A 113,756-nucleotide genomic window follows, 5' to 3' on the forward strand; every position below is an offset into this window, starting at 1 on the left:
GCGCGCCGCGGCGCACATCGTGATCGCGCGGCTGTCGTTCGAGGCGCGGCTCTCGGATCGGGCCGAGGTGGAGGCGCACGCGGCGCTCGCGCTCGCGCCCGACGACGAGGCGGCCCTGGGGCTGCTCGCGGCGATTCACCACGCGCGCGGCGAGCTCGGCGCTGCAATCACGCTGCACACCGAAATGGCGGCCCGCGCGGGCGGCGAGCCTTCGGCGCTGGCAACGCTCGGACGGCTCTTCGAGGCGAGCTTGCGGGAAGAGTCGCAATCCGCGCGCGGACCGCACGTCGCCCCCGAGGCGGGAGCGACGACGGGTTTGTCGGAGCTCGAGCACGCGTTTCGCGTGGCGTTCGGAGGCAATTTGCAGGGGGCGCTGCGCATCGTGGATCGGGTCGCGGCGCGGGCGCGCACCGAGGCGCGCAGCGTGTACAAGCTCGCGATGCTGGAGCGCGCTTTTTTGCTGGAGCAGGCGCAGGACGTGCGGGGCGCGATCACCACGCTGGAGCGCCTCGCCGACGAGCCCGGGCTCGCGAACGACGCGGAGCGATTGCTTTGCCTGTCGCTCCTGTACGAACGAGAAGGGACGCCGGAGCGGATCCGCCGCGCGCTCCGGGCCGTGCGATATGCCTACCTCGTCACGCGGCGCCCCTCGCTGCTCCGGCGCGTCGCGCGGCTCGTGGGCAAGCTTGGGCATACACGCCTCGCGGAGCTGTTCGAGGCGCGTTATCTGGAAGTCTTCCGCCGCCGCATGCACGTGCTCTCGCTCCGGGAGGCCGCGCGGGCCTTGCCGACCGCGTACGTGCCCCCCGAGGGTTTGTCCGTCTTGCCCTTTGGACACCGCGCCGTCCAGCACCTCTTCGATCGAATCCGGGATCGAAAGCGCCCCGAGCACCGCCGGCGCGCCGCCGCGCTGTCGCTCTGGGCCGGCGAGCCGGCGCGCGCCGAGGCGATGTACGCGGAGCTCGATCGAGAAGGACGAACCACGGCCGTCGATTTGCTTTATTATGCGGATGCGCTGGAGGCGATCGGGGAGCACGAGCGGGCGCGTTTGGCGCGGCGGCGCGGGGTCGCGGGGCTCGAACGGCCGGACGCCGCAGCGCTGACGCGGCTGCTCGGGCACGAGGACGCGCGTCTCGAGGATGCGCGCGAGGCGCTCGGATCGCCGGAGCGGCTCGCGGAGGCGGGATCGGTGCTCCGGGCGCGGCGAAAAGCGCATCCGGAGGATCACGCGGCCGTGCTCGCGCTCGCGCGCGTGGCCGAGGCGAAAGGTGAGCTCGACGCGAAGGCGCGATACGAGGCCCACGCCCGCGCCCTCGCGGACGCCGCGCGCACGCCGCGCCCCTACGTGCTCGCGGCCGCCGCATTGCGCCGCGGCGGCGAAGTGCGCGGCGTGATTCACGAGCTCTGGGCCGACAGCCGACGCACGAAACGCGGCCGCGGCGGCCTCGACGAAAAGGACGTGCTCGGCTCGGTCGCGCCGGACCTCCGCGCCCGCGCGGTCTCCATTTTCCAGGCGGTGCGCGCCTTCGTCCGGGCCCGTTATCCTCACCGCGTCGATCCCGAGCTCGACGATCGCCGGTTTCTCCTCCGTTTCACGAAAGACGACGAGCCCTCGTCCGGCGACAGCGCCGGCCTGCCGATAGCCGTCGCTTTCGCGAGCGTGATGCTCGGGTTCTCCGCGCCGGCCGACGTCGCATTCTCGGGCGCCATGATCTGCGACGCGCACGACGTCCTGTCGCTCGGCCGCATCGGCGACGTCGACGCGAAAATCGAGGGCGCCTACGAGCGTCGCCTCTCGCGGATCGTGCTGCCCGCGCAAAACCGGGACGACGTGACACACGCCGAGCGCGTGCCACGCAAGATCGCCGAGCACATGGTCGTCTTCGCGCGGACGCTCGACGAGGTCCTCGAAGCGATTTTTCCCGAGCTGGTTTGAGGCATTTCGAGCCGAGGCGTATCGCCACGCGATGGAACGCCGCTACGCGAAAACAAAAAAGGTCTCGGCCGCCGTCACGCGAAAGGCGACGGCGGCCTAGACCCCAATGGCGCGTGGAGACGCGCCGGGAGACCGGCCGAGGAGGACCGATCTCCCGCTCAATGGCATCCGATCAGAAGCCGCAGGAGCGACACCAGGCTTCGTACTGCTGACGAGCGATCTCGCGCTGCCGCACGATCTCGGCCGTGAAGGGATTCCACCCCGTCCACGGTGTGGCCGTTGTGTGGCTCAGGCCGCTACGCTGCGCGTAGAACGGGTCGATGCTCGTCGGCAGGCCGCCCACGTGCTGCGGGCCGGTCCACGTCGGGACCGACTGCATCCCGTAGTTGTACGGATACACGCCGTACGGCGAGTGCCCGAGGCCGCCCGTGTAATCCACGGTCCGCGGATCCATGCCCTGCACCGGCACGCCGAACCCGAACGGGGTCGTGCCGAACGGGGTCGCGCCGAACGGGGTATGGGAGAGGCCGGCCATCTCGCGGTTGAAGTCGCGATTGAGGCTGATCCGCTGCGTGCGCGCCAGCACCTCACACGTCTGGGCGAGGTAATCGTTGAGGATGCGCAGGTTGTTGATCTCGTAGGTCTTGGGATCCATGGTCATACCCCCCTTGAATCAGGGCTCGTGCACAATCTCCGCCTCGAGGCCCTATGCCCCGACGCGGCACTACCTTTCCAGCGCTCTGCGCCAGAAATTCTCGCCGGGTGCGGAACGCTCGCAGGCGCCGCACCCGAAAACCTTCATTTCACGTCGATCGGGACCTCGGTCACGTCGTTCCCATGGCCGTCCGTGGGAATCACGACCGTGAGGACGCCGTCCCGCAGCGTCGCCTCGATCCCGTCGCGCCGCGCCCGCGGCGGCAGCGCGATCGTCCGGAGAATCGGCCCCTTGCGCCGCTCTTCCAGCCGCATCATGCCCGCTGCCGATCGCAATGCGCCACGCTCGCCACGAATCGTGAGCGCGTCGCCGGTCATCGATACGACGAGCTGCTCGCGCGTCACGCCGGGCACGTCCACCATCACGCGCACTTCGCGCTCGAGCTCGACGACGTCGACCGGAGGCGCGAACGCAGGCTCACTCTTGCCGCGCGGCTCCGCCGAGGCGCGCGCCTTCTGCTCGAGGAGCACCTTGAACTGCCGATAATTGCTCTCGGCATGGGACGCGGGATCCACCTCCGGCGGAAGCTCATAACGTCCCGGCTTGATGGCGCGCCCGGTGATCGATTGATACACGCCCGCGACCTCGGCGATTGCCTGCTCCACGTTCAACATCGGTCGTCCCCTCCAAGATGAAGCCGCGATGGCCGTCCGGGGCGCCCAAACGCCCGCCGAGACGCGCCGAAGTGCGCAGAAACGCGCCACCTCGCGCATTTCCGATTCGCCGCGACCGCGACGAGAAAGGACACTACGCGGGTCGTCGCCGCCTGTCTGTCGGTTGCGCCAGTGTTATCGATTCAGGAGGTTCCGGATCGCCGGAGGTAGAATGCCAGAGCCCCGACGGCATTTCCCGGATGAACCCGCCATTCCGCGGAAATCTCTTGGTTTTTCGTCTAAGGGTTCGAACGATGGTTCGCCCTGGTTGAATGGCGCGAATATGCCCAGCTCATACGGCGATACGCCCGGACGATACACGGATGCGCCCGCGCCAAACGCGCGTATGCCCAGGCATGATCCGGGGGCGATCAGAGCGCCGTGTTTTTCCAGGGATCGAGATCGGCGAGCGCGCGCTCGGCCATCGCCTCGTAGCGCGCGCGCTTCGTGAGCTTCGACTTCGTGCCTTCGAGCGGCGGCACGTGCGCCCACGTGATGTTCGAGGGCTGATACGAGGGTTGCTCGCGGCCGAGGTGCGTGAGGATGCCGCCGAGCGCCGTCGTCTTCGGCGGCGGCACGAGCGGTTTGCCCGCGAGCCGCTGCGCGAGCAGCACCGCGCAGACAAACCCCGCCGCCGCGCTCTCCACGTAGCCCTCGACGCCCGCGACCTGCCCCGCGAGGAAGACGCCCGGCATCGCGCGCATCTCCATGCCCGGACCAAGCACCTTCGGCGCGTCGACGAACGTGTTGCGATGCACCGAGCCGAACCGCAAGAACTCCGCCTCTTCGAGGCCCGGGACCATGCGGAAGACGCGGAGCTGTTCGGGGTACTTCATGCGCGTCTGGAAGCCGACCATGTTGTACGCCGTCGCGGCCGCGTCCTCGGCCCGGAGCTGGATCACGGCGTACGGCCGCCTTCCCGTGCGCGGATCGACGAGCCCGACGGGCTTCATCGGCCCGTACGCGAGCGTGCGCTCGCCGCGCTCGGCCATGACCTCGCAAGGCAAGCAGCCCTCGAAGTAACGCACGTCCTCGAACTCGCGCGGCGCGACCTTCTCCGCCGCGACGAGCGCCGCGACAAACGCGCGGTACGTCTCCTCGTCGAACGGGCAGTTGACGTACGCCTCGTCGCCACTCTCCTCGGCGTCCTCGGCCATCATCTTGCGGCCAGGCTCCTGCGCACGCTCGGCCGTGCCCTTGCCCCAGCGCGACTGCTTCCAGACCTTCGACCAGTTGATCGATTCGGCGCTCAGGATGGGCGCGATCGCGTCGTAGTACGCGAGGTGCTTTGTGCCGACGGCCTCGGCGATCGCGGCGGCGAGCGCGTCCGCGGTGAGCGGGCCGGTCGCGAGGATGACGGGACGCTCTTGCGGGATCTCCGTGACCTCGCGCGTCTCGACCGTGATGCGCGGGTGCTCGCGCATGGTCGTCGTGATCTCGGCGCCGAAGCGCTCGCGATCCACGGCGAGCGCGCCGCCCGCAGGCACGGCCGTTCGATCGGCGACGCGCATGACGAGCGATCCGACGCGGCGGAGCTCCTCCTTGAGCAAGCCGACAGCGTTCGCGAGCGCCGCGCCGCGGAGGGAGTTCGAACAGACGAGCTCGGCGAAGAAGTCGCTCGTCTGCGCGGGCGTGCGGCGCGCGGGCTTCATTTCGAGCAGGCGCACGTGGTGGCCGCGCTCGGCGAGCTGGAAGGCGGCCTCGCAGCCGGCAAGGCCGGCGCCGACGATGGTGACGTCGTGGGAGCGAGCTTCGGTCATGGTGTCGGGGAATAAGAGGCGCGCCGCGACGAACGGGCGCGCCTTGGGGGAGGGAGGGGTTGATTAGGCCGAGGCTCGGCCGTTGCTCTTCGACTTCGACGCCGTCTTCGTGGCGCCCTTCTTGTCGGCGGTCTTCGCCGCGGCCTTGGGCTTCTCCTCGGCCTTCGCCGCGGGCTTGGGCTCGGCCTTGGCCTTGGGCGGGGACTTGGGCTCGGACGGCGCGTCGGCCTCGGCCGACCCGTCGTCACCCGCGGCGCCCTCGGGCGCGGCGCCGGCGAGGCCGGCCTCGTCCTCCTCGGGCACCTCTTGCTTGAAGCCGCAGTCCTTCGTCGCGCAGACGAGCATCGGCTTCTTGCCGGCCGTGCGGGTCAGGAACTTGGCGCCGCAGGTCGGGCACGGGGTGGCGATGGGCTTCGCCCAGAGCTTGAAGTCACACTTCTGCTCGGCGTTGAAGTTCGAGCAGCCGTAGAACGTGCGCCCGCCCTTCTTGCGCGGCCGGACCTCGATGATGTCGCCGCCGCACTGCGGGCAGGCGACGCCGAGGGGCACGGGGCGCGCGTTCTTGCAGGCCGGGTAGCCCGTGCAGGAGAGGAAGTCACCGTAGCGGCCGGTGCGGATCACCATGGGCTTGCCGCACTTGTCGCAGGTGATGTCCGTCTCGCGCACGGCCTGCGCGCTGTTCGAAAGGTCGCGCGTGGCCTTGCACTTGGGGTAGCGGCTGCAGCTCAAGAAGTAGCCGTTTTTGCCCCACTTCTTGATCATCTCCCCTTCGCCGCACTCCTCGCAGGGGATGCCCGTCTTCTCCGACGGCGGCTTCCACGAGGCGAGCTTCTTCGCCGGCTCGAGCTGCTGGCGGAAGCGCTTGTAGAACCGCTTGAGGAGCTGCTCGCGCTTGATCTTGCCGGCGCCGACCTCGTCGAGCTCCTCCTCCATCTGCGCGGTGAAGTTCGGATCCATGAAGTCGAGGTTCGAGCGCACGAGGCCCTCGACCACGAACTTGCCGAGCTGCGTCGGCTGGAACGCGCCGCCGGGCAGCTTCTCCACGTACGCGCGCTGCTGCACCTTGCTGATGATCTCGGCGTACGTCGAAGGACGGCCGATGCCGCGCTTCTCGAGCTCACGCACGAGCGAGCCTTCGTTGTAGCGCGCCGGCGGCTGCGTGAACTTCTGCTCCGTCACCACGCCGGGCGGCGTCGCGAGGCGGATCACGTCGCCCTCGTTCATCTCGGGCAGGAGCGCGTCGCTGTCCTCCTCGACCGGCGCGGCCTTCGCCGCGGCCGTGGGCTCCGGGGCCTCACCGTCCGCCCCTGCCTCTTCCTCGCCCGCGAAATCACGCTGCCCTTCGGTGACCTCGAGCCAGCCCTTGTCCTTGAGCACGCGCCCCGTCGAGCGGAGCATGTACGACTTGCGCGAGGCATCGCCGCGCGTGGGCTCGGCCTGGATCTCGACCGTCGTCCGATCGTAGACGGCGGGCGTCATCTGCGAGGCGACGAAGCGGTTCCAGATGAGCTTGTACAGCTTGTACTGCTCGTCCTTGAGGTGCTTCTTGACCGAGTCCGGGTGGATGTTGACGTCCGTCGGTCGGATCGCCTCGTGTGCGTCCTGCGCGTTCTTCTTGGACTTGTAGACGTTCGGTTTGTCCGGGACGAAGGACTTGCCGTAACGCTTCTCGATCGCCTGGCGCACCTCGGCGATGGCGTCGTCGCTGACGCGCGTCGAGTCGGTACGGATGTAGGTGATGAGACCGACGGGGCCGCCGTCCTGCTTGAGGTCGACGCCTTCGTAGAGCCCCTGCGCGACCTGCATCGTGCGCTTCGTGCCGAAATGCAGGATGTTCGTCGCGTCCTGCTGGAGCTTCGAGGTCGTGTACGGCGCGGGCGGGTTGCGCTTCTGCTCGCGGCGCGTGACCTTCGCGACCTTGCAGCTCGCGCTCTCGAGATCGGCGCGCACGAAGGCGGCGGTCTCGCCGTTCTTCACCTCGATCTTCTCGCCCTCGGCCGCGGCGAGCTTGGCCACGAAGGCCGCGCCGCTCGGCGCCGAGAGTCCGGCCGAGACGTTCCAGTACTCCTCGGGGACGAACGCCTCGATCTCACGCTCGCGATCGACGATCAGCCGGAGCGCCACGGACTGCACGCGGCCGGCGGACAGACCGAAGGCGAGCTTCGACCAGACGAGCGCGGACACGTCGTAGCCGACGATGCGATCGAGCACGCGGCGAGCGCGCTGGGCGTCGTAGAGGTTGATGTCGAGCGGCCGGGGGTGCTGGACGCCGTGGTCGACGCCCTTCTTCGTGATCTCGTGGAACTCCACCCGCTCGACCCGGAGCTTGTCGTCCTGGATCTCCTCGAGGATGTGCCAAGCGATCGCCTCGCCCTCGCGATCAGGGTCGGTCGCCAGGAGCACCGCGTCCACCTTCTTGGCCGCGTCCTTCAGCTCCTGGAGGACTTTCTCCTTCCCGACGATGACCTCGTACTTCTCGGTGAAGTCGTTCGCGACGTCGACGGCGTTCTGGTTCTTGGGCAGATCCTTCAAATGCCCCTTGGAGGCGACGACGTCGTACCCCGAGCCGAGGTACTTCTTGATCGTCTTCGCCTTGGCCGGCGACTCCACGATGACGAGCGTCTTGGCCATCACCACCTTCTGATGAGCAAATTGCGTGAGGACGAGGGGAAAACCCGTGGGTCCGCTCCGCTCGACAACGAGCAGGTGGGCCCATCTAGCGCTTGCCCCGCCGGTAGGAGCCGGCGGGGCCCTCTACTACTACGGCCTGTAGTGTCAACGTCAAGAGCGCCCCAGCGACCGCAGGAAGAGGCGCCCTGACCGTATCGCAGATCACGTCCAGGTGCGTAGGGGTATCCCCCAAAACACCAAGAACGGCTTTTTCGAGAGGGCCGAAGGTCCCCTCGAAGGGAAGGGGGAGGTCCCGAGCAGGGGGCCTGGGCTCCGTCTCCGTACGCTTTCGGCGAGGAGAGGGGCCGTGACCCACGGCGCCGAGGACGTCCGCCGCACAAGTGACCGCGCGGGCCCCCATGGCTAGCTCCTCGGCGCAGCCCGCGCCAGCCTCGGACCACGGAGGATGCGGGACAACGCCGAGCGGCCGACCGAGCTTGCGCGCCGCCGCAGCCGCCGAACGAGCGCCGCTCTTCAGGCCCGCCTCGACGACGACGGTCGCGAGCGTGAGCGCGGCAAGGACGTGGTTTCGCGCGAGAAAATGCTGAGGACGCGGGGGGCTCGTATCAGGCAAGCGCGAGAGGAGCGCGCCGCCCGCGGCGAGGACACGATCGAAGAGGGGCACGTGCTCGAGGGGATACGGGCAGTCGAGCCCGGCGCCGGTGACGACGACGGTGCGGCCGGAAGCTTCGAGCGCGGCCTCGTGCGCAGCGGCGTCGATGCCGAACGCGCCGCCAGACCAGATCGCGAAGCCAGCGGAGACGAGGTCGCGGACGAGCACGCGGGTGAAAGCACGAGCGTCGGCGCTGGCCGCGCGGCGGCCGACGACGGCGACGCCGGGCAAGGTAGGAAGAGCGCCGCGCAGGTACAAGGTCGGCGGAGCGCGCTCGGGGGTGGCGAGGGCACGGAGGACAGCGGGGTACGCGGGCGCGTCGGGCGCGAGGACGATGGAGGGAGGCACGCGCATCCATCGACATCAGGCGCTCGCGAGTTGCGTGGAATCGTGCAGAGGGTGTTCTCCAGGCGTCGCGAGCGGCTCGAGGCTAGGAAGGTCGAGCGAGGCGTACATCGTACGTCGAGCGAGGCCGACCGACGCATCGAGCCGCGCAGCAGCTTGGGGAACACCCTCTCAACGATCACGCGTGATCGGTCGAAACTGCTGGACGAGGACCATGCCGGAGCCCTTGCGCACGGTGACCGAGAGGTTGCCGATGAAGGGCTCGAGCAAGGGGAAGCAGTCGTCCCTGCCGCCGATGACGGCGGTGGGCCCATCGCGCACGTCCTGCGCGACGATCTTCACGGGCGCAGGTTCGCCCGTGGTGAGGAAGGCGTCGACCTCGACGACGCCGAGGCCGCCCTGCGCGACGACGGTGACGCAAGCGCCAACCGGATACGAGACGGGCACCCACGCGCGCTCTCCCTCGGCAAGCGTCGCGCCGAACCGGGCTCCCTCCGCGGACATGCCCGCCGTTTCGCCACGCACCGATCCATCAAAGGCAAGCGCGAGGACGCGTGAAGGCTTGAGGTCAGGGAGGAGCGGAAGCGACGGCGCGGCGTAACGCTCGAGGAAGAGGCGCGTGGCCTCGGGATCGGGGACGGGCGCGGGCGCTGTGGCAGCGGCGGAGGCAGGCGCGGAGGCGGAGGCGGAAGCGACGACGGGGACGGAGGAGCGTCCGCGGCGCGGGGGGAGCGGGTCGATGACGAGAGGCTGGGATTCGGCGTGGGAGCCGCAGGCGGGGAGGAGCGTGACAGCGCAGGCGGCGACGATCACGAGGCGCATGCGCAAGTTCCGCTTGACATCGTACGCGATCTGCGTGGGGAGGCGGCGGGACGCAAGCGCGAAGTCACCCCTCGCCTGCCGCTCCGCCCTCGACGTCCTCCGCCTCGGTCAAACCTGCCCGCCTGCGCGCCGTGGGCCTCACCCGGTCTGCGAGCTCCCCCTTTCCCGCGAGCTCGAAGAGCCCCGTCAGGGTGTCTGCGACCCCCTGATAAACCCCGTTCCAAGCTGCGGTCGCCGCGTTCCGCCGCTGCAGCGTCACCTGGGCCTCGCGCTCCTCCCGGCGCACGTCGCCGAGCGCCGTACGAAGCGCGTCGACGCGCGCCTTCAGGCTGTCGGCGAGCGCCTTCGGGTCCACCGAGACGCCCTCCTGCTTCGGCGCCTCGGTGAGAGGGCGGTTGCGCAAGAGGCGCTCGGTGGTGCAGGCGGCCTCGATGAGGTGCTCCGCTTCGCTCGGCGTCTCGCCCGAGAGCCCATACGCGCTCAGGATGGCCGCGCCGTACACGCCCGAGAGCGTGCTGCGGATGCCGATCATGCGCGCGCGGAGCTCGTCCTTGGCCGAGTCCCGCGTGGCCCGCGGCTCGGCGTCGTCGGCGAGCTCGGTCGCGTGCGCCTGGTTCGCCGCGGAGAGCTCGTCCACGGAGCGCTGCGCGAGCGCGCCGAGCGCCTGGAGGAACACGCACATCTGAAAGCCGGGCGGCGTGCCCTCCGGAAACAACGCCCGCTCGATCTGCTCGGCGGTCTCATTGCCATGCACGGAGACCGCCGAGGTCAAAGTGCGCGTGATCGCAACCCGGTCGGAGACGAGCTTGGAGACTTCAGCCATGGAGGGTCCTTTCGTTTCAGGGCGGGAGTGTACACGGGCTCACGAGTTTGGAAGGGCGGTTTTGTTTTGAAAGGGGTGTTGGGAAGTGGCTCGAAGAGGGGACGGCGGGTGAAGGGGCCGTCTCCAAGCTCTGAAGGCACCTCGCCGGGGCCACATCAGCGATCGAAACGGTTCGAGGCTAAGCCGAAGCGCCGCGGGTCGCGCGCGGCTTTCTTCCTTCGCGCAGCCGCAAACCGTAGACGACGTCATCGAGCACTTCGAGAGGGCTCATGAACGGCGCAGGGACCTGCAAATCGTCTGATCCCGGGTGCAAGTGCGAGCGAATGCCCAGCGCCTCGTTCTCGTGCCCCGGAAGGTTCACGTCGAAGCGCACGAACAGGGGGCTCTGGAGGTCCGGAAAGCGGATCTCGAAGTTGTAGCCGAGGAGGACGAGCGGCACTCCGGGCTCGTACGCAACCGTGATGGCGAAATCGAACCAGGCTCCGTCGTCCCGCTCGAAGTGCGCGCGATCCCTCGTGCGCTTCTCGTTCTTTTCGCCGCCCGTGATGGCCACCTGTCCTCTCGGCTGGCCCTCCGACGTGCGCTTCAGGAGCCGCATGATCCCTTGCGGCGGCGTCCTCAGCGCGCCCTGGTCGGCGGCTTGCCAGAGGTGCTGGCGAATCTCCTTGAAGAGCGCATCCGGGCTCTCTGGCAAGGGCGGCACGAGCCCCGTCACCCGTTCCTGGAGCGCATGCCTTCGTTCGCGGAGCTCAGCGCTCAAGGAGATCCCCTCGGTCGAGAAGGACCAGCCACTCGGCGTACTCGGGGTCGCGCGGGAGCTCTCCTCGCTGCGCGAGGCTGACGACATCGTCGTTGGTCCTGCCGGACCACGCCTGCAAGGCCCGCAGCCGTGCTTCTCGCTCCTCGTGCGAGAGGATCGACGAGGACCGATCCCAGCGCCAGAGAGAGCCTCCAAGGAAACTCGCAAAGTTCGGCGCAGCCCGCATCAGGCGCGCGAAGGATTGCTCGCCCATCACGAGGACGATCGCGCCGTCGTGCGCGAGACGGGATCGCAACAGATCGAGGTGCGCCCACTCTGTCCCGGTGAACCCATCGACGCCCGAGACGACGACCGGCCCGCTCGCGTGTTCCTGGATGCGCCGCGTGAAGGCCAGCGCGTCCTTGGGCTCGACGCGCAGAGCCGCTTCGTCACCGAATGACGAAATCTCCTCGCTCACCACCGCCGCCGCGCGGGCAACGTCGGCGTCGGGCGCGAGCAGCGTGAAGAACGCGCCGGGCACCGAGCGCGCGACGACACGCATGGCGAGCTCGTCCGCGCCCATGGGGTTCGGCGTGGTGCTCATGGAGTGGTCGCGAGCTGCGCGAGCAGCGGTTCGAGGGTCGGGTGCACGGCGTAGCGCGTGCGCCCGCCCGAATATTCGAGCACGCGGCGCGTGACGAGCAGCGCGAGATCTTTCTCCGAGGCTTGGATGAAGTTGCCCGTCTTGCGGACGCGCTGGAGGACCTCGATCTCGTCGGGCCCGAGGCCGAGCAGGTGCTTGCGGCCGAAGGCATCAGCGGCGCGGTCGGCTTCGGCGGCGGTGATGGTATCCGAGCCCGAGACATAAGCCTCCTCGCAGGCTGACTGAGCGAGGGCTACGAGGTCTCGGAGCACGCCGCCGGACCATGCGGCGAGGCGGAAACACGTGTCGTCGGGGAGAACTTTGGCTGAGAGGCGGGCGCGCAGGATGCTCACGAGGAATGAACGGCCGTCGGGGTCCTGCTGCACGTCGACCGGTGGTTGGTGGTAAAAGTAGTCGAAGCGGTCCGCGATGGGACGATCGAGGCCGTAGAGGGCGCGCAGCGGCCCCGCGACGACGACGCCGATTCCTATCGAACGGATCACCCGGATGACATGCTCCGCGATCTGCTCGAACATGGCCGGATCCGCGAGGCGATCGAGCGAGTCAAAGAAGATGGTTTGGTGTGGCTTTTCTTGGGCCAGCCGCGCATGGAGTTTGCGCAATTCATCGACCTGCTCCGGCAGCCCGTAATTGATGCTGTCGTCGGGCATGCCCCCGAGGGCGCACTCCGCAAGGTCAAGCAGCGCTCCCGGCCGGAGCATCTCGAGGTCGTAGGTTTCGCTGACGTCAATGTACTTCGCCCACGTATCTTCGAGCTCGTTCAGTTGGTTGCAGGCAACAAGGAGTTGCGTGGTTTTCCCCGACCCAACTCCACCTACGAGTAGATGCGTCGAAGCCGGCCGCAGCCCAACCCGGTCCGTGATCTCCTTGCCCACCGACCGCCCGGGGCGCTCCACGTAAAACCCACGCTCCAGCGCGCGCTCCGGGTTCGCCGCGGCATCCAGCCGCGCCATGTACTCCCGGAACGTCTTCAGGCGGCTCGTCACGGCGCGAGTATGCGGAAGGGCGACATCCTTGTCCATCGCCCTCCCCGCCCGCTCGCCGCTAATCCAGCCCCCCATCCGTAGCGACCGCCCTCCCCTCCTGCTCCACCGCTCCGGCGTTGAACGTCATGAACGACCGGATCGACCACCACACCAGGTTGAACCAGGCCGGCGCCGGCAACTTCCGCGTCACGCCGATCTCCACCAGGCCGAGTGAGAAGAACAGCACCGGCATCAGCGTCCCGAGGTCCGCGCGGTGATCGAGCGCGCTCCGCACGTCGCTGTTGATCTCGGCGAACGCGTGCGCCACGGCCTTCGCCACGCGCGTCGGGCCCGGCAGCGCGTCGTGGCCGAGGTCCGTCAGCTTGCGGCCTTGCTCGTCGCGCTCCTCGGCCACGAGCCGCGCCAGCATCGCGCGCACCGCCTCGGCGTCGAGCGTCCCTTCCTCGCGCTCCACGATCACCGAGCCCGTCCACGGACGAATCTCCACGCGCTCGCAGCTCGGATCCATCATCGCGAGCTTCTCCGCGACGCGCAGGCACGCGTCGCGGTGGCCCACGATCGCCCGGGATCGCAGCCGCACGCGGCGCGGAAGGCTATGGACGAGCTCACTCCACTGCTCGCTGGGTATCACGTCTCTCCTCCCCTTCCCTCTCGCTCGACTTCACTCAGTGCGACGCGGATCCGGGCTGCGCGTTCGCCGCGCCCGGCACGTGTTTGCCGTTGCCCGTGGTCGCGCCCGCGCGACGGCGACGCGGCGCCTCGCGCAGGTGACGCGCGCGCTCTTCCACCTCGGCCCACAGGTCCTCGGCGTGCTCGCGTTGCCGCTCCACGACGGCGCGACCGAGCCGCGCGAGGTGCAGGCCAAGCGCCGCGATCTCCACGACCGCGGGCTTGAGCCGCTGCGCGGTCCCCAGCACGACGACCGCGCTGCCGAATCCGAGAATGAACGATGGCGTGTGAAACTTCATCGACGAGCCTCCTCCTCGAACATCACGGGCGACGACGCCCACGATCCCGGCGCATACCGATCGGCCCCTTGGATCAGGGTCGATCCCGCCGGCATGTCGCGTCGCTCCACGACGATCGGAGCCTCCGGGTTGAACAGTGCTTTCCCTTCCCGCGCGAGCGTCGGGAGCAGCCCGAGCAGCACCGCGATCGAGAGATCGATCGGACCGAGCGGCGTCGTGCCGAGCACGCGACGCAAGCCGGGCAGGCCGAGCGCCGCCGCCTGCAGGCCGAGGCTCGCCACGAGCGCGCGCTGGAGCTCCGGGTTCGGCAGCGATCCGCTCGATCGACACGACCGCGCGTGAAGGAGCTGCGCCACGACGAGCGACGCGAACGACATCGTGCGGGCCCGCGGCAAGCTCGCGCCGGGCCCGACGGCCCCGATGCCATACGCGGCGAGCGAGATCGTCGCCATCTTCGCGGCCTCGCGCGCGAGCTTCTTTCCACGCGCCGGCCCGAAGAGCGGCGCTTGCGGATCACGCGGGGGCCTGCGCATCACGTCCGCGTCCGCAGGCTCGATCGCCAGCGCGAGCGCGGGCGCGACGTCCGTCAGCATGTTGATCCAGAGGAGCTGCAGCGGGCCGAGCGGCTCGGCGCCGACGACCGAGCCGGCGAGCATGACCATCACCTCGCTCGCGTTCGTCGCGACGAGGTACTCGATCGCGCGCCGCACGTTGTCGTAGAGCCTCCGGCCCTCGCTCACCGCGTCCGCGAGGCTGCCGAGATCGTCGTGCGCGAGCACCACGTCCGCGACCGCGCGCGCGATGTCCGTCCCGCGCTCGCCCATCGCCACGCCGACGTCCGCGGCCTTCAGCGCCGGCCCGTCGTTTACGCCGTCGCCCGTCATCGCCACGATCGCGCCGGCGTCTTGCAGCTCGCGCACGACGTCGAGCTTCGCCTCGGGTGTCACGCGGCTGTAGACATCGGCCGGGCTGATCCCGAGCTCGGCGCCGATCGCCTGCGCGGTCCGCGCCTGATCGCCCGTCAGCATCATCGTCCGCACGCCCGCACCGGCGAGCACCGCGAGCGCCTCACGTACCCCGCGCCGCGGCGGATCACGCATCCCCACGAGGCCCGCGAGCACGAGCGGCGCTTCGTGGGTCCTCTTCGGATCGCCGTCCTTCCGCCACGCGAGCGCGAGCACGCGCAGGCCGCGCGACGCCATCTCTTCGTTCATCGTGAGGAGCCGCGCGCGCTCGGCAGGGTCCACGCTCGCGCGCTCGATTACCGGCTCGGGCGCGCCCTTCACGAGCTCGATCCGGCCGAGATCCGGGTGCTCGTGCACCGTCACCATGAACGGCCGATCCGCGCTGCGTCGCTCCTCGCGCACCCGCTTCGCCGCGCCCCTTCGGCGCCGCACCGGGTAGCCGATCGCCATCGCGAACTCGACGAGCGCGCGCTCCGTGCCGCTGCCGCTCGTGATCTCGTCCCGCTCGTCGAGCTCCACATCTGCATTCAACGCCGCGATGCGCCCGATCTCTCGCAGCGACGAGACCGGCACGCGCCGGCCGTCTTCTCCGATGAGCCCGAGCGACGGAGGCGCGCCGTTCTCGACCGACGTCGCGCCGTACTCGACCCGCACGAGCCCCTCGCCCGGCAGGAACACCTCCGCGACGCGCATGCGGTTCTCGGTGAGCGTCCCCGTCTTGTCCGCGCAAACCACGCTCACCGCGCCGAGCGTCTCGGCCGCCGCGAGCCTGCGGATCACGATGCCCTTGCGGTTCAGCCGCTGGCTCGCGAGCGCGAGCGCCGTCGTCCCCACCGCGGGAAAACCTTCGGGGATCGCCGCCACGCCGAGCGCCACGGCCGAGCGCGCGAGCGCCGCGAGAGGCTGACCACGCAGAAGGCCGAGCGCCGTCACCGCGATCGAGCTCCCGAACGCGAGCGTCGCGACCCTGCGCCCGAGCTGATCGAGCTGCTGCTCGAGCGGCGCTGCACGATCGGCCGTGTGCGACAGCGCGCGCTGGATCGCGCCGAGCTCCGTCGCCCTGCCCGTCGCCACGACGATCGCGCGCGCGCTCCCCGTCGCCACGACCGTGCCCGCATAGAGCATGTCGTCCCGATCGGCGAGCGGAGCGCTCTCGGCCACCGCGGCCGTATCCTTCTCCGCGGGCTCGCTCTCGCCCGTCAGCGTGCTCTCGTCGATCGACAGATCCGAGGCTTCCACGATCCGCGCGTCCGCCGCGATCGCATCGCCGGCGCGCACGCAGAGCACGTCGCCTGGAACGACCTCGCTCGCCGCGACGGTCGTCTCCACGCCGTCGCGCAGCACGCGCGCCCACTCCACGCGGAACTTGCTCCACGCGTCGAGCAGCTCCTCCGCACGCGACTCCGTAAAATATCCGACGACCACGTTCGAGCCCACGACGAGCAGGATCGCGCCTGCTTCGAGCAGATCGCCGAGCAGCACGGACAGGCCCGCGGCGCCTGCGAGCAGCGCCGTCGGCACCGTGAAGACCTGGCCCGCGAGGATCTCGAGCGACGTGCGCGGTGCGACGCCCGCGAGCACGTTCGGACCGACCTCGCGCAGGATCCGGTGCGCCTCGATCGCCGAAAGGCCGCGCTCCAGATCCACCGAAAACGCCTGCGTGAGCTCGTCGATCGAGCGCGCGTGCCATGGCGTCGTCGGGGTCGCTTCCTCCTCGTCCTCGGCGCTGCCGTTCGCCCCGTACGTGCGCATCACGTCGCGCACCGAAGCGGCCGCGCTCTCGGCGAGCCGTGACAGCGAGGGCGGCGGCGGCCCCTGCGAGTCCTCGTGCTGCGCGAGGAGCGCGAGCACCTCCGCGCGTGACGTCTCCGCGTTCGGCGCGAGCACGCAGAGCACGGTGCCCGCATGCTCGTTTGCTCGCGCCTCGGTCACGCCCGGCAACTCGCCCAGGGCGCGCTCGATCCGCCTCGCGCGCACGGGCTCTCCGAAGAGCCCAGCCACCTCGACCCTGAGGCGCTGCTCGCTGTGCACCGCGCGCCCAGAGGGCTTGCCAGCATGTCCCATTGGCGCGCGCCCTCGGGTGAGGGCGCGCCACTTCATGATCGCCGAACGCACTCGGGGGCGCGCACGCAAAGAGCGATCCACGGCGCGATCACGCGCGGTCGTGCGGGCGCGGCGGTTTGGCGGGCGGACTCTACGGAGCTTTTTCGGCTAGTTCGGCGTGAACGAGATCCAGGCGCCGTCGAGCCACGTGTCGTCCTGCGAGAACGCGCCCGCGTAGCTCGCCTTCGTGTCGAAGAAGCCGTCGCTCGGCGGCGTCACGGCGCCCGTCGTGAGCGTCGCCTTCGGCCGGAAATCAGGCGCCTCGCGATCGTAGGGAGCGACAAGCATCGGGTCGACCTCGACGTTGCCGCTGTCGGTGAACCACTTGACCTCGTCGAAGCCCATATCGTCGTCCTTCTCGGAACCTTCGCCTTCGGGCGTCTCCACGTACGCGACGTTTTGCGCGAGATTTCCGTGGAAGATGGCCCCTTCGAGCGACACGGTCGACGCGTCGCGGACATCGATGCCGGCCTCGAAGCCCGTGGCGACGATGTTGTACAGACTCGCCTTCGTCGCGCGGCGCAGAAGCATCGCGTACTGCTGCTTGTCGACGTCCACGTTCTTGCCGACGAGCGTGGCGTTGTAGATCGTGGGCTCCGAGATCGGCGCGTTCGTCGTGCCCATCGCGTCGTTGTCACCCTCGAAGGCGTTCGTGTCGTCCACCGCGGCCGGATCCTGCTGGACCACGACGAACTGGAGTTTTCCGGTATACCCGAGATCCCAGTCGATCCCGTCGTCCTGATTGTACGTGCAAACCAGGTGCTTCGCGTTCACCGTGCCGCCGAAGAACTCGAAACAATCGTCGAGCGTGTAGCGGACCTGGACGTAATCGATCGTCGTTCCGCTGCCGACGCCGGCGAGCGTGAGCCCGTTGATCTCATTGTCCGTCGAAAGGAGAATTCCGCCGAATTCGATCCGCACATATTTCAGCACGCCGCTGTTGTCTGCCGGGTCGGTCCCGCCGTATTCGGTCTCCGCGCTCGCCTCGATTCCCTCGACGTTCGCTTTTCCGCCGGTCACGTTGATCGGCGCTTTGCCGAGCAGGATGACGCCGCCCCAATCGCCGGCAGAGCGGTCGCCGGGCTCGCTGCGGCTCGTGAAGACGATGGGCTCGTCCTTCGTGCCCTCGGCGTGGATACGAGCGCCCGGGTCGATGACGAGCGTGCCGAGCGTGGACTTGTCGCCCTTGATCGTGGTGCCCGGCTCGATCGTGAGCGTCGCGCCCGCGCGCACGTGCACGATTCCCCGCAGGAGCCAATCCTGGTCGGCCGTGAGCGTCAGATCCGACGTGATGTTCGCCGGGATCTCATTGCCCTTCGCGGGAGGCGCCGGGGTTTGTCCGTTCTCGTCCCCGCCGCAGCCGATCAGACTGGCCGCCAAAAGCGCGCTCGTCGCAAGCAATACCTTCGATCGCATGGTCGGTGATTCCTCCGGCCGCGCATTCTGGTGGTACTGCGTGACGCCATTGCAGGGCGCGCGTAACGATCTCGCGACAACCCGTCAATTCTGGAAGGTAGCGCTCAAGGTGAACGTCGCACCGGGCTGGAATTGCTGCACGACGTTCGTCAAGTTGGGAATGTCCTCGTGGGCGACGTTTTCTTGGCTTGGCCCCTGCGTGAACACGACGGGCGCGAGCAGGAGATTCTCCGCCGAGAGCTTCAGGTCCACGTATTTACCGACGCGCTGGGCCACGGTCACGTCGAGCAGGTGGCGCGGCTGCTCGTAGACGTCCGGGAGTCCGTCCATGCCCACTTGCGCGATGCGCCGACCGTAGACGTTATAGAGCACGCGGACGCGCGTCCCGCGCTTGTCGCTCGCGTAATCGAGCCCCGCGTTCACCACGTACGGCGATTGCCCGGCGAGCGGGCGGACGTTGCTCGTCTGCACCCCCTCGCCTTCTTCGAGGGAGACACGCGAATGCACGAGCGTCAAATTCGCAAGCACGCCGAGATCGGCGAGGATCGGGCTCACGAACGCGAGGTTTTTCCGCAATTCGAGCTCGATGCCGGCGTTCTGCGCCCCCTTCGCGTTCCGGTACGACACGATGCCGCGGCTCGACGGCATGATGATCTGCTCGATTGGCTTCGTGAAATCCTTGTAGAACACGCTGATCGCCGCGACCTCGGCGAGCGTCGGGAAAAACTCGAAGCGCAGGTCAGCGTTCACGATCGTGGTGCGGTCGAGATCGGGGTTGCCCTGGTTCTCGCGGGCGCCGAAGTAATCGGTGAACGAGAACGGCGCGAGCTCGCGTAGCTGCGGACGCGCGACCGTGCGCGTCACGGAGGCGCGCAGGTTCGACCGCTCGTTCGTCTTGAAAACGAGCCCGAGCGAGGGAAGCAGGTCCGCCGTGGAGAGCTCGACGTGCTGGGGCACGAGCTTCGACGGATCGATCGTATCGAGCCGCTGGGACGACGCCTCGACCCGCGCGCCGAGCACGACGCGCATCCACGGACGGATCGAGGTGTCCGCCATGAAGTACCCCGAAAACATGCGCTGCGTCGCGTCGTACGAGTCGGTCGTCCGCGTGTACTCCGTCAGGGAGAGGGAGCTCCCGATGTATTCGTTCGTGAAGAGCTGATCCGGCGGCAGCGAAAGCGCCGCGGCCTCTTCCGTCGTCTCCGGCGTCGGGATGTACCGGAAGCGCCGCGCGTCGAAGGCGCGGCTGCGAACCTGCACGAGGCCGCCCACCTTCACGCGCGTCGGCGAATCTCCCTTCCGGATGGGCTGCGTGTAATGCACGGCTCCGCCGAGGGCCGTCTCGGCCTGGCTCGCGTAGAAATGCATTCCGGAGAGCGTCGTGCTTTGCCACGCCTTCCGCCCGTCGTCCGCCAGGTACACGTTCTCCCGCGTATCCGGCTCGTCGCTCGTCGCGGCGGACGCTGTCAGGTTCCATTCGAGCGTCGCGTCATTCGCCTTGCGAATCTTGTGCTCGCCCGCGAGCTGACCGAACGTGAGCGAGCGGCTCACGAAGCGGAGGCGCGTATCGTAGGCAGTGCGCCCCGGGCCGCCCTCCTCGGCGCGCCCAGCGATCTCGCGCGCCTCGTTCTCCGACGAACGGCTGTGCAAGCCGATGAGCGAGACCTTGTGGTCCTTCGCATATCGGTAGGTGAGCCCCGCAAAGCCGCCCCAGGACACGACGTCGAGGCCCGTCTCCACGCGGTAATCGTTCTGCAGGTCCAGCTCGTTCGATATGTTGGTATCGATCGTGAACGTCCGAAGGATCTCGCCGCTCCGGACCTGGAATCGCCGCCCGTACGTCAGCGCCGCCATGTACCCGAACTCATGCTCGTCGCCGAACCGGTGCGTATTGCCGATCGTGAAGTTACCGCTCATGTTCGGCAACGCGGTCGTGCGCGAGGTCGTCATCGGGCGATTGAGCATGCGTCCGAACTCGTCGGCCTCGCGCTGGGTGACGAGTGATCCATCCGGCTTCACATCGCCCTTCCCGACCTTGTAATCGGTGGGGATGCCCGGCGGCAGCGCCCGCGTCCCGTCATCGATGCCGAGGAAATCGGTCCCGCCACCCGCATACGTGAGCCGGCTCCGGAACGTCGTCTCCGAGTTGGCCCCGAGGTAAAACGTACCGCTGATCGTGAACTTCTCGGGCAGCTCGCGCGTCGACACGCGCACCGAGCCGCCCGTGAAATCGCCCGGCATGTCGGGCGTGAACGTCTTGACGATCGTCAGATCGCTGAGGACCGTCGTCGGGAAGAGATCGAACGGCACCGCCTGCCGATCCGGCTCGGGGCTCGGCAGCGGCACGCCATTCAAGAGCGCATTCGTGTACCGATCGCCGAGGCCACGCACGTACACGTACCTCTGCCCGACGACGGAGGCACCGACCACGCGCCGCGCCGCGTCCGCCGCATTGCGATCCGGCGTCCGCGCGATCTCCTGCGCGCTCACCGCGTCGCCCGTGTGCGCCGCGTTCTTTCGGAGGAGCGTCTGCGCCGCGGCCGAGGCGCGGTCCGGGTCCGCCTCGATCTCGACCACGATCTCCTGCTTGCTCTCCTCCGTCGATAGCGTGACGTCGACCTTCTCGACCGTGCCGGCCGTGACGCGCACGTTCTGCACGCGTTGCGCCTTGTAGAGCTGATAAAAGACGCGAAGTTCGTAGGTACCCGGCGCGAGCTCCAGCCGGTATCGACCGTCGAAATCCGCGATCGCCTTCTTGTTCGTCCCGACGACCGAGACTTGCGCGTCGATCACGGGCTCTTTCGTCTTCGCGTCCGTCACGACGCCCCAGATGACGCCTTTTCCGGCGGGCGCGGGGCGGGACGGCTCCTCCTCGCCGAGGAGCGCTTCGTCCGCCCCCTCCTGGGCCAGCGAAAGCGCCGGCAAGAAGAGCGCGAGCGCAGAGGCGAGTGTCGCAATGGTTTTTCGCATGGGAAAAGTCAGCCGCCGAGCTTCTCGGTCAAGATTGCAATGCCCTTGGCCCCGCCCCTCTTCGCGATATCCATCACCTCGACGGTGATCCCGTACGGCGCGTCGTCGGCCGCGTCGAAGTAGAGGAGCTTGTCGCCACGGGCTGCGAAGATCCGTGTGAGCCGATCTCGCAGCTCGGCGCGCGAGACCTCGGTCTGGTTGATGCGGATCGCGCCCTTCGCGTCCACCGTGAGCACCACGGGTTTGTCCGCGTCCGGCGGCGGCTCGTTCTTCGCGTCTTCGTCCTTCTTCGGCAGGTTCAGCCATAGCTGCTTGTTCAGCAGCGGCGTCACCACCATGAAGATGATGAGCAGCACGAGGACCACGTCGACGAGCGGCGTGACGTTCATCGCCGGCGCGATGGCGCCGTTTTTTCCGCTCGAGGAGACGTTCATCGCCATGGCTAGCTCTCCTCCCCCGCGCCCTTGCCTTTTTGGCTCACGCTGAGCGCGACGCCCGTGTAGCCGGCGCGCTGACACGCGGCGAACGCGTCACGCATCTTCGCGTATTGCACCGTCGCGTCACCCTTCAGGACGACACGCCGATCCGGCTCCGTCCCGTGCATCGCTTTCAATCGCGCTTCGAGCGCCGGCACGTCCGCGAGGACCTCTTTTTCAATGAAGAGGTTGCCGCGCGCCGTGAGCGTCACCGTGATCGGGTCGAGCTTCGATTTGTTCTCGTCCGGCTGAATCACGGTCGGCAGCTCCACGCGCTCGCCGTGCTCAAGCTCCGGCGCGATGACCATGAAGATGATGAGCAGCACCAGGACCACGTCGACGAGCGGCGTGATATTGATGTCCGGCTCAGGCTGCTTCTTCGAGGAGCCGCTCTTCACTTGCGCGCCCATGCTGGTTCTCCATGTCGTCGAGCAATTCGCCAGCGCTCCGCTCGAGCGCCGCCTCGACCGCCGTGATCTTGCCGGTCAGGTAATTGAAGAAGAGCACCGACGGAATGGCCACCGAGAGGCCGAGCGCCGTCTCGATGAGCGCCTCCGAAATGCCCGCGCTCACCGCGCCGAGCCCGCCGGAGCCCGTCGTCGCGATGCTCTGGAACGCCGTGATGATACCGACGACCGTGCCGAGCAGCCCCACGAACGGCGCCACCGATCCGACCGAAGCGAGCACCGAAAGCCCACGGCGCAAATCCGCCGAAAGAGCCTCGCGCCTGCGCTCGACCTCGCGCCGCGCGAGCTCGACCGGCGTCAGATTCCCTTCACCCTCGCTCTCCGCGCGGAGAAACCGCCGCATCGCCGAGGAGACGAGCCGCGCAAGCGCCGAGAGTCGATATCGGTCCGAGACCCGGAGGAGCGCCTCCGTATCCCAGGCGTCGAGCAGCGGCTGCGCTTCCTTCACGAAGGCGCGCGTCTCGGCGTTCATGCGCGCGAGCGCGATCACCCGCTCGACGACGACCGCGATGGTCGCGATCGACATGAGCACGAGCACGAAGGCGATGAGCTTCGAGACGAGGCCCATGCTCGCCCAGATGTGCGCGAGATCGAATTGCATGGTTTTGCTCCTTGTCGAACGGTAATGCCCGACGAACTAGGTCTTGATCTTGAAATTGAACCTTGCGTTCTGATACGTGGCCACGGGGCGGCCCTCGACCATGGCCGGCTTGAAGCGCCAGGTCTTCACGGTCGCGACCACGTGCGCGGCGAGCCGCGGATCCCCTCGCACCACGGTCACGTTCGAGACGTCTCCCGATTCGGTCACGACAAACCGTACGATGATCGTGCCCTCGACCCCCTGGCTCTTCAGGTCCTCGGGATAAGGAGGCTGCGGCTTCGATATCGGCGAAGGCGGCGTGCCGTCCTCGCCGAGGACGATGGGTCCCGCCGCTTTGGGCGGCGGAGGCGGCGGCGGTGGAGGCGGCGGGGGCGGAGGCGGAGGCGCTGCGGCCATTGCAGTGCCCGTTCCGCCGGGCGTACCGCCCGAGCCCTCACCCGAGCCCTCGCCATAATCGTCGTCGCTCGCCTTTGCCTTGCTCGGATCCGCCTCCTTGGGCATTTCCGTCGGCACTTCCACGGGCACCGCGATCGGCTTGTGTTTCGGCCCGGGCGGCTCCGGCGCTTTGGGAGCCGCGTCCACGGGCGGCGGCGGAGGCGGCGGTTTCGGCGGCTCCACGGTGGGCGTGAGCTCGACGGCGACGACCTCCTCCTCTTCTTCCACGGCGGGCGCGCTCGATTTGATCGTCGCCCCGACGACGCCGACGGCCGTGCAAATGGCAATCGCCGTCGCGTATCCGATGAGAAGCCTCTTGCCACGCCCGGGATCGGTCTCCCCGACGCTCCACGCCTCGAAGCCCATTGCCGTCTTTCCTCGGCCCCCACCTTGACGATCGTTCGTGACAACCTCGTGAACGTCGGGAAACGTTCACGTGCGCGCCGCATGGCGCATTTTTCAATCGGGATGCGAGCCGGACAGATCGGGAGAACCGCCGAATCGATACCCGATCCCCCGCACCGTCTGCACGTAGTCGCCGGCAGGCCCGAGCTTGTCGCGCAGCCGCTTCACGTGCGTGTCCACCGTGCGGGTCGTGATATCGACATCCATGCCCCACACGCCCTCGAGCAGCGCGCCGCGCGTCTGAACGCGCTCGCGATTCTCGTAAAGGGCGAGCAGGAGCTTGAACTCGAGCAACGTGAGCTCGATCTCGACGCCGTCGACCCATACCCGGTGCGCCTCGTCGTCGATGCGCAGCCGGCCGAACTGGAGGACGCGCCGCTCGGTCGTCCGCGCCTTCACCCGCCGCAGGATCGCCTGCACCCGGAGGAGGAGCTCGCGCACGCTGAAGGGCTTGACCACGTAATCGACGGCGCCGAGCTCGAAACCGACGACGCGGTCGACCTCGTCGCCCCGCGCCGACACGATGACGACGGGGGTCTCGCGGGTCTCCTCGCTTTGCTGCAGGCTCCGGCAAACCTCGGTGCCCTGGATGTCGGGGAGCATCATATCGAGCAGGATGACGTCCGGGCGCCGCTCGCGCGCGAGCCGGATCCCCTCCTCGCCGCGCGCCGCGAGCACCACCTCGTGCCCCGCCTGCCGGAAGTTGTAATCGAGCACCTTGAGGAGCGCGGGCTCGTCCTCGACGACCAGGATGCGTGCCATCGCACCCGTGTTTATCCTCTTCCTGTTACGACCCGATGAAGCCTGTGTTGCAGGTTGGCGGGGAAATGCGGCGTGCGTGACGAATTCGTGAATGCGACGTGTCGAAACGGCGAGGCGCGTCCCGCGCGTGACGAATTCGTGGATGCGATGTGTCGGGGGCTTTTCAGCGAGGAGCTTTGGCGAGGAGCGCGACGCGCAAGGTGGCGAGCTCGCGGCGGAGCGGGGCGATGAAATCGGCGCTGATGGTGCGCTTCTGCCCCTTCATCGCGCGCGCGGTGTGCCACTTGCTGAGCGCGAGCCGCGACGCGGCGCGGATGAACGCGCGCCCCTCGGCGCCGCGCCACGAGAACGTGCACTGGATGCGGCCGACGGGCGAGCAGACGAGCTCGAGCTCCTCGTTCGTCAGGTTGCCGATCAGCACCTCGTCGCGGAGGAATTGGCGGATCGTGCGGCCCTTGCGGATGACGAGGGCGATGATGATGCAGAAGAACATCGCCACGAAGAGCAGCCAGAAGAGCAGCATGATGACGAACGCGTCGGGGATGACCGTGGGCACGAAGTTCCAGAGCGCGTGCAGGAAGACACCCGCGAAAAACCCGCCGATCGGCGCGAGCCACCGCACCCACGTCTTGCTCGACTCGCGCGCGATGCCGAACCCGATGCCGGTCATCGACGTGTAGAGCGGGTGTCCCCACGGCGCGAGGACGCCGCGGAGGAAGAAGGTCGTGCCGAGCTGGTCGGCCATGTCCGCGCGGGCGTAATAACTGACGTTCTCGACCGCCGCGAACCCGAGCGCGCAGAATGTCGCGTAGATGATGCCGTCGACGACGCCGTCGAACTCGCGCCTTAGGAAGTAGAAAAAGCCCAGGATGGCGAGCCCTTTGAAGAACTCTTCCGAGAGCGGCGCGCTCATGACGGTCGTCACGAAATTGCCGACGGCAGGCCCGAACAGGCCCGCGAACACGATGTGCACGCCCGTGTTGATCATGCCGGCGAAGCCCGTCGCCACGACCGCGCCCCAGAGGAACGCCATCGCGAGGCACCACCACGGCTCGGGATCGTACCGATCGAGCACCATGGGCACGAAGAGGTAGAAGCCGAGCGGCAGGAACGCGAAGAGCGCGCCCTTCAGGACCGCCGACATCATCTGCCCCGGCGCCTTCGACAGGAAGATCTCGGCCAGCGTGAACAGGATGTTCAGCACGACGCCGGCGATCATGCCGAGGATCCAAATCGCGAGCCCCGCCGCGCGCCGGCGCTTGTCCGGGTCGGGCTCCGTGGTCACGGGAGGCTGGGGCGCGCGGTAGCCTTGCGGTGGATACGGCGCCTGGCCGGGATACGGAGGTTGCTGCTGCGGGTAGGGAGCGTGGCCGTAGGGCCCGGGCGGCGGTCCGTAGGGGTTGTTCATGGCGGAACGCCCGACACGAGGGCCGGGCGTTCGCTCATCCTACCGTCTGTGCCGCCGCGAGCGCGAGGTCAGTCGGCGACCTTCTGCTGGATCACCACGTGCGGCGAAGGCGAGGTCGGCGCGTTCTGTTGCTCGGCGCTCACGATGAGCTCGAAGCTCGTGAGCGGCACGGTCGCCGTGGGCAGCGAGCCCGTCCGCTTGTCCGTGTTGTACGCGAGCGACCCGATGCGCTGCCACTGGCTGCTCGAGTCCTTGCGGGCCCACACGACATACGCCGTGGCGCCCGGCATGAGCCGATCCGGGGGAGCGAGGTGCTCCGCCTCGATGCTCACGGTGGTCAGAACCGTGCTGCTGTTGACCTCGGCCACGATCTTCGCGTCGGCGTCGGGCGCGCGCGGCGTGCCCTTGGCCATGTATTCGAGCGGGCCGCCACACGCCGCGAAGAGCAGCGCAAAGGCGACCGAAAGCATCCCGCGACCCATCCAGCTATGCGCGTTCATCGCACCTCCAAGCACCTGTCGATCTACCAGACTTTCCGCCCCCTTGCATTCTTTCCGACGTCGCGAGCTCAGGGCTTGACGACGCGCGTGCCCGGCGGCGGCGTGAAGTCGAACTCGCCCTTGGGGACGGGCTGGTTGACGACGGGCGCGCTGAAGTCGAACCGGTTCTTGTTGCCCTGCGCGTCGAGGATGAGCACGCGGCGAACCTGGTTCGTCTGCGCGTCGACGTAAAGGAGGACCTTCTGGTAAGCGGGCGTCGCGTCCTTGGGCGTGCCCTCGAGCACGTATCCGCCCTCGAACTTCATCTGCGCGGCGTCGAGCAGCTTGAGGTTGAAATCCTTCACGAGCTGGCCCGTGCCCATCAAGAAAGCGAGCGCCGCCGGGTATTGCGAGTTTTTGACCGGCGTCTCGAACATCTGCTCGTTTTCTTTCTCGTAGACGCGGATCACCTTGCCGTCGGACACGACGCGGTTGCCGTTCGGCGCGTCGTACGCCCAGCTCATCTTGCCGGGCTTCTCGAAGGTGACCGTGCCCTTCGACTCCTTCTTCACGTTCTGGACCTTGATCGTATAGGTCTGCGCGAACGTGGCCTTGAAGGTCTTCGTGGAGTCGTAGAACGCCTGGACGCGGCGGCCGATCTCCTCGGCCGAAGGCCCCTTCGCAGGCGCCGCAGCAGGCGCGGCAGGCGCGGCGGCCTGGGTGTGGCCGTCGGTCGAGCAGAGCAGGAGAGCAGGGACCACCGCGCACGCCGCGAGGAGGGAGGGGATCGAGAGGAACCTTACCTTACGCATCATTTTCTTCCTGTTCCGCGTAGTTGGCCGGACCGAGGGTGCCGCGGGGTTGGACGCAGGGCGCCCCCAGGCGATGCAAGATCAAGGGACGTTCGCACGACGTCGACGCGGGCGGGCGGGCGCGGACGCGGCAAGGGCTGCCTGGAAACCGACGACGTTGCAGTGCGTGAGCGCGATGGCGAGGGCGTCGGCGGCGTCCGACCGAGGCGGCGTGCCGAGCCGGAGGATGGCCGTCACGACCATGGCCACCTGGCGCTTGTCCGCCGCGCCCTTGCCCGCAACGGTGCGCTTCACGAGCGCAGGCGGGTACTCGAACGTCTGGAGTGACGCGCGGGCGAGCCGGAGCAGGACGACGCCGCGCGCATGGCCGAGCTTGGCCGCGCTCTGCGCGTCCTTGGAGAAAAAGATGCTTTCGACCGCGGCGTGCGAGGGCGCGTGCGCTGCGATGACCTCGCCGAGGCGGTCGTCGATGTCGACGAGGCGGTCGGCGAAGGTGCCGTCGAGGTCGACGTCGATGACGCCGTGGGCGACATGCTCGACCCGCGTGCCGACGCGTTCGAGCACGCCCCACCCGAGGTGACGGCTGCCAGGATCGATGCCGAGGACACGCACGCGGGGCGTTCTAGCAGACCCCGTGGCCGCGGCGGGGGAAGATCTTGTGGGGGTTCAGGAGGTGCTTCGGATCGAAGACGGCCTTCAAGCGGCGCTGCAGCTCGATGAGCTCCGGGCCCTGTTCGAGCGGGAGGTACTCGGCCTTGGAGGTGCCGACGCCATGCTCGCCCGTGAGCGTGCCGCGCATGCCAACGACGGCGCGGAAGAGACGATCGAGGCCACGCTCGACACGCGGGCCAGCGTCGGGGTCGTCCCAGAGGAAGTTCACGTGGAGGTTGCCGTCGCCCGCGTGGCCGTAGGAGAGCATGCGGATCGAGGTCTCCTCGCTGATGCGATCGATCTCGCGAAGGAGGTCGGGCAGGCGCGTGCGAGGGACGACGACGTCCTCGGAGATCTTGTAGCGGGCCATCGCACGGGTCGCCGGGGAGAGGGCACGGCGCGCTTCCCAAAGGCGTTCGCGTTGCGCGGCGTCCTGTGCGACGAGGACGTCGAGCGCGCCCTCGACGACACACGCCTCGCCGATGCGCTCCATCGCGGCCTCGCACGAGGCGGGATCGCCGTCGACCTCGATGAGGAGGAGCGCGCCGGCGCGTTCATCGACAGGGACGCCGCGGGCGCGGACGGCAGAGAGGGCGCCCGCGTCGAGGAGTTCGAGGCAACGCGGGACGAGGCCTGCCGCGATGATGGCGGAGACGGCGCGGCCGGAGGCGAGCGCGGTGTCGAAGAGGCCGAGGAGCGTGGCGACGCTCGGCGGCTTTGGGATGAGCTGGAGCGTGGCCTCCGTGAAGACGGCGAGCGTGCCCTCGCTGCCGACGAGGAGGCTCGTGACGTCGTAGCCCGTGACGCCCTTGACCGTGCGGCGGCCGGTGCGAAGGCGCGTGCCATCGACGAGCAGCGCTTCGAGGCCGAGCACGTATTCGCGCGTGACGCCGTACTTGAAGGCGCGCGGCCCGCCCGCGTTCTCGGCGAGGTTGCCGCCGAGGGCGCACATCTTGAGCGAGTTCGGATCGGGCGGATAGAAGAGGCCCTCGGCCTCGACCGCGGCGTGGAAGTCGCCGAGGATCACGCCCGGCTCGACGACCGCGACGAGCTCCTCGCGATCGATCTCTTTGATGCTGCGCATGCCGAGCGTGGTGACGACGATGCCGCCGCCGACGGGCACCGCCCCGCCCGATTTGCCGCTGCCGGCGCCACGCGGGACGATCGGGACCTCGGCTTCGCTTGCGGCCGCGAGCGCGCGGAGAATGTCGTCAGGTGTCTCGGCGACGACGACCGCGTCGGGGATCACGGGCTCCTGATCGGACTCGTCGCCCGCGTACGCCTCACAGCCGTCGGGCGAGGTGATCACCTTCGAGGGCCCGAGGGCACGCTCGAGCAAGCGCCGCGCCTTGTCGACGGCGGCTGCGGAGGGTCGGGGGAAAGGCGCGCGACGAAGCACGATCGATTTCTAGTACGGATCTCGGGCCGCGGCGACGCTCCCCTTTGCACGCCCTGTGCGGCCTGGTATCGAGGGGCCGTGCATCGCGTCATGGTTGTCTTCCTGGGCGCGCTGGGCCTCGCCGGCGTGGGGTGTGGGGACGAGGGGCCCGCGAGCGAGGCGGGCACCACGAACGAGCCGTACGGCTGCTCCGCGGACGCCGCGCCGACCCGAGCGGCGTCGTGCGTGGTCGCGTTCGAGCCCGGCGATGACGCAGGGTTCGGTGAGGATCGGTTCCCCGAGGTCGTCTACGGCGAGCCGCTCGGGAACGGCACGACGTCGGGCGGGCTCGACGTGCTCTCGCTCGGCCGAGGCGGCTCGATCGTGCTCGGCTTCGGGGGAAACGCGATCATCGATGGCGAAGGCCCGGACTTCGTGGTGTTCGAGAATCCGTTCTACGTGTCGGACGACCCGAACAACGTGTACGCCGAGCTCGCCGAGGTCTCCGTGAGCGCCGAGGGGGAGACCTGGCACGCGTTCCCTTGCGCGGAAGACGCGAAGCCACCCACGGGATGCGCCGGGTATTCGCCGGTCTTCGCGAACGGCGATCTGGGCGTCTCCTCCCTCGATCCCAGCGTTTCGGGAGGTGATACGTTCGACCTCGGGGAGCTCGGGGTGGGCGAGGCTCGGTTCGTCCGCATCCGGGATCTCCAGGGCATCGGCGCGGCGCCGAATGCGGGATTCGATCTCGACGCGATCGCCGTCCTGCACCCCAAGGTGCCTTGACGACGAGCAGCCGGGCAGAGCTAAGTTGTTGCAGATCAAAGCATTCGGGCACGCGTCGACCGGTTGGCGGGTGAAACGGGTTGCGACGCGGAGAAGGCCAGCTTAGGAAGAGATCCCGGTAGCCGAGGGGCGCTGCGTCTTCGCAAGGCCCGCAGCTTCGTCGATGCCATCCCTCCCTCCGCATGCTGAATGCCGACGTCGAGCCACGCGAGCTGCCCATCGCAGCCCTGCGCGCCCTCTCCGAAGAGGCGCCCGATGTCGCGATCCGATCGATCCTGCGTGAGGCCGTGATCACCTCGGGCTTCGAGGTGGCCATCGCGTGGCGCCTCGATCGCGAGGCCTTCGTGCTGCGCTGGGCCGGGGCGTGGCAGGATCCGGATCGGCCCGTCGCGCCCGCGTTCGAGGCGGATTCGTCGCGGCGCACGTTCGGATACGGCGAGGGTTTGCCCGGGTTCACCTGGGCGCGCGGCGCGACGGCGTTCGTGCCCGAGCTCGCCGCCGAGCCGCTGTTCCTGCGCCGCGCGGCCGCGGAGCCCGCAGGACTCCGGACGGCGGTGGCGGTCCCGATCCACCTCGGCGGCGAGGTCATCGGGGTGCTCGAGCTCTACGATCGAAAGACGCGCGTCCCGGATGCGCCGGAGCTCGGGGTGATGGCCGCCCTCGAAGCGCCGCTCGCGCTCGGTCTCGCGCGCATCTCCGGCGCCGAGGAGCGAGGCCGCGTGGATGAATCGCTCGATCTCCTGCTCGACGCGGGGCAAGCGCTCGGGAGCGTGACGGAGCTCGGGTCGCGGCTCACGGCGGTGGCCTCGCGCGCAGCGCGCTGGATCCGAGGGTTTTGCCTGGTTCACCTGCTCGAAGCAGGCGGCGCGCGGCTCGCCGCGGTGGATCACGAGGACCCGGTGAAGTCGGCGCTCCTCCGGCAGCCGTGCATGCAAAAGAGCCCGGCGCTCGACTCGACGAAAAGCCCGCTCGCGCACGTGATGCGCAGCGGCGTGGCGCAGGTCATGCCCGAGGCGTCCGACGCGATGCTCGCCGCGACCATCGACGACGACGAGGCGCTCGCGGTTCTGCGCGCGGTCACCATCACGGCGGGGATGCTCGTGCCGATCGTATGGCAGGGGCGAGCGCTCGGGGCCCTCACGCTCGCGGCGAGCCGCAAGGAGCGGCGGGTCGTGAGCACGGATGTGAAGGTCGCCGAGGAACTCGCGCGAAGGATCGCGCTTGCCGTGGTGACGGATCGAGCGACGCGGGACGAGCGCGAGGCGGCGCAGGCAGCGCGCGCGGCGATGGATCGGACGAAGCGGCTGCACTCGATCACGCGGCGGCTCTCGCTCGCACTCACGACCGCGCAGGTGGCCGAGGTGGTCGTGGAGCAGGCGCGCACCGAGATGGGCGCGCATGCAGGCTCGGTGTGCCTGCTCGACGAGGATCGCGGGGCGCTCGTGGTCGCGCGTGCCGCGGGGTATGCGGGCAACATCGTCGAGCCCTTCCAGGTGATCCCGCTCGAGATGCGCGTTCCGCTCACGGACGTCGTACGGGCCCGCCAGCCGATCTTTCTCGCGACGGTCGAGGAGCTCCTCACGCGTTACCCGATCCTCGGCCAGGTGGAGCGCGAGCAGAAGAGCCTCGCCTTCGCGGCGCTCCCGCTCATCGCGCACGATCGCGTGCTCGGGGCGATCGGGCTCTCGCTCGCGGGGACACGGCGGCTCGACGAGGCGGAGCAGCGCTTCTTGGAGTCGGTGGCGGAGCACTGCGCGCAGGCGCTCGAACGCGCGCGCCTCTACGACGTCGAGCGACGCGCGCGGGAGGACAACGATAGGCTCTACCGTGCGTCGCAGGCGGCCGTGCGGGCGCGCGAGGACCTGCTCGCGATCGTGTCGCACGATCTCCGAAACCCGCTCGTCGCCATCAAGCTCGGCGCCACGCAGATCGGGCGGGATGCGGGGGATAACGCGCGGATCCTGAACAAGACCGCGCTCATCCTGCGCTCGGCGGACCGCATGGATCGCATGATCCGCGACCTGCTCGACGCCTCGCGGATCGAGACGGGCGGGCTCGCGCTCTCGGTCGGGCGCGAGGACGTGCGCGCGGTCGTGCGTGAGGCGATCGAGCACTTCAAGCCGCTCGCGACGCCGAAGGGGATCCAGATCGAGGAGTCGCTGCCGGACGAGGCGCTCTTTGCGCAGATCGATCGCGAGCGCGTGCTGCAGGTTCTGTGGAACCTCGTGGGCAACGCGATCAAGTTCACGCCCGAGGGAGGCCTCGTGACCCTGCGCCTCGCGCGGGAAGGAGCGCGCGTGCGCATCGACGTCGCCGACAGCGGGCCGGGCATCCGGAGTGATCACCTGCCGCACGTCTTCGATCGGTACTTCCACGCCGAGACGAACAAGGCCTCCGGCACCGGGCTCGGCCTCTTCATCGCCGACGGCCTCGTGCGCGCGCACGGCGGCACGATCCACGTCGAGAGCGAGCCCGGCGTGGGCACGCGTTTCTGGTTCACGTTGCCGCTCGAAGACGCGGCCTAGAGCAGCTCCAGGAACGCCCGCAGTGCCTCGCGCTCGCGCGCTTCGAGCCCCGACGCGCCCTCGGACGCGCCGTCGTGGAAGAACACGCCATCCGCGGCCCAGCGCGCCCGCGTCAGCAGATCCGCGAGATCCTTCGCCGCGCCGCTCGTCAGGTACGGGCGTTTCTTGCCGAGCCTGCGCAAGGACGGCACACGCGCGCCGCGCTCGTGCACGTACGGGACGACGCCCGTCTTCCGGTATTCGTTCGAGCCCCAAACGATCGGCCCCGCGGGCGTGAAAATCAGGCTTTCCCAGCGGTCGAAGGGCACACGACTGCCCTTCTCGTCGGCCGAGAGACGCGCCTCGTGGCAGCCCTCGCAGCGCGCCTCGAAGAGCTTCGCGCCCTCGTGCTCGAGCTCCGAGAACGAGGTTCGCCTCACGGTCGTCGGGTTCTGCCGGTGCGAGAAGCCCATGAGGAACGTCATGAGTGCGCGGCGAAGCGCGAGCGGCTCGATGACTTCGGCCTCCGATCGACCAAGCGCGGCGAGCACCGGATGCGTCCGGGCGTCGAGCGAAAACCAAGGCGAATGCCCGCTCCCCGCGCCTGCCACGCGGAACTCGGCGTGCGCGACCGAGGACAGATCCGGATCGAGCGCGCGCGAGAAATGCGGGCGATTGTTGAAGAGGCCGACGAGCGGCTTCGTCACGACACGCACCTCGCCCCGGCCCGTGTGATGGATGCGCCCGTCGACGTAGCCCTCGAAGTGGCACGTTTCGCAGGTGAAGCGGCTGTGCGCGTCCTCCGTGCCGTTCTCCGGGGCCATCAGCGTCGTGAAGAAGAGCGCCTCGCCGAGCCGCGCCTCCGGGCTCGGCGGCGCAGGGCCACCCCGATCCACGACGGGCACGATCGTCTCGCGTGGTTCGTCCGGACGCACGAGCACGAACGCATCGAGCAGAGGGTTCGCCCCGACGAACCCGCCTCCGGGCAGCGTCACGAGGTCTCGGATGCCCGGCACCGTGGGGCTCGTTTTCGCCGGGATGGCGAGCGTTTTCCCGCTCGCGTCGAACACGAGTCGCGCCGATGCCTCGCCGCCGTACCCCGTGACGAGCGCCGCGAGCGTGCCGTCCTTCTCCTTCGCGAGGTCGAGCGCCTTCGGCGTGACCACGCCGAGCTCGCCCACGTTCACCGCGGAGAGCAGCCGCGCAGCGCCGCGCTCGACGCGGTACAGGAAGACGAACGAGTCGATGTAGCCGAAGAACCCGCCCTTCCGATCGAGCGGCCGATCCTCGACGCCGCCCGCGAGCACGAACAGCCCCTCGCCGTCGGGCACCGCGGAAAAACCCCAGATCGGGCCGTCGTGGACGATGCGCGCTTCGCCCGCTTCCAGGACGCGACCTGTCTCGTCCACGGGCCGGATCACGAGCGCATGCGCGTGGAGCGCGTCGATCACGACGAACGAGCCCACGCGCTCGACGTGGATCGGCCCGCCGCCGATCGTCGCGACCTCTCCCTGCGTGTTTGGGACGTTGGGCCAGAGCGTGAAGAGCCGCCCCTTGTCCTCCTCGATCGCGTACACCGCTCCCTCGGGCCCCGCGGCGACGTCCCGCAGCCCCCGCGTACTCGTGACCAGGTCGTCGTACCTCCGCGCGAGGTACGGCGCGGTCTCCTGGATCTCGAACCACCGGACGCCAGCGTCGCGCTCGCCCACGACGAACACGCTGCGGCCATCGGGCGTCACCGCGAGCCCGCTCGGCGAAGCGGGCGCGGGCAAACGCGCGAGCTCCCGCATCGACGCGTCGAGCACCACGATCGCGTCCCGCCCGCGGAGCAGCGCCACGAACCGCTCGCCGCCCGGCAGCGCGGCGAGCGCGTACGGATCGGCGCCGAACGTGGCGTCGCTCGGCGGCAGGGCCGCGAAATCGGTCGCGGCCCTTCGCTCCGCCTCGTAGGCGCGCAGCGCCGGCAGCGGATCCGGATCGGCTGCGCTCGTCGCCTCGGCGGGCGGATCCTCCCGCTTGCACCCCGCGCCGAGCGCGAGGCCAAGGAGGAGCAGCGCGAGACGCCGGCGCATCACCCGCGCTTCGATTCCTACCAGCCGCCGCTCTCCCCCGTCGAGGCGGGCTTGGCCGCGGGCGCGGCGCTCGCCGCCGGCGCGGCGCTCTGCGCGGGCTTCGCCGCGGCAGTATCCGCCGAGGGTTTGGCTTGGTCTCCGCAACCGGCGAGGGCAAGCGCTGCAAGGGCGACGAGCACGAGCGACATGGCTTTCATGGGTCTTTCGGCCTCCTCGGACGGAGCGAAGCACGGCGAGCACGCGGTGCGAAGGGCGAAAAGCGCTAGGCGTGCGGCTGCGTACCCGCTCCGTGGAAATGCCCGCTCAGTGCCCGTGTCCGTGCCCGTGTTCGTCCTCGCCCTCGTGTCCGTGCCCGTGTTCGTCCTCGTCTTCGCCGCCGAGATCCCAGGCACGTGAAATCGAGATTTGCGCCATTCCCGGATAATTGAACGCCGCTGCGTCCGTCAGCCGCAAGACCCGCGCCCGCACGCTGCCTTCGAGCCTCCACGCAGGCGTGATCGCCCACGTCGCGCCCACGCCGACGAGCAGGTCGGTGCGCGCATTGAATCCTTCGAGCGCGTACGCGCCATTCCAGATCTCCGCGCTCTCGTGGGCGAGATCCACCGTCGCATACGGCGTGACCTTCCCTTCGAGCAGCGGCACGCCCACGCGCGCGCCGCCAAAAATGCGGGTCGGGGCGCGAAACCCCTGGTCATTCTCGTACACGCTGAAGAGCCCCAGCGCCGAGGCTGAAATCTCCACGGGATCCAGCGCATACGTGAGCCCGACGCCCACGATGGGGACAAACGTCCCCGTCCCGAGCTGTGTATGCTCGTGCCATTCCCCCGCCGCGCCGAGCCGATACGGATCCGGCTCCGTTCGCCCCAGCGGAAACGATAGTCCGAGCCGCGCCGCCGACGAGAGCTTGCCCGTGCTGCCCGAAAAGCGCGCGATGAGCCACGGATCCCCGGGCCCCACGATCGTCCGATCGTGATGGTGAATGTCGTCGGGGACGAGCTTCGGCGTGCCATCGAGCTCCGTGTACGTGGGATACGTATCCACGACGCGCAGCAGCAAACGCGCCTCGGCCGCGAGCCACGGCGTGATTTGGTACGACACGTCCGCCGTCACGTCCGTCATCCAGAGCGCCACGTGGTGGTGGTACGGCACGGGCGGCGGCGTCTCGGCGCACGCCGGCCCGAGGTCGGGGCACTCCGCGAGATGCCCCGCCGAACCGGCGAGCCCGGACGCACCCAGGCGCACTTCGAGCCTCCCGGGCTCGAACGCTCGCACTTCGGACCCGCCGACCGGCAGGTTCGGATTGCTTCAAGCGCCTCAGGCTTCGGCGTAGCTCACGACGGGCCACGCCACAGCGAGCGTGACCACGGCGAGCGCAACGAACCTCATCGACGGACCTCCACGAAGGCCCGCACCCTACCCCAGCCCCGCCGTTCAGGGAAGCGCCGCGTCAAGGGCGTTTCGTGCGCCACGGATGCAGGGCCGCCGGACAGCGTTCGGGTGTAACGGAGCACCCGGTTGCGGACCCTCCCGACAAGGAAAACGGACGCGGCAATGATATGACGGTAAGGGCGATGTCGGCCCCCACGTTTCGAATCGTCATTTTCCTGAACATTTCCTTTCCGCACCCCCACCAGAGCGGCGAGGCGAGCCCTCACGCGCCGCTCGGCCGACGCGCCATGCCCCGCGTCGACGTCCGCCTTTCCGTCGAGGGCGTCCTGCCGTGGCTCTCAAGCAGGCTCATGACCTCGTCGTCCTCGATGGCCCGGAAATCCTCGTAATACTGGCCCACCGCATAGAGGTTCGGATCCTCGATCAGGCAAACCACGAGATCCGCCTCCCCACGGAGCATGTCCGCCCGCTCGGGCGAGGCCACCGGCGCCGCCAGCACGACCGTCGTCGCCCCCGCCGCCCGCGCGGCCCGCAGCGCCGCCATCGCCGTCGCGCCTGTCGCGATGCCGTCGTCCACCACGATCACCGACCGCCCGGCGAGCGAGGGCCGGTGCCCGCCGAAGAGCGCCTCCCGCCGCCGCGCCTCTTCCGATTGATACATTTGCTCGGCTTCGAGGTACTCCGGGTCCACGCCGAGCACCCGGAGCGCGCGCGGCTCGACCCAGACCGAGCCGTCGGAGGTGACCGCGCCAATCGCGAGCTCGGGCTGGTGCGGCGCGCGCAGCTTGCGCGCCACGATCACGCCGAGCTCGCCCCCGAGCGCGTCGGCCACGTCCGCTGCGACGACCACGCCGCCGCGCGGAATGCCGAGCACCACCGCGCCCTCGAGCCCCCCGATGCCCCGCAGGTGCTGCCCGAGCAGCTCGCCTGCCTCTTCTCGGTCCTTCCACATCATGACGCCCTCCCCGCCTCCGAACACATCGTTCCGGGGAGACACACCTGTCAGGGGGAGGGCGACGTTTCGCCCTTTTCCAACGGGCACCCGGCCCCTATGCTGCGCCGCGATGAGTCATCCCGCATCGGACCCCATTGCCGCGTTCCGCGAGGCGTTCGCCCGCGCCCAGGACCACGAGGACCACGATCCCACGGCCATGACCCTCGCCACCGTCGACGAGAACGGCCGTCCCTCGGCGCGTATGGTGCTCTTGAAGGGCGTGGACGAGCGCGGCTTTTCTTTCTACACGAACCTGGAGAGCCGCAAAGGCCAGGCGCTCGCGAAAAACCCTTACGCCGCGCTCTGCATTCACTGGCCGAAGGCCGCCGAGCAGATCCGCGTCGAGGGCCGCGTCGAGCTCGTCTCCGCCGAGGAAGCGGACGCCTACTTCGCCTCACGCGTGCGCGGCAGCCAGATCGGCGCCTGGGCCTCCGAGCAGAGCCGCCCGCTCCACTCGCGCGAGGAGCTCGAAGCGCGCGTCGCCGAGTTGACCACGCGCTTCGAGGGCGGCCCCGTCCCGAGGCCGCCGCACTGGAGCGGGTATCGCGTGATCCCCGACCGGATCGAATTCTGGTTTGGCAAGGACAGCCGCCTGCACGACCGCTTCGTCTACGTCCGCGAAGGCGCCGGGTGGCGCTGCGAGCGGCTCCATCCCTGAGCCGTCATTTCGACGTTCCGGTCACGACCTCGATCCCCACCTCCAAAACCTCGTCGCGCCCCTCGCGGATGCCCTTCACCGTCCGCGTCGCGGGGATGTTCGGTCGCACGCCCACGCCGTAAAAACGCGAGCCGTCGTAACGATCGACGCGCATCCCGGTCCAGTGGATCACGAGCCCGCCGGGCACGGCAAACGAATTGACGTTCCCATTCGTGCCCGCCGTCGACGCACCCACGATCTTGCCGAGCTTGTCATGGTCGACCATGCTCAGCCACGTCTCGGCCTGGCTCATCGCCCGCTCGTCCGTCAGGAACACGACCCGGCCGCGGATACGCGGCGCCTTTGGCTCGACGAACCACCGCTCCACCTCGAACGTCATCCCCTCGCGGTTTGGCCGGACGACCCGCGGGACCTTCCATTCCGGGCCCACGAGCTTCGTCGACGAAAGGTGACCGAGCTTCTCGGGCTCGATCTTCGGATCCCCGCGCAGATCGAAGATCACGCCCCTCGCCTTCGCCAGCGTCGGCAAAGCCGCGTCGAACTGCTCCGGCTTCACCCGCTCGAGATCGACGTACGAAACCCCCGGCGCGACTTCCGCGACCGGCTCTGGCTTCTTCTCCTGCGGCAATCGATCCGTCCATCCGAGCGAGCGCTCGAGGCGCACCGTCACGGGCTCGCCGATCGGGTGCTTCAGCGTCACGGTGGCGACCTCGCCCTTTTTCCCCGCGCGCAATTGCGTCGTCGCAACGCGCCTCCTCCAGCCCGGCGTCGCGGCCGACGTCCGCGGCTCGAACACGGCCATCCACGCGTCGACCGGCTTGTTGTCGATCGCGAGCACGATATCGCCCGGACGAACCTCGGCGCCCGCGCTCGGGTGCACGTTCGTCACGACGAGCTGCCCCTCGACCCAGGCGAACTCGAGCGGCAAGAACCCGCGGGTCGACGCCTCGGGAATGGGCGGTCCCTCGGGCTGCTTCAGCATCCGCACCACATGGCCGTGGCCGTCGTGGAGCTTCGCGATCATGCGCTCCATGGCCGCGACCATACCCTGCTCGTCGAGGGCCGTGGCCGCCTCGGACAAACTCTTTCGCAGGACCGCGGGCCAGTCCGTCCCGACGATGTCGAAGTAGGGATAAAAATGCTGCAGGACGCCCCACGCGATCGTGATGTCGGCGAGGCGCGTCTCCCGGTCCCGCAGCGAATACACGAGCGTCGGGGGAATGCCGCCCGGCGGCGGCTCGGAGGGCGCGGCATTTCCATGCGGCAACGTCCCGCGGTCGTCGGCATACAGCGTGATCGGCATCCGGCACGACACACCACCGCCGAGCTCGGCCTCGTAGACCTCGCTCGGAAGCCGATCCGCGTCGTTCACGCGCTCGCTCCGATAGACCGGAACTCCCATCCGCAGATCGACCCCGTCGTGCCGCCACGCGACGATCTTTGGCTTCGAACCGTCCTTCGGCGGCAGGATCGCCTCGGGCAGGTCTTGACGCAGGCCCGTCGGGAAGACGCGGAGCGTCGGCGCCACGGGGGTGAAGATCTCCCCGAGGATCTGCGCGAGCTCCTCGGCCGACGTGGCCCCTTCGACGCGTTTCGCGCCGTCCACGGCGATCGCGTTCCAATCGGCCCGCAAGGCCTCGTCGCTCGGATGGAAGAAACGCACGTCATTGTAGAGCTGCGTGAATGCGACCACGTTCTCGAGCGCGCGGCCTTCGAGCGGGCGTGAAGGATCGACCCGCGGCGCGGCCATCGTCTTCGCCGCCCCGGGCAGAGCCGGGGGCACCGGCCGCGGCACGGGCATGGGCTCGGGCGGCGGGGCGTTGCCGCAGGCAAGGAGCACGAAAGGGAGCCCGAGGCGGGCGGCGAGGGACACGCGCAAGAAGACCTTCCGAGGCACGAGATCGAGCGCGTGGATCTTGCCCAAGGGCCCGCGCGCCGCCAAGAAGAAGTGTCAGAAACCAGGGGCAGCCGCCGTTGTCCGGAAAGGCAGGAGCCCACCATGAAGATCGAGCGGATCGAGCTCTACTACGTCAAGATCCCGCTCTCCGGAGACCGGCCGGGGTTCTTCGATGATCGGGTCGTCTTCGAACCGAACTGGATCCCCGGCTACCACCAGATCGACCTGCGCTTTTACCTCCTGCGCCTCGTGACCGACGCGGGGCTCGACGGCGTCGCGGCGATCCCGGCGATGGGCCGCGAGCGCGAGTCGCTCGGCGCCTTGCTCGGCGCCTACCTGCTCGGATTGAACCCGCTCGACATGCGCCTCGTGAACCAGCGCATCGAGGAGTTCTCGATCCTCGGCATGCGAAATGGATGGATCGACGCCGCGTTCTGGGATCTCGTCGGCAAGTATCGGCGCGAGCCCTTGTGGAAAGTCCTCGGCGGCACGGGCGGCTTCGCCGTGCCGTATGCTTCGCTCGGCTCGAACCACGATCACGATCCACGCGTCGTGGCAGAGCTCGTCACCGAGCGCCGGAACGAGGGTTTCGCGGGCGTCAAGATCCGCGTGAAGAGCGACGAGCTCGCGAAGATGGTCGACGTCGTCGCGGCCGCGCGCGAGGCGGCGGGCGATTCGATGGAGCTCATGGTCGACGCCAATCTCGGCTGGCCCGTCGAGCTCCTCGAACCGAGCCTGCGCTGGGACGAGGACTTTGTGGCCCGCTTCAGCGAAAGGATCGAGCCGTATCAAGTCTCTTGGCTCGAAGAGCCGCTCCACCGGGCCGATCACGAGGGGCTCGCGCGGCTCCGCGCGCGCTCGAAGATCCCGATCGCGGGCGGCGAGATCACGCCCTCGTGGCGCGAATTCCGATCGATGCTCGACGCCGGAAGCCTCGATATCTACCAGCCCGACGCGGTGCTCGCGGGCGGCACGTATGCGGGCGGCGTGAGCGTCGTCCGCTGGCTCGTGCGTGAGATCCGGCGGCGCAACGCCGCCCGCGGGCCGGAAACGCGGCCGCTTCGATACACGCCGCACACCTGGACGAACGGACTCGGCTTTGCGGTGAACCTCCATCTCTTCGGCCTGCTCCCGCAGGAGGAGCGGGGCCTCTTCGAGCTGCCGCACGACCGCCATTGGCAAATGCCGCAATGGGCGCGGTTCCTTCGCAATGGCTTCGCGCGGGACGACGAGGGCCGGATCCGGATTCCGGACGAGCCGGGGCTCGGCGTGGAGATCGACTGGGAGGTCGTCGCGCGCTTCGGCAAGCGGATCGACGTGATCACGAAGGCGACGCTCGCGGCCTGGACCGTGCTCGATCACGGCTGGCGCGAGGCGGTATATTTGCGCAACAAGAAACGAGAGGTCGAGGACCGGAGCGCGCTCGCCGAGTTCGAGCTTCCCGAGCCGCCCTTCTGAGGTACCATCGCGCGCGGAGGTCTTACCATGAGACGTTTGCTCTTGGCTTCGATTCCCGCGCTCTCCCTCGCCGTGCTCGCCGCCTGCAGCAGCGACGGGAGCTCGAATCCCTCGGGAAACACCGGCGGCGGAGGCGCAGGCGCGACCGGTGGAACGGGCGGCGCGGGCGCGACCGGCGGCACGGGTGGCACCGGCGGCACGGGCGGCATCGGTGGTTCTGGCGGCACCGGTGGAATGGGCGGCGTCGGTGGCACCGGTGGAATGGGCGGCGTCGGTGGTTCCGGCGGCGCGGGGGGCTCGGGCGGCGCCGGTGGAATGGGCGGCGCGGGTGGGGCGGGCGGTTCGGGCGGCGCCGGCGGTGCCGGTGGTGGAATGAACCAGGTGAAGCCCCCCGTGACCCCGTACATCGTCGTTGATCAATTCGGCTATCTGCCGAATGGACAGAAAGTTGCGGTGATCCGGGATCCGGAGACTGGATTCGACGCCGCGGAGTCGTTCTCGCCCGGGGGCACGTATGCGCTCGTGAATGCGCAGACGGGCGCGCAGGTCCTCACGGCGACCCCGGCGGCGTGGAAGAACGGCATGGTCGACGCCTCGTCGGGCGATCGGGCCTGGCATTTCGATTTTTCGTCCGTGCAGACGCCTGGCACCTATTACGTGCACGACACGGGCAAGGACCTGCGCTCGCACGAGTTCCGCATCGCGACGAGCGTGTACCGCGACGTGCTCAAGGCGGCGGTGCGCACGTTCTTCTATCAACGCGCCGGGGTCGCGAAGAGCGCAGAGCACGCGGGCGCGGGCTGGGCGGACGGCGCGAGCCACGTGGGCTCGGGGCAGGACAAGAACGCCCGGCGTTACAATGCGCCGAACGATGCGTCGACGGAGCGGGATCTCTCCGGCGGCTGGTACGACGCGGGCGATTACAACAAGTACACGAACTGGCACGCGCGCTACGTGACCAGCCTGCTCATGGCCTACGACGAGTCGAAGGCCGCGTTCACCGACGATTACGGGATCCCCGAATCCGGCAACGGCGTCCCCGACGTCGTGGACGAGGCGAAATTCGGCATGGACTGGCTCATCAAGATGCAAAGCTCGAACGGCTCGGTGCTGAGCATCGTGGGCGTCGGGCACGCGAGCCCGCCGTCCGCGGCGACGGGCCCGAGCCGGTACGGCACGGCGAGCACCTCGTCCACGCTGAGCGCCGCCGCGGCGTTCGCGTATGGCTCGATCGTCTTCCGCTCGCTCGGCGGAGCGTTCACGGCCTATGCGGACGATCTCGTTGCGCGCGCCGAGAATGCCTGGTCCTGGGCAAACGCGAACCCGAACGTCACGTTCAACAACAACGACAGCTCGAACGGCTCGCAGGGCCTCGGCGCGGGCCAGCAGGAGACGGACGATTATGGCCGTCTCTCCAAGAAGATCGAGGCCGCCGCGTATCTCTTCCACGCGACCAACAAGGCGACCTACCGCCAGTTCTTCGACCAGAACTACACGCAGATCCACCTGTTCCAGTGGAACTACGCCTACCCGTTCGAGGCCGAGCAGCAGGACGCGCTCCTTTATTACACGAAGGTGCCGGGCGCCACGCAGGCCGTCGTGACCGCCATCCGGAGCACCTACAACGACGCGATGAACGGGACCGACAACTTCGGGGCGATCAATGGCGAGTCGGATCCCTATCGCGCTTCCCTGAAGGACTACGTCTGGGGGAGCAACGGGACGAAGTCGCACCAGGGCAACATGTTCCAGGACATCATCGTCTACGGCATCGACCCGGCGAAAAACACGGCCGCGGAGCGGGCGGCGGCGCGGTACATCCATTACATCCACGGGACGAACCCGCTCGGGCTCGTCTACCTCTCGAACATGGGCGACGTCGGCGCGGAGAACAGCGTGAACGAGTTCTATCACACGTGGTTCGACAACGGCAGCGCGCAATGGGATCGCGTGGGCGTCTCGACGTACGGGCCGGCCCCGGGCTTTTTGACGGGCGGCGCGAACCCGAGCTACGACTGGGACGGCTGCTGCCCGAACAACTGCGGCAGCGCCGAGAACAACGCCGCATGCTCGTCGGAGACGATCACGCCGCCGAAGGGACAGCCGGCGCAGAAGTCGTACAAGGACTTCAACACGAGCTGGCCGCTGAACTCGTGGTCCGTCACCGAGAACTCGAACGGCTACCAGGTGGCGTACATCCGGCTGCTGTCGAAGTTCGTGAAGTAAGTTCGAAAAACGCCCCTTGACGCTCCCCGCCCTCCGCGCGACGACGATCGCCGCACATGCGATCCGTCACCGAATACCTCTGGTTCGAGACCAAGCAGCGGCGCGAGCTCGTCAACATCACGGACCGCGTCGAGACCATCGTCTCCGGTAGCAACATCGCCGAGGGCATGGTCCTCGTCAGCGCGATGCACATCACGGCGGGCGTCTTCGTGAACGACCACGAGCCCGGGCTCTGGGAGGACATCTGGTCGTGGCTGCAAACGCTCGCCCCGGCCGGCCCCGATTACAAGCACCACCGTACCGGCGAGGACAACGGCGACGCGCACCTCAAGTCGATCCTCGTCCACCACCAGGTGATCGTCCCCATCACGAAAGGCAAGCTCGACCTCGGCCCCTGGCAGCAGATCTTTTACGCCGAATTCGACGGCCAGCGCAGAAAGCGCCTGGTGGTCAAGGCCATGGGGGAATGACGTGGCCCTCGGGACGAGGCGCCTCTTTCTCGCCGTCGATCCCGGCGACGAATGCCACACGCGTATTGCCGAGGCCGTGAGCCGGGCGCGCGTGCACGCCCCGCGGGCGCGATGGGTACGCACCGAGGGCATTCACGTGACGCTCGTGTTCCTCGGCGCGGTGGAGGAATCGCTCGTGCCCGCGGTCGTGGCGAAGGTGGAAGGCGTCGCGGTCCGGCACGCGCCGCTCACGCTGCGATTCGAGGGCGCCGGGTGCTTCGGCGGGCGAAAGCCGCGCGTCTTGTGGATCGGGGTCGAGGGCGACGTGCCGGCGCTCGGGCTCGTGCATAAAGAGCTCTCCGAGGCGCTCACGGAAGTCGGGTACGTGCCGGAGGAGCGGCTCTTTTCGCCGCACCTCACCCTGGCCCGCGCCGGGTTCGGCGGCACGGACGCGGGGCTCTGGGCCGCGGCCCGAGCGCTCGCCGGAGAATCGTTCGGCGAGGTGAACGTGCGAGAGCTCGTGCTTTACGAGAGCGTACTCTCGGCGGCGGGCGCGCGTTACGAGGCCGTGGCGCGATTGCCGCTCGGCGGGGTGCCGGCGCCGCTGCATTGATACCCGTCCGAACGTCCTCGGCCGCGTCGCGCCGGAGCTCGCCCGCGCGCCCGCGAATTTCGTGCTCGTCGTCGTACGAGATCGTACGTTCAATCAATCTGTCGTACGAGGATCGCGGAGAGGGCCAGCGCGTCGGGTGGGGCGCGCCATCACGGCGGATCGGAAATACGAGCCGTCATCGTTGAAATCGGAAATGTACAATCGGGGTTTTCTGTACCGCTACGGCGTCGCAATCGCCGCGACCGCGGCCGCCGTGTCGCTCTGCCTGAGCTTGCAGGCCGTCCTGGGCGCTCCTGCGCTCCTGCTCCTGCTCGTCCTCGGGGTGACCGTCGCGGCGCACGGCGGTTTTGGCCCCGGGCTCGCCGCGACGGCCATGGCAGCGCTCGCCGGAGCGTATTTCTTCAAGCCGCTCGAAGGCCTCGTCGTCGCCCTGTTCGTCGCGGTCGGCCTCGTCCTTTCGACCCTCGGCGAACGTATGCGCCGGGCCCTCGCGGCGAGCCGCCGGGAGAATGACGCCCTCGAGCAGCGTCTCAGCGGACGCACGGCCGAGCTCGAATCCCTGTTTTTGCATGCGCCTGTGGGCTTCGCCTTTTTCGATCGGGAAACTCGATTCCTCCGCATCAACGAGTGGCTCGCCGCGAACAATGGCCTGCCCGTCGAGGCTCACCTCGGCCGTCCCATTGCCGAGATCCTGCCCAACATCACCGTCATGACGACGCTGGAAGACGTCTTCCGGACCGGTGAGCCGGTCGCGGGCGTGGAGGTCAGCGGAGAGACCGCGGCCCAGCCCGGAGAACGCCGGCATTGGCTGACCGCGAGTTTTCCGGTCCAGGCGCCCGATGGAACGGTCGCCTCGGTCGGTTGCGTCGTCCTGGAGGTCACCGGGATGAAGCGGGCCGAAGAGCAAGCGCGCGCGCGGGCGCGCCAGCAGGCGGCCGTGGCCGCGCTCGGGCACATGGCGCTCGTGGAAAGAAACATCCAGCGCCTCATGGATCGCGCGGTCGAGCTCGTCACCGAGACGCTGGACATCGAGCTCTGCAAGGTCCTGGAATTGTTGCCCGGCGAGAAACGATTCCTGCTGCGCGCCGGCGTGGGATGGGCGACGGGCCTCGTCGGGCACGGGACGGTGGGGACCGATCTGGACTCGCAAGCCGGATACACGCTGCAATCGAAGGGGCCCATCCTCGTGGAGGACCTCCGGACCGAGAAGCGATTCCGCGGGCCGCCGCTCCTCTTCGATCACGGCGTCGTCAGCGGGATGAGCGTGACGATCGCCGGCGAAGAAGACCGGCCTTTCGGCGTGCTCGGCGCGCACACGCGGCGAAAGCGGATCTTCACCCGCGACGACATCATCTTTCTCGAATCGATCGCGAACATCCTGGCGGCCTCGCTGCGGCAACGGCAGGTCGAGCGGGCCCTGCGCGAGGGCGAGGAGCGGTATCGCCTGCTGGTCGAGAGCGTGCGCGATTACGCGATCTACATGCTCGACGCCGAGGGCCGCGTGGAGAGCTGGAACGCCGGCGCCGAGCGGTTCAAAGGGTATACGGCCGCGGAGGTCATCGGCCAGCATTTCTCGCAGTTTTACCCCGCCGAGGATGTCGCGCAGGGCAAACCGGATCGATTGCTCATCCTGGCGGCGAAGCACGGGCGCTTCGAGGACGAGGGGATGCACCTTCGCAAGGACGGCACGCGCTTCTGGGCGAACGTCGTCTTGACGGCTCTGCGGGACGAGACCGGCGCGCTCCGCGGATTCGCGAATCTGACGCGCGACGTGACCGAACGAAAACAGGCCGTCGAGGCGGCGCGGGCCGCCGCGGCGCGCCTCCGGGCCATCGTGGACACCGCCGTCGATGGCATCATCACCATCGACGAACGCGGCACGATCGAGACGATGAACCCCGCAGCCGAGCGGATGTTCGGCTACGGCGCGGACGAGCTCATCGGCCACAACATCAAGATGGTCATGCCCGACCCCTACCGAAGCGGGCACGACATGTACCTCGCGAACTATCTGCGCACGGGGGTGCGAAAGATCATCGGAATCGGACGCAAGGTGCGCGGGCGGCGAAAGGAGGGGACGGAGTTTCCCCTCGAGCTCGCCGTCAGCGAGTTTTTCGTGGGCGAGCGGAGGCTTTTTGCAGGCGTCATCCGCGACATCACGGAGCGAGAGGCGGCGGAGGCGGAACGCGAATCACTCCTCGTGAGCGAGCGGGCCGCGCGGAGCGAGGCCGAGCGAGCAAACCGGATGAAAGACGAATTCCTGGCCACGATGTCGCACGAGCTCCGGACGCCGCTCACCCCCATCCTCGGCTGGATCGAGCTGCTCCGCACCTCCCAGCAGGCCCCCGGGAACGTCGAAAAAGGTTTGTCCGTGATCGAGCGGAACGCGCGCCTGCAGCTACAGCTCATCTCGGATCTCCTGGACGTGAGCCGGATCGTCTCCGGGAAGCTGCGCCTCAACGTGCAGCGGGTCGATCTGCCGAAGGTGATCGATTCCGCGATCGAGTCCGTTCGTCACGCCGCCGAGGTGAAAGGAATCGCGCTTCGCGCGACGTACGAGCCAGCGGATACGACGGTGATGGGGGACCCGGATCGCCTGCAGCAGGTCGTGTGGAATCTGGTCGCGAACGCGATCAAATTCACGCCCCAGAAAGGCCGCGTGGACATCATGCTATCGCGGTCGAATGGCCATTTGCGGCTCATGGTCGCGGATACGGGACAAGGCATCACGCCCGAGTTTCTCCCGCTGCTCTTCGACCGCTTCCGTCAAGCCGACTCGTCCACGTCGCGCCGGTATGGCGGGCTCGGCCTCGGGCTCTCGATCGTCAAACACCTGGTCGAGCTTCACGGCGGGTGCGTGCACGCGGAGAGCGCCGGGCTCGGGAAAGGGGCGACATTCGTGGTCGACCTGCCGACGATGCGCGCCTATGCCCCGGGGCCCGAGCACGAGGAGCTCTCGCACCCCTGGCCGAGCCTCTCCCGCCCGCAAGTCGCCGATACGACGAACCTGGAGGGGATTCGTGTCCTCGTCGTGGACGACGAGCCAGACGCGCGGGAGCTCGTCGAGCGATTGCTGGAGGATAGCCAGGCGAAGGTCATCACGGCGGCCTCGGCATTCGAGGCGCTCGAAATGCTGGCGAACCCCGAGAACGAGCCGGATGTGATGGTGAGCGACCTCGGGATGCCTGGGATGGATGGATTCGCCCTCATCCGAGAGGTGCGCGCGCGCCGCGCCGCAGGGCTCGGCGATCTGCCCGCCGTCGCGGTGACGGCATTCGCGCGCCCCGAGGACAAGGCCCGATCGCTCGAGGCCGGCTACGACGCGCACGTGACGAAGCCGATCGATCCGCTCGGGTTCGTCGCGACCGTCGCCCAGGTGATGAATCGAAAACGAACGCTGTCGTGAAGGTCGAGAGCTCTCGGAGGCGTATCAGCCGAGGACCGGCCCGCCCGGGTCTTCACTCGTCGTGCCGACGGGTGGCGTGACCTCTTCGCCCGTGAGCGCGCGGCTCGTCGGGCGTACACGCTCGGAGAGGTCTTTTCGACCGGCCAGGCGGAAGAGGCCGACGAGGGTATCGGCGATGCCCTGGTGGTCCTCGATCCACGCGAGCACTTGCTGCTCGCGGCGGCCGATCTCATCGGCGAGCTCCTGCTCCTCGCGTTGCATGGTGACGAGCGCCTTGTCGAGGGTCTCGGCCTTCTTGTCGAGCGTCTGCGCAATGGCGGCGCTGTCGAAGGTGACGCCCTCGACGGTGACGAGGAATGGCTTCTTCTTCATCAGCTTGGAGACGCTCTGCACGTGGCTCACGAGCTCGCGGGGCGCGCGCGGCGTATCTCCCTCGAGGCCATAGGAGCCGAGGCCCTCCGGGCCGAGCGCATCCGACACCATTGATTTGATACGCACGGCGGAGCGGACGAGGTCGCTCGCGGCCGCGTCGCGCTGCTCGCGCAGGCCCACATCGTCGGCGCGCTCCGCGAGGACACGATGCTCTGCCTCGTCGAGGGAAGCGGCCGAGGCGGCGAGGGTATCCGTCAAGTATGCGAGGAGGACGAGAAAAACCTCCTTCGTTGCCTTCGTATTCGCCCCTTGCACGGAGACCGCGCGCGCCGCGAGCCTCTCGGCGACCTGCTCCGCGTGTGTCTTCGCCGCGCCGATGACGTGCGCGCTCGATTGAACCCGATTGTCGATCACCTTGGACTTCTTCGCCACGAACGACCTCCCTCACGAAATGCCCCCGAGCCCCCCGACCGGGCACAGAAGCGAGAGACCTTACGCGACGCAGCCTACACTTGTCCAGCCTGGACGTGCCGCGGACGCGTCCCGCAAAAAGGGAGGCACGATCGCGACGGTCGCGATGGCGTTCCGCAACTGAAACGGCGGCGTCGCGGGGTCCGATCCGTGGTTCCGTACACAAAACGGCGGCTTCGCGGGGCTCGATCGGGACGTTCGTTCACGCATCGGCGGCATCGCGAGGGTCGATCGGAGCTTTCGTACCGGCACGGCGGAGGCGCGGGGGTCGATCGGGGAGATCGCTTCGAAGAGGACGGCTTCGCGGGCGTCGAGAGGCGGATTTTTTGGGATGTGGAGGCGTCGCGGGGGGCGCGGAGGGGAGAATTGGTGAGATTTGTTGCTTCTAGGGGTGTGCTGAGCCGCGACCGCCAACATTGACAGGCGGCGAGGGGGCGGGGTCATGAGCGGGAGCGGAAGCGGAAGCGGAAGCGGAAGCGGGAGCGGGAGCGGAAGCGGAGGCGCACGCGCACGCGGAGGCGCACGCGGAGGCGCACGCGCACGCGCACGCGGAGTTACGCGAGCGCGTGCGTCTTCAGGTGCTCCCGGGCGAGGTGCAGGCGGCCGTGGACGGTCTTCGTGTTCAGCCCGAGCGATTGCCATCTCCCGAATCGAACGGCCCTCCAGGTACGGCACCACCACCGCCCGGATGCGTGGGCCGATCTTCCAGCCGTGATGAAGATCTTGCACCACGTCCTCGACGTCGCGGGGAGGGATGGCCTGGCCGAGAAGAAGGCGGCGCAAGAAATCGCGGTGTTCGAGGTAAAGGCGCCCGAGGAGGGCGGGCGCCGCCGTAAAGTTTGCCGGTTGGTTCGTCGCGGGAGAACCCACGATCCGCCGGGAATGGAGCGAGGGGCGTTGGAATGGGAGCCGTGATCCTGCGCGGCTGAAAGTCCCTCACCCCCAACCCCTCTCCCGTCCCGGGAGAGGGGCGAGGGCGGCTTTGCCTTACGAGGCGCGCCGGTAGACGAGGCGGCTCAGGGTGGCGATGACGTGGTCCATTCGATCGAGCGCCCGCGCATCGGCTGCGCCGATGTACCGCATGGCCTGGGCGACCTGGACGCAGGCCAGCACCTCCCGGGCCGAGCCGAGGGCGGAGGCGTAGCGCTGGCGCTTCGTCCCGGCGTGATTGCCCATTCCCTCCGCCAGGTTCAGCGCGACGCTATGCATGGCCTCTGCGTCCCGTTCCCCGTCCGCGCGTGCGTTTGCGCGTGCGCGTGCGCCTCCGCGTGCGCCTCCGCCTCCGCTTCCGCCTCCGCCTCCGCCTCCGCTCCCGTCAATACATCACGGGCACGGGCGGAAGCTGACTAAGCCGCGACGGACTCTCCTCCGCGAGGTCGTCGAATACCTCCCGGATCAGCCCCACCTTGTCGACGCCTGCCAGCACCCCGAGCACCACGTGCTTCGCGGACGCGTACGCCCGCTGCCACCCGTTCCACGCCGCGGCGACGTCTGCTGTCATCGACCGTCGCTCCGCCCTCCCCGCGTGCACCTCGCCGTCGAACGCTTCGAGCGCTGCGCGTGCTTGCTCCACGCGGGCTGACCAGGACGCGTACTCGGGCAGCATGTCGTTCATCTTGTCGATCGCCTCGCGCACGTGCTCCAGCCGCGCGAGCAGCTTCATCGGCGTCCGACGCACCGCCGTGCTGAGCGATTCTCCTTGCAAAAGGCGCGAAGTGATCATGTAGCCCTCGCGGAGGGGCTCGGCATAGTGGACCAGGCTCCGCAGCGTCTCGCGCGCGGCCTGCACCGGATCGGGGCTGCCTTCGGGGGCGCGGTGGAGGAAGAGCTCGGGGACACCCGCGCGGAGGAGCGCGGCTTCGAGCGTTTCGGTGGTCGTGGCCACGCGGCTGGCCACGAGCCGGAGCGTCCCGTCGAGCTCGAGATCGAGCCCGAGCAAGAGCGTGTTGATCTGCGCCGCGGTGAAGCGGCCATAAGCAACGGCCTCGTACGGATCCATGCGGGGGTCGGTCATGAGCGACCTCTCGGTGCGGAGATTTCTGGGGGAGCTGCCCCCCCAGCATTAGTGCCAAAAAACGTCGGGCGTCAAGCCGGACCCCGAAACGGCTCGGCGGTGCGCTCTCGACGGCTCACGTCATGGTGGTCAGCGAGCCGCCCCTCTTGCTCATAACAATGATGGCCGACGCGTGAGCAACAATGATGGCATTGTAATCATCGGGCCCCGCGCAAACGGCGGGCCTTGGGCCGGCCCCCACCACGGTTGGCGCACGAGACCTCCCATCTCGTCCAGTTTCCCGGCTATTCTCCGTCCCTGGAAGGCCCCCTGCCGCGGGCGGGCCGCGTGCCGTGAGCGAAGACAAACCCGAGGGCGAAGCCACCCCAGCCAAAGCCAAACCCGAGGGCGGGACGAGCCGGCGGCGGAAGCTCGTGCTCGCCACGCTCGGCATGCTCGGCCTCGCCGCGGCCGTCGCGGGAATCCGATACGGCGTGCCGCGCTTCACGGCAGCCCGGGACGCGAAACGCTCGGGCGCCGCGCTCTTCCGTTGCCTCTTCGGCGAGCCGCCCACCGCAAGCGAGACGCCGGACGAGCGGCTGCGGAGGATCCTGCTCACGGCCGTTTCGTTGTCGGATCCGGAGCGACTCTCGACGACAGGCCCGGGATGGCCGGGACGATGCGCCGCGCACGCCGAAGCGCTCGCGGATGCCGAGCGACGCAGGGGACGCCCCGCGTTCGCGCCGCCGCCCGATCTCGCGACGCGCGTGATCGAAAAAGCGCGGGACATGTATACCCGCTCGGACCTCCCGCTCCCGTCGCTCTGGAGCCTCTGCGATTCGGACGGCGGGCCGATGGAGGTGCCGCTGCCGCCCGCGCCCGCGTCCCCGGCGGATCTCGACGCGCCGAACCTCGCCGAGCGCATCGCGTTCGGGGACCACTCGGCGGATGCCGTTCCCGGACGAACCTTGCGTCTCGTGTTCCGCGGCGATCGAGGCGGGCCGCCCATGGCGTGCGCGTTTCCGGAAGGCCTCGGCGCGGCCTCGTGCACGCCGCTCGCGCCGCGCGCCCGTTTGCCGCGGCCACACCTCTGGCCCGCGGCCGACGATGAGGGGCCGGCGCTGGTCGCGGATCGGAGCTCGGCCCGATCGACGTTTTACCGGGCGGACACGGGGCAAGTGTTCGGCGAGCCGTACCACGTGATCGGCGGATTTTCGGCCGCGAAGGAGGTCGTGGGCGTCGTCGAGATGGAGCTCGGCAAGCGGGGCGAGGAGCGCGCGCTCTGGATCGATCGGAGCGAGGGCACGCGGCGGCTCGATCGCGTGCGGATCGATCCGCCGCCGCGCGTGCGGTTCTCCAGCGTGTTCGTCCTCGGCGACGCGCTCGTGTGGATCGAGCCGCGCGCGGGCAAACCGCACCTTCTTTTGCGCAGGCTCGGCGCCGCCAAGGGCGCGCCGGGCGCGATCGAGGATGCCGGCGCGCTCCCACACGACACCGTGCACCTCGCGGCGTGCCGCGCGCCGAACGGCCTCGTGATCGTCGCGCGGGACGGCGGAACCGTGTGGATGACGCGGCGAGATGCCCGCGGCGGATCTCCGGTCGTGCGCGCCGACGAGCTGCCGCGTCCCGCGGGCGCGGTCGTGGTCTCCGAGCTCGTCACGTGCGACGACCGCGCGGCGCAGACGACGCTCGTCTTGCGGAACGGCGTCGGCGATACCGCGACCCACGAGGTGCGGCGCGCGTCGTGCACGAAGGACATGTGCAAGCCGATCGTCCTCGCTCTCGACGAGCTCTTCCGGGGTCGAGATCCGATGTCGCGCCCTGCGCCGCCCGCGAACGACGAGAGCCCCGTGCTCGCGGCGTCCTTCGGCGAGCGTCTCCTCGTCGTGTGGCGGACACCGGACGCGGGCGTGCGCGCGCGGATCGCCACGCCCGCGTCGATCATGACCGCGCCCGACATCGTGATCTACGACGAGGCGAGCCAGGACGTGAACGGCGCGGGAAGGCTGCACGCGATGCGGCTCTTTCCGCGGGGAGATGCGGCCCTCCTGCTCCTCCACGCGGTGAGCGGCATCAAGGCGATCCGCATCGGCGCGGACGGGCTCGTTCAGCCGATCCGGAGCACCGGCGGCTGATCTCGCTCAAGGCAGGCGTGTGACCGCCTTGGCGAGCAGCTTCTCGAGCCCCGCGTGATCACACACCGGGCCGACGGTCGTGTCGCCGAGCGTGATCTTCGGGTTGAAGACCTGCACATCGAAGCGACCCTTCACGACCTCGACGTTGAAGATCGGGTGCCCGCCCGCGCCCTTCTTCACGTAGCGACGCGCGATGTCGCCGAGGCCCGAGATCGCCTCGATCCCGCTCACCTCGCCCTCGATGTCCTTGTAGCGCTCCTTCGCCTCGGCGTCGCTCCCGTGGCGCACGACGAGCAGGCTCAGCGTACCCGCATCCTTGCTGTTCCAACGACGGCTGCAGGTGCGCTCGGGACCGATGTCCTCGGTGGGTTGCTTCGAATCGGCCTCGACCACAATCCCGCACGCGTCCTTGATCTCCTCGGGCGTGAGAATCACGTCACAGTCGAGGGGCGGATCGGGCGGCAAGGCCGGGGGCTCGACGACGGCCGCGGAGGCGCTCGGCGCGGGCGCGGCGCTCGCGCTCGCGGGGGGCGGGGCGACGAGCGTGGGACGCGGAGGCGCCGTGGCCTTCGGACGCGCCGAAGACACGGACGTAGGCGCGGGCTTTTCGTTCGCGGGCACCTGGGACGCACGGCCCTCCGGGGTGGGAGACGGCTCGTCGCGGCAGCCGGCGGCAAGGACGAACGATACGAGGAGGGCTGAAGGGCCCACACGGCGGATCAGGGACGGCATGGTCGCCTACTGTACGACGAGTGGATCCCGAAGTGGCGAAGACGGATTCCTCACGGAGGACGTCGTCGCGGTGGTACGATGCCTGCCTCGCATGAAGGCCGGTGACCTGGTCGGCGGCAAGTACCGCCTCGCTCGTAGGCTCGGCCAGGGCGCGATGGGCGTCGTCTGGGAGGCCGTGCACGAGATGACCTCCCGCCACGTCGCGGTGAAGCTCATCGTGAACGCGACGGACAACCTCCGGGCCCGCCTCTTGCGCGAGGCCCGCGCGGCCGGGCAGATCGCGCACCGGAACGTGGTCGAGGTCTACGACGTCGGGCAAACCGCGGAGGAAGATCCCTTCCTCGTCATGCAACTGCTCTCGGGCGACACGCTGTATGGCTACGTGAAGCGCGACGGCCGCATGGATCTCGCGCGCGCTTTGCCCATCGCGCGGGACGTCGGCCGCGCGCTCGCCGCCGCGCATGCGCAGGGGATCATCCATCGCGATCTCAAGCCCGCGAACGTCTTCCTGCACCGCGAGGCGGGCGCGTCGGAGGACCTCGTGAAGGTGCTCGATTTCGGCCTCTGCAAGCCGATGGGCGCCGACGAGATGCTCACCGCGCCCGGAGGCCTGCTCGGATCGCCCGCGTACATGAGCCCCGAGCAGATCGCCGGCGCGCCCGACCTCGATCCACGCACGGACATCTGGTCGTACGGCGTGCTCATCTTCGAGCTCTTCGCGGGTCAGCGGCCGTTCGCGGGCCGCGGCCCGGATCTGATCCACGCCGTGCTCACGGCCCCGATCCCGCGGCTCCGCGACATCATGCCCGGGATCGATCCGGCCCTCGACGAGCTCGTCGCCGGGTGCATCGTCCGCGACAAACGGGCGCGGATCGCCTCGGCCGCGGAGATCGTCGCGCGTCTGGAGACGCTCACCGAGCGAATGCGAAACGCGCCGTCTCATGCGTCCTTGGACGACGGGGACGAGGGCGGGCTCGCGGTGACGATGGTGTATCGGCCGGGGATGTCGGGGCCGCCGTCGGCGTCGCCGCCGGCGAGCCACAAGGTGACGAAGACGATCCCGCTCGCGGCGTTCACGGGAAACCCCATGCCGGGCGCGCCGGCGCCGATGAAGGAGATGCCGGGGCCGCCGCCCTCGTATCCGCAGGGCGGGCCGCCTTCGCAGCCCGAGCCTCCGAAGAGCGGCTGGCCTGGCGGACCGCACCAGACAGCGCCGCTCGGCATGCCGAGCCCGCAGGGAACGGCGCCCTTGCAGCGTTTGCCCGAGGCGCACATGGGGGCGTGGGGCGCGCCGAATCCGCAGGCGCCGCCGCCGAGCTGGCAAGCCATGACGGGGCCGAATCAGGTCGCCATGCCCTATCCGCCCGCGCAGCCGGCGCCGCCCGAGCGACGATGGATCGGCTTCGTGATCCTCGCGATCGGCGTCCTTGCGCTCGTGGGCGTGCTCGGGGGCATCGCTTGGTCCGCGAAACGCACGGCGACCCCTGCGCCGCCTTCCCCTTCGGCCGCACCGGCATCTCGCTGACACTTGCATTGCGATAGCAGCGCGATAACGCTGCATTGCATCAACCACGTGTGAGCACGCGATGCGCACGTCCTGGGCGCTTTGCGCGCTTGACATCCCCTTTTGGCTTGGGTTTGCTCCGCGACCGCCCCGAAGCCAGGAAGTCCCTCTCAATGCAAGCCTTCGCACATCTTCTCGTTCGTCGAGCGACGGCGTGGACCATCGTCCTCGCGGTCGTATTGCTCTCGCTCGCGAGCCTGTTTTTTGCGTCTCGGGTCGATCGCGACGACGACGTGCTTTCGTTCCTGCCTCGGGAAAACCCGGAGGTCGGCGTCTTCTACGACGTGAGCAAGCGCTTTGGCAGCCTCGACGTTGCGCTCGTCGGAATCAGCACGGACGATGCGCTCTCTCCCGCCTTCCTGACGCGCCTGCGCGACCTGACGAAGCGGCTGAACGAGACGGACGGCATCGGCTACGCGATGACCCTCACGAACGTGGACGATTTCGTGGCGGATCCGCAGAAGGGCGGCATCACGACCGATTACCTGATCGCCAAGATCCCGGAGACGCCCGAGGAGCAAGCGGCGCTGCGCGAGAAGGTGCTTTCGCGGGATCACGTGGTGGGCAACCTGATCTCGGCGGACGGAAAGGCCACGCTCCTCTATTGCTTCGCGGGCTACGGGGCGGAGCCGAAGGTCGTGGCGCAGAAGGTCCGCACCGCGGTGGAGGAGGCTTTTCCGCGCGAGGCGAAATACTGGGGCGGGGCGCCGTTCATTTCGACGTACATCTACGACGTCACGCAGGAGGACATGCGGAAGCTCGCGCCGTGGGCGGTGCTCGTCATCGTGCTCATCACGGTGCTCTCGTTCCGCGACTTCATCGGCGCCGGCCTCGCGCTGCTCTCGACAGGGCTCGGCATCGTGATGTCCCTCGGGCTCATGGGCGCGCTCGGCGTGTCGGTGAACGTCGTGCTCGGCTCTTTGCCGGTCATTCTGTTCGCCCTCGGTAGCGCGTATGCCGTGCACATTCTCGCCCGCTATTATCCCGTCGCCCACGAGCAAAAAGATCCGGCGACGGCCATCGTCCGGACGCTCTGCGAGGTGGGACCGCCGGTCATCGCCAGCGGCCTGACGACCGTGGTGGGCCTTCTGTCCTTCCTCGTGATGGACATCGCACCGCTGCGCACGTTCGGCATTTTCACGGCGCTCGGCATCCTGATCACGCTCATCCTCTCGCTCACCTTCGTGCCCGCGGTGATTTACCTCGTGCGGCTCAAGGGAAAGCCGGCCGAAGCGCAGGGCCCCGCGCGGTTCCACGTGTGGCTCACGACGCTGCCGCAGCGGCAGCGCATGGTCGTCGGCGCGGCGCTCGCGGCCGTGGCGATCGCGAGCGGCATCTTCGTGAGCAAGGTCGACAGCCGCATGGACAACGCGGCGTTCTTCTCGAAGAACAGCCCGCCCGATCAGGCCGAGACGTTTCTGCGCGACCATTTCGGCGGCTCTTCGTTCGTGCAGATCCAGGTCGAGGGCGACATGACCGACCCGGTCGTGCTGCGCGAGCTCCGGATCCTCGCCGATCGCATCGCGCTCTTGCCCCACGTGAGCTCGGTGAACCACGTGGGCGCCGTGATCGCGCAGCTCAACGAGGCGATGGAAGGCGACCGGCGCGTCCCGGACACGGCCGCCAAGGTGAAGCTGCTCTACGGCTTCCTCGAAGGGAAAAAGGCCGTCACGCAGCTCGTCACGGACGATCGGCAAAGGGCGCTCTTGCAGGTCAAGCTCGACACGAACCTCGCCGCGGAGACCGAGCCGCTGATCGAGCAGATCCGCGCGGTCACGAGCACGGCGATCGCGGCCACGTACGCGGTGGCCGAGGCGAAGGGGCCGCGGAAGGACGAGGTCGCGGCGCGGGCGCGGGCGCTCGTGACGAGCCGCATCACGGCCATCGGCCGGCAATTCGAGGTTTCCGTGCCCGAGGAGCCGAAGCTCGGCGAGCACCTCGGATCGGGGAAGGCACCCGACGCGCCTCCGGCCACGAAGGCGGCGCTCACGCGGTTCCTCGGCTCGGAGGAGTGCAGCGTGGAGCTCGAAGGCCCTGAGGCGATCGACAAGGTCGCGAGCGCGCTCACCGCGCTCGGCCCGCACCCGGAGGCGGAAAAGCTCACGGAAGCGATCGCGCAGGCCATGGGCAAACCCACGAGCGATACGCTCGTGACCGACCTCGCCGACACGGTCGATCGTCCGCTCGAGGAAATCTGGCGCCGGAGCGAGGCGATGGCGCGGGCGAAGGAGTTCGTCGCCGCGGCGAAGATCACGGCGCCCGAGGGGCCGAAGGGCGAGCGTTTTCATACGGCGATCGCGATGGCGCTGATGGACCTCGACGCCCCGTCGGTCGCGCTCCCGCCGGCCGCGGGAGACGCGGCGCAGAAGCTCGTGGTCTCGGTGACGGGCCTGCCCGTGATGCATGCGGGCCTGTCGCGAAGCGTCGAGTCGAACCAGTGGAAGAGCCTGTTTTTCGCGCTCGGCTGCGTGCTCGTCATCATGGCGGCGCTGTTCCGGTCGTTCTGGAGCGGCCTGCTCGGCATCCTGCCGATCGTGCTGACGATGGCGGTGATCTACGGCGGGATGGGCCTCGTCGGCGTGCGGCTCGACATCGGCACGTCGATGCTGGCGAGCTTGATCATCGGGGCCGGAGTGGACTATGCGGTGCACCTGATGGTCGCGTGGAGCGCCCCCGAAAAGTCCCCACTGACGGAGTCGGCCACGGCGGCCGCGCGGCAGACGGGCCCGGCGATCTGGGTGAACGCCTTGATGGTCGCGGCGGGCTTCTTCGTGCTGACCCTCGGCGACGCGCGTCCGCTGCAGAACGTCGGGGGCCTGACCGCGGCGGCGATGGTCACGGCGGCCCTCGCGACCATGCTGGTGATCCCCCTTTTCGCGCGCAAAACGCGCTACTACGGCGATGGATCTAGAATACCTTCCGCCGTTCCCTCGTCCGAGGCGTCGGACGCAGTTCTCGACACGAGCACGAGCCCCTGAACGTAATGAGGTTCGAGATGAGCAGAATCTTCCGTAGCTGGCTTCCTGCCTCTGCCCCCCTCCTCGCCGCCGCCCTGCTCTGGGCGGGCCACGCGAGCGCCGATCCCCCGGGCGACAAGGCCTTGAAGGGGATGGACGAGGCGATGAACCGCGCCAAGACCCAGTACTACGAGTACGAGGTCGTGAACCAGGAGCCCGGCAAGCCCGAGAAGAAGCTCGCGCTCAAGGTCTGGATCAAGGGCGAAAAGCGCCTCACGGAGTTCACCGCTCCGGCCGACATGAAGGGGACCAAGGTCCTCATCCTCTCGCCCACGCAGATGTACGTGTACCTGCCGGCGTTCGGGAAGATCCGACGCATCGCGAGCCACGTGACCGACCAGGGCTTCATGGGCCTCGCCTTCAGCCAGGACGACCTCGCGAATCAGAGTTACGCGCCGCTCTACGACGCCCAGCTCGCGTCCGACGCGGCCGCCGAGATGAAGCTCGTGGCTACCGCGAAGGCGGGGCAAACGGTCCCCCACGGCAAGATCGAGTTCAAGGTCGCGAAGGACAAGAACCTGCCGACGGAGATCAAGTACTTCAACGCGGCCGGCAACCACGTGAAGACCGAGACGCGCACGACCTACGACTGCCAGGGTAATGTTTGCAGCCCGCAGGAGCTGAAGATGGTCGACCACACGAAGGGCGGCCACTGGACGAAGATGATCCGCAAGGCGTGGAAGGTGAACGAGGAGATGGGCGACGACCTCTTCTCGAAGCGCAGCCTCGAAAAGTAGATTTCGCCCCGCCCGAGATAGAGTAGATACCCGCGCCGCCTCCTCCCTTCACGGGATGGGCGGCGCGACGCATTTCAAGGACCCGAGGTCAAACGAAGCATGTACCGCCACGTTCGTCGGGGCAGCGCGATCGCCTGCGCTCTCGCCCTCCTGCTCGGCATAGCGCCGAGCGCCCAGGCCGACGAGCTCGAGCTCGATTGGAGCGGCCGCATCCAGAGCGATCTGCGCTTCCGCATGCAGCCCGTGGGCGTGGGCGACTGGTATTCACGGCAGGAGCTGCCGGCAGGCGTCGAGCGCAACTGGAATACGCTCGGCCTGAAGCTCGAGGCGGATTACGGGCGGTTCCACGGCGTCGCGGCAGTCGATTTCGTGTGGAGCGGTTATCCCGAGCGAATGACGGCCGTCGGCGATCTCTCGCGGATCGAGAAGGCCGACCCGTACCGCCTCGAAGCGCGCGCGGTCTACATGGAGGCCGAGGGCCTCTTCGTGAAGGGGCTCGATCTGCGCATCGGCCAGCAGGTCGTGTCCTGGGGCGTCGGCGACCAGTTCAACCCGACGAACAATCTGAACTCCGACGATCTGCGTGATCCGCTGCTCTTCGGCCGGCAGATCGCCAATTTCATGGTGAAGGCCGATTACTGGATCTCGGAGGACTGGTCGATCTCCGGCGTGGTCGTGCCGATCTTCAAGCCCGCGATGCTGCCGCTCTCCGGCTCGCTCGCGGTGGCGCAGCTCGATCGATTGCCGTTCGTCTCGGATTCGCTCCGGCAGCGCGTGGTCGCCGAGCAGGCCGCGGCGCAGACGTTGTTCGGGCATCCGACGATCATCGGCAACGTGACGCCCGTGATGCCCGATCCGACGTTCGACAACATGCAGGTCGCCTACCGGATCGCGGGCACGATCAAGGAGCACGACATCGCGCTCTCGTATTACAACGGCCGCACCGATTTCCCGCAGCCGCGGAGCAACCACACGCGGCAGGCGCTCGGGCGGCGCTGTAACCCGACCGATGCGAACGATTGCGTCGAGGGGCTTTTGCTCACCGACGTGACGCTCGAGTATCCGCGGATGCACGTCTACGGGCTGAACGCCACGGGCGAGGTGAACCCGTTCTCGTGGATCTCGGAGGAGATCAACGGCATCGGGTATCGCTTCGAGGGCGCGCTCGTGGTGCCGCAGAGCCAGTCGATCCGGCTGACGAACGACGAGCTCGCGCTCGGGATCCCGCAGGCCGCCGGCGAATACGATTACGACGGCGACGGGCAGCCCGGCGGGCCCGGCGGGCGAGAGCCGCTCGTGGTGGACGACACACCGTTCTTGAAATGGGTGCTCGGCCTCGATTATACGTTCGGTGAGCACGTGTACGTGAACGCGATGTGGGTGCACGGGCTCGTCGACGAGTACGGCGCGGGCGACTGGATCAAGGAAGGGTACGTGGTCCGGCAAAGCGGCACGCTCGACGGGTCGAACGTGCTCGCCTGCGCGCTCTCGAAAAACGGCGAGACGTGCTCGCGGGAGATCCTGCGGCCGCGGCTCGGCGATTACGTGGTGCTCGGGGCCGATTTCAAGTTCGCGAACCAGGCGGGCATGTTCCGGCTGTTCACGATCCTCGACGCGACGCCGCTCGTCGAGGAGACGTGGGACGACGAGCAGGGGAAACGCGTGCGTCGGACGATCTCGCCGCTCAGCGCGGAAGGGTTCTCGATGGTCATCTTCCCGGAGCTCGATTACAACTTCGGCAATGGCCTGGAGCTCGCGGCCGGCGCCCTGCTCCAGCTCGGCAAGCCCTACACGAAGTTCGGCTCCCCGGAGACGGGCGGGTCGACCGTGTTCACCCGGGCCAAATATAGCTTCTAGGTTATTGCTTCCCGACTTTCCGCCGCGGTAAGTGTCGGCCATGCTGCGGCTTGGGGCCTTCGTCGTGCTCACGGCGCTCACCGGTTGTGGTGAGCCCGATGGGCGCGCCTCGCCGCTCACGGCAGCCCGCGGGCTCGCCGTGACGGCGCTGCCGAAAGCCTCCGCCGCAGCGGTTGTCCCGACGAACGATCCGCCGCCGGTGATCGAAACGTGCGCGGATTCGCCCGCGTTCGCGCTCTTCGTCTCGCCGCGCAAGCCGCGCCCTGGGACGCCGCTGCGGATCATCGCGGTCGCAGACGAAGCGAGCGCGGGGGCGCTCGTCGTGCAGGACGGGAGCGGAAAAACGGTCGTTCGCGCGGACGAGCGGCGCGGCGCAGGGCCGTACTTCTGGAACGTGACCGTGCCCGCGCCCGCGGCAGGGACGCTGCGCGTGGTGCTCGCGGAGGCGCAGGCGGCGCGCGCATGCAAGGACGTGACGATCGACGACGCGGACGAGCCGCCGCGCGCCGCGCGCGGGATGTGGCCGATCTCCACGGCGTGGGGGAAGGCGACGGAGAACCTGTATGCGGCGTGGATCGAGGCGCTCTTCGATGCGCCGCTCGGCGAGCCGCTCACGTTCCCGGCGCTGCACGAGGCGCTCCGCGATCCGAAGCGGAATTTGCTGCACGATCACCTCGGCCGCGGCGAGGACGACGCAGGGCCCGACGCGCCGGTGCTCGATCCGGACTGCGCGGATCTGCCGTACGCGCTGCGGGCTTACTTTGCGTTCAAAATGCAGCTCCCGTTCGCGTACTCGTCATGCACGCGGGGCGGCGGCGGGCGGGCGCCGTTCTGCAAGCGTCCGCGATCGAACCTCGAATGGCCGCGGCACGTGCGCACCGATGCGATGGCGGGCTTCGCGGAGTTCGTGCGGACGACGCTGGCGGACACGGTGCACTCGGGGACGGGAAGGACCGCGGGCGACGACGACGAGACGGATTTTTATCCGGTTCGTCTCGACGAACGAGCGCTCCGGCCGGGGACGATCTACGCGGATCCATACGGGCACGTGCTCGTCGTGGTGAAGCGAGTGCCGCAGACGAGCGAGCGTGCGGGGATGCTGCTAGCGGTGGACGGGCAGCCGGATGGGACGGTGGCGCGGCGGCGGTACTGGCGCGGAAACTTTCTCTTCGCGCTTGATCCTTCGCTCGGGAGCCCGGGCTTCAAGCGGTTCCGGCCGCTCGTGATCGAGCGCGGGGTGCTGCGCCCGCTATCGAACCAGGAGATCGCCGCGCACGCGGAGCACGGGGACCACGCGATGGAGCAGTACGAGCACGGCGTGGAGGGGTTTTACGATCGCGTGGACGACGTGCTCTCGCCGCTGCCGCTCGATCCGAAGCGCGCGCTGGTCGAGACGATCGACGCGCTGGAAGAGCAGGTGAAGGGGCGCGTCGTGTCCGTGGAGAACGGGCGGAAATACCGGCAAAGCGGTGGCAAGTCGGTGGAGATGCCCGACGGCGCGAGCATCTTCGAGACGGTGGGGCCGTGGGAGGATTTTTCCACGCCGTCGCGCGATCTCCGGCTGCTCGTGGCGATCGACGTGGCCCGCGCGCTGCCGGCGCGCGTGGAGCGGAGGCCGGAGCGGTACGCGATGCCGCCAGGGAAGACGGCCGCCGAGGTGCGCACGGAGCTCGACGCGACGCTCGCGCAGGAGCTCGAAACACGGCGTTTTACGTACGTGCGGAGTGATGGGTCGTCGTTCTCGCTCTCGCTCGCGGACGTGGTTTCACGGGCCGAACTGCTGGAGGTCGGATACAACCCGAACGACTGTCCCGAGGTGCGCTGGGGCGCGAAGGAAGGCACGGACGAGGCGGCGACGTGCAAGATGCGGGCGCCGTGGAAGCAGCTCTCGCGGATGCGAAAGGTGCGCGCCTGGTTCAAGGAGCGAAGGCGGCCGGCGCGCGGTTAGCGGTCAAAGGACAGCGGCTCGGCTCATCCGCAACAAAAGCTTGAGCAAGAAGGGGCGGCCGGTGTCTGGCTCGCGGACGTAGTTTTCGCCGGACGCGAGGCGACGCTCGGCCGCGATGTAGGCCGGGACGTGGCGGAGTCGGGCGGGGATGCGAGGATAGGCGCGGCGGATCGCGTGGATCGAGGCGTCGACGCGCGCGTGCTCCCGAGGTCCGTACGGCAGGCCGAATCCTTCGCGTAGCGCCTCGGGCAAGAGCGACGCGGTCATCATCGTGTACCAGCGCCACGCGAGGCCGAGCGCGGGGTGCGGCGGCGCGAGGAGGTACTCCGCAAGCTCGCGCGCGGGCGCGGTGACGACGATCGATCCCGAGCGAATCGTGTCGTCGAAGGAGCGCTCGAACGCGGCGTACGAGTCCGGCAGGTCCTCCTCTTCGAGCCCGAAGAGGAGCCCGAAGCGCCGCGACTCCGCGTAATACTCGTCCTTCTCGTGCTCCTCGAGCGGATCGATGACGAGCTCGTAGGCGCGCACCGCGTTGATGATCAAGGTCGTGAAGACCCAGCGCAGCGCGTGCTCGTCGTTCGCCTTGTAACGCGTGCCGGCGGACCAGGAGCCGGCGGCTTCCGTGATCACGCCGGTCACGCGCTCGTGGATCGTGTGCACCCCCCGCGCCGAGCGGAGGGCGCGCTCGAGCGGGCCGAAGATCATCGCGTAGACGTTCTCGAACGTGCGCAGGAAGCGGCCGAAGGTGTCCTCGCGCGTGACCGAGTGCTCGGCGACGCCGTACGCGACGAACGGATGCGCGAGCTGCTGGAGCGCAGCCGCGCCGCCGGCGAGAAAGACGACGCCCTCGCGCGCGATATGCCATGTCCGACTCGCGGGGCCGAAGAGGCCCATGCGCGGCTCGACGACCGAGCTCTTCGCGAGGTCGAGGCAACGCTCGAGATCTGCCCTCGTCACCGTCATGGGTTCCCCCTCACACCCTTGTGATGGGGCCGGAAGCGGGCGGCCGCTAGTTTTTTCCGAAGGTTAGCGACGGTCTTCGAAGGGCTTGCAGCCGATGACCGCCCCGGTCGCTCGCGCCTCCGTTCGGGCCGTATCAAGCGCCTCGGTGAGCCGCTTGCGGTTCGCAGGCGGGAGCGAGGCATCGGCGAGATCGGCGCGGAGCCGCGCGGCGAGCTCGAGCTGGAGATCGTACGTCTTCTGCAGCTCGCGCGCGTGCTGGTCCCGATCCTTGCCCCGCGCGCTCTCGGCCCGCGCCTTGCCGAGCGCGATCTCGGTGAAGAGCGCGGAGGTGTCGCGCGGCGGATGGTAGACGTAGAGGCCCTGGCATCGATCGGCGCGCGGACCGATGAGCACGTGCGCCTGCCGGCCTCCGGCGCGCTTGCGGCGCTCGTCTTGATCGCCGAGGAACGCGATCTTGTAGTTTCGCACCGAGGCCCCGACGATCGAGCTGTACCCAGGCCCGTCGGCGTCTTCCTTGCTCGGCAGTTCGATCCCGACGAAGGCCTTCTCCAGGCACGCGCGGAACGGGCCGGTGTCGCGCTCGCTCCGGCTCTCGCCCGTCGGTTCGAGCGCGGTGACGCGGGCGCTCTCGATGACCTCGGAGCCCGAGATTTCGAGGTCGAGCGTGGCCATGTACTCGCCCTCGAAGCCGGAGGCCTCGTACTCCTGTTCCCAGCACGCGACGACGGGCCTGAGGTGCCCCGGAGTCGCCGCGGCGACGAGCTCCGCCGCGAGCTTTTGCGGCGGGGTGCAACCGAAGAGCCCGCTCGCGAGGGCGGCGAACGCGAGCACGCGGCTCACGGAGCGCGCCCTTCCTTCTTTGCGCCGCTTCCGACGTCGCCCGTGAGGATCGTGCTTTGGATGACGCCGTAATCCGGGTACTGCCGGGTCGCTTCGCGAACGCCGATGTAGCGGATCGTTGTGGCCGCGTTGCGATCGTCGTAATGCTTGGCCATGTCGAGCTCGCGCTGGCACCCGAGCAGGGCAAGCGAAAGAAGCCACGTGGGCCATGTCGATCGAGGAAAGCGACCACTCCGACCCATGACGCGGCGACCCTAGCAGATTTTCCCACGAGCGAACGAGCGTCGTCGTAGACGACGGGTCGCTCCGGCAACTAGGCTGAGGATATCGGTGGAAACGCTTGCGGATCGGATTGCACGTGACGGCCCGTTGAACGAGCTCGACGCCGTCGGCTGGATCATCCGGCTCACGAAGAAGCTCGAGGCGCTGCATTCACGGGGGCAGTCGCACGGCGGCGTGTCGCCCGCGGCCGTCAAGACGGCAGCCGTGCCGCGCACCTCGGTCGGGATGCTCGTCGCCAGCGCCTCCGCGCCGAGCCGCATCGACTGCCACTCGCCAGAGCGGATCCTCAAAGGAACCAAGGCGCTCGCCGACGACACGTGGGCCGCGGCCGCGACGCTCTACACGCTCCTGACGGGCACGAGCCCCTTCCACGCGAGCGACGAGGACAGCATCCGGCAGAAGGTCGTGTCGGCGTCCCCCGCGCCGCTCTCGACGTTCGACGTCGGCGACGACGACCTGCAGCACATCCTCGATGCCGCACTCGAGCGCGATGCGACGCGCCGCGCCTCGACGATCACCGCGCTCCGGCAGGCGCTCGAGTCGTGGCACCCGGATCCGACGGTGAAGGATCTGCCGGCGCTCGTCGATGCGGAGCTCGAAGAGGACGACGACGAAGCGCGCACGGTCATGCGCGCGGTGCCCAACGTGCAAGCGGTGCGCGCGGCCATGGCGAAGCGCGAGCCCGGCCCGGCGCCGTCCTCGCGGACGACAGCGCAGACGGTGCCCAACATGCCGGCGGTCAGCGCGCTCGCGGCCGCGACGGTGCCCGGCGCGCCGCTGCCAAGGGCGCACGATCTGCTGGAAGACGACGACGAGAACGCGAAGACGTCGCTCATGAAGGTCCCGATGGTGCCGGTGCGAAAGCCGGCGCCGTCCGGGCCCAACCTCGCGCCCGGCGCAGCCGCGCCGGCATCCGGGAACGGGCCTGCGTCGGCCGGCGTACGTCCGGTCGGGCCACAGCCGGGCACAGGATTCGGCATGATGGGCGGCCGCGCGCCCGGTGGCCCTGCGGCGCGTGCGGCGGCGCGACCTGCCGCCGGCGCGCGTCCCGCGCAGCCCGCTGCGCCGGCCGCAGCCGCGAAGGCGCCGCTCGCGCCGCCGGTGGGCGGCATCTCCCGCGAGGCGGTCATCGACGACGGCGACGATGAAGACGCCACGGTGATGCGCGAGGCACCGCTCGAGCTGCTGAGGCAGACGAAGCAAGAGGATGGCCCAGAGGCCGATCGCGCGACGCCCGTGAACCCGATCTCGGCCGAGGTCGCCGCGGCCGCCACGGGTCCGGTGATCCGCGACGAACCCACGCCGCCGGGGCCACACGCCATCGACGACGAGGCGACGGTGATGCGCGAGATGCCGGAGCCGCCGCCTGCGCAGGGCCCCGCGCCCGTGCCCGTGCCGGCGCCCGACATGCGCGCGCCCGAGCCGACGATGGTGCTGCCCGAGGAGAGCTCGTCGACGTCGCTCCCCGCGAACCTCGCGGACCTCGCGCCGCAGCCGCAGCCGCCGATGAACGCGCTGCCGGATCTCTTCGCGAGCGTCTCCGACGAGCGACCGCCGCTCTCGCCGGAGCAAGCGATGCGCGCCGCTGCGATGCCTCAGCCTTCGCCGTTCGCTGTCGCGCGGGAGAGCGCACCTTCGCCGTTCGCCGCCGCGCGGGAGAGCGCGCCTTCGCCCTTCGCCGCCGCACGGGAGAGCGCACCTTCGCCGTTCGCCGCCGCGCGGGAGAGCGCGCCTTCGCCGCGCGTCACGCCGCCTCCGCCGCTCGCGCGGGAGAGCGCGCCTTCGCCGCGCGTCACGCCGCCTCCGCCGGTCGTGATGCAGCCGGCGCAGCCGGCGCCGCCGAGCACCGCGAAGGGCTTGCTGCTCGGCGCGCTCATCGCGCTCGTGCTGCTCGCCGTGGGCGCCAGCGTTTACTTCACGCTGCTGAAGAAGTGATCATCGCCGGCCCGGCGCGCGGGGCCTGCCCCGTCGCTCCGGCGCGCGCGTGGGCTCGCGCGAGGAGTCCGGGCCGCGGCCGAAATCGCGCTCGCGACTCCGTCTCCGGTTGATCAGGAGCTGGAGCTCCGCGTCGAAGCCGCCCATGTCGAGGCGCTGCACGAACGCTCGTTCGAGCCCGAGCTCCCGCGCGGCGCGGGCGCTCTGCGCGGGCAGCGGCGAGATCCACGCGATCCGGCCGCCCGGCTCCAGGACCTCCGCGACGTGCGCGAGGAACCGATCGAAGAACTCGTGCAGATCGATCCCGCGCAGCACCCGCCGTCCCATCGGCGGGTTTGTCAGGACGACCGTCGGGGGCGCGCCGCGTGGCACGAACGAGAGCGCGTCCCCCCGCGCGAGCACGGCGTCCTCGATGCCGACGGCCGCGAGGTTCTGGCGGGCCGCTTCGAGCGCGGCGGCAGCCATGTCCGTGCCGAGCAAGCGGGCATACGGGCCGGCGAGCACACGCTCGCAAAGCTCGGTGCCCGAACCGACGAAGGGATCCCAGACGACGTCGTCGGCGCGGACACCCGCGACCCGCACGAGCGCGGCGGCGATCGTCGGGTGCGAGGCCGCGGGCACGTCGCGCTCGCGGTAGGTGAAGCGTGGATCCTCGACGCGCGGGCAGAGCTCGACCTCGATCGCGTGGCGATCGGGAAGCTCGTGCACGAGCGCCTCCCAGGTGCTCTCGGTCGGATCGTTGACGAGCTTCGGGTTCGCCGCGGCGATCGCCTCGGCCGCGCGCCACGTGCTCGCGCGGCGCTTGCCGCCGCCGGCCCAGGCGATCCGGAAGCGGATGGGGCCGGTCGTGAAATGTTCGAGCAAACGGAGAGCCTCGGGCGAGGTGAGCGAGCGCGCGAGGGCCTCGGCGATGTCGCCCGCGGGATCGAGCGGCACGGGCGGGAGCGGGAAGCCGAAGAAGAGCATGGTCCTCGCCTCGAACAGGCGCTCGGGCGGACCGACGAGCGTGGCGAGGACCCGATCTTCGCGGCCGTCCGGCGCGAGGCGTGGCGCGAGCCGGACGTCGATCTCGTCTCGCAGGATCGGCGCGAGACCCGCGCGACAGTGAAGCGCGACGGGCACGGGCGAGGGCGCGGGCTTGTGGACCTCGAAGGTCGAGGGGACCTCGCGGCCGGCGGTCCTCTGCGCCATGAGCGAGGCCTTCGCCGTGGCGCGCGCGAGGAGCTCGTCGTCGCCCGTGTCGAGCTCGCGGAGCGCGCGAGCAGCTTCGTCACCGCCCGTCTTGCCGAGCGCGGCAGCCATCGCGCGCCGCGCGGGAGCATCGTTCTCCTTGGCGAGCGCAGCCGCGAGTGCCGCGGCCACCTCGGGACCACGAAGCTTGCCGAGCGCGTTCGCAGCGAAGCGGCGCGCCCGCGGATCCGCGTCGCCGAGCGCGCCGATCAGAAACGCCGACAGCTCGGGCTCGGCATGCTCGATCGCGACCTTCCCGACGAACGCGACGAGCCGCGCGCGTGGTTTCGTCTCGGCCGTGCGCGTGCGCTCGATCGCGACACGAGCAGCCTCCACACCGAGACGAAGCAGCGATCGTTCCGCGTCGTCCGTGCGCTCCCCTTCCTCTGCGACGAGCTCGACCAGCGCGGCCGCGTCGCTCCGGCGCGGCGAGAAGCCGGGGTCGCGAATCGCCTCTTCCAGACGGAAATCCGGGGCTCTGCGCGCCGTCATGTCCTGGCCTCGCTCGCCTTGCTTGCGCCACGCGCCGCCTCGACTCGCCGTTCGTCCACGGCGCGAGGATACGGCGCGCGGGCTCTTTCGCCACTGCTTCGGGCGCGGGATGCCTTTCCCGACCTCGATTCCGCCGCTACACTCCGCGCATCCGGTGCTCGACGTATCCACGGTCATCCCTCGCACCGCGCCTCCGCCCGAGGTGCTGCGGGCCTCGCTCGATGCGCTCGAGCGAGGCGAACGAGTGGTCGTCGCCACGGTGATCGCCCGGCAGGGCTCCGCGCCTTGCACGCCCGGGCAGAAGCTCGCCCTTTTCCCCTCCGGCGCCGCGATCGGGACCGTCGGGGGCGGTGCGGTCGAGCGCGCGGTCCTCGCTGCGATGGCCGCGTCCCTCACCGCGGACGCGCCTGCTCCGCGCATCGACACCTTCCGCCTCGGGCCCTCGCTCGGCATGTGCTGCGGCGGCTCCGCCGAAATCCTGATCGAGCCCCTCTCCCCCGACCTCTCGGTGCTCGTCGTCGGCGCCGGTCACGTCGGCGTCTACCTCGCGCCGCTGCTCGCCTCGCTCGGGTTCGGCGTGACGCTCTGCGATGCGCGTGAGGTCGCGGCCGATCCCGCGCGTTTGCCGCGATCGTCCGCCAGCCCCGAAGGCGCGGACGTGCCTCGCTTGCGCCTCCTCCAGGCCGATCACGACGACCCCGAGGTCCGCGCTTCGCTCCCCGCGGATCTCGGCCGCGCCGCGGCGCTCGTCATGACGCACGATCACCAGCTCGATCAGGCTGCCATCGAGTGGGCCCTCGGCGCTGGATTCGGGTTCGTCGGGGGCGTCGGCAGCCGCGCGAAGGCGGCGAGGACACGCGCGCGGCTCGAAGCGAAGGGCACTTCGGCGGCGGACATCGCGCGCGTTCGCATGCCGCTCGGCGTGGACGTGGGTGCTCGCCTCCCGGCGGAGATCGGCGTCGCGATCGCGGCCGAGCTCGTTTCGTGGCGCGCGGGTCTCTCCGGCACGCGACGCGGCGCGCGGGGCCATGGGCACGGCGAGGCCGAGAAGGAAGAGGACGCATGACGGACATCGTGTCGATCGTGCTCGCGGCCGGGAGAGGCATGCGCCTCGGCGGTCCGAAAGCGCTGCTCCTCTGGCCCGGTCCCCCCGGGCAAAAGCCGCGGCCGCTCGCGATTGCGCACGCCGAGGCCCGGCTCTCATCCGAGTCCTCGCGGGTCGTCGTCGTCGCGCGCAAACCTATCGTGCAGGCCCTCATCCCGTTCGTCCGTCCGGGCCTCGACCTCGTCGTCTCCGACGCGGCCGACGAGCTCGGCCCGGCGGGCTCGATCGCGACGGCCGTCCAGCGCATCGCGGCGAACGATCGTGTGCTCGTTTGCCCCGTCGACACGTTGCCTGCCCGCGCGGCGACGACGGCGGCCTTGCTCGGAGCCCTCGGTGCGGACGGTGCGCCTCCGCTCGCCACGCGCCCGCGGCACGGCGGTCGCGCGGGGCACCCCGTCGCGCTCCAGGGCCGTGCGCTCGATCGGTATCGCCAGCCGAACCCGCCTCCGCTGCGGGATCATCTCCACGCGCTCGACGCCGATCTTCGTGACGTCGACGTCGACGATGCCGACGTGCTCGTGGACATCAACACGCCGGCCGAGGCAATGCGGTACCTGCGCGCGCCGCCCACGTTCCTCGGCGACGGCCACTAGCTCGGAAAGGACGCCTCGTGGACGAGACACCGCTTGTTTCTGGCTCCCGGCGCGCGTGGGCGCGCGGCACCTTGCTCGGGCTCGCGGTGGGCGACGCGCTCGGCACCACGCTCGAGTTCCAGGCGCGCGAGGCGCCGCCCTTCCCCGAGCTCGCCAAGGGCCCGCACACCGACGTCACGGGCGGCGGACCGTTCCGCGTCACGCCTGGTCAGGTCACCGACGACACGCAGATGGCCACGTGCCTCGCGCTCAGCTTGAAGGAGCACGGCCGGTTTCACGCGGCCGACGTGGCTGCGCGTTACGTCGCGTGGGTCCCGCACGCCTTCGACATCGGCAACCTCACGCACGCCTCGCTCTCCATGATCGCCCGCGGCGTTTCTCTCGGCGAAGCCGCGCGCCGCGCCTGGATCCACTCCGAGCGCAGGACCGCGGGCAACGGCTCGCTCATGCGGATCGCGCCCATCGGCGTCGCGCTCGCGCACGCCCCCGAAGCGCGCCGCATGGCCGCGCTCGCCGACAGCGCGATCACCCACTACGACCCGCGTTGCCGCATCACCTGCGCCGCGCTCTGCGCCGCGATCGCCGCGGCCGGCGCGGGACGAACCTCCGCGACGGACATGTTCGAGACCGTGCGCGCCGAGGTCGAGGCGGCCGCGGCGACGCTCATCGACATCGTCCCCAGCGACGGCCGTGACGTCGAGGCCGCGCGTGCCGAGCTGCGCTGGGATCTCGAGCTCGCCGTTCGGGATGATCCCGAGCTTTACGGCCCCGAGATTCACGTGCATCGCCAGCAAGGGTTCGTCCGCGTGGCGTTCCGGCTCGCGCTCTGGGAGCTCCTGCACGCTCCGTCCTACGAGGCCGCGCTGATCGACGTCGTCAACCGAGGCGGCGATGCCGACACGAACGGCGCGATCACGGGCGCGCTCCTCGGCGCGCGCTTCGGCGAGGACGCGATCCCGGCCGCGTGGCGCGCGCGTGTCCTCGGTGCGCTCGAGGAGGGCCCTCCCAGCGCGCTGCGTGACCACTACCATCCGCGCCGCCTGCTCGAGCTCGCTGAAGGCGTTTGAGGCCGTTCTCCATCGGCGCATTCCGCGGTATCGTGTCGCCTGCGATGACGACCGCCGCGCAAAACGCTTCGTCTGCCCGCCCTCCCTTCATCGGGACCAACGTGCCGCGCACCGATGGTGCGTCCAAGGTGACGGGGCGCGCCGCGTACGTCGACGACCTCCCTCGCGAGCCCGGTGAGCTCTTCGGCGCCACCGTGCGCAGCCTCGTCCCGCGCGCCCGCCTCCGCGGCATCACCCTCGATCCCGCGTTCGACTGGAGCGACGTCACCGTCGTGCGCGCCTCGGATCTCGCGGTGAACGAGGTCCAGTGCATCTCGGCCGAGCAGCCGATCCTCGCAGCCGATCAGATCCGCCACGCGTACGAGCCCGTCGTCCTCCTCGCGTGCGCGGACAAACGCAAGCTCGCGCAGGCCGTGCGTGCCGTGAAGCTCGACCTCGAGCCGCTCACGCCCATCCTCGACCCCGAGCAATCACTCGCCAAGGTCGACGTCATCTGGGGCGAGGACAACGTCCACAAGCGCTTCTCCATCACGAAGGGTCGCGCCGATCTCCCTGACCCGGCCGGAAGCGCCGCCGCGATCGAAGCCGCGATCGCGAACTGCGAGGTCGTCGTCCGCGGCCGCTACACGACGCACCACCAGGAGCAGCTCTACATCGAGCCGCAGGGCGTGATCGCCCACTGGGACGAGAAGGGCGTCCACATCACGGGCTCCCTCCAGTGCCCTTATTACGTGCACAAAGCGCTCGTCCACGGCTTCAAGCTCGCGGCCGATCACGTGCACGTCACGCAGGCCGTCACGGGCGGCGGGTTCGGCGGCAAGGAGGAGTATCCCTCGGTGATCGCCCTCCACGCCGCGCTCCTCGCGCAGAAGAGCGGCAAGCCCGTGCGCATGATCTACGACCGCAAGGAGGACATCGAGGCGACCACCAAGCGTCACCCGGCCATCTGCGAGATCGCTTCCGGCTGCGATCGCGACGGCACGCTCCGCGCGCTCTCCATCCGCATCCTCATGGACGGCGGCGCGTACATGACGCTCACGCCCGTCGTCCTCTCGCGCGGCGCCCTCCACGCCGCCGGCGTCTACCGCTGGGATGACGTGCGCATCGACGCCATCGCCGTCGCCACGAACACCCCGCCGAACGGCGCTTTCCGCGGCTTCGGCGCGCCCCAGACCATCTGGGCCATCGAGCGCCACCTCGACCGCGTCGCAGAGGAGCTCGGCCGCGATCCGATGGACCTCAAGGCGCAGAACATGCTGCGCGAGGGCGACACCACGGCCACGGGCCAGACCCTGCGCGGCTCCGTCGGCGTCGCCGAGTGCCTGGAGAAAGCCCTCACGGCGAGCGGGTACCACGACAAACGCAAAGCGCCTCCGGTCGTCCGCGGCCGCGTCGCGCGGGGCATCGGCGCGAGCGTCTTCATGCACGGCGCGGGCTTCACCGGCTCGGGCGAGAAGTACCTCAAGGGCCGCGTCGCCGTGGATCTCCTGCCCGGCGGCCGCCTGCGCATCCGCACCGCCTCGACCGACATCGGCCAGGGCACCGAGACCGTCTTCCGCCAGATCGTGGCCGACGCGGCGGGCGTCCGCCTCGAAGACGTCGACTTCGCCGTTCCTTCGACCTCGTACGTTCCCGACTCCGGCCCCACGGTCGCCTCGCGCACGGTCATGGTCGTCGGCGGCATCGTCGAGCGCGCCGCGCGTGAAGTCGCCGCGCGCGTCCGCGCCGAGCAGGAGGCTTCCGGCGGCGACTTCGCCGCGGCCGCCGATCGTTTGCTCTCCAAGGAACGCGAGGTCACCGCGCTCGTGCAGTACGAGCATCCCGGCTGGGTCACCTGGGACGACAGCACGTACAAAGGCGACGCGTACCCCGTGTACGGCTACGCGTGCGACGTGGCCGAGGTCGAGGTCGATCTCGACACGCTGGAGGTCACGGTCACTGGCTTCTGGTCCGCGACGGACGTGGGCAAGGCGATCCACCCCGTCATGTGCAAGGGCCAGATCGAGGGCGGCAGCCTCCAGGCGATCGGCTGGGCGCTCTGGGAGGACGTCGTCTGGAAAAACGGCCTCATCCAGAACCCGCGCATGACGAACTACATCATCCCGACCGCGCTCGACGCGCCTCCGATGCACGTCGACCTCGTCGAAGCTCCGTACGCGTACGGCCCCGGCGGCGGCGCCAAGGGCGTCGGCGAGCTGCCCATGGACGGCGGCGCGCCTGCGATCGCCGCGGCCGTCGAGCACGCCACGGGCCTTTTCGCCCGGGATCTTCCCCTCTTGCCGGAGCGGCTGCTCGAGCTCCAGACCATCCGCAAGGGCTGACACAGAGGCCCGCGAACCGACGGAGAACTCACGACCATGCGAATCCTCCACACCATGCTCCGCGTCGGCGATCTCGACCGATCGCTCGCGTTTTACACGGACGTCCTCGGCATGAAGCTCATCCGCCGGCGCGACTATCCCGAGGGCCGGTTCACGCTCGCGTTCATCGGCTACGGCGACGAGTCGGAGACGGCGGTCCTCGAGCTCACGCACAACTGGGACACGAAGAGCTACGAGATCGGCACGGGCTACGGCCACATCGCGATCCAGGTCGACGACGCGTACAAGGCTTGCGAAGAGGTCAAGAAGCGCGGCGGCAAGGTCACGCGCGAGGCGGGGCCGATGAAGCACGGCACCACCGTGATCGCGTTCGTCGAAGATCCGGACGGCTACAAAGTCGAGTTCATCCAGCGCAAGGTGGAGGAGTAACCCTTGAAGATCACGCTCACCCTCAACGGCCTTTCGCGCGAGGTCGACCTGCCGCCCCTCGTGCGGCTGCTCGACGCGCTCCGCGGTCCGCTCGGCCTACCGGGGACCAAGGAGGGCTGCGGCGAGGGCGAGTGTGGCTCGTGCACGGTGCTGCTCGACGGCGAACCCGTGAACGCCTGCCTCGTCTCGATCGGCCAGTGCGAAGGCCGCGCCGTCACCACCGTCGAGGGCCTCTCGGACGCCACGCACCTCGGCCCGCTCGCGCGTTGCTTCGTCGATCACGGCGGCGCGCAGTGCGGCATCTGCACCCCCGGCATGCTCATCTCGGCCGAGGCGCTCCTCGCGCGCCGGCCCGATCCGAGCGACGAGGAGATCCGCGAGGCCATCGCGGGCAACCTCTGCCGCTGTACCGGGTATCAGCGCATCGTCGACAGCATCCGCGAGGCGGCGCGCGAGCGCGCGGGAGGGGCGGCGTGAGCCTCGCGGATCTTCCCCTCCACGACATGCGACGGGCCGCCTCGCTCGACGCGCTCTGCGGGATCGTGGCGGAGCGGCACGCGCGCGGCGAGGCCACGGTCCTGCTCGCGGGCGGCACCGACTGGGTCGTCGAGCAAGAGCTCAAGCCCCCGCGCCCCGACGCCGATCCCCTGCCCCTCGTCGTCGACGTCTCCCGCATGGACGAGCTCCGCGGCATCACGGCGACGCGTGGCCTTTTGCGCATCGGCGCGGCCGCGACGTACCTCGAGATCCGCCGCCACCCCGCGGTCATCGAGCGCACCCCGCTGCTCGCGGCGATGGCCCGGGAGCTCGGCGCGATCCAGATCCAGGCCCGCGGCACGCTCGGCGGCAACCTCGCGACGGCCTCGCCCGCGGCGGACGGCGTCGCGGCGCTCGCGGCCTACGACGCGTCGATCGTCGTGAAGAGCGTCCGCGGCGAACGCCGGATCCCCTTCTCCGCGCTGCAAACTGGCTACAAGCAGAGCTCGCGCGCGCCGGACGAGGTCATCGTCGCCGTCGAGATCGCGCTCCCGCCCGAGGGTTCGCCCTGGATCTGGCGCAAGGTCGGCACGCGGCGGGCGCAGGCCATCTCCAAGGTCGCGCTCGCGGGCATCGCCGTGCGCTCCGAGGATCGGGTCGTGCGCTTCGGCCTCGGCATGGCCTCCGTCGCGCCGGTCACCGCGACCCTTTTGCAGACCCGCGCCCTCGTCCTCTCGCGCCCCCTCTCCGCCATCACGGCCGATGCGCTGGATGCCGCCGTCCTCTCGGACATCGCGCCCATCGACGACGTCCGCTCCACGCGCGAGTACCGCAAGCACGCCGCGAAGGCCGTCGTGCGCGGCTTCCTCCGCGACCTCGGCGCGCCGGTCTGAAAAAAACCGATTGGCCCGCCAAACCTCTCCATGTCCGACGCCATCTCCTTCCGCCCCATTCGCCCCGAGGACGATCCTGCGATCGCCGCGGTCATCCGCACCGTGATGCCCGAGTTTGGCGCGGACGGCCCAGGGTTTGCCATTCACGATCCCGAGGTCTCGGCCATGAGCGCGGCGTATTCCGGGCCTCGCTCCGCGTATTTCGTCGTCGAAATGGATGGCCGCGTCGTGGGCGGCGCGGGGATCGGGCCGCTCGAAGGGGGCGACGCGGACACGGCGGAGCTGCGCAAGATGTACTTTTTGCGCGAGGCGCGCGGCAAAGGAATGGGCGAGCGCCTCCTCCGGCACGTCCTCGGGGTCGCGCGGGAGCGCGGGTACGCCCACGTCTACCTGGAGACGCTCACGGGCATGGATTCGGCGATGCGCCTCTACGAGCGCCTCGGCTTTCGCCGCCTCGATCGTCAGCTCGGCTGCACCGGACACCACGGCTGCAATCGTTTCTATATGCTCGATCTGGTCGCGGCGCACACCACCTGAAACGTGGGACAACGTTGCTCTTGACTTGACCTTTCTCGGGGCCGAGGTCTTTACTTCGCCCCATGAACGGACTTCGAGCGTTTTCCCTCGCCTTCTTGCTCGCCACGAGCGCCGTCGCTTGCTCTGCCCCGAAGCCCGAGCCCGAAATCGCCTCCTCGGCTTCGCAGCCCGGATACGCCCAGGACTATCCGGTCGTCATCCAGCAGATCGTCAAGGATTTCGGCCGCGACGACGACGACGCGCGGACGCTCACCTCCGGTTTTTCCGAGTACCCGAAGGGCCTCAAGGCGCCCGACTGGAGCGTGGTCGGTGACATTCACCGCACCGCGAACGACGCGGGCCGGAGCCACGCGTACGTCGAGCGCAACCGCGAGGTCCAGGGCGCGGCGGCGTTTTTCGTCGCCGAAGAGGACGAGATCGTCAAGAAGGTCGCCGGCTCGGCCACGTATGTGGCCAAGCAAAAGGGCTGCGAGGTCGACCTCTCGGGCACCGTCGGCAAAGCGCTCACCGATTCCGTCGGCAAGCAGCTCGAAAAGCGGCTCCGCGAGCGGAACGAGGCCCACGCGATCATCGACCGTCACCGGAACGAGCTCAGCAAGGAAGACGCGGCCACGCTCGAGGAGCAAGCCGACCAGATCAGCCGCGCGAGTTACCTCGTGCACATTGCGATGGTCGAGGAAAAGGTGCGCCTGCGCGCGCTCATCGAAGAAGCCGAGCAGGTGAAGAAGACGCTCGACGATTACATCGCCCGGGAGCGCGCCTCGCAGGGCAAGGGCAAGGACGTGGACCAGAAGGCCAGCGAGGCCCGCATCGCGCGCGCCAACGAGAGCAAGGCGCAGATCGACGGCTCGCTCACGCAGGCCCGCGAGATGGAGCCGAAGATGGAGGAGCGCGTCGCGGCCGCGCAGAAGCGGCACGCGGACGCGATGACGGCGCTGCTCGCCGACGTGGACAAGCGGGCGAAGGACGCCGGGCAGAAAAAGTAAGCAACTGCCGGGGGTCTCCGGTCGATGGAGCGAGGGAGAGAATCACCTCTCGCTCTCCCAGGAGGTCCCCTCGTGCCCTCGTTTTTCCCCTTCCCCGGTTCAGGACAAACGCTTCCTTCGGCCCCCGCGGCCGACCTCCCGGCCCCGCGGCCTGCGCGGGCGGATCCCACACTGGAATCCGTCCCGCCGCCGGCCGACGAGGCGATGGACCTCGCTTGGGAGGATACGCAGCCGATGAGCGTGGTTCGATTCGATCAATCCGCGGCGAAGCAGTAAACGCGCCCGTTGCCGCCCTTCGGGGCGGTATCGCTGCAGTTGCCGTTGACGTGCACCGAATTCCACGGCCGGTACATCTCGGCGTCGCTCATATTGGGACCGAGCCCATCGCTATGGCCCACCTGGGCGGTCATGGTGGCGTCTTCGGACGTCCAGTCCGCGCAGGTTTGCCCGGGGACGAGGGTGCCGTCGCGCGCCGTGCCGGTGAGGACATCGTGCTGGTTCGGCGTGGGGGAGCCTTCCCACTGACCCGGCACCATCTCGCCCTTTTCGTCGAGGAATACCTTGTGATCGCCGTACCGCGCGTGCAGCTCGGTCAGGTTCGCCGCCACCATCTCGCCCTTCGCGTTGTACCAGGGGCCGGTGCCGATCCTGTCCTTGGCGTGCACGGGCTGGTCGTTCGGGCCCTTCTCGACGCTGAGGTAGGCGCGCCAGGTCTTCGCCCCGGCGCCGACCGCGGCGGCCAGGTCCTGGCACCTCTTGTCGGCCCCGGCGAGCCCGCCCAGGTTGGCCGTCGTGCTCCCGGTGCTGGAGACGAAGAAGCTGAGCCCCTTCGCTTCGCTCCCGCCAGCGCCGCCGCCGCCGCCAGCGCCGCCCACGCCGCCCGTGCCACCAGCGCCGCCCACACCGCCGGTGCCACCAGCGCCGCCGGTGCCGCCAGCGCCGCCGGTGCTACCGGTGCTGCTGGAGCTGCTGGAGCTGCTCGCGCCGCCGCTGCCGCCCTGGTCCTCGCCGCATCCCACGGCGGCGAGCGTGAGGCCGAGACCGAGGAGGACGCCGAAGCTGTGAAGATGATTCATGGAAATCTCCTGAGGAAGGTCGAGACCCCACGATCGCGTACGCGCGGCGTCGCGTCCAGCGTGTCGCTCGCGGCTTCCGCGTCAAAAAGGGCTCGACGTAAGCTCGCTCCGACGCTCCCCTGACGTGGCCGGACAAACGTCGACGAGCCACGGCATCTCGTGCGGCTTCCGGTTCTCCGCGAAGCTCGCCTGGCACGGCTCGCCGAGGCCCGAGCCGATCGCGGCCGAGAGCAAGGCTCCATAAAAGAGCGCCGTCTCCGCCGCCTCCACCTCGAACGGCGGGCGCAACTCGCAATGGATGCGCTTCTGCTCGGACCACGCCGCCCCCTCGATCGCCACGCGACCGAGCCCGGCCCGCGCGAGCACGCCGTCGAGTGCGCCCGGCGCAAGCACCGGCGCGCGCCCGCCCTCACGCGCGTGCGTATCGGCCTCCGATTCGATCACCAGCGCCATGGCGCGCCCCACGTGCTCACCGAGCTCGATCGCGCCGCGCGGCCCGAGCCGCTCGAGCAGCGCAGGCAGCGCGTCGAGTAGCACCGGCAAGAGCCCGCCGATCGTCCCCAGGCTCTTCTGCCAATCGTGACCGGCCTGATTTGCGCCCACCTCGACCACCGGCCGTCGCACCACGGTCATGAAGATCCGCGCCGCCGTGCCTTCCTGCACGAGTGGCAGCGTCACCACGGGCGGCGCCTTCACGAGCTGCACGGCCACGTCCTGCGTCCCGTGCATGAAATGAAATCGAAACCGAAAGCTCTCCGAGAGGCGCGCCTCGTCCTGCACGAGCGCCCGAAACCGCCCGTAAAACGCCTCCACCCGCGTGCAAGGCGCGACCTCCTTGAACCAGTTTTTCCCGACGACCCGCTCGGAGGGCAGGCGCGAAAGAGACGATTCGTAGCGGTTGTACAGCAGAATCGTGCCGACCTCGTCGAGGACCACGAACCCGTACGGGAGATCGTCCACTTCCTCTTTCGACATGGAAGCGAGATGCTCAACGGCGTCGAGCGTGCCGTCCTCCGATACCATCGCGACCTGCACGGCCTTGAAAAACCCCCGGCTCAACGAACACCCCCATCTCGCATTCGAAACGCCTCACCCCATCCCCCCTTGTCGAGCAGTCGCATCAGGCCCCCGAGCATCTCGGGGACGTTGTAACGCTGAAAACGCGCCGCATGAAACATCGAGGCGGCCTCGAAGACGGAAAACACCCACGTGGCCACCGCCTTCGGAATCGCGGACCGCGCCCGCTCCACGCCCACCACCGTCACCAGACCGTCCGCCGAGATCCGAAAGGCATCCATCGCCGCATGCGCCGCGGCCGTGCGCGCCCACGCCGTCTGCATGATCGACGACGCGACCTTCGGCCCGAGCCATTTGCGCGTATACACCGAGCACGCATTCATCACGGCCGCGGCCAGCGCCACCTCCGTCGCATTGCCTTCCAGCATCGCCGGGCGCAGGGACGCGGGCGGCGCCTCGGAGAACGGCGGGCGCGGCGGCGGCGACGAACCTCGCTCGTCGAGCGCGAGCACGTCGAACACCGCGTGGGAAACTCCGCGAAGGGCGGCGAGCGTGACCTCGACGTCGGCGTCCGCCGGCACCCCGTCGGCGCGGGCGCGGAGCACGCGCCCTCGCTCGAGGACAATCTCGCCTTGCCGCTTCGGGGATCGGACCGAAACGACGCACGTCCGGCCCCGGGCGCCCAGGGAGCCGAGCAGGTCGTCGAGCCCTACCTCGTCGAGTTGACCTCGAAGGAGGAGCCGACCCCGCGCGCGATCCGAGGAGACGCCCGCCCGATCGCCCCAACCGGTGTCCGTCATGGCCCCACCGAACCACGCGGCTCCCCCATCCCCGAGGGCGGCGTTGTCGAACATGCGCACTCCCTTCCTTCCGTTGTACATGGTTCGTACAACGTTAGGAGAAGGGCGTCCAGCAGGTTTTTCAACTTCTCCCGTGTGGAAGAGCCAAATAGGTCCGTCCGAGCCCGTCCGATGCTGACCCGCACGTACAAGGTTCGTCCAACGCTACTCTTTCGTGTGCCCGGGCGTCGGGGCGAGGGCCTTCCGGATCGCCTCCTCGCGCGCCTCGCGCGCGTGCCTACGGCCCTCCACGACCGACTCGACGGCGAGGTTCGCCTCGATGTCGTCGGCGAGCTCGTCCGCCGCGATCCGCGCGATCGCTTCGAGCCGCGGCCCGAGCCGCGCCCGGAGCCGCTCCTTGATGGCTTCCTTCAAGATCTCGCGCGCCGCCGCGCGTGTCAGCGCCGCGGCCTCGCTGTAGAGGACCTTCGAGACCTCGAGATCGAGAAAATCCGTGCCCTCGGGCCCCTCGGCCCGCCGCCCCTCGCCGTGGCCCTCGTGCCGCTCGCCCTGCCCGTCCGGCCCTTCCCTGCGATGATCCTGCATGTCGCCTCCGACGTCGCAGCGTAGCGGCGACGTCGAGGCGTCGGAAGGGCCACCCAAGGCAGCCCGCAGGTTCACTCGGGGCGGATCAATCAGAGCAGGTTCAAGAACTTCTTGGCGCGATGCTCGGCGGCCTCGACGAGCTTCGCGGCCTCTTCCGGCTCGATCTCGAGCTTCCCGCAGAGCTCCTGCACGAACTTCTTCTCGCTCTCGTGCTGCTCGCCGTCGACGTAGGTGAGAAGCACGGCGTGCTGCAGGAGCACGCGGCGATCGCCAAACGGCATGTCCCAGACGGGGATGTCGTCGAGGGACTTCTTCTCGGCCGCGTACGAGCGGATCTCGGCGGCCTGCTCCTCGGTCGCCTCGAACGCGGAGATCAGCCCCTCGACCATCTCGCGTTCCTTCGCGTCGTAGTGGCCGTCGGCCCAGGCAACGCTGACAAGCGACTTGACGATCCCCATGTCCTCTTCGCGCATGACCGAAGCTTTTGCCGTCATGAGCGGAGGGCGTCAAGCCCCTCGTCAGCCGGACGGGCGCAATGCGCTCCTCCCGACCCCGACGATGCGATACCTTGCCCGCCCGATGGAGCCCCCCCTCGCCGTCCACCACCTCGCCGTCGTCGTCGCCGATCTCGATCGGGCCGAGCGCTTCTATTCGGGCGTGCTCGGCCTGCCCGTCCTGCGCCGCTGGGACGACGCCGCAGGGCAGCCGCGCTCGGTATGGCTCGCGCTCGGGGGCGGCGCGTTCCTCGCGGTCGAGCGCGCAGGCGCACCGAATGCCCCGCACCGCGAGGACACGGCCCCCGGCCTGCATTGCCTCGCGCTCGGCATCCGCCCGGACGCGCGCGAGCGCTGGCGCACGACCCTCGCCGAGGCAGGTTTTCCCGTCGAACGCGAGAGCCCGTATACCCTCTACACCCGCGACCCCGACGGAAACTTGATCGGCCTCAGCCACTTTCCCGATCCGGCCCCCTGACCCACGACCACCGCAATGACAGGCCTCTCCCACCAGCGCTACCGTTTCGTCGCTCGCCCCGAGGACGCCGGGCAAAGGCTCGATCAGGTCCTCGCCGCGAACGTCCCCGGCCTCTCGCGCCGCAAGGCCCGCGTCGCCATCGACCTCGGCGGCGTCTTCGTCGACGGCGCCCGCGTCAAGGTCGCCGGACGCGCGATCCGGCCCGGACAAACCATCCTCGCCCACCTCGGCGGCGCGCTCGACCGAGCGACCAAGGAAGTCGGCGCCGCCGCGCGCGCCAAAGACGAGGCGAGCCTCCCGCCCTTCCGCGTGGTCTACAAAGATGACGACCTCGTGGTCGTGGACAAACCCTCCGGCCTCGTGACAGCGCCGACGCCCGAGAGCGACCGCGGAAACCTTGCGGATCTGCTCGGCCGTACCCTCGGCGGCACGATCTACGTCGTCCACCGCCTCGATCTCGACACGAGCGGGCTCGTCGTCTTCGCGCGGACCGAAGCGGCGAACCGCGCCCTCTCCGATCGAATTCGCGCCCATGATTTCGATCGCGTCTACCTCGCGACGCTCCTTGGCCTCGTCCCCTGGGACGAGCGGACCATCGAGGAGCCCGTGGCCGGCAAACGCGCCGTCTCCCACGCCACGGTGCTCGAACGCTTCTCCTTGCCGGACAACCCCGGCGCGACGCTCACGCGATTCCGCCTCACGACCGGCCGCACCCACCAGATTCGCCTGCACGCGCTGCACGAAGGCCACCCCGTGCTCGGGGATCGCAAGTACGGCAAGACGAGCCCGCTGGATCCGCCGCGCCTCGCGCTCCACGCAACCCGGCTCGGCTTCGTGCACCCGCGGACGGGCGAATCCCTCGCCTGGGAGAGCCCGTGGCCCGACGACCTCACGCCTTGGCTCGAAGGATTGCGGACGGGTACGCCTGCTCGTTGACGCCCCGCGCGCGCCATTCTATCACGCCGGGCATGCTCGCCCGACGCGCCCTCCTCCTCGCCCTCGCGTCCCTCGCCGGCCTCCTCGCGCTATCCTGCACGAAATACGAGCTCGCCCTGCATGAAAATGCTCCCCCAGGCGCGTTCGGCCCCCTGCCCCCGAACGCCGCGCGGATCTGCGTCGTCCGCCCGTACGCGGTCGCCTCGCTCGTCCCCGCTGTCGTGCGTGACAATGGCCGGCTCGTCGGCATGACCAAGGGTCCGTCGTATTTCTGCTATCTCGCCGAACCCGGGGTTCACAAGATCGTCTCCCGGTACGGCGACGACGTGGACGCGGAGCTCGGCTCCGACACGCTGGTCGACACGACCCTGACCGCCGCGCCCGGAGGGCATTATTTCCTGCACCACGACGTCTCGGCGATCCTGACGCTTTCGGTCGGCTGGGTCGAGGCGGCGAGGGCGAACGAGATGATCTCCGAATGCGACTACGCCGAGCTCGTCGACGTCCCTTCGAAGGAGACCCTGCCCGTGCCCGGTGAAATCGTGCCGGCGTCGCGGCCTCAATAATCGACGCGCAGCCCGAACCGCACCTGCCGCGGCGCCTGAAAGGCCACGGGTTTTTCGTACCGAGGGTTTTTCTTGATCCCCTCCGGGATCTCCACCCGCGTGCCGCCCTCGATGGGAAGAACCGTATCGTACGTGTAGTTCTCGTCGTACGCCGTGGGCGTCCGGCTGTCCGCGAGGTTGTAGACCTCGACGTTCGCGCCGAGCCGGAGGCCCTTGCCCAAGAGCGCCGACACACCGAGCCGCGCGTCGATGCGATGCACCCACGGCGTCAGCCCGACCGAGCCGCGCGGCAAGTAGTACACCTCGCTCGCCCCGAATGACGGGTGCGCGCCGAGCGCGCTGTACGGCGATCCCGAGAGCCCGGTATACCCCGCCCCCGCTTCGAGGATCACCCCGGCCGGCAAGACGACCTCTTTCCCCGCATAAAGTTTGATCGAATGCGTGTGATCCCCGGGCAAGGGACCGGTCCCGTTCGCGTCGAGCTTGGGCGCGTCGAACGCGCGTGTCATGTTCGGATCGAGCTGCCCCGTACGGCTTAGGAAAAACCCCTCGTAATTGCCGCGTAGCGATGAGAGCGTGTAACTCGCGACGCCGACGAACCCGCTCGCGAACGGCCGCATCACCGAGATCGAGAGCGCGTCGTACACCCGCTCCGCCGGCGTCATGAACGCCGAGGCCCCCCCGCCTGGATTGCCGACCAAGCCCCCGCCCGTGAAAAAGGTCGTATCCTCGATCGTGCGGAGGAGCTGGTCGTGCACGTACACGACCCCGAGCCGCACGCCGAGCGGCACCACGACCTCCCCGCCGACGACCCACTGATGATAGGCGGGCCCTTCGATCTCGGGATCGATCGAGGCCTGGCTCGTCCGCGGGTCGGACATGGTGCTCGGCTCGGCCGACGTTTGAAACGGAATGGCCGTATCCGCGGGGCAGCCGCCATACGCGTCCTCGGGCTCGTTGACGTCGCAGCGGCCCCCCATCGTGTGAAGGCTCGAGATCTTGCTCTCCTTCGAGAGCCCGCGCGCCGCCACGTCGAGCGGCACGGCCTGGTAGCGCATCCCGTACGTCGCGAACACCCGCGCCCGCCCCTTCTTCGTGGGGTCCCACGAAATGGCAGCGCGCGGCGCGAGCATGAAAGGCAAGGCGAGCTTCCCCCCGCCGAGCACCTGCGCGTCGTACCGCAGGCTCGCCTCGGCCACGAGTCCATCCAGGATGCGCCATGTATCCGCGACGAACCCGCCCGCCGCATAGGACGTCACCCTCGTCGAGACCGTATCGAACACGACGGGACTATCGGGGCCGCGAAGGTAGCCGAACCGGTCGTTGTGCACGAAACCGCCATTGACGGCCTCCTGGAGGAGGACCGCGCCCGAATACCCACGCACGTACGAGAGCGTCGCGATCTCGAAATCGATGCCGACGCGGATCCGGTGCTCGCCGAGGCCACGCGCCCGCAGCGATACGACGGCGCGCCCCTCGATCCGATCCGCGGTGGACCGCGACAGGAGCCCGGGGCCGCCCATCGCATACGAGCTGACCGGGCAATTCAGGATGAGGTCCGAGGGTTGCCCCGTCGGGACGCAGGCGGTGATCGCCGGCGTGGTGAGATCCTCGAAATCGACGATCGGGTGCGCTCCGATGGCGCCGCCGCGCCGCCAGAGCATGCGCGGCACGTGCGCGAGCGTCCCCTCGCGCCCGATATCAAAGACCCCCGAACCATCCGCCGCCAGCGTTTCGTTCTGGCTGCGCACCCATCCGAGCGCCGCGTCGAGCCGGGCATTGCCACGCGCGAACAGGGACGTCCCGCGGAGCACCACCGCATTCGTGAGGGCCGTCTCCCTGCGGCCGAGAGCGGTCTGCTCCCCATTCAAGTTGTCCACGCCGATCCCTTCGGTCGCCGTATTGAACGGGTGCACCGCGCCGCCTCCGGATCCCGCGAAGGTCCCGAACACGGAGAGCGAGACCTCCCGCGTCTTCGAGGGCCTGTACGTGAGCTTGCCGATCCATTGCCCGATGTCGCCCTGGGCAAACTGCGTGCTTTGCGAGTTTGGCAGCAGCGTCTTTTTCTGGGTGCCGGTCTCCGGGTCGATCTCGGGGACGAGCGAGACACCCCCGAATTCGTCGATCTCCGAGGTCCACGAGAGCGCCCGCAAGCTGCGCTCCAGGCGATACCGCCGCCGGGCGAGGCTGCCGCCCGCGAAAAAGAAGAGCTTGTCCTTCACGATGGGACCGCCCACCGACCCGCCGAGATCCCGCACGCCGTCGAGGCGCGGATCGGTATGGATGACCGTGCCCTCGAAGATCTTCGGCACCCGCTCCCCTTCGAGCGCGCCCGGCGCGAGGCCGCCCCACGTCGAAGCGTGCCACTGATTCCCGCCGCTCTTCGTCGTGACGTCGTACAGCCCGCCCCCCCGGCCGAACGCCGGATCGGCCCCGATCACGGTGATATCGGCGCGCTCCACGAACTCCATCGAGAGCGGCATCTGGAGGATGCCATACGTCGGATTGCCGACGCGAATCCCATCCACGAAAAACGTATTCTCGGGCGAACTCGTCCCGACGAACGACACGCCATACAGATCGGCCTGCGTCCCCGGCAGGAGCAAAGCGAGGTTCTCGAACGATCGCGCGGGCCCGCCGCGTTGTTCCGGGGCGGAAAGCGGCAGGAGCCGAAGCCCGGCCGGGTCGAGCGATTCTCCCCATCGCGTCGTGCTCCCCTCCCCGAGACCACTCGGCAGGGGCTCGTCTGCGTGGGCGGATGGTGTGGCCAGAAAAACCCCCACGAGGGAGGCGGCGAGCGGGATCCGGAGCGGGAACACCACGTTTTGTTCTCCAAACGTTCGTCGGGCCCTCGAGGTCAGAGCGGATCGAGCGGATCGCCCACGAGCACGCAGCGGAGCGTCGCCTCATCACACCGCGTGGCGATCCGCGGGTCGATCCCGGAGCCGGGGTGGAGCCCCGCGAACGTCTGGGTCGGCACGGGCGAGCAGAACACGTCCTTCGGCAGATCGGTGAAGTCGCCGAATTCACCGCAATACGCCGACGGCGAGAGCGCCGCCACCGTGTACTTCACCGTGCACCCCTGCGTGAGATCCTCGACCTCGAGCTCGGCGGCAAACCGCACGCCGGGCACCTCGGGCGCGACGTACATGGCGAGGTTCCGCCACGTCTCCCGGACGTGCCCGCCCCCGACGAAGAACGGGTTGCCGAGGTCGTCGAAGATCTGCGTCGGCGGGAGATCGATCTCCGCCGGCGCGAGGTCGCCCGCGCGGCAGATCCCGTCCGGCCCCGCGCTCTCGGCGAAATCCCCCAGCGCGTAGGCCCGCTGGTCGCCGAGGTCTTTGCCATTGAACTTGGCCTCGAACCACAAGTTCTTCAGCGCCTGCGATTGCACGGCGATGGTCGGCGCGCCCCCGCTCGCCCCGGGATACACCTCGAGCCCCACGTCCTCGCCGAGGCGCGCGCTGCATGGGATGCCGGTCTGCGAGACCACGTCGTAACGAGCGAAGTAGGGCTCGGAGGAGATGATGCACGGCGTGGCCGGCTCGGCGCACGCCGCGGTCGTCGCGAAGAGCAGCAGGGGGGCGGTCCAGCGCAAGAGGGTAAGCATGTGGGGAAGCACCCATGCTACAGGACGTGCGATCCCACGACAATCGGGATTTCGCCTTCTGCCGGTATCGCTTGCGCCTTCTACCGGTGTCGCCTGCGGACTTTACCGGTGTCGCTCGCGACTTCTGCCGGTGTCGCCCGCTCCTTCTGCCGGTGTCGCCCGCTCCTTCTGCCGGTGTCGCCCGCGCCTTCTGCCAGGGTCACGGACGCCTTCTTCCGGCAAGTTGACATACATCTACCGGGAACCGCGTCTCCTTCTGCGGGGGGGTCCCGTGCCTTCTGCGGGGGAGGGAGCCGCGTCTTCCGGCCTTGTGTTCGTGCTTGCTTCTTGTGCCGTCCTTTCTGTAAAGTCCGCGTGTGGCATCTGCTATCTCTCCCCAAATCGTCGCCGCGCGTACGCGCGCGGCCCAGTGCATTTTGACCAGGCCGGAGCTCCTCGCGCTCTTCCAATCCTTTGGCGGGCTCGCCTCGGATCTCGAGCGGATCCGGGACGCGGGCCTCGAGGTCGAAGCCCAGGAGCTGGCCAAGAGCACGGCCGCCGGAGGGGGCGTCGCCGCGACCGCGGACGTGATGCTCCATTTCGCCGAGGTGCAAAAGGAATACGTCGCCGTCATGGGTGTGGTGCGGCTCGTCCGACAGGATCACGAGGACGCCGGGAAAACCGACATTGTCGCGGCCTTGCAGCAGATCATCAAGAATGAAGCGCGGGTGACCGTTCGAACCGTGCAGAGCGAGGAAGGCAAAACGGAGCGCGTCGCGTCGCGCTCGACCAGCACCGAGGCTCTCCGGGCCGAGATCTTGAAGGATGCCCGCGCGCTCGTCGGGCTCCCTGCCGTCCACGAGGCGCTCGCAGCGCGGAAGGTGCCGGTCGAGCGATTGAAGAAGCTCGAGGCGGACGCGGACGCGCTCTCCGAGAAGCTCTCGGACCGGGCGACGAAAAAGGGTGCGACGAAGACCGCGACCGCGGCGAAGTCGGACGCCGTGCAGCGCCAGGCCAAGTGGTGGGGAGCGGCCTATCGGATCCTGGCCATGGTGGGGGAGGCCGATGCGCAGGTGGCCGAGCTCTTGCGCGAAGCCGCGCGGTCGAGAGCGCGCAAGGCATGAATTAGTCCTCTCGCGACGCTTCGTTCTCCCCCACGTCCCACCGGGCCAGGAAGTTCGAGGCCCAAGCGACCATGGCGTCCGACGGTGCGCCGTCACCCTCCCACGCGGCGAGCAGCTCTTCGAACGCGCGCACAGCAGCTTCGAGGTCGCCTTTCGCAGGGTCGCGGGGCGTCGGCGACGACTCGTTGAGCTGGCGAATCCACGCAAGTGTGCCGAGCAGCTCGTCTTTGCGCAGGGTCCCGTCCATCTCCATCTCCACATGGAGCGCGCCACTTCCTTTGCTGCTCAGAATCCACATGATCCGGACGAGCGCCGCCTGGACCGTGAGGACCGCCTTGAACGGCTCCGTCAATTGACTCGCGTCGACCTTCGCGCCGGGCGCCGGCACGTCGGACGGCGAGGGATTCACCCACGTATGATGGTCCGAGAACAGGCAGTCATACAGCCTGTTTTCCCCGGGGAGATGCGGGGTCGCGAGCTCGGGCACGAGCACGGCCCCGATCTCCGGCGGCATGGGCTCGTAGCCGAAGGTCGCCTCGATTTCGCGGGCGATCCACTCCGCATACGGCCGCTCCTCGGGCAATAGATCGAAGGTGACCACGTGCCGCTTGGTGGTGACGCGCTTCAACCGTTCATCGTCCGGGTTCGAGACGAGCCTTGGATCGAACGGACTGCCTTCGACCTGAAAATGGAGGCCCTGAAACTTGACCGTGAAGCAGTCTTTTCGTGCCTCCTGGACGGTCTCGATGTTGCACGATGCGTGGATGAGGTAATAAGGAACCAAAAAGCTCACCTGGCCCCATAACATGCGATCCTGGGCGGCACCGGGCAGGTGGATGGTGAAGGAGTAACAGGCGTCGTCGTAGCTGTCCGTCGGGAGGTGGAGCGAGTGGTTCATGAGCGGCGCCTCGGGAAAGCGCTCCTCGATGCGACGCCGCAAGGCGTGCCAGCGCTCGTCCGTCGCCGCCTTTTTGCGCGCGGCCGCGAGCCGGGCGTGCTCTTCGGAATCGTGGATGAGCTTGACGTCGAGATCGCCGTCGACCATCCCGACCCCGCGGGGATAGTATCGGTAGACGATGTCCAGGAGTTCGTCGAAGGTGTGTTTCATAGATCGGCCCAGGTCCAGACTTCCGAAAAGAGGCAGAGGTAGATCGTCGCCACTCCAAAATAAGCCCTGGGCTCGAACAGATCCGGCACGATTACATCACCGAGCTCCGGCGGGATCGGCTGATAGCCGGGGTATGTGGCCTCGATCTCCCGAGCGACATCGCGCGCCACCGGCTCCTCCTCGGAAATACCGGGGAGGTGGATCCCGTAGTAAGGCCCGAGCAAGGACACGTGGAAGGTCATGGCCGTTTCGTTGGTGAGCCAGATGCGGGCCGAGTAGGCCGGGTCGGTGCCGCCCGAGAGCAGATGGAGCGATTCGTTTTGAAGGCGGTATCGATCCCCCAGGCGGCGGATCATCGCCTTCCAGGTCGGGTACTCCGCTCGCCCGCGGCTCGCGGCTTCCACCAGGCGGCGGTGCTCCTCGGTGTCGTCGTAGACGAGCTCACCGGGAGGCACATGCTCGCGCGCGATGTCCAGCATCTTTCGCGGGTAGAATCGGTAGACCACGTCGAGCAGCTCGGAACGAGTTATCTTCATCATTTCGTCACCCTGGCGCCGAGATACTTATATTTCTCCTTGAACGCTGCCAGCACAGCCATGGGGAACTCGTCGCAGAAGATCCCCTCCGGGAGTGTGAAGTCCATACGTTTCGATGCGATGTTCGTGACCTCTGCGCTGAGGATGGCTGCTTGGCTTGCCGAAATTTTCCCCATCAACTCAGTCCGGAGTGGCATTCGGATGGTGAGAGAGCAGTACCACCTCCTGACACTCAGGTTGTGAATTCTGGTAAACGGCAGACTCGCCTCGGCCATTTGCTCCCCGCCGCCCGTGTCCGTACCGTCATCGGGAATGATGGTGACGAACGGGAAGTCCGATGGCTTGGCTATGGGGATGGTGAAGTCTACCTCCGGCGCCATGCATGGGTTCGGCTCTCCGCCGTAGTCGAGCGGCTCCGCCGCGGGCGGAGTCCCGAAATCGCCCGAGCTCGTCGCGCCGACCCCGGCGCCGATCGGGATCGGCTGCTCATCGTCGAAGCCGCCCGATGTGTTGACCCAGCATTCGTCCGGGTCGACGGTGTTGCACCCGGCCACGAGCATCAGGAGGAGAGAAGCTATCGAGCCAAACAGCGTACGCATGGGAAGAGAGCCTTTCTCATGAGTCAATGGTGAGATCCGAACCGAAAGATGGGCCCCGCGGAGCAGCGCACCGAGACGCCGCTCCACACGGGAGAAGCGCGGCCCGTGATCCAGATGCCGGCACAGTCGACCGAAACGCCGAGGCCTCCGGAGAGGTACGGGCCAAAGACGTCGAGCCGCGCGCTGACCCCTGGGACAAGGCCCTGCACCTGGCCGCAGAGCCGCGGGCCGCAGATCGGGAGCGAGAACGCCGCGAGCGAGAGCCCGGCGCTGACATTCACGCGCTCAGGAGAGACCACCGCCGACGGTGGTCTCGTTGTTGAACCCAAACCGTCCGCCGTTCGCGCCGAGGAACGAGATGGTATCGCGTGCGACGAAAAACCCGCGTTCGCCGCGAAGGCCGAGGCTCGCGCTCGGGCTGATCGCGAACCGGCCCGGCGTGATGCCGGCGGCGAGCACGCCGAAACCAGCTCCCCCCGAGAATTCGACGCCCGGCTCGGCGCGGGCGCTCCCGCTGAACACGAGCGTGCTCGAGAAGATCACGAGCCCAGCCCGCTCGGGGCTGCCTGCCCCGTGCGGTTGACGTCCGCCCCTCCCCATCCCGCGGCCGATCGTACGCGGCGCGGCGCGCCTTCGGAAGGCCTATAAGAGACTCTTCCGATTGCCCAACACCGGCACCCCCGCCTCCCGCAAAAAAACGACGACGGGCCGGAGCGCGTGCGCCGGACCCTTGCCGAGCCGGAGCTCTTCGCCGCTTTGCATGACGAGCAGAAGCCAGCGCGGCTCGAACCCGGGCTCGGTCGATTCCCCTTCCACCCCGGCCACCACGGGCGTCGCCGCGTGGAGGAGCGCCCGCGCGTCGAGCGTCCGGGAAAAACCCCGTCCCTGCTGCACGATCTCGCCGCGCTCGAGGTCGATCCGGAAGCGGCCGTGCTTGCGCGCGCTCCGCCGCGCGATGCGATTGCCGATCGCGGCGGCGGTCGTCCAGACGATCGCGACGAACAGGATCGGGAAAGGCGCCGCGCGCAGCCCGACGATGATGGAGACGAGGATCGACGCCACGAGCGCGAACGGCGCATAAAGCTTCACCAGCGTATCGGCGAAGCCCCCGGGGCAGTCGCAGACGAGCACGAGCGGGCTCTCGGCCACGATCGTGCCCTCCTCGTTCCGCAGCAATGTCTCCCGCTCCTCCAACGAGGCCCTTTTTCCTCATCCCGCCTCACGTGGCAAGAAGGAAGCGGGCGTGCGCCTTCGGCCCTTCAGGTCGTCGGACGCCGGCGCGAGCGCCACTCGCGCACGAGGCGGATCCCGAGCAGCGCCATCGCGAGCCCCACGACGAACGCGATTCCGACCGGCAGCGGCTGGATCTCCCGCCTCACGCCCTCGCTCGCCCCGCGCGCGGCCGAGCGGCTCAGCGCGGCCACGATGTCGCTCACGCACGGCTCGCCCGTGCCCGTGTTGCACTGCGCGAGCTCGTCCTTCGCCGCGGCGATGGCCCCGTGCACCGCCGCCCCGGCCGCGCGCTCGGCGGCGGCCGCCATCGCGTCCGCGAGCGGCCCTTCGGCGTCCGGGCCGAACCAGCCTGCGATCTCGCTGCCCATCGCGCGCGTGAGCGACCGACCCATCTCGCCCGAGACCTCCCCGACGAGCGACGTCGCCTGTTTTTCCCCGTTGTTCATCCCGCGCACGAGCCCCATGGCCGCCTGCTCGCCGGCTCTCGCGGCGGCTTGGCTGATCGGACCGCGCTCATCCATCACGGTATCGACGGCCGTGCGCAGGGACTCCGTGACGAGGTGCCGCACGATCCACCTTTGCTCGGGCACGGTCGCCGTGAGCCCGCGCATCGCGCCTCGCATCATGTTCTCGGAGATCTGCTCGACGCCTGGCGGCGGGCCGGCCGCGAGCGCATTCGTCAAGAAACGATCGAGCAAGAGCCCCATCTTGCGGGCGAGCTCGTCGTCTTCGGGAGGCGTCTCGAGCGCCGAAATCGCGCCCAGCGTCGCATCCCGGGCCGGCTTTCGGACATTCACGCTGCACCCGAGCACCAAGAGCCCGAGCACGATCGCCAGCATGATCGCCTTCATATCGATCCCCCCCGTGCGGGCGCATGCGTGCACCTCCCGCGCCGGGCGCACGTTTCGCGCGAATACGTTCGCGGCAAAAACGCGTTTTACAGGGTGAACGGGGGACGGGACGGGCGCCGGCTCAGGTCGCGCCGTACCAGCGTTTCGTCTCGGGCTTCATCCACATGATGAGCAGCGGGATCGTGATGGGCAGACAGCACGTATTCCACAGCATGTTCAGCCCGATGAGGATGATCCCGACCGTGTAGGCCCAGCGCGCCTTGCCGGCGAAGAGCACGATCGCGTGCGGGATGATGATGAGAAACGACAGGCCCGCGACGAAGAGCCCCATCACCCATTCCCCCGTCGCGGATGGTCCGGACGCACCCCGCATGAGCGGCCCGAGCATCAGGTAAAGCCCAAACGCGAACCAGCCGAGGAGCATGAGGATCATCAGCACCGCATAGATGCGGAAATAATAGACCCCTTCCGGCGGACGATCCTCCTCCATCAAGAGGGGCGTCCCAGGGGGAGCACCGGAGGGGATGAAGTACGGGCCCTGATGGCTCATGACGTCCGGTCATCATCACCCGAGTTCGCCGGGGCCGGCAAGGCCCGCGGTGGACGGTCGCCGTCGCGCCCACACGTGGAGCCTCGAGCCGCTCGGCCTCGCGGCGGAGGGATCGCCCTCGCTCTTGCGACCGGCGAGCCCGCTCGTGACGGTGATCTTCCTGCGGCTGCGCCCGCCCGTCATGGAACCACACACGCCGATGTGACGGCCCGCAAGAGTCGACCTCGCTCTCGTGCTTTGGTATCGTCCCCGGCGGAGAGGAGCTGTCGAGCCATGGCGTCGGACGAAGCGGAGGTCCTTGCTGCGAACGCGGCGTTTTACGCGGCGTTTGCGCGGCGCGATCTCGTGGCGATGGACGACCTCTGGGCCCGGCACGCGGGCGTCGCGTGCGTGCATCCGGGCTGGGACGTGGTGCGCGGGCGCGCCGAGGTCATGGCGAGCTTCCGCGCCATCCTCTCGAGCCCGTCCGCTCCGGCCATCGTCGCCAAGCGGCCGGCGGCGACCGTCCTCGGCGACGCGGCGTTCGTCGTGTGCACGGAGTCCATCGACGGAAATGAGCTCGTCGCGACGAACCTGTTCGTCCGCGAGGACGGCGCTTTTCGCCTCGTCCTGCACCAGGCGGGCCCGATCGCCCGCCGTGAGGCGCTGAAACGCACGCCGCCGAAGGTGCTGAACTAGCCTCCTCGCTACTCCCCTGCACGCTTCCCCTGTTGGCGTGATCGTCGCAAGCGTCGGCCGGCACGGGCCTATCGTCTCTTCGTCGGGGCCCCGGGAGGAATCCATGGATCAGTCGTTCGACGTCTCCACGCAGGGCATGACCTCCACGTTGAACAAGAACGAGGGCAGGACGACGCAGCTCATCGAGCGCCAGACCTCGCGCTTGCCGTCGATCGCGTATCTCGGCCTCGCGTTCGGCTCGATGGTGCTCTCGGCCAGCCTCGCGGCCTCGGCCCGCCCGCAGCGCCGCTTCGGTTACTCCAAGCGCCTCGAGCTCGCGAACTTCGTCGGACAGTGGGTGCCGTCGCTGCTCCTGATCGGCGTCTACAACAAGATCGTCAAGCTCGAGAACGAGATGCTGTCGTCGCGCGGCGTGGTGCGCTGACAAGCGACAGCGAAATCCGTCGACGCGTGATTTCCCACGAGCTCCCGCGGAAAACGCGCCTCCCGTAGACACACGGAGAGGGCCTCGCGTATCGTGCTCGGCTCGGGAGGTCGCTCGACTTGCGGCTTCCGTTCGGAGGTCGCCATGGCAGAGGCCAAGCGCGTCGATTTCAATGCATTGCCGAGGGAGGTGCGGGAGCGGCTCATCAGCTGCATGCAGCACCAGTCGTACCCGTACCCCCTTTTGTCGAGCGTGCCCTCGCAAGGCGCGGCCATCGCGGGGTGGTTCGTCCTCGCGCTCCTCGGCTTCATCGTCGTGGTCGGCACGCTTTTCTACCAGTACGGGCGGGAGCTCCAGCCCATGCCCGTGATGTTCCTTTACTTCCTCGGCACGGCGATCGTCTTCCTGTCGATCCTGTTCCTGGTTCGTCGCGTCCGCCTCGGCTCCTCGCTGCCGTACAAGCCCGGGCGCTTCCTTTTTCCGATGGATTTCATCAACGCGGAGGATCGCCTCCTGCGCGTCGTGCCGATGAGCACGCTCGTGGATTTCCGCGGCGTCCATCAGCACACGAACGGCATTTACAACGGCACGACGCTCACCTTCACGTTCGAGGGCGGCATCACCGAGACGTTCACGATCCACGGCAAGGATCGCGCGGAGGAGGTCCTCCGGCAGCTCGGCGACTCGCAACGTCAGATCCGCGAGGCGGCAGAGGCGCGTGACATCGAGACGCTGATGAAGCTCGATCCGCTCTTCGAGGTGCGCGTCAAGGACACCTGGGCCGTGCAGGCGCCGCGCGACGAGGACATGCAGCAGCCGGCCGCGCAATCGATCGGCGCGCTCTTCGCGAAGGGCACGATCCTCGGCGTCTCCGGGGCCGCGGCGGCCTTGCTCGCGCTGCCGATGTGGCACATGCGCAACGTCGCGAGCGACGAGGCGATGTTCACGAACGCGAAGCAGGTCGATCGCGAGTACGAGTGGGAGCACTACGTCCGCGAGGGCAAGCGCCACCTCGACGAGGCGCGCGATGAGCACCTGCCACGCGCTGCGCTCCGCGAGGCCAAGGAAAAGGGCTCGGTCACGGCGCTGCGCGACTTCCTCAAGAAATACCCCAAGTCGGTGGTCGAGACGGAGGCGCGGGACGAGATCCACACGCTCTTCACGAAGACGCTCGGCGAGTTCCGCGAGCAGGCCTCGACCGACGATCCGAAGCTCTTGCCGTTCATGGAGAAGCTTCTCGGCTACCTCGAAAAGAACGACACGGCGCGCTTGGAGGCGCGCTTCGAGGCGCCGTCGACGGAGAAGCTCGACAAGGTCGACGAGCTGCTCAAAAGCAAGCTCGGCGGCGAGATCGCGGGCGGCGGCAACATCGTCCCCGTGGCCCCGCATTTCGGCGAGAAGGTGGGCGTGCAGCGCGAGGCGGAGATCGTGCGCAGCCTGCAGCAAGGCTTCGAGAAGGTCTTCCCGGCGGACGTGATGGCGCTGAAGCAAGGCCCGCGCATCGGCCCCGACGGCAAGCCCCTCGCGGTGCAGCCGAAGGACGATCGCGACCCGTACGATCGGCTGCGCGATGCAGCCAGCAGCAAGGACCCCGCCCAGATGCGCGCGGCGCTCGCCGTGCTCGACGCGCGCGACGGCAAGATCGGGAAGGACCCCGATGCGGGCAACGTCGAGGCGCCGACGATCGAGGTGCGTTACGAGGTCGGCTGGGCCGGCGATTTCTTCACCGAGGACAAGGGCGACCGCAAGTTCGTCGGCATCGTGGTCGACTTTCACGTGGTCATGAAGATCCCGGGCCAGGCGGACAAACTCGAGTTCGACCTGCCCGTGCAGCCGCCGGACCACTTCACGGTCGACTACACGAACCCGATGTACGGCATCGGCGGCGGCCCGAGCGAGGGCCGCGTCTACGACGTCATGGCCGCGCGCGCGTTCGACCAGCTCAGCGACAAGATGCGCCGCGTCTTCTTCAAGCTCGGCAGCAAGGCGTACGGCCCGCTCGATCCCGACGATCTGCAGCAGATGGCCCCCGAGGCGCCCGACAGCGTGCTCGGCGGCCCCGACGACAAGGCCCCGCCGCCGGGGAAGAAACCCGGAACGAAGCTGTAGTCGACGTCAGATCTCCTTCGCCCGTCCCACCTTCGGATCCTCCGATTCGAGCACCGAAAGCGCGAGCGGATCCGATTTCCCGAGCTCCTCCAAAAGCTGCACGAGCCCCCGGCGTGAACCGTAGTAGTTCGACGCTTCGTGGTCGGCCTCGGTGATGCACCCGCGGACGACCGACCTCGAGATCGGCGGGAATCGCAGGGCTTCGAGCGCCATGGACCAGAGGCCGTCGACGAAGTTCTGGTCGGCGGGGAACTCGAGCAGGCCCGCGAGTGTGAGCAGGATGGCGCCGCGCTTGCCCGCGGGCGTGTGCATGGGCGGACCATCGAGCAGGCCCGTGTCGAAGGCGCGCCACATCGCGTCGGCCGCGCAAAGCAGGCGCTTCAGCTCCTTGCCCGCGTGGCTCAGGTGGGCGTGCATCATCACGTCCGCCTGCATGCCCGCCGGGCCTTCTTCCAACGCTCGGGGGCTCCGCTCGGACGAGCCGAGCTCCGCCCCCGAACCCCCGCCACGTACATACCGACAAACAGCCGGCAAGGCCCCGAGCCGCTCGCCGGGCAAACCCCCGGGCACATCGGCCGGCGGCTCGCCTCGGTCGTAGAACCCGCCCGCGTGAAAGATGTAGAAGAGCTCGCTTTGTCCAGGCAAACCCGCCCAGAGATCCGAGTATTGCGTGACGCGGTTCATGCTTCCCGCGGCCCAGCCGAGCCCGGTGGCCGCCTCGCCGCCGATCTGCGAGGGCGCGACGCCGGGATCCCGCGGCGTGAGCGAGGCGCGCAGGTCCTCGGCGAGCTCGGCGATCGTGAGGTCGAGGAAGCCGTCGTAGAGGTCGGCGCGGCCGTCGCGGTTGACGTCCTGGAAGCGCGCGACGACGAGGGGATTGCCGGGCCCGACGAACTGCGAGAAGCCCGGGAAGTGGGCCTGCGCGTGGTGCCATTGCACGCGCCGCATGCGGGCCTCGATCTCGGCGTGCGTCTCCTTCTCGCACATGCCGCGCAAGAGCTCGACGAAGCAATCGACGCCCTCGGAGGCGTTCATCTTGCCGTCGGGCCCGCCGTTCCGGAAATAAGTGCTGTCCCAGGACGAGTAGATGTCGGCGTCGGGGAAGGCGCGCGCGATCGCGAAGCGGGTTGTCAATCCAGCACATTGCGCGTTCATCATGATCTTGTAACCGGCCTGGCGCGCCGTGGCCGTGGCAGCGCGCATGTCGTAGGCGCCGAGCTGGGCGTGGCGGTTGATGAAGACGCCGACGAACGTCGGGTCGGCCATTTCGATGTTCTCGTCGTCGGGCCGCGCGACGCGGGCGTAGAGCCAGACGGGATCGCCGCTCGGCGTGCGGAACGGGGCTTCGAGGACGCGATACGTCGTGTATTTCGGCGGCTTCGGCGAGCCCTCGGGCGCGGGGATTTCGCGGAAGCCGTAGCGTTCGATGAAGATGTCGACCTCGCCCTCGTGGAAATCGCGGGCCGAGCACATGGCGAAGCGAAAGGGTCCGGCGAGTTTGTCGTAAGGCGGCGCCTCGCGCACGAGGCTCCGGACGAGGCTCCGCGCGAGCTCCCGGTCCGCGGCCGAGAGCGCCGGCGCGCGCATCGAGAGGAGCTGAATCGCGTGCGCCCGGAGCGCCGGCATGGCCGAAGGCCCGGTCTCCCCCGCGACGATCGCGAACATCAGGGCCGCGGCCTGGTCGGCCGCCGCGCGGAACTCGGGATCCCGGAGCGCCGTGGCCACGAGGTGCGAGAGCACGGTGAGCGCGGCCGAGCGAATTTGCGCGGCCGCGAGCGGCTCGTTTCGCGCATATTCGGTATTCGTCGCGGCAGCGGCGAGCGCGCTCCGAGCCTGCGCGAGGAGTTCCGCGGCCTGCGGGGCGGTGAGCCGCTCGGGGCGCAAGGGTTCGTCAGGGTGAAACGCGCTCGGCGGGAAGAGGCGTTCGAAGGTCGTGGTGCGGCGCGACGAGACCCAGCGCGCGGCGCGGACGAGCGCGGGGCCCGCGTCGAGGCCACGTGGCGGCGGCCCTGGCTCGGTGGCAAACGATCCATCGGGCAGGAGCCATAACGACGGCGCGCCCTCGCGCCCGGCCGTCAAATCGAGGGCCGCGGCGGCCCCGGGGGCGGCGGCCCGCCCGACCTGCTTCGGCGGCACGACGGCGACGTCGGCGATCCTGCGCCGCACGGGGGTTCGTCCGGGGAAGATGACGCGCACGCTCTTCTTCCGGTTCGCTTGGAGCATCTGGATCGTCGCCTCCGAGGCGGGGGGCGTGAGGCTCACGGCATAATCACGATCCCCTTCCAGCAACACGTGCACGCCGGGCGTGCGGCGCGCGTCCTTCCAGCGCTCGGCGGCGGCCTCTCCCGCGCCGGCGAGGAGGACCGGCACGTCGACGTTTTCACCCGATGTCGCACGAAAACGGAGGAAAATGGGGTCGGGCATGGGATTCGCTCCGGAGAGAAGCGTCCTCCGATTCGGCGGGAGCGATCAACGGAAAACCGCATGGCCTCTGGAGCGTGGCTTGAGATAGGATCGCGCGCATGACGGATCTCGATGGCGACGGAACTGCCGGGGAGCGGGACGAGAGCGATCCGCTCGCCGACCTCGTGGAAGAGGCTGATCGGGCAGGCACGGCGCCTCGGTTGAATCCGGAGAGCTACGTGCAAGGAGTCTACGTGAGGGGAGCTCGGACGGAATGGATGATGCAAAGCGTACGATCGCCGCGATGCACCGTGATCCCCAAAAAATCGTCGCCGCGTTCGAGACGCCGGTGAAGTGCGCGCGTTGCAGCGCGGCGCATGCGCGATTCCGGATGGTGGACCAAAATTTCCCGCGTTGCCTCTCCTGCGGTCGCTCTTTTCTGGCGGACGACGGGAAATTGCCGAAGGTCGAATTCCGCGACGAGCCGGACGCCCCCGCGCATCAGTAAAGCTCGACCTCCCAGTCCTCGAACGGGGGCTCGACGACGTAATCCGGCTCCACGTAACTCCGGATGAACTGAGCGGCCCGGCGCTCGGCCTGCTTCGCATTCAGGACGATCCCCGCATCATCGAATTCGAGCACGTTCATGAAGATCGCGTACGTCTGTTCGAGCGCGCTCGGCTCCTCGAAGATGGCCGAGTAATCCACGCCGTCGAGCAAAGGCAGACCCGCGGTGCCGTTCGCCAGCCAGTACGAAAACAGGCGAACCGCGCCACGGACGGAGGGGCTCACTTTCGGCACGTTCTCACCTCTCGACGTTTACCACGCAGCCTCGACCTGTGCGTTCTGGACGCGGACGCCGATCATCCTTCACCAATCACGCGGCGCGATCGCCTCTTCGATGTCGAATTCGTAGCCGTAGGCGTCGAGGATGAAGCCGATATCCTCCGCGATGGCCTCGCGCGCGACGGTCTCGATCTCGCTTTCCGCTTCGTAAAACTCCTCCTGGAGCTCGTTGAACGCCTCGGTCGTCGCGTGCGTGAGCGCGTAGACCGCGCTTCCTTTGGGCGCCTCTTTCTCGATGCGCTCCGCCAGCGCCGCGAGCAGCCACTGCCCCTTTTCGACGAGGTGCTTCGGGTAGTAGTCGTCCTCGATCATCGACGCGAGGAATTTTCGCTGCGCGACGGTCTGATTCTCGATGGTCATTTTGCCCGCCGCAGCATGCCACCAGGCGGCCATCTGCACAAGCCGACGCAGTGATTCCCTACGAATCCGCGTCCTCCAGCAGAGCCTCGGCGAGCTCCGCGGCCAAGGCTGCAGAACGAAGACGCGCGGGTGAGCGGTCGCTGGCAATCGCAAGCGTCACCGGGACCATGATACGAGCGTGCGAATGCAACAAGGCTCGGAGGTCGCCACGAAGGCCGGTCTCGGGATCGATGCCTTCGAATTCGAACCCGGGCTCGGGCCCGAAGGAGCCCAGGAGGTCGATGAGCACGTCGAGCGTCGTTCGACGCGCAATCTCATTGTCGCTTTCGAGGATCCGGGCGAGGAAGGGTAGCGCCGGCAGTACCACTGGGTAGTAGCTGCCCGAGTGATTGTTTCCGACGGCATAAAGAAATTTGTGGTAGGCGCGGAGGGCCTCCTCCTCGGAAGTGCACGACGAAAGGGCGCGAAGCGCGGATGGAACCTCGTTCGGGTCGTTCCATTCCGGCTGGGCAAAGGACGCCCAGGGGACATTCCGCACGTCGTCCAGCATGGTTCCTCGGCGGGCTTCGGCCTCCTGGCTCAAGGACGCCATCCACGGCGCAAGAGCAATACGCGCAGCCGAACGCGCCCCTCGTCGTTCATGTCGAGGAGCTGCACGGTGGCACGCCCCTCGGCCGTCACCCCCTCCACGGTCCCTTCCGACTCTACGGAAAAGTGCTCTCCCCAAGACTGCCGCCTCGGGTGATAAAGCGGCACGATGGCACTCGTCTCGGGGTCGATCGACGCGATATTCGGCCCCTTCTTCAGGTTGCAGCGAATGCAGCAGAGGCACAGGTTATCGACATCATCCGATCCACGGTGTTGCCTTCCGATGATGTGGTCGACCTGATGGGGCAGAATCGACGCGCTTTGAGGCAACCGACAGTACTCGCACGCGCCCTGGGCGCGCCGCTGGACGAACTCCCGCGTGTCGGTCGAGAGCTTCACGACGCGGCGCGCACGCTCCAGAACTCCTCGGCCTGCAGTTTGAGGAGGCTCAGCGTGTCATTCAGGCGGACGACCTCGGCGTACTCCTGGTGCTCTTCCGGCGTGAGGACGCCGGCGGTGCTCTTCCGCGCGAGCTCCTCGACGCGTGGAGCCAGTTCTTTGCTGACCGCTTCGAGCGCCGCTTCGAGCTGCTCCAAGGTTCGCCTTTCCATGCGTTTCTCCGTCGCCGATGTCTCCCGGTAGCATGCCACCCCTCCGCCGTCGGCACAAGGTCGGTCGCGAATGGGCGGGCGGGGAGGCATGACGCAGGCTCGAGGCGCCTCCCATCAACAGAAAAACACCTTCTCCCCGCGCGCAAGATACCCGACGATACGCGCAAGCAGTACGTGCCCGGAGACCTCGGCGAGTGTCAATCTGCGCAAAGCCTCCCGGAGGTCCCCCTGCATCCGATCGACCCGATCGAGCGAGACATCGATGCCCTCGCGGGTGAAGCCGGGCCATACCTCCACCGGTACGCCGAGCCGCGCGCAGTATTCCACGAGCTCGTGCCAGGACGAATACGAGACGACGTCCATGTCGCCGTCGATGATATCGACCTCCCAGTGCTCCTGCTGGTCGTTCCCGCGATACGGAAGCCTGCCCAACTGTCGGGCGTGGTGCAACGATCCGGGCATGGGGCAGCGAGCGTAATGGTTGGGGCCGGAGCCCTGTCAAGCCCGGTCGCCGCCCCTCCTCCCCCACCCCCCTCGAAATCCTGCTACCGTCCCGCCCCATGGAACCCCGCACCTTCGGCCCCCTCCGCGTCCACGCCCGCGGCGGCGACGATCACCGCGGCGGCGGCGACGGCCCCGCGATTCTGCTCTGCCACGGCTTCGGCGCGCCCGGGGAAGACCTCGTCAGCCTCTGCCGCGTCATCGACGCCGGCCGCGGCGTCCGCTGGTTCTTCCCCGAAGCCCCCCTCGAAGTCGAAGTCGGCCCCGGCATGCACGGCCGTGCCTGGTGGGACATCGGCATGGATCGGCTGATGACCCTGCTCATGCGCGGCGACATCGACGGCGCCATGAAGCGCCTCGACGAGGTGCCCGAGGGACTCGCGCCCGCGCGTGATGCCCTCGCGGAGACCATCGAGGTCCTCGTGAAGGATCTCGGCGTGCGGCGCGATCAGCTCCTCGTGGGCGGGTTTTCCCAGGGCGCCATGGTCACGACCGAACTCGTGACCCACCTCCGCGAGCCTTTCGCCGGCCTCGCCGTGCTCTCGGGGACCCGGCTCGGCGGCGACCGATGGCAGACGGGGCTCGATGCGCTCGGCGAGCGGCTCTCGGCGTTCATCTCGCACGGGCGGCGTGATCCGCTCCTGCCTTTCGGACGCGCCGAGATCCTGCGGGACATGATGACCGCGGCGAAAGCCGGCGTGACGTGGGTGCCGCACGGCGGCGCGCACGAGATCCCCCCGGTCGTCGTGAACGGCCTGGGGACGTTCGCGCAGGCCCGTCTCGGCGGGGCGTAGCGCCCGAGGGCTCCCCTTTTCCGGCTCGCCAGCGTACACTCTTCCCCATGCTTCGACGCTTCCACATCGCCGAGCCTTGCAGCGAGCGCTGGGAGTCGATGACGGGTTCGGAGGCGCGACGGCATTGCAGTTCGTGCGACAAGCAGGTCGTCGCGCTCGCCGAGCTCTCGCCCGAGGAGGCCGATCGGCTGATCGCCTCGGCCCGGCCGCACTCGCTCTGCGTGCGGGTGGAGCACGACGAGGAGGGGAACGTCCTCTTCCGCGAGCGCGAGCCACGTCCCCCGCCCGCTCGGAGTTTGCCGCGGCTGCGCCTCGCCGTGGGTGCGTCGCTGCTCGTCGCGGCCTGCGGCAAGCACGAGCCCGCGCCGACCGCGACGAACGAGATCGCGCAGCCCGAGGCCGCCGAAGCCCAGGCGCCGAGAGCCCCGGCCGAGGCGCAAACGCCGCCCGAAGCCGAGGCGCAGCCGAAGACGTCACCGGACCAGCCGACCGGCCTGAACCCGCAACAGCGCAAGCACAACGCGACCTCGGTCCCGGGAAAACCGAACACGCGGGTCACGACGGGCTGCGCCTGCGCGATCGGCGATCCGGTCTGTAGCTGCCTCTAGCTACGAAGGTTCGCGCGCAGGCGCGGCGTCCGCGGGCCAGAGCCTGCGGAACCCGAGGCCGACGATCGTGCCGTCGCTGCGCTCGACGAGCGCGCCGAACCGGCACTTTTCGATGAGCGTGCCCTCGTCCACGCGACCCTCGTCGAGGTAGCGGATCCGCTGGCCCTCGCTCAGCGTGGCGAAGACCCGCGCGTCGGCGGCGATCGTCACGAGATCCCGCGGGAGGGCGGCGTCGAGCGGGGCGGCCGCCGCGCGACGGGTCCGGCGCACCACGTTCTCGTCGACCCACACGTCGAGCTCGTCTCCCCGGACGAACAGGACCACGCCCATCAGGCGAACGCCGCCCGGCGTGGTGAACGTGACCGCGTCCCCGGCCCCGGGTTCGGTCGAGGCGCGCCCGCCGAGGCGCTTGCGCATGGCATCGACTGTCGGCAGCGGCGGCCGAGGCGTGAGGACGGGGAGCCCGAACTTCCGGACCATCGAACCCAAACATAACGCGCCCCGCCCCCCGCCGCGATCCCCTCGTGCACCCGCCAGACAGCGTGTGCCTCCCTACGGTTTTCCCGCGGACAGGAATATATTTTTCATCGCCTCACTTTTTTTCCGGACGATCGGGTCGTTCGACACATGGAGCTCATTGAGGGGACTCTATGTCCGGTCCCGTAAAACCCCATGCTCGACACGTACGTCCTTCCTGTCTCCCCCGACGAACCCACCACGGTCGCCGAGGGCCTGGCGCTGCTGGAGCACGAACTCGACGAAGTGCCGGATGCCGTTTTTCCCGGTCTGTCAGGACAGCCACCGGAGCTCGACCCATGGGAGGTGGTCGACATTCTGGGAGACGAGATGCGCTCCGGGCGGCTCAAAGGTTTTGCCGGGTACGTGGGAGGTTTTCCCGCGGGGCTCTGCCTCGTCGGCGCGCTCGCGGCGTTCGCGCCCAGCGCCGCCGCGACGACGGGGCGGGTGCCGACGGTGGCCTGCCTGCTCGTGGCCCCGCGCTACCGAACGCTCGGGCTCGGGCGGGTGCTGCTCGCCGAGGCCGAGAGCGCGCTGGCCGCCGAAGGGGTGACGTTCGTGGATGCGTACCCGCCGAAGACACGGCCCGGGAAGGAGATCGGGCCGCTCGGTACGTTCCTGCAGGCAGGGTTCGTCCGGATGGGCGAAGCCGGAGACCGGATTCTGGTGCGGAAGACGCTGGGAACGACGCGGGCGCGGAAGGTGGGGTGAGACGCGAGGGTGTGGGTTGATCGGAGGTCTCTTGATGAGGACTGCTTCCCCCTCTTCCGAGGCCCCAAGAGGGAGGAACCGCTGTAGACTTGTCATTGGATGAACGAGCGGCACGGCGGCCAGCAGCCCAAGAGGCTGGAAAAACGACCGGAGGCGACGACCTTCCAGCTCGACATGCTCCTGGCAAAGGTGCTGGAGGGGCAGGTCCGCGTGCCTCGCTTCCAGCGTGGTTTGCGATGGGAGGACGAAGACCGCCTTCAACTGTTCGACAGCATCTATCGGGGCTACCCGATCGGCACCCTGCTACTCTGGAAGCGACCAGGCCCAGAGGCCACGGTTCCCCTGGGCGCCTTGACGGTCCACGCGCCCAAGCGCAGCGACGTCCTCTGGATCGTGGACGGGCAGCAACGGGTTACCACGCTCGCCGAGGCCCTCCTGCGAACTCCTGAACCCGACGAACGCTCGATCCACGTCGATCTGGACAACGAGGACGAGCCTTTTTCCTACCTTCGCCCCTCGAAGCTACGGAACCGCGAAGCCCCCAGGGACCCGCGCTACATGCCCATCTCGACCGCGCTCGACTCGGCCCACTTGCTCGACTGGCTGATCGAGCACGGGGTGAACCGGGATCGCCGCAACCGAGCGATCGAGATCGGGAAACGCATCCGCGAATATCACGTCCCCGCCTACATCGTCGAAACGGAAGACGACCGCGTCCCCATCACGATCTTCGATCGAACCAACCGGACCGGGCGGAGACTCACCGATCCGGAGGTGTTCGAGGCTCTCTTCGGTTCGATGATCGAGGGGCCCCCGGCGGGACTCGAGGATATCGCCCGGATCCTGGACAGCACCGGGTTCGGCCGACTCGGCCGGGATGACGTGCTCGATGCGCTACGCGCCATCGAGGGCCTGCCCTTCCACGAAGACTTTACTCGCCGCATCGATCCCGAGCGCGTGCCCGATGCGCTGCGTGCGACCGAACGTGCGATGCGGAGAACCGTGGCTTTCCTTCAGCACGACGCCTCGATACCGCACCGCGAGTTGTTGCCGTATTCGCTCCCTCTGACGATTCTTTCGAGGTTCTTTCACTCGTTCCCCGAGCCGCGCATCCGAAGCCGCACGCTCCTCCGACGTTGGGTCTGGCGAGGCTCCCTCGCCATGCAACTGACGGGCGCGACGGTAGGCATCCGACAGCACCTCGAGTGCATTCGCGATGGGGACGAGGAGGGCTCGGTACAGCGGCTACTCGGTCTGGTATCGCCGCAACCGAATCCCGACGTTCTGAACATCGCGGATTTCAACCGGCAGGTGGCCAAGAGTCGGCTTCAATGCTGTGCGCTCGCGTCCCTCCGGCCCAGAGACCTAAGAACGGGCGGGACCATCGATCTGTCGACGCTCCTTTCGACACCAGAAAAAGCATTTCCCATGCTCGTCGCACGCCGAAAAGGTGCGCCCCCCGACGTCTCGGGCCTCGCCAACCGTCTTCTCCACCCGCATCTCTCCCCTGGCGAGCTTCGCGACCTCCTGCGCGACATCGAGGACGAGGCGCTGCTCGCGACGCACGCCATCACGACGCAGACGCGCATTGCGCTCGTGGTAGGCAAGCACGACGAGTTTTTGTCACGAAGGCACCAAAGCCTCCGTGAGCTCATCGAGCAATTTTTCCGGCAGAAGGCCGACCCCGGCGCCGACGATACGCCATCGGTTGTATCGATGCTGGAGGATGATTGATCATGCGTCTCGACGTGCTCCTCCACGATACCGTCGTAGGAACGCTGACGCTGCACCACGGCAACAAGACGACGTTCCGATTCGAGCCCTCGTACCTTGCCATGGCAGACCGACCGGTGCTGGGCCGATGGTTCGAGGACCACCTCGATGAGCACTGGGAGTACTTCTATCCGCAGAGCAGGCTTCCGCCGTTCTTTCAGAACTATTTGCCCGAAGAGGGGAGCGCCCTGCGAACTCTCATCGCGCGTCGCGCGGGAGTGAAGCCGCATCGCGAACTCGAGTTACTGTCGGTGCTGGGAGAGGATTTACCCGGGGCCATCGTCGTGCGCAGTGACGATGTGGCGAGCGGCGCCGAATCAGGAGACGACCGCCCGGCCGACGCCGCGCTCGACGACAGCGCGCCGCTGCGCTTTTCCCTGGCAGGCATCCAGCTCAAGTTTTCGGTCATGCGGAACGACGATCGATTCACCCTGCCAGCATCCGGGAAGGGCGGACATTGGATCGTAAAACTGCCCGACAACCGTTTCCCGTTCGTGCCCCTGAACGAGCATGCAATGCTGACGTGGGCCAAGGCCTGCGGCATCGACGTGCCAGAGTTCGAACTCACCTCCGTGGCCGATCTCGAAGGTCTCCCCCCCGAGCTTTCGTTCCGGGAACCTTATGCTCTGGCCATTCGTCGCTACGACCGCACCCCGACCGGCCGGATCCACCAGGAGGATTTCGCGCAGGTGCTCGACGTCACACCCGCCGAAAAGTACGAGCGCTGGAGCTACAACAACCTCGCGCGTGTCATTCGATCCGTCTGTGGGGAACAGGACGCCGCCGAGTTCATCCGACGACTCGTGTTCACCCTGCTGAGTGGTAACTCGGATGCACACCTGAAGAACTGGTCGCTCGTCTACCCCGACGGGCGACGCGCCCGACTCTCGCCAGCGTACGACCTCGTTTGTACCGTCGCGTATCCTGGCACCGACCCTAGGTTTGCGCTCAACCTGAGCCGTACGAAACACTACACCGACGTGACGACGAACCACTTCGAGCGCCTCGCCGCCAAAAGCGGCATGGATCCCGAGAACGCACGTACGCTCGTGGAGTCGTCCGCCGCCACGATCCGTGATCGATTCCGTACTCTTCGCGACGAGCTTGGCCTCACGAGGGAGACCCTCGAAACCCTCGACCTTCACCTATCCAAGATGAGGTTGTGAGGCCCCTGGGCCCCCCTTAACGCCGCCGCGGCGGACGCCCCCGCTGCGGGCCCGCAGGCGCACGCGCAGGCGGCGACGCGGCCGGGGCCGCCGGCGACGCGGGTGACGGGTTTTTCCCCAGCAAGTTCTCCCGGACAACCTCCGCCAGCAGCACGCTCGCCGCGATCGACACGTTCAGCGACCCGACCGTCCCGGCCCCCGGGATCGCCACGAGCGCGTCGCATTGCGCCTTGGCCCGCTCGGACAGCCCCTCGCGCTCGTGGCCGAGCACCAGGACCACCGGCCGCTTGAATGAATACCCGAACGCGTTCGCCGCGGCGTCACTCTCGCCGCCCACGATCGAGATCCCCCGGGCGCGCAGCCGCGCGAGGGTGTCGGGCAGGTCCGTCGTGCGGGCAAACGCGAGCTCTTCGGCGCCGCCCTCGGCCACGCGCACGGCGTCGGGCGGCAGGCCCGGGTGCGGGGCCGGGGCGCCGAGCAGCGCGGCGTCGAGGCCGAAGAACGCCGCGCTCCGCACGATCGCGCCGATGTTGTAAGGGTTCCGCACGCGCTCGAGCGCGATGGCCGCGCCGCGCGTCCGGACCAGCATGTCCGCGAGCTCGTTCGGCCCGAGCCACGCCCGCGGCCGCGTGTGGAGGCAGAGCCCCTCGTGGTTCTTCGTGTGCGCGATCCGCTCGAGCTCGTCGTCGCGGAGCTCGTGGCAGGGGACGCGGCGCGCCGCGGCCCAGCGGATGAGGGTTTCGAGGTCGCGGCGCGCCTCGCGGCCATAGGAGACGGCGAGGATGTCGTCCGGGCGGCGGGCGAAGACGGCGAGGCCGGCGCGCAGGCCGTGGACGACCTCGGGGGCCTGGGCGCCGAGGGCACGCGGGTCGGGCTTCTGCTTCATGAACGAGGGCAAACCTTCCAGATCAGTTCGGCGTGGGCTCCTGGCAGCCAAGGACGATGTCGAGGTCCATGACCACGCCGTCCTTCAAGCTATCGCACGCCGGGCCGTAAAAGACGACCTGGTTCTTGCCCGGGTCGTAGTGCCAGCCGTCCGTCTTCGTGTCGTCGCGCATGACCTCGGTCGTGTTGTCGAAGAAGACGTAGATCTCGCTCGGGTTCGGCGGGACCGCGTCGAGCGTGTACGCGCAGGAGAGCGTCTTCTTGGCGATCGTCACGAGCGCCACGTCGAGGCTCGCCTGGTCGGAAGCGTCGTAATACTGGTTCGCCCCCGCGGACGGGACGCCGCCGGCGATCGCGAACTTGTTCATCTGCGCCGGATCGATGCCCGCCCCGAAGCCGATCACGAACGTCGGGATGCCGCGCTGCTCGAAGAGGTTCTTGATCTCCATTTCGGTCGTCGCATCCGAGCCGCACGTCTCCTTGCCGTCCGTGATGAGCACGGCATAACTGTCGCGATTCGGATCGTCGAACGCAGGCTCGGTCGTCGATTGCGTGACGGCGGTCTGGATGTTCGTGACGCAGGGGCCGTCCGGGAAATACTTATCGGCCTTCACGAGCGCCGCCGTGAGCAGCTCTTGAATGGCCGCCTCGTTTTCGGGGCCGACGGGGATGGGGATTGCGTCCTGCTGGCAGTTCGGGGTCACGAGGTCGGGGAAAAGCGTGAGGCCGAAGCGGATCTTGCCGGTGTAATCGGTCGTCATCTTGTTGATGGCCGCGACGGCGATGTCCCACTTCGTCACGTCGCCGACGAGCGCCGTCATCGAGCAGGAGCGATCGAGGACGAGCAGCATGTTCGGCGGAATGGACTCGACCTTCGCCTCCTGCGCGCCACATCCGCCGCCCGGCACGCACGTCTTCGTGGCGGTGTCACATGTCATGCCCGGCGAACAGTCGCCGTCGGCGGCGCACCTGCCGGGATCGATACACGTGCCCACGGAGCTACATTTCTGCGGCTCGACGCAGGCCAGATTGCAGCCGAACGAGCCCGCGCCCGCGCCCGCCGATCCTCCGCCGGTCATACCGCCGGCGCCCGACGTGGCGCCCCACGCGCCGCTCCCAGAGGAAGCGCTGGATCCGGCGTCACCACACGCCGACGCCATCACGACGCCCATCACGCCCGCGAGGGCAGCCCAAGTCGAAGAGGAAGATCGATGCAGCATGGATCGAGATTACTCGATCCGCACCTGCAACGATAGTGGCAGCGCGCAGAGTCAATTTCATGGCGCGCGAAGCGTCACGCGCACGAAGCGCGGGAAATAGAGCGAGGTATCGGCGACGAGCGTGGCGAAATCGAGGCTGTTCGAGGCATACGTGACCACGAGATCGGCGCCTTCGAGCTCGGGGTGGCCCTTGCCGGCGTAGACGATGGTGTCTTCGCGGTCGGATTCAGGGGGATGGTAGAAGGTCTCGAGGTCGGAATAGGGGCCGCGGAGATCGTTTGCGGTGCGGAGCGCGAGATCGGAGGCGCCGAAGCCCTCGGTCTGCACGCCGATCCAGAGATCGCGGGCGCGATCGTGGTGCACCGTGAGCTCGGTTTGCCCGTCCTCGAAGGCGAGCCCGAGCGGCTCGGGCTTCGTGAAATCGATATCGCCCGACGCTGGCAGGGGGAAGCGCGTCAGGTGGATGTCGTGCCCGCCGGACTCGTCTGCGCCGAATGCGTAGAGGTGCCCGTCATGCGCGAGCACGCTCGCCGAGCCGACAATGACGCCGTCGTCGTTCGAGGGCATTTCGAGCTCCTTCATGATCCACGTGGGCGGCGCGTCGTCGGGGTTCTCGACGACGAAGACGTCGGCATCGAACACCTCGAAGCCGAGGCCGCCGCTCGCGGAGCGGACGGCCATCATGAAGAGGAAAAGTTTGTCCCCCACCCGCTCGCCGTCGCCGGGCCAGTACCAGATGCCGTCCTTCTCGGGGAAAAAGGAGGTGGGCTCGTCCTTCGGCCCGTTCCAGAAAAACGCGATCGAGGCCTCGCTCGGGTCGTAGCCGTTCTGGATGGCGATGCTGTTTCGCACGAGGCGAGATTCGCTCCGGACGTTCGCCTCGCTCGTGGCGATGAAGCTATCGCCGAAGAGCCAGAGGACGCGGCCGCCGCCGAGGTCGACGGAGTAGGCGTCGTCGGCGCCGAGCCAGCGGGGATCGGCGTGGAAAAGGGCGTCGGCCTCGGGCCAGGCGGTGGCGGTCGCCTCGATGGCCGGCGCTTCGCCGCAGCCCGCGAGCAACGCGCCGAGGAGAGATACAGCTCCGACATGATTCCGCGACCCAGGCATACAGTGATGATACCACCATTGTACGGTTCACGCTGTACCCGGCTCTATGCAAACTCGTTTTCGACCGAGACGATTTCCGAGGCGCAACGCAGCACTATCGTGACCGTTCGTGCTGTTGTCTCCGACTGGCGCGGCTGGTAGCATCGTTCGAATGGACCTAATCGATTCCTCCATGCCGAGCTGGGTGGTCGGTCGTCATGTGGTCCGGTTGGAGCGGCCGGACCTCGTTTCCGTTGCCTTCCGCGGCGCGACGAGCGCCGCGGAGGCCGAAAAGATCCGGGACGTCTACATCGCAATCGGCGAGCAAGTCGGTCGGTTCGACGTCCTGTTCGACGCGAGTGATCTCGTATTCCTGGAAGCCGGCGCGCGTGCAGCCTGGACGCGCGGAGGCAAGGTTTATCCGTTACGTCATGTCGTCTGCTTCGGCGCGAACTTCCCGACGCGTACCGTGATCATGACGGTCTACCGGGCCGGGCGGCTGCTCGCACCTTCAATTTTCGATTTTCACATCGAGTTTGTCCCCACGGAGCAGGAAGCGCGCAACCGTCTCGCCGTACTTGGTCGCCAGGCGAGGCACTCCTGCGCACCCGCGTGAACGTTCGCGTCAAGATTCCCATTTCCGATGGAATTCGCTACCGACGAGCAGGAAGCCCGCGCCCGCATCGATCAGATCCGCCGCGCGACGCGCCTAAAACGCGCCTTCAGCCCGGGGAGGGCGTGAATTCGAGCGTCTCGACGACGACGCGGCCGGGCGCGCGCAGGTCCATCGCGGTGACGGGCTGTTTCTGGGAGACGAGGTCCGTGATCTGGCGCGCGATGGGGTCGACTTCGAGGGCCCGATCCGAGAAGACGACGAAGATCTTCACCTTGCCCTCGCGCGGCGGGATGCGAAAGACGTTGCCGGCGATGGGCTCGCCGGCCGGGCAATCGGGCGAGAGCTTGTCCTCGAGCATCGTGAGGTGGCGGATGGGACCCCCGTCGGCGATGGTGAAGACGAGGCAATAAGGGGGCTGTCCCGCGGCCGGCACGAGCTCGATCTGGGCCGGGCCTTTCTGGACGAGCGCCACGCGCTGCGAGGGCGAGGGCGAGGGCGGCGCGGATTTCTCGCAACCGGCGAGGGCGAGGAACGAGGCCAGGGCGAGGATGGATCCCCTCATGCGCGAGGGTCTACCCCGCCCCGGTCGCGGACGCAAAGATCAGAAAGTCACGACCGTACGGATCGACTTGCCCGAGTGCATGAGATCGAACGACTCGTTGATCTTGTCGATCGGCAAGACGTACGTGATGAGGTCGTCGATGTTGATCTTCTTGTCCATGTACCAGTCGACGATCTTCGGCACGTCCGTGCGCCCGCGGGCGCCGCCGAAGGCGCTGCCCTTCCACACGCGGCCCGTGACGAGCTGGAACGGGCGCGTCGCGATCTCCTGGCCCGCCGCGGCGACGCCGATGATGATGCTCTCGCCCCAACCCTTGTGGCAACACTCGAGCGCCTGGCGCATGACCCTCACGTCGCCGACGCATTCGAAGGAGTAATCGGCGCCGCCGTCCGTGAGGTTCACGAGATACGGCACGAGGTCGCCCTGCACCTCGTTCGGGTTGACGAAATGCGTCATTCCGAACTTCTCGCCCATCTCCTTGCGCGCCGGGTTCAGGTCGACGCCGACGATCATGTTCGCGCCGGCCATCTTCGCGCCCTGGATGACGTTCAGGCCGATGCCGCCGAGGCCAAAGACCACGACGTTGTCGCCGGGCTGGACCTTCGCCGTGTAAATGACCGCGCCGAGGCCCGTCGTGACGCCGCAGCCGATGTAGCAGACCTTGTCGAACGGCGCGTCCTCGCGGATCTTCGCGACCGCAATCTCGGGCAATACGGTGTAATTCGCGAACGTGGACGTGCCCATGTAATGGTACACGGTCTCATTGCCGATCTTGAAGCGGCTCGTGCCGTCCGGCATGACGCCTTTGCCCTGCGTCGCGCGGATGGCCTGGCAGAGGTTCGTCTTGCGCGAGAGGCAGAATTTGCACTGGCGGCATTCGGGCGTGTAGAGCGGGATCACGTGATCGCCCTTCTTCACGCTCTTCACGCCGGGGCCGACGTCGACGACGACGCCCGCGCCCTCGTGCCCCAGGATCGAGGGGAAGATGCCCTCGGAGTCCTTGCCCGAGAGCGTGTAATCGTCGGTGTGGCAAACACCGGTCGCCTTGATCTCGACGAGGACCTCCCCTTCCTTGGGGCCCTCCAGATCAACTTCCTCGATGCTCAGCGGCGCGTTGGGTCGATGCGCAACCGCGGCTTTGATCTTCATGGTCTCGTCCTCCGGCCTCGAACAACGCGGGCTTTCCCGGCGCCCGCGCGCGCATCGTAGCGACGAGGCGTTTCGCCGTCACACGAAAAATCGTCGCGAAGAACCCTTCTCACGCGCTCGTGTCGTCGTCTTGCGAAGCACTTTCGGCCACGCCCCACGCACGCGCGAGCTCCACGGTGCGCGCGTTCTCCGGTACCGCTTCGAGAAACCACGCACGCCAAAGTGGATCACGGATTTTCGCGGCACGGCCTTCGAGGCGCTCGTACGCCGAGACGATCGCCTCGCGCGCCTCGGCCTCGAGCCCGAGCGAAGCGAGCGCCTCCGCCCGCACGAGGCGCACGAGGGACTCGCCCTCTTCGATGCCGCCGAGGGATTCGAGCAGGCGCATGGCTTCGTCCGCAGGCCCGAGCGCCGCGCGCGCGTCGCCGCGAAAGATCGCGATTTGCCCGAGGACCGCGAGCGCGTGCGCGCGGACGGGCGGGTGCGCGGCGAGGAGGTCGATCGCGGCGCGGACCTCGGCCTCGGCCGCCGCGAGGTCGCGGCCGGCGAGGCGGATCATGCCGAGGTAGAGGCGCGCATACCCCTCGACGCGGCGATCGCCCTGGCGTGTGGAGGTCGTGAGCGCCTCACGCGCGAAGGCGTGGGCCTCGGGGAGCTGGCCCTGGCGCGCGAGGGCGAGGGCGAGGTTGAGCTTCGCGTGCGCGACGAGCGCGCCGAGGCCGAGGCGCTCGGCCTGCGCGAGCGCATCCCGCAACGAGGCCTCGGCCCGCGCATAATCGCCGAGCTCGTTCGTCGCAGAGCCGACGTTCGCGCGCTGGACGCAAGCATTGCGGAGATCGCCGACCGCCTCGAAGCGGACGGCCGCAGCCTCGAACTCGCGCACGCTCGTGCCCGCGTCGCCCGCGAAAAGCGCGCGGAAGGCGCGGGCGCGGTGCACGGACGCGGCGACCTCGGGGTCGACGGCGACGACGCGCCGGTCGAGCATGTCGAGGGCTCGGAACATGGCCTCGGCATGGTCGTGATGGCCGGCCATGAGGAGCTGGAGCGCCGCGCGCGCGACGGCGATGACGTGCGGACCGCCGGACTCGCCCTCGGCGCCGAGCGCGGAGAGCGCCTCGAAGATGGCCACGAGCGCGGCGTCGTCGCCGAGGTTGCCCGCCGCGAGCACGACCTCGCCCGCGGCGCTGTACCAGAGGGGGCTGCCGATCGGGAAGAGGCCGAGCGCGTCGTGCCCGGCTTCGAGCGCGGCCCGATGCTCGCCCTTCCACTTGCGGGCCTGCGATTCGAAGAGCCGAAGCGCGCCGCGGACCTCGCCCGCCGAAGCAGCCGCGATGCCCCGCGCGACCCACGCGAGCACAGCGTCGAAATCGCTGGCCTCGAAGGCGGCCTCGGCCGCGAGGCCCGCCCACGGGACGGCGCGATCGGACGCGCCGGCGAGGCTGAAATGCTCGGCGAGGACAGCAGGCTCGGTGTCGCCCGCGCGTTCGAACCACGCACCGACCGCGAGGTGGAGCCGCGCGCGCTCCACGGCGTCGAGCGAGGCATACGCGACCTCGCGGACGATCACGTGCCGGAAGGCGTGCTCCTCGCCCCACGGGGTGCGACCGGCGCGACGCACGACGAGCTCGGCCGCGAGGAGCTCGGCGAGGGCCTTGCGCTCGGCTTGCCACGGCTCCGTGCCCGTGCGCGCGGAGGCGCCGCCGGGCAGGACGGAGAACAAGGCGCCGGGCCAGAAGCGCGCGCCAAAGACGCTTGCAGCGCGGAGGAGGCGCTGTGCGAGGGGCGAGAGCGAGGCGATGGCGCGGCCGACGAGCTCGGGGGTTGGCCCCGACGGCACGTCTTCTCCCGCGCGTACCGCGCGCGTGAGAATCTCCAGGCGAAGCGGACTGCCGAGGCCGCGCTGCACGATCCGCGTGACGAGCGCGGGCTCCGCGGCCTCGCCGAGGCCATGCCGGACGATCGCTTGTGCCGCATCGGAGAGCAGGGCCGGAAGGGGCAAGGCGCGCGCGCGGCCAGCCGCGAAGGACGGGGGCGCGTCCGTGACGAGCAGGAAGAACGGGCGCGAGGCGAGGCTCGACAGCGCGCCTTCAAAGAGGCCGATGCTCGCCGCGTCGGCGCGGGCGAGGTCTTCGAGCACGACGAGCACGGGCCGCGCATC

The 113,756-nt window shown here is 68.8% G+C and carries 109 protein-coding genes (2 of these 109 cut by a window edge); 42 read left to right on the plus strand and 67 right to left on the minus strand.

Annotated elements, in window-relative coordinates; translation table 11 throughout:
- Positions 1-1,936, plus strand: partial view of a S16 family serine protease gene (locus tag KEG57_RS15490; RefSeq protein WP_272418892.1) — the 3' portion only. The gene continues 179 nt to the left of window position 1, outside the view; only the last 1,936 of its 2,115 coding nucleotides appear in the window; its start codon lies off the left edge, out of view; the stop codon is at positions 1,934-1,936.
- A 172-nt stretch (positions 1,937-2,108) separates the two neighbouring features.
- Here the strand turns inward: KEG57_RS15490 and KEG57_RS15495 are convergent, their stop codons facing one another.
- The 25 genes from KEG57_RS15495 to KEG57_RS15615 all read right to left on the minus strand — a co-directional run bounded on the left by KEG57_RS15495 (position 2,109) and on the right by KEG57_RS15615 (position 29,043).
- Positions 2,109-2,591 (minus strand): hypothetical protein, encoded by a 483-nt coding sequence (locus KEG57_RS15495; RefSeq protein ID WP_272418891.1) that lies wholly within the window; start codon positions 2,589-2,591, stop codon positions 2,109-2,111.
- 143 nt (positions 2,592-2,734) lie between these two features.
- Positions 2,735-3,265: an Hsp20/alpha crystallin family protein gene (locus KEG57_RS15500; protein WP_272418890.1), complete on the minus strand. Its 531-nt coding sequence runs from the start codon at positions 3,263-3,265 to the stop codon at positions 2,735-2,737.
- Between the two features lie 410 nt (positions 3,266-3,675).
- Complete coding sequence (trmFO, locus tag KEG57_RS15505; RefSeq protein ID WP_272418889.1) at positions 3,676-5,064, minus strand: methylenetetrahydrofolate--tRNA-(uracil(54)-C(5))-methyltransferase (FADH(2)-oxidizing) TrmFO; 1,389 nt, start codon at positions 5,062-5,064, stop codon at positions 3,676-3,678.
- Between the two features lie 63 nt (positions 5,065-5,127).
- Positions 5,128-7,695 (minus strand): type I DNA topoisomerase, encoded by a 2,568-nt coding sequence (gene topA, locus KEG57_RS15510; protein ID WP_272418888.1) that lies wholly within the window; start codon positions 7,693-7,695, stop codon positions 5,128-5,130.
- Positions 7,696-7,780: 85 nt separating this feature from the next.
- Positions 7,781-8,695: a DNA-processing protein DprA gene (locus KEG57_RS15515; RefSeq protein ID WP_272418887.1), complete on the minus strand. Its 915-nt coding sequence runs from the start codon at positions 8,693-8,695 to the stop codon at positions 7,781-7,783.
- Positions 8,696-8,863: 168 nt separating this feature from the next.
- A complete protein-coding gene (locus KEG57_RS15520) occupies positions 8,864-9,514 on the minus strand; it encodes a hypothetical protein (RefSeq protein WP_272418885.1) in 651 nt (216 codons plus the stop codon).
- Positions 9,515-9,578: 64 nt separating this feature from the next.
- Positions 9,579-10,337, minus strand: coding sequence for a hypothetical protein (locus KEG57_RS15525; protein WP_272418884.1), 759 nt, complete (start codon positions 10,335-10,337; stop codon positions 9,579-9,581).
- 178 nt (positions 10,338-10,515) lie between these two features.
- Positions 10,516-11,097, minus strand: a complete 582-nt coding sequence (locus tag KEG57_RS15530) for a hypothetical protein (protein WP_272418883.1) — start codon at positions 11,095-11,097, stop codon at positions 10,516-10,518.
- Positions 11,087-11,680, minus strand: a complete 594-nt coding sequence (locus tag KEG57_RS15535) for a hypothetical protein (protein ID WP_272418882.1) — start codon at positions 11,678-11,680, stop codon at positions 11,087-11,089. Before KEG57_RS15535 ends, KEG57_RS15530 begins: the two co-directional genes overlap by 11 nt.
- The gene (locus KEG57_RS15540) at positions 11,677-12,726 is read right to left on the minus strand and encodes an ATP-binding protein (RefSeq protein WP_272418881.1); all 1,050 of its coding nucleotides are present in this window, start codon (positions 12,724-12,726) and stop codon (positions 11,677-11,679) included. The genes KEG57_RS15535 and KEG57_RS15540 overlap by 4 nt, the downstream gene beginning before the upstream one ends.
- Positions 12,727-12,784: 58 nt before the next feature.
- Positions 12,785-13,357 (minus strand): HMA2 domain-containing protein, encoded by a 573-nt coding sequence (locus KEG57_RS15545; protein ID WP_272418879.1) that lies wholly within the window; start codon positions 13,355-13,357, stop codon positions 12,785-12,787.
- A gap of 34 nt (positions 13,358-13,391) precedes the next feature.
- On the minus strand, positions 13,392-13,694 hold the full coding sequence (locus tag KEG57_RS15550) for a hypothetical protein (protein ID WP_272418878.1): 303 nt from the start codon (positions 13,692-13,694) through the stop codon (positions 13,392-13,394).
- The gene (locus tag KEG57_RS15555) at positions 13,691-16,723 is read right to left on the minus strand and encodes a cation-translocating P-type ATPase (protein ID WP_272458581.1); all 3,033 of its coding nucleotides are present in this window, start codon (positions 16,721-16,723) and stop codon (positions 13,691-13,693) included. The genes KEG57_RS15550 and KEG57_RS15555 overlap by 4 nt, the downstream gene beginning before the upstream one ends.
- Positions 16,724-16,870: 147 nt before the next feature.
- Entirely contained in the window at positions 16,871-18,178 is a 1,308-nt protein-coding gene (locus KEG57_RS15560; RefSeq protein ID WP_272418876.1) for a beta-helix domain-containing protein, read from the minus strand.
- 84 nt (positions 18,179-18,262) lie between these two features.
- Entirely contained in the window at positions 18,263-21,148 is a 2,886-nt protein-coding gene (locus KEG57_RS15565; RefSeq protein ID WP_272458582.1) for a TonB-dependent receptor, read from the minus strand.
- Positions 21,149-21,156: 8 nt separating this feature from the next.
- On the minus strand, positions 21,157-21,588 hold the full coding sequence (locus KEG57_RS15570; RefSeq protein ID WP_272458583.1) for an ExbD/TolR family protein: 432 nt from the start codon (positions 21,586-21,588) through the stop codon (positions 21,157-21,159).
- 2 nt (positions 21,589-21,590) lie between these two features.
- Positions 21,591-22,034: an ExbD/TolR family protein gene (locus KEG57_RS15575; RefSeq protein WP_272418873.1), complete on the minus strand. Its 444-nt coding sequence runs from the start codon at positions 22,032-22,034 to the stop codon at positions 21,591-21,593.
- The gene (locus KEG57_RS15580; protein ID WP_272418871.1) at positions 21,991-22,692 is read right to left on the minus strand and encodes a MotA/TolQ/ExbB proton channel family protein; all 702 of its coding nucleotides are present in this window, start codon (positions 22,690-22,692) and stop codon (positions 21,991-21,993) included. The genes KEG57_RS15575 and KEG57_RS15580 overlap by 44 nt, the downstream gene beginning before the upstream one ends.
- A 36-nt stretch (positions 22,693-22,728) precedes the next feature.
- The gene (locus KEG57_RS15585) at positions 22,729-23,493 is read right to left on the minus strand and encodes an energy transducer TonB (protein WP_272458584.1); all 765 of its coding nucleotides are present in this window, start codon (positions 23,491-23,493) and stop codon (positions 22,729-22,731) included.
- A 93-nt stretch (positions 23,494-23,586) separates the two neighbouring features.
- On the minus strand, positions 23,587-24,294 hold the full coding sequence (locus KEG57_RS15590) for a response regulator (protein WP_272458585.1): 708 nt from the start codon (positions 24,292-24,294) through the stop codon (positions 23,587-23,589).
- Positions 24,295-24,457: 163 nt separating this feature from the next.
- A complete protein-coding gene (locus KEG57_RS15595) occupies positions 24,458-25,702 on the minus strand; it encodes a PrsW family intramembrane metalloprotease (RefSeq protein WP_272418867.1) in 1,245 nt (414 codons plus the stop codon).
- A 68-nt stretch (positions 25,703-25,770) separates the two neighbouring features.
- Positions 25,771-26,202: a hypothetical protein gene (locus tag KEG57_RS15600; protein ID WP_272418865.1), complete on the minus strand. Its 432-nt coding sequence runs from the start codon at positions 26,200-26,202 to the stop codon at positions 25,771-25,773.
- A gap of 68 nt (positions 26,203-26,270) precedes the next feature.
- Positions 26,271-26,996, minus strand: coding sequence for an outer membrane lipoprotein periplasmic chaperone LolA (gene lolA / locus KEG57_RS15605; protein ID WP_272418864.1), 726 nt, complete (start codon positions 26,994-26,996; stop codon positions 26,271-26,273).
- Between the two features lie 78 nt (positions 26,997-27,074).
- Complete coding sequence (gene ruvC, locus KEG57_RS15610; RefSeq protein WP_272418862.1) at positions 27,075-27,605, minus strand: crossover junction endodeoxyribonuclease RuvC; 531 nt, start codon at positions 27,603-27,605, stop codon at positions 27,075-27,077.
- Positions 27,606-27,615: 10 nt separating this feature from the next.
- Positions 27,616-29,043 (minus strand): FAD-binding oxidoreductase, encoded by a 1,428-nt coding sequence (locus tag KEG57_RS15615; protein WP_272418861.1) that lies wholly within the window; start codon positions 29,041-29,043, stop codon positions 27,616-27,618.
- A 78-nt stretch (positions 29,044-29,121) separates the two neighbouring features.
- On the opposite strand from KEG57_RS15615, the gene KEG57_RS15620 reads away from it, so the two are divergent.
- Positions 29,122-29,808 carry a cell surface protein gene (locus KEG57_RS15620; protein WP_272418860.1) on the plus strand — a complete coding sequence of 229 codons (687 nt, stop codon included), beginning with the start codon at positions 29,122-29,124 and terminating at the stop codon, positions 29,806-29,808.
- A 182-nt stretch (positions 29,809-29,990) separates the two neighbouring features.
- Complete coding sequence (locus KEG57_RS15625; RefSeq protein ID WP_272418858.1) at positions 29,991-32,333, plus strand: sensor histidine kinase; 2,343 nt, start codon at positions 29,991-29,993, stop codon at positions 32,331-32,333.
- Here KEG57_RS15625 and KEG57_RS15630 read toward each other — a convergent pair.
- The 4 genes from KEG57_RS15630 to KEG57_RS15645 all read right to left on the minus strand — a co-directional run bounded on the left by KEG57_RS15630 (position 32,330) and on the right by KEG57_RS15645 (position 36,728).
- Positions 32,330-34,384 (minus strand): YncE family protein, encoded by a 2,055-nt coding sequence (locus tag KEG57_RS15630; protein WP_272418856.1) that lies wholly within the window; start codon positions 34,382-34,384, stop codon positions 32,330-32,332. The two genes, KEG57_RS15625 and KEG57_RS15630, sit on opposite strands and share 4 nt — an antisense overlap.
- 17 nt (positions 34,385-34,401) lie before the next feature.
- The gene (locus tag KEG57_RS15635; protein WP_272418855.1) at positions 34,402-34,581 is read right to left on the minus strand and encodes a hypothetical protein; all 180 of its coding nucleotides are present in this window, start codon (positions 34,579-34,581) and stop codon (positions 34,402-34,404) included.
- Between the two features lie 106 nt (positions 34,582-34,687).
- Positions 34,688-35,626, minus strand: coding sequence for a hypothetical protein (locus tag KEG57_RS15640; RefSeq protein ID WP_272418853.1), 939 nt, complete (start codon positions 35,624-35,626; stop codon positions 34,688-34,690).
- A 409-nt stretch (positions 35,627-36,035) separates the two neighbouring features.
- Complete coding sequence (locus KEG57_RS15645) at positions 36,036-36,728, minus strand: phosphoribosyltransferase (RefSeq protein WP_272418852.1); 693 nt, start codon at positions 36,726-36,728, stop codon at positions 36,036-36,038.
- A gap of 109 nt (positions 36,729-36,837) precedes the next feature.
- On the opposite strand from KEG57_RS15645, the gene pdxH reads away from it, so the two are divergent.
- Entirely contained in the window at positions 36,838-37,425 is a 588-nt protein-coding gene (gene pdxH / locus KEG57_RS15650) for a pyridoxamine 5'-phosphate oxidase (protein WP_272418851.1), read from the plus strand.
- A gap of 4 nt (positions 37,426-37,429) precedes the next feature.
- Here the strand turns inward: pdxH and KEG57_RS15655 are convergent, their stop codons facing one another.
- On the minus strand, positions 37,430-39,349 hold the full coding sequence (locus KEG57_RS15655) for a S41 family peptidase (RefSeq protein WP_272458586.1): 1,920 nt from the start codon (positions 39,347-39,349) through the stop codon (positions 37,430-37,432).
- A 75-nt stretch (positions 39,350-39,424) separates the two neighbouring features.
- Here KEG57_RS15655 and KEG57_RS15660 point away from each other — a divergent pair, with 75 nt between their 5' ends.
- The 5 genes from KEG57_RS15660 to KEG57_RS15680 all read left to right on the plus strand — a co-directional run bounded on the left by KEG57_RS15660 (position 39,425) and on the right by KEG57_RS15680 (position 47,474).
- Positions 39,425-40,780 (plus strand): mandelate racemase/muconate lactonizing enzyme family protein, encoded by a 1,356-nt coding sequence (locus KEG57_RS15660; RefSeq protein ID WP_272418848.1) that lies wholly within the window; start codon positions 39,425-39,427, stop codon positions 40,778-40,780.
- 27 nt (positions 40,781-40,807) lie between these two features.
- Positions 40,808-43,006, plus strand: coding sequence for a glycoside hydrolase family 9 protein (locus KEG57_RS15665; RefSeq protein WP_272418847.1), 2,199 nt, complete (start codon positions 40,808-40,810; stop codon positions 43,004-43,006).
- Positions 43,007-43,062: 56 nt separating this feature from the next.
- Positions 43,063-43,476 carry a secondary thiamine-phosphate synthase enzyme YjbQ gene (locus KEG57_RS15670; protein ID WP_272418846.1) on the plus strand — a complete coding sequence of 138 codons (414 nt, stop codon included), beginning with the start codon at positions 43,063-43,065 and terminating at the stop codon, positions 43,474-43,476.
- Between the two features lies 1 nt (position 43,477).
- Positions 43,478-44,068, plus strand: a complete 591-nt coding sequence (gene thpR / locus KEG57_RS15675; RefSeq protein WP_272418845.1) for an RNA 2',3'-cyclic phosphodiesterase — start codon at positions 43,478-43,480, stop codon at positions 44,066-44,068.
- Between the two features lie 181 nt (positions 44,069-44,249).
- A complete protein-coding gene (locus tag KEG57_RS15680) occupies positions 44,250-47,474 on the plus strand; it encodes a PAS domain S-box protein (RefSeq protein ID WP_272418844.1) in 3,225 nt (1,074 codons plus the stop codon).
- A 24-nt stretch (positions 47,475-47,498) separates the two neighbouring features.
- On the opposite strand, the gene KEG57_RS15685 is transcribed toward KEG57_RS15680, so the two are convergent.
- Positions 47,499-48,278, minus strand: a complete 780-nt coding sequence (locus KEG57_RS15685; protein ID WP_272418843.1) for a hypothetical protein — start codon at positions 48,276-48,278, stop codon at positions 47,499-47,501.
- 750 nt (positions 48,279-49,028) lie between these two features.
- Between KEG57_RS15685 and KEG57_RS15690 the strand changes: the two genes are divergently transcribed.
- Positions 49,029-49,232 (plus strand): hypothetical protein, encoded by a 204-nt coding sequence (locus KEG57_RS15690; RefSeq protein ID WP_272418842.1) that lies wholly within the window; start codon positions 49,029-49,031, stop codon positions 49,230-49,232.
- Between the two features lie 72 nt (positions 49,233-49,304).
- On the opposite strand, the gene KEG57_RS15695 is transcribed toward KEG57_RS15690, so the two are convergent.
- On the minus strand, positions 49,305-49,526 hold the full coding sequence (locus KEG57_RS15695; protein WP_272418841.1) for a four helix bundle protein: 222 nt from the start codon (positions 49,524-49,526) through the stop codon (positions 49,305-49,307).
- Between the two features lie 106 nt (positions 49,527-49,632).
- Positions 49,633-50,331 (minus strand): hypothetical protein, encoded by a 699-nt coding sequence (locus tag KEG57_RS15700; protein ID WP_272418839.1) that lies wholly within the window; start codon positions 50,329-50,331, stop codon positions 49,633-49,635.
- 332 nt (positions 50,332-50,663) lie between these two features.
- On the opposite strand from KEG57_RS15700, the gene KEG57_RS15705 reads away from it, so the two are divergent.
- Positions 50,664-52,445, plus strand: a complete 1,782-nt coding sequence (locus KEG57_RS15705) for a hypothetical protein (protein WP_272418838.1) — start codon at positions 50,664-50,666, stop codon at positions 52,443-52,445.
- Between the two features lie 6 nt (positions 52,446-52,451).
- Here the strand turns inward: KEG57_RS15705 and KEG57_RS15710 are convergent, their stop codons facing one another.
- Entirely contained in the window at positions 52,452-53,177 is a 726-nt protein-coding gene (locus tag KEG57_RS15710) for a hypothetical protein (protein ID WP_272418836.1), read from the minus strand.
- Positions 53,178-53,268: 91 nt separating this feature from the next.
- Between KEG57_RS15710 and KEG57_RS15715 the strand changes: the two genes are divergently transcribed.
- From KEG57_RS15715 to KEG57_RS15735, 5 genes are all read left to right on the plus strand, one after another.
- The gene (locus KEG57_RS15715) at positions 53,269-54,702 is read left to right on the plus strand and encodes a serine/threonine-protein kinase (protein WP_272418834.1); all 1,434 of its coding nucleotides are present in this window, start codon (positions 53,269-53,271) and stop codon (positions 54,700-54,702) included.
- A gap of 152 nt (positions 54,703-54,854) precedes the next feature.
- Positions 54,855-57,719, plus strand: a complete 2,865-nt coding sequence (locus KEG57_RS15720) for an efflux RND transporter permease subunit (protein WP_272418833.1) — start codon at positions 54,855-54,857, stop codon at positions 57,717-57,719.
- Between the two features lie 17 nt (positions 57,720-57,736).
- Positions 57,737-58,495: an outer membrane lipoprotein-sorting protein gene (locus KEG57_RS15725; RefSeq protein WP_272418832.1), complete on the plus strand. Its 759-nt coding sequence runs from the start codon at positions 57,737-57,739 to the stop codon at positions 58,493-58,495.
- A gap of 99 nt (positions 58,496-58,594) precedes the next feature.
- A complete protein-coding gene (locus tag KEG57_RS15730; RefSeq protein ID WP_272418831.1) occupies positions 58,595-60,352 on the plus strand; it encodes a hypothetical protein in 1,758 nt (585 codons plus the stop codon).
- Positions 60,353-60,392: 40 nt separating this feature from the next.
- Positions 60,393-62,300, plus strand: coding sequence for a hypothetical protein (locus KEG57_RS15735; protein WP_272418830.1), 1,908 nt, complete (start codon positions 60,393-60,395; stop codon positions 62,298-62,300).
- 3 nt (positions 62,301-62,303) lie between these two features.
- On the opposite strand, the gene KEG57_RS15740 is transcribed toward KEG57_RS15735, so the two are convergent.
- The 3 genes from KEG57_RS15740 to KEG57_RS15750 form a co-directional block, all read right to left on the minus strand.
- Positions 62,304-63,263, minus strand: coding sequence for an oxygenase MpaB family protein (locus tag KEG57_RS15740; protein WP_272418828.1), 960 nt, complete (start codon positions 63,261-63,263; stop codon positions 62,304-62,306).
- A 63-nt stretch (positions 63,264-63,326) separates the two neighbouring features.
- Complete coding sequence (locus KEG57_RS15745) at positions 63,327-64,103, minus strand: hypothetical protein (protein ID WP_272418827.1); 777 nt, start codon at positions 64,101-64,103, stop codon at positions 63,327-63,329.
- Positions 64,100-64,345 carry a hypothetical protein gene (locus tag KEG57_RS15750; protein ID WP_272418826.1) on the minus strand — a complete coding sequence of 82 codons (246 nt, stop codon included), beginning with the start codon at positions 64,343-64,345 and terminating at the stop codon, positions 64,100-64,102. The genes KEG57_RS15745 and KEG57_RS15750 overlap by 4 nt, the downstream gene beginning before the upstream one ends.
- A gap of 88 nt (positions 64,346-64,433) precedes the next feature.
- Here KEG57_RS15750 and KEG57_RS15755 point away from each other — a divergent pair, with 88 nt between their 5' ends.
- Positions 64,434-66,320: a hypothetical protein gene (locus KEG57_RS15755; RefSeq protein ID WP_272418825.1), complete on the plus strand. Its 1,887-nt coding sequence runs from the start codon at positions 64,434-64,436 to the stop codon at positions 66,318-66,320.
- On the opposite strand, the gene KEG57_RS15760 is transcribed toward KEG57_RS15755, so the two are convergent.
- On the minus strand, positions 66,321-68,042 hold the full coding sequence (locus KEG57_RS15760) for a TRM11 family SAM-dependent methyltransferase (protein ID WP_272418824.1): 1,722 nt from the start codon (positions 68,040-68,042) through the stop codon (positions 66,321-66,323).
- A 109-nt stretch (positions 68,043-68,151) separates the two neighbouring features.
- Between KEG57_RS15760 and KEG57_RS15765 the strand changes: the two genes are divergently transcribed.
- From KEG57_RS15765 to KEG57_RS15810, 10 genes are all read left to right on the plus strand, one after another.
- Positions 68,152-69,108 (plus strand): XdhC family protein, encoded by a 957-nt coding sequence (locus KEG57_RS15765; RefSeq protein WP_272418823.1) that lies wholly within the window; start codon positions 68,152-68,154, stop codon positions 69,106-69,108.
- A complete protein-coding gene (locus KEG57_RS15770) occupies positions 69,105-69,740 on the plus strand; it encodes a nucleotidyltransferase family protein (RefSeq protein ID WP_272418821.1) in 636 nt (211 codons plus the stop codon). The genes KEG57_RS15765 and KEG57_RS15770 overlap by 4 nt, the downstream gene beginning before the upstream one ends.
- A 17-nt stretch (positions 69,741-69,757) precedes the next feature.
- The gene (locus tag KEG57_RS15775; RefSeq protein WP_272418818.1) at positions 69,758-70,807 is read left to right on the plus strand and encodes an ADP-ribosylglycohydrolase family protein; all 1,050 of its coding nucleotides are present in this window, start codon (positions 69,758-69,760) and stop codon (positions 70,805-70,807) included.
- A gap of 101 nt (positions 70,808-70,908) precedes the next feature.
- Positions 70,909-73,128: a xanthine dehydrogenase family protein molybdopterin-binding subunit gene (locus tag KEG57_RS15780; protein WP_272458587.1), complete on the plus strand. Its 2,220-nt coding sequence runs from the start codon at positions 70,909-70,911 to the stop codon at positions 73,126-73,128.
- A gap of 36 nt (positions 73,129-73,164) precedes the next feature.
- Positions 73,165-73,557 (plus strand): lactoylglutathione lyase, encoded by a 393-nt coding sequence (gloA, locus tag KEG57_RS15785; RefSeq protein ID WP_272458588.1) that lies wholly within the window; start codon positions 73,165-73,167, stop codon positions 73,555-73,557.
- 3 nt (positions 73,558-73,560) lie between these two features.
- On the plus strand, positions 73,561-74,034 hold the full coding sequence (locus KEG57_RS15790; RefSeq protein WP_272458589.1) for a (2Fe-2S)-binding protein: 474 nt from the start codon (positions 73,561-73,563) through the stop codon (positions 74,032-74,034).
- A 26-nt stretch (positions 74,035-74,060) separates the two neighbouring features.
- Positions 74,061-74,927, plus strand: coding sequence for an FAD binding domain-containing protein (locus tag KEG57_RS15795; protein WP_272458590.1), 867 nt, complete (start codon positions 74,061-74,063; stop codon positions 74,925-74,927).
- A 30-nt stretch (positions 74,928-74,957) separates the two neighbouring features.
- Complete coding sequence (locus tag KEG57_RS15800) at positions 74,958-75,464, plus strand: GNAT family N-acetyltransferase (RefSeq protein WP_272418812.1); 507 nt, start codon at positions 74,958-74,960, stop codon at positions 75,462-75,464.
- A gap of 62 nt (positions 75,465-75,526) precedes the next feature.
- Entirely contained in the window at positions 75,527-76,450 is a 924-nt protein-coding gene (locus KEG57_RS15805; protein ID WP_272418811.1) for a hypothetical protein, read from the plus strand.
- 72 nt (positions 76,451-76,522) lie between these two features.
- The gene (locus KEG57_RS15810) at positions 76,523-76,726 is read left to right on the plus strand and encodes a hypothetical protein (protein ID WP_272418810.1); all 204 of its coding nucleotides are present in this window, start codon (positions 76,523-76,525) and stop codon (positions 76,724-76,726) included.
- Here KEG57_RS15810 and KEG57_RS15815 read toward each other — a convergent pair.
- The 5 genes from KEG57_RS15815 to KEG57_RS15835 form a co-directional block, all read right to left on the minus strand.
- Positions 76,705-77,526, minus strand: coding sequence for a DUF1554 domain-containing protein (locus tag KEG57_RS15815; RefSeq protein ID WP_272418809.1), 822 nt, complete (start codon positions 77,524-77,526; stop codon positions 76,705-76,707). The two genes, KEG57_RS15810 and KEG57_RS15815, sit on opposite strands and share 22 nt — an antisense overlap.
- Before the next feature lie 81 nt (positions 77,527-77,607).
- On the minus strand, positions 77,608-78,501 hold the full coding sequence (locus tag KEG57_RS15820) for a PAS domain-containing protein (protein WP_272418808.1): 894 nt from the start codon (positions 78,499-78,501) through the stop codon (positions 77,608-77,610).
- Positions 78,502-78,581: 80 nt separating this feature from the next.
- Entirely contained in the window at positions 78,582-79,397 is an 816-nt protein-coding gene (locus KEG57_RS15825) for a DUF4388 domain-containing protein (protein ID WP_272418807.1), read from the minus strand.
- A gap of 150 nt (positions 79,398-79,547) precedes the next feature.
- Positions 79,548-79,928: a hypothetical protein gene (locus KEG57_RS15830; protein WP_272418806.1), complete on the minus strand. Its 381-nt coding sequence runs from the start codon at positions 79,926-79,928 to the stop codon at positions 79,548-79,550.
- Positions 79,929-80,017: 89 nt separating this feature from the next.
- Positions 80,018-80,422 carry a tellurite resistance TerB family protein gene (locus KEG57_RS15835; RefSeq protein WP_272418805.1) on the minus strand — a complete coding sequence of 135 codons (405 nt, stop codon included), beginning with the start codon at positions 80,420-80,422 and terminating at the stop codon, positions 80,018-80,020.
- An 85-nt stretch (positions 80,423-80,507) separates the two neighbouring features.
- Between KEG57_RS15835 and KEG57_RS15840 the strand changes: the two genes are divergently transcribed.
- The 3 genes from KEG57_RS15840 to KEG57_RS15850 are packed head-to-tail and all read left to right on the plus strand — an operon-like array spanning position 80,508 to position 82,402.
- Complete coding sequence (locus tag KEG57_RS15840; protein ID WP_272418804.1) at positions 80,508-80,900, plus strand: VOC family protein; 393 nt, start codon at positions 80,508-80,510, stop codon at positions 80,898-80,900.
- Between the two features lie 15 nt (positions 80,901-80,915).
- A complete protein-coding gene (locus tag KEG57_RS15845) occupies positions 80,916-81,836 on the plus strand; it encodes an RluA family pseudouridine synthase (protein ID WP_272418803.1) in 921 nt (306 codons plus the stop codon).
- A gap of 32 nt (positions 81,837-81,868) precedes the next feature.
- Positions 81,869-82,402: a hypothetical protein gene (locus KEG57_RS15850; RefSeq protein WP_272418802.1), complete on the plus strand. Its 534-nt coding sequence runs from the start codon at positions 81,869-81,871 to the stop codon at positions 82,400-82,402.
- Here the strand turns inward: KEG57_RS15850 and KEG57_RS55590 are convergent.
- Both KEG57_RS55590 and KEG57_RS15860 read right to left on the minus strand, forming a co-directional pair.
- Entirely contained in the window at positions 82,396-85,224 is a 2,829-nt protein-coding gene (locus tag KEG57_RS55590; protein WP_272418801.1) for an outer membrane beta-barrel protein, read from the minus strand. The genes KEG57_RS15850 and KEG57_RS55590 overlap by 7 nt on opposite strands.
- Positions 85,225-85,259: 35 nt before the next feature.
- Positions 85,260-86,012, minus strand: coding sequence for a hypothetical protein (locus KEG57_RS15860; RefSeq protein ID WP_272418800.1), 753 nt, complete (start codon positions 86,010-86,012; stop codon positions 85,260-85,262).
- A gap of 356 nt (positions 86,013-86,368) precedes the next feature.
- On the opposite strand from KEG57_RS15860, the gene KEG57_RS15865 reads away from it, so the two are divergent.
- Positions 86,369-87,115, plus strand: a complete 747-nt coding sequence (locus KEG57_RS15865) for a hypothetical protein (protein WP_272418799.1) — start codon at positions 86,369-86,371, stop codon at positions 87,113-87,115.
- Position 87,116: 1 nt separating this feature from the next.
- Here the strand turns inward: KEG57_RS15865 and KEG57_RS15870 are convergent, their stop codons facing one another.
- From KEG57_RS15870 to KEG57_RS15905, 8 genes are all read right to left on the minus strand, one after another.
- Entirely contained in the window at positions 87,117-88,223 is a 1,107-nt protein-coding gene (locus KEG57_RS15870) for a hypothetical protein (protein WP_272418798.1), read from the minus strand.
- A complete protein-coding gene (locus KEG57_RS15875) occupies positions 88,220-88,762 on the minus strand; it encodes a hypothetical protein (RefSeq protein ID WP_272418796.1) in 543 nt (180 codons plus the stop codon). Before KEG57_RS15875 ends, KEG57_RS15870 begins: the two co-directional genes overlap by 4 nt.
- Positions 88,759-89,358, minus strand: a complete 600-nt coding sequence (locus KEG57_RS15880; RefSeq protein ID WP_272418795.1) for a hypothetical protein — start codon at positions 89,356-89,358, stop codon at positions 88,759-88,761. The genes KEG57_RS15875 and KEG57_RS15880 overlap by 4 nt, the downstream gene beginning before the upstream one ends.
- 23 nt (positions 89,359-89,381) lie before the next feature.
- Positions 89,382-89,639, minus strand: coding sequence for a hypothetical protein (locus KEG57_RS15885; RefSeq protein WP_272418794.1), 258 nt, complete (start codon positions 89,637-89,639; stop codon positions 89,382-89,384).
- Between the two features lie 4 nt (positions 89,640-89,643).
- A complete protein-coding gene (locus KEG57_RS15890; RefSeq protein WP_272418793.1) occupies positions 89,644-89,901 on the minus strand; it encodes a hypothetical protein in 258 nt (85 codons plus the stop codon).
- A 99-nt stretch (positions 89,902-90,000) separates the two neighbouring features.
- Positions 90,001-90,534, minus strand: coding sequence for a hypothetical protein (locus tag KEG57_RS15895; protein WP_272418792.1), 534 nt, complete (start codon positions 90,532-90,534; stop codon positions 90,001-90,003).
- 83 nt (positions 90,535-90,617) lie between these two features.
- Positions 90,618-91,430, minus strand: coding sequence for a hypothetical protein (locus tag KEG57_RS15900; protein ID WP_272458591.1), 813 nt, complete (start codon positions 91,428-91,430; stop codon positions 90,618-90,620).
- Between the two features lie 133 nt (positions 91,431-91,563).
- Positions 91,564-91,992, minus strand: a complete 429-nt coding sequence (locus tag KEG57_RS15905) for a hypothetical protein (protein ID WP_272418790.1) — start codon at positions 91,990-91,992, stop codon at positions 91,564-91,566.
- A 49-nt stretch (positions 91,993-92,041) separates the two neighbouring features.
- Between KEG57_RS15905 and KEG57_RS15910 the strand changes: the two genes are divergently transcribed.
- The 4 genes from KEG57_RS15910 to KEG57_RS15925 all read left to right on the plus strand — a co-directional run bounded on the left by KEG57_RS15910 (position 92,042) and on the right by KEG57_RS15925 (position 95,203).
- On the plus strand, positions 92,042-92,197 hold the full coding sequence (locus tag KEG57_RS15910; protein WP_272418789.1) for a hypothetical protein: 156 nt from the start codon (positions 92,042-92,044) through the stop codon (positions 92,195-92,197).
- 68 nt (positions 92,198-92,265) lie between these two features.
- Positions 92,266-92,670: a nuclear transport factor 2 family protein gene (locus KEG57_RS15915; protein ID WP_272418788.1), complete on the plus strand. Its 405-nt coding sequence runs from the start codon at positions 92,266-92,268 to the stop codon at positions 92,668-92,670.
- Positions 92,671-92,773: 103 nt separating this feature from the next.
- The gene (locus KEG57_RS15920) at positions 92,774-93,094 is read left to right on the plus strand and encodes a hypothetical protein (RefSeq protein WP_272418787.1); all 321 of its coding nucleotides are present in this window, start codon (positions 92,774-92,776) and stop codon (positions 93,092-93,094) included.
- A 144-nt stretch (positions 93,095-93,238) separates the two neighbouring features.
- Positions 93,239-95,203, plus strand: coding sequence for a hypothetical protein (locus KEG57_RS15925; RefSeq protein ID WP_272458592.1), 1,965 nt, complete (start codon positions 93,239-93,241; stop codon positions 95,201-95,203).
- 6 nt (positions 95,204-95,209) lie between these two features.
- Here the strand turns inward: KEG57_RS15925 and KEG57_RS15930 are convergent, their stop codons facing one another.
- Positions 95,210-97,627, minus strand: a complete 2,418-nt coding sequence (locus KEG57_RS15930) for a hypothetical protein (protein WP_272418785.1) — start codon at positions 97,625-97,627, stop codon at positions 95,210-95,212.
- A 283-nt stretch (positions 97,628-97,910) separates the two neighbouring features.
- Here KEG57_RS15930 and KEG57_RS15935 point away from each other — a divergent pair, with 283 nt between their 5' ends.
- On the plus strand, positions 97,911-98,114 hold the full coding sequence (locus KEG57_RS15935) for a hypothetical protein (protein ID WP_272418784.1): 204 nt from the start codon (positions 97,911-97,913) through the stop codon (positions 98,112-98,114).
- Here KEG57_RS15935 and KEG57_RS15940 read toward each other — a convergent pair.
- The 6 genes from KEG57_RS15940 to KEG57_RS15965 form a co-directional block, all read right to left on the minus strand.
- A complete protein-coding gene (locus KEG57_RS15940) occupies positions 98,108-98,407 on the minus strand; it encodes a DUF7677 family protein (protein WP_272418783.1) in 300 nt (99 codons plus the stop codon). The genes KEG57_RS15935 and KEG57_RS15940 overlap by 7 nt on opposite strands.
- Positions 98,408-98,476: 69 nt before the next feature.
- Positions 98,477-98,812 carry a DUF5713 family protein gene (locus KEG57_RS15945; RefSeq protein ID WP_272418782.1) on the minus strand — a complete coding sequence of 112 codons (336 nt, stop codon included), beginning with the start codon at positions 98,810-98,812 and terminating at the stop codon, positions 98,477-98,479.
- Between the two features lie 58 nt (positions 98,813-98,870).
- A complete protein-coding gene (locus tag KEG57_RS15950) occupies positions 98,871-99,395 on the minus strand; it encodes a hypothetical protein (RefSeq protein WP_272418781.1) in 525 nt (174 codons plus the stop codon).
- Positions 99,392-99,799, minus strand: coding sequence for an HNH endonuclease (locus KEG57_RS15955; RefSeq protein WP_272418780.1), 408 nt, complete (start codon positions 99,797-99,799; stop codon positions 99,392-99,394). Before KEG57_RS15955 ends, KEG57_RS15950 begins: the two co-directional genes overlap by 4 nt.
- On the minus strand, positions 99,796-100,011 hold the full coding sequence (locus KEG57_RS15960) for a hypothetical protein (protein ID WP_272418779.1): 216 nt from the start codon (positions 100,009-100,011) through the stop codon (positions 99,796-99,798). The genes KEG57_RS15955 and KEG57_RS15960 overlap by 4 nt, the downstream gene beginning before the upstream one ends.
- A 114-nt stretch (positions 100,012-100,125) precedes the next feature.
- Positions 100,126-100,473 carry a hypothetical protein gene (locus KEG57_RS15965; protein WP_272418778.1) on the minus strand — a complete coding sequence of 116 codons (348 nt, stop codon included), beginning with the start codon at positions 100,471-100,473 and terminating at the stop codon, positions 100,126-100,128.
- Between the two features lie 98 nt (positions 100,474-100,571).
- Between KEG57_RS15965 and KEG57_RS15970 the strand changes: the two genes are divergently transcribed.
- On the plus strand, positions 100,572-101,306 hold the full coding sequence (locus KEG57_RS15970) for an alpha/beta hydrolase (RefSeq protein WP_272418777.1): 735 nt from the start codon (positions 100,572-100,574) through the stop codon (positions 101,304-101,306).
- A 47-nt stretch (positions 101,307-101,353) separates the two neighbouring features.
- Entirely contained in the window at positions 101,354-101,914 is a 561-nt protein-coding gene (locus KEG57_RS15975; RefSeq protein WP_272418776.1) for a hypothetical protein, read from the plus strand.
- Here KEG57_RS15975 and KEG57_RS15980 read toward each other — a convergent pair whose 3' ends face one another.
- Positions 101,915-102,394 (minus strand): hypothetical protein, encoded by a 480-nt coding sequence (locus KEG57_RS15980; RefSeq protein ID WP_272418775.1) that lies wholly within the window; start codon positions 102,392-102,394, stop codon positions 101,915-101,917.
- A 192-nt stretch (positions 102,395-102,586) separates the two neighbouring features.
- Between KEG57_RS15980 and KEG57_RS15985 the strand changes: the two genes are divergently transcribed.
- The 3 genes from KEG57_RS15985 to KEG57_RS15995 all read left to right on the plus strand — a co-directional run bounded on the left by KEG57_RS15985 (position 102,587) and on the right by KEG57_RS15995 (position 106,080).
- Positions 102,587-103,141 carry a GNAT family N-acetyltransferase gene (locus KEG57_RS15985; protein WP_272418774.1) on the plus strand — a complete coding sequence of 185 codons (555 nt, stop codon included), beginning with the start codon at positions 102,587-102,589 and terminating at the stop codon, positions 103,139-103,141.
- 99 nt (positions 103,142-103,240) lie between these two features.
- Positions 103,241-104,875 carry a DUF262 domain-containing protein gene (locus tag KEG57_RS15990; RefSeq protein ID WP_272418773.1) on the plus strand — a complete coding sequence of 545 codons (1,635 nt, stop codon included), beginning with the start codon at positions 103,241-103,243 and terminating at the stop codon, positions 104,873-104,875.
- Between the two features lie 2 nt (positions 104,876-104,877).
- Positions 104,878-106,080 (plus strand): type II toxin-antitoxin system HipA family toxin, encoded by a 1,203-nt coding sequence (locus tag KEG57_RS15995; protein ID WP_272418772.1) that lies wholly within the window; start codon positions 104,878-104,880, stop codon positions 106,078-106,080.
- Between the two features lie 16 nt (positions 106,081-106,096).
- Here KEG57_RS15995 and KEG57_RS16000 read toward each other — a convergent pair whose 3' ends face one another.
- The 3 genes from KEG57_RS16000 to KEG57_RS16010 are packed head-to-tail and all read right to left on the minus strand — an operon-like array spanning position 106,097 to position 109,292.
- The gene (locus tag KEG57_RS16000) at positions 106,097-106,966 is read right to left on the minus strand and encodes a TrmH family RNA methyltransferase (RefSeq protein ID WP_272418771.1); all 870 of its coding nucleotides are present in this window, start codon (positions 106,964-106,966) and stop codon (positions 106,097-106,099) included.
- A 22-nt stretch (positions 106,967-106,988) separates the two neighbouring features.
- On the minus strand, positions 106,989-108,185 hold the full coding sequence (locus tag KEG57_RS16005; protein WP_272418770.1) for a vWA domain-containing protein: 1,197 nt from the start codon (positions 108,183-108,185) through the stop codon (positions 106,989-106,991).
- 57 nt (positions 108,186-108,242) lie between these two features.
- Positions 108,243-109,292 carry a DUF5005 domain-containing protein gene (locus KEG57_RS16010; protein ID WP_272418769.1) on the minus strand — a complete coding sequence of 350 codons (1,050 nt, stop codon included), beginning with the start codon at positions 109,290-109,292 and terminating at the stop codon, positions 108,243-108,245.
- Positions 109,293-109,443: 151 nt separating this feature from the next.
- Between KEG57_RS16010 and KEG57_RS16015 the strand changes: the two genes are divergently transcribed.
- Positions 109,444-109,887, plus strand: coding sequence for a hypothetical protein (locus KEG57_RS16015; RefSeq protein ID WP_272458593.1), 444 nt, complete (start codon positions 109,444-109,446; stop codon positions 109,885-109,887).
- 106 nt (positions 109,888-109,993) lie between these two features.
- On the opposite strand, the gene KEG57_RS16020 is transcribed toward KEG57_RS16015, so the two are convergent.
- The 3 genes from KEG57_RS16020 to KEG57_RS16030 all read right to left on the minus strand — a co-directional run.
- Positions 109,994-110,449 carry a hypothetical protein gene (locus KEG57_RS16020; protein ID WP_272418767.1) on the minus strand — a complete coding sequence of 152 codons (456 nt, stop codon included), beginning with the start codon at positions 110,447-110,449 and terminating at the stop codon, positions 109,994-109,996.
- A gap of 39 nt (positions 110,450-110,488) precedes the next feature.
- The gene (locus KEG57_RS16025) at positions 110,489-111,598 is read right to left on the minus strand and encodes an S-(hydroxymethyl)glutathione dehydrogenase/class III alcohol dehydrogenase (RefSeq protein WP_272418766.1); all 1,110 of its coding nucleotides are present in this window, start codon (positions 111,596-111,598) and stop codon (positions 110,489-110,491) included.
- Positions 111,599-111,707: 109 nt separating this feature from the next.
- Positions 111,708-113,756 carry the 3' portion of a serine/threonine-protein kinase gene (locus KEG57_RS16030; RefSeq protein ID WP_272418764.1) on the minus strand. It continues 1,617 nt past the right edge of the window, so only the last 2,049 of its 3,666 coding nucleotides appear in the window; the start codon falls outside the window, past its right edge — the gene reads right to left on this strand; it ends in the stop codon at positions 111,708-111,710.

Source organism: Polyangium jinanense, from assembly GCF_028435365.1.

Bases quoted from the DNA above. Each gene is read 5' to 3' on its own strand.
- KEG57_RS15495 (WP_272418891.1), bottom strand. From the start codon at position 2,591: ATGGATCCCAAGACCTACGAGATCAACAACCTGCGCATCCTCAACGAT.
- KEG57_RS15500 (WP_272418890.1), bottom strand. From the start codon at position 3,265: ATGTTGAACGTGGAGCAGGCAATCGCCGAGGTCGCGGGCGTGTATCAA.
- trmFO (WP_272418889.1), bottom strand. From the start codon at position 5,064: ATGACCGAAGCTCGCTCCCACGACGTCACCATCGTCGGCGCCGGCCTT.
- topA (WP_272418888.1), bottom strand. From the start codon at position 7,695: ATGGCCAAGACGCTCGTCATCGTGGAGTCGCCGGCCAAGGCGAAGACG.
- KEG57_RS15520 (WP_272418885.1), bottom strand. From the start codon at position 9,514: ATGCGCCTCGTGATCGTCGCCGCCTGCGCTGTCACGCTCCTCCCCGCC.
- KEG57_RS15525 (WP_272418884.1), bottom strand. From the start codon at position 10,337: ATGGCTGAAGTCTCCAAGCTCGTCTCCGACCGGGTTGCGATCACGCGC.
- KEG57_RS15535 (WP_272418882.1), bottom strand. From the start codon at position 11,680: ATGAGCACCACGCCGAACCCCATGGGCGCGGACGAGCTCGCCATGCGT.
- KEG57_RS15550 (WP_272418878.1), bottom strand. From the start codon at position 13,694: ATGAAGTTTCACACGCCATCGTTCATTCTCGGATTCGGCAGCGCGGTC.
- KEG57_RS15555 (WP_272458581.1), bottom strand. From the start codon at position 16,723: ATGGGACATGCTGGCAAGCCCTCTGGGCGCGCGGTGCACAGCGAGCAG.
- KEG57_RS15560 (WP_272418876.1), bottom strand. From the start codon at position 18,178: ATGCGATCGAAGGTATTGCTTGCGACGAGCGCGCTTTTGGCGGCCAGT.
- KEG57_RS15565 (WP_272458582.1), bottom strand. From the start codon at position 21,148: ATGCGAAAAACCATTGCGACACTCGCCTCTGCGCTCGCGCTCTTCTTG.
- KEG57_RS15570 (WP_272458583.1), bottom strand. From the start codon at position 21,588: ATGGCGATGAACGTCTCCTCGAGCGGAAAAAACGGCGCCATCGCGCCG.
- KEG57_RS15575 (WP_272418873.1), bottom strand. From the start codon at position 22,034: ATGGGCGCGCAAGTGAAGAGCGGCTCCTCGAAGAAGCAGCCTGAGCCG.
- KEG57_RS15580 (WP_272418871.1), bottom strand. From the start codon at position 22,692: ATGCAATTCGATCTCGCGCACATCTGGGCGAGCATGGGCCTCGTCTCG.
- KEG57_RS15585 (WP_272458584.1), bottom strand. From the start codon at position 23,493: ATGGGCTTCGAGGCGTGGAGCGTCGGGGAGACCGATCCCGGGCGTGGC.
- KEG57_RS15590 (WP_272458585.1), bottom strand. From the start codon at position 24,294: ATGGCACGCATCCTGGTCGTCGAGGACGAGCCCGCGCTCCTCAAGGTG.
- KEG57_RS15595 (WP_272418867.1), bottom strand. From the start codon at position 25,702: ATGAACAACCCCTACGGACCGCCGCCCGGGCCCTACGGCCACGCTCCC.
- KEG57_RS15600 (WP_272418865.1), bottom strand. From the start codon at position 26,202: ATGAACGCGCATAGCTGGATGGGTCGCGGGATGCTTTCGGTCGCCTTT.
- lolA (WP_272418864.1), bottom strand. From the start codon at position 26,996: ATGATGCGTAAGGTAAGGTTCCTCTCGATCCCCTCCCTCCTCGCGGCG.
- KEG57_RS15625 (WP_272418858.1), top strand. From the start codon at position 29,991: ATGCTGAATGCCGACGTCGAGCCACGCGAGCTGCCCATCGCAGCCCTG.
- KEG57_RS15630 (WP_272418856.1), bottom strand. From the start codon at position 34,384: ATGCGCCGGCGTCTCGCGCTGCTCCTCCTTGGCCTCGCGCTCGGCGCG.
- KEG57_RS15635 (WP_272418855.1), bottom strand. From the start codon at position 34,581: ATGAAAGCCATGTCGCTCGTGCTCGTCGCCCTTGCAGCGCTTGCCCTC.
- KEG57_RS15645 (WP_272418852.1), bottom strand. From the start codon at position 36,728: ATGATGTGGAAGGACCGAGAAGAGGCAGGCGAGCTGCTCGGGCAGCAC.
- pdxH (WP_272418851.1), top strand. From the start codon at position 36,838: ATGAGTCATCCCGCATCGGACCCCATTGCCGCGTTCCGCGAGGCGTTC.
- KEG57_RS15660 (WP_272418848.1), top strand. From the start codon at position 39,425: ATGAAGATCGAGCGGATCGAGCTCTACTACGTCAAGATCCCGCTCTCC.
- KEG57_RS15665 (WP_272418847.1), top strand. From the start codon at position 40,808: ATGAGACGTTTGCTCTTGGCTTCGATTCCCGCGCTCTCCCTCGCCGTG.
- KEG57_RS15670 (WP_272418846.1), top strand. From the start codon at position 43,063: ATGCGATCCGTCACCGAATACCTCTGGTTCGAGACCAAGCAGCGGCGC.
- KEG57_RS15695 (WP_272418841.1), bottom strand. From the start codon at position 49,526: ATGCATAGCGTCGCGCTGAACCTGGCGGAGGGAATGGGCAATCACGCC.
- KEG57_RS15700 (WP_272418839.1), bottom strand. From the start codon at position 50,331: ATGACCGACCCCCGCATGGATCCGTACGAGGCCGTTGCTTATGGCCGC.
- KEG57_RS15710 (WP_272418836.1), bottom strand. From the start codon at position 53,177: ATGCCGTCCCTGATCCGCCGTGTGGGCCCTTCAGCCCTCCTCGTATCG.
- KEG57_RS15715 (WP_272418834.1), top strand. From the start codon at position 53,269: ATGAAGGCCGGTGACCTGGTCGGCGGCAAGTACCGCCTCGCTCGTAGG.
- KEG57_RS15720 (WP_272418833.1), top strand. From the start codon at position 54,855: ATGCAAGCCTTCGCACATCTTCTCGTTCGTCGAGCGACGGCGTGGACC.
- KEG57_RS15725 (WP_272418832.1), top strand. From the start codon at position 57,737: ATGAGCAGAATCTTCCGTAGCTGGCTTCCTGCCTCTGCCCCCCTCCTC.
- KEG57_RS15730 (WP_272418831.1), top strand. From the start codon at position 58,595: ATGTACCGCCACGTTCGTCGGGGCAGCGCGATCGCCTGCGCTCTCGCC.
- KEG57_RS15735 (WP_272418830.1), top strand. From the start codon at position 60,393: ATGCTGCGGCTTGGGGCCTTCGTCGTGCTCACGGCGCTCACCGGTTGT.
- KEG57_RS15740 (WP_272418828.1), bottom strand. From the start codon at position 63,263: ATGACGGTGACGAGGGCAGATCTCGAGCGTTGCCTCGACCTCGCGAAG.
- KEG57_RS15750 (WP_272418826.1), bottom strand. From the start codon at position 64,345: ATGGGTCGGAGTGGTCGCTTTCCTCGATCGACATGGCCCACGTGGCTT.
- KEG57_RS15760 (WP_272418824.1), bottom strand. From the start codon at position 68,042: ATGACGGCGCGCAGAGCCCCGGATTTCCGTCTGGAAGAGGCGATTCGC.
- KEG57_RS15765 (WP_272418823.1), top strand. From the start codon at position 68,152: ATGCCTTTCCCGACCTCGATTCCGCCGCTACACTCCGCGCATCCGGTG.
- KEG57_RS15770 (WP_272418821.1), top strand. From the start codon at position 69,105: ATGACGGACATCGTGTCGATCGTGCTCGCGGCCGGGAGAGGCATGCGC.
- gloA (WP_272458588.1), top strand. From the start codon at position 73,165: ATGCGAATCCTCCACACCATGCTCCGCGTCGGCGATCTCGACCGATCG.
- KEG57_RS15795 (WP_272458590.1), top strand. From the start codon at position 74,061: ATGCGACGGGCCGCCTCGCTCGACGCGCTCTGCGGGATCGTGGCGGAG.
- KEG57_RS15800 (WP_272418812.1), top strand. From the start codon at position 74,958: ATGTCCGACGCCATCTCCTTCCGCCCCATTCGCCCCGAGGACGATCCT.
- KEG57_RS15805 (WP_272418811.1), top strand. From the start codon at position 75,527: ATGAACGGACTTCGAGCGTTTTCCCTCGCCTTCTTGCTCGCCACGAGC.
- KEG57_RS15815 (WP_272418809.1), bottom strand. From the start codon at position 77,526: ATGAATCATCTTCACAGCTTCGGCGTCCTCCTCGGTCTCGGCCTCACG.
- KEG57_RS15820 (WP_272418808.1), bottom strand. From the start codon at position 78,501: ATGTCGAAAGAGGAAGTGGACGATCTCCCGTACGGGTTCGTGGTCCTC.
- KEG57_RS15825 (WP_272418807.1), bottom strand. From the start codon at position 79,397: ATGTTCGACAACGCCGCCCTCGGGGATGGGGGAGCCGCGTGGTTCGGT.
- KEG57_RS15830 (WP_272418806.1), bottom strand. From the start codon at position 79,928: ATGCAGGATCATCGCAGGGAAGGGCCGGACGGGCAGGGCGAGCGGCAC.
- KEG57_RS15835 (WP_272418805.1), bottom strand. From the start codon at position 80,422: ATGACGGCAAAAGCTTCGGTCATGCGCGAAGAGGACATGGGGATCGTC.
- KEG57_RS15840 (WP_272418804.1), top strand. From the start codon at position 80,508: ATGGAGCCCCCCCTCGCCGTCCACCACCTCGCCGTCGTCGTCGCCGAT.
- KEG57_RS15845 (WP_272418803.1), top strand. From the start codon at position 80,916: ATGACAGGCCTCTCCCACCAGCGCTACCGTTTCGTCGCTCGCCCCGAG.
- KEG57_RS15850 (WP_272418802.1), top strand. From the start codon at position 81,869: ATGCTCGCCCGACGCGCCCTCCTCCTCGCCCTCGCGTCCCTCGCCGGC.
- KEG57_RS15860 (WP_272418800.1), bottom strand. From the start codon at position 86,012: ATGCTTACCCTCTTGCGCTGGACCGCCCCCCTGCTGCTCTTCGCGACG.
- KEG57_RS15870 (WP_272418798.1), bottom strand. From the start codon at position 88,223: ATGAAACACACCTTCGACGAACTCCTGGACATCGTCTACCGATACTAT.
- KEG57_RS15875 (WP_272418796.1), bottom strand. From the start codon at position 88,762: ATGATGAAGATAACTCGTTCCGAGCTGCTCGACGTGGTCTACCGATTC.
- KEG57_RS15880 (WP_272418795.1), bottom strand. From the start codon at position 89,358: ATGCGTACGCTGTTTGGCTCGATAGCTTCTCTCCTCCTGATGCTCGTG.
- KEG57_RS15900 (WP_272458591.1), bottom strand. From the start codon at position 91,430: ATGCTGGCGATCGTGCTCGGGCTCTTGGTGCTCGGGTGCAGCGTGAAT.
- KEG57_RS15905 (WP_272418790.1), bottom strand. From the start codon at position 91,992: ATGAGCCATCAGGGCCCGTACTTCATCCCCTCCGGTGCTCCCCCTGGG.
- KEG57_RS15915 (WP_272418788.1), top strand. From the start codon at position 92,266: ATGGCGTCGGACGAAGCGGAGGTCCTTGCTGCGAACGCGGCGTTTTAC.
- KEG57_RS15920 (WP_272418787.1), top strand. From the start codon at position 92,774: ATGGATCAGTCGTTCGACGTCTCCACGCAGGGCATGACCTCCACGTTG.
- KEG57_RS15925 (WP_272458592.1), top strand. From the start codon at position 93,239: ATGGCAGAGGCCAAGCGCGTCGATTTCAATGCATTGCCGAGGGAGGTG.
- KEG57_RS15930 (WP_272418785.1), bottom strand. From the start codon at position 97,627: ATGCCCGACCCCATTTTCCTCCGTTTTCGTGCGACATCGGGTGAAAAC.
- KEG57_RS15935 (WP_272418784.1), top strand. From the start codon at position 97,911: ATGCACCGTGATCCCCAAAAAATCGTCGCCGCGTTCGAGACGCCGGTG.
- KEG57_RS15945 (WP_272418782.1), bottom strand. From the start codon at position 98,812: ATGACCATCGAGAATCAGACCGTCGCGCAGCGAAAATTCCTCGCGTCG.
- KEG57_RS15960 (WP_272418779.1), bottom strand. From the start codon at position 100,011: ATGGAAAGGCGAACCTTGGAGCAGCTCGAAGCGGCGCTCGAAGCGGTC.
- KEG57_RS15965 (WP_272418778.1), bottom strand. From the start codon at position 100,473: ATGCCCGGATCGTTGCACCACGCCCGACAGTTGGGCAGGCTTCCGTAT.
- KEG57_RS15970 (WP_272418777.1), top strand. From the start codon at position 100,572: ATGGAACCCCGCACCTTCGGCCCCCTCCGCGTCCACGCCCGCGGCGGC.
- KEG57_RS15975 (WP_272418776.1), top strand. From the start codon at position 101,354: ATGCTTCGACGCTTCCACATCGCCGAGCCTTGCAGCGAGCGCTGGGAG.
- KEG57_RS15980 (WP_272418775.1), bottom strand. From the start codon at position 102,394: ATGGTCCGGAAGTTCGGGCTCCCCGTCCTCACGCCTCGGCCGCCGCTG.
- KEG57_RS15985 (WP_272418774.1), top strand. From the start codon at position 102,587: ATGCTCGACACGTACGTCCTTCCTGTCTCCCCCGACGAACCCACCACG.
- KEG57_RS15990 (WP_272418773.1), top strand. From the start codon at position 103,241: ATGAACGAGCGGCACGGCGGCCAGCAGCCCAAGAGGCTGGAAAAACGA.
- KEG57_RS15995 (WP_272418772.1), top strand. From the start codon at position 104,878: ATGCGTCTCGACGTGCTCCTCCACGATACCGTCGTAGGAACGCTGACG.
- KEG57_RS16000 (WP_272418771.1), bottom strand. From the start codon at position 106,966: ATGAAGCAGAAGCCCGACCCGCGTGCCCTCGGCGCCCAGGCCCCCGAG.
- KEG57_RS16005 (WP_272418770.1), bottom strand. From the start codon at position 108,185: ATGCTGCATCGATCTTCCTCTTCGACTTGGGCTGCCCTCGCGGGCGTG.
- KEG57_RS16010 (WP_272418769.1), bottom strand. From the start codon at position 109,292: ATGCCTGGGTCGCGGAATCATGTCGGAGCTGTATCTCTCCTCGGCGCG.
- KEG57_RS16015 (WP_272458593.1), top strand. From the start codon at position 109,444: ATGGACCTAATCGATTCCTCCATGCCGAGCTGGGTGGTCGGTCGTCAT.
- KEG57_RS16020 (WP_272418767.1), bottom strand. From the start codon at position 110,449: ATGAGGGGATCCATCCTCGCCCTGGCCTCGTTCCTCGCCCTCGCCGGT.
- KEG57_RS16025 (WP_272418766.1), bottom strand. From the start codon at position 111,598: ATGAAGATCAAAGCCGCGGTTGCGCATCGACCCAACGCGCCGCTGAGC.